The 107,948-nt window shown below is 63.2% G+C and carries 101 protein-coding genes and 3 pseudogenes (1 of these 104 running past the window's edge); 35 read left to right on the forward strand and 69 right to left on the reverse strand.

The features are described 5' to 3' along the window. The 5 genes from POR01S_RS01055 to POR01S_RS23230 all read right to left on the reverse strand — a co-directional run. Positions 1 to 264: the 5' portion of an integrating conjugative element protein gene (locus tag POR01S_RS01055; protein WP_042133095.1), read on the reverse strand. 231 nt of this gene lie to the left of the window's left edge; 264 of the gene's 495 nt are visible here — the first part of the coding sequence; the start codon lies at positions 262 to 264; its stop codon lies off the left edge, out of view. Then, positions 261 to 839, reverse strand: coding sequence for a transglycosylase SLT domain-containing protein (locus POR01S_RS01060; RefSeq protein ID WP_042133098.1), 579 nt, complete (start codon positions 837 to 839; stop codon positions 261 to 263). Before POR01S_RS01060 ends, POR01S_RS01055 begins: the two co-directional genes overlap by 4 nt. Beyond that, complete coding sequence (locus POR01S_RS01065; RefSeq protein WP_042133100.1) at positions 824 to 1,576, reverse strand: TIGR03759 family integrating conjugative element protein; 753 nt, start codon at positions 1,574 to 1,576, stop codon at positions 824 to 826. Before POR01S_RS01065 ends, POR01S_RS01060 begins: the two co-directional genes overlap by 16 nt. Before the next feature lie 12 nt (positions 1,577 to 1,588). After that, on the reverse strand, positions 1,589 to 2,293 hold the full coding sequence (locus POR01S_RS01070; protein WP_042133101.1) for a hypothetical protein: 705 nt from the start codon (positions 2,291 to 2,293) through the stop codon (positions 1,589 to 1,591). A gap of 951 nt (positions 2,294 to 3,244) precedes the next feature. After that, the gene (locus tag POR01S_RS23230; RefSeq protein WP_081875143.1) at positions 3,245 to 3,457 is read right to left on the reverse strand and encodes a DUF7740 domain-containing protein; all 213 of its coding nucleotides are present in this window, start codon (positions 3,455 to 3,457) and stop codon (positions 3,245 to 3,247) included. Between the two features lie 107 nt (positions 3,458 to 3,564). Between POR01S_RS23230 and POR01S_RS01085 the strand changes: the two genes are divergently transcribed. The 3 genes from POR01S_RS01085 to POR01S_RS23235 all read left to right on the forward strand — a co-directional run bounded on the left by POR01S_RS01085 (position 3,565) and on the right by POR01S_RS23235 (position 6,522). After that, positions 3,565 to 3,999, forward strand: coding sequence for a LexA family protein (locus POR01S_RS01085; RefSeq protein WP_042133106.1), 435 nt, complete (start codon positions 3,565 to 3,567; stop codon positions 3,997 to 3,999). Continuing rightward, on the forward strand, positions 3,992 to 5,260 hold the full coding sequence (locus tag POR01S_RS01090; RefSeq protein WP_042133108.1) for a Y-family DNA polymerase: 1,269 nt from the start codon (positions 3,992 to 3,994) through the stop codon (positions 5,258 to 5,260). The genes POR01S_RS01085 and POR01S_RS01090 overlap by 8 nt, the downstream gene beginning before the upstream one ends. Before the next feature lie 320 nt (positions 5,261 to 5,580). Continuing rightward, positions 5,581 to 6,522 (forward strand): 2-hydroxyacid dehydrogenase, encoded by a 942-nt coding sequence (locus POR01S_RS23235; protein ID WP_081875144.1) that lies wholly within the window; start codon positions 5,581 to 5,583, stop codon positions 6,520 to 6,522. 267 nt (positions 6,523 to 6,789) lie between these two features. Here the strand turns inward: POR01S_RS23235 and POR01S_RS01095 are convergent, their stop codons facing one another. Further along, positions 6,790 to 8,196, reverse strand: coding sequence for an ISNCY family transposase (locus tag POR01S_RS01095; protein ID WP_042133110.1), 1,407 nt, complete (start codon positions 8,194 to 8,196; stop codon positions 6,790 to 6,792). Positions 8,197 to 8,358: 162 nt separating this feature from the next. Here POR01S_RS01095 and POR01S_RS23240 point away from each other — a divergent pair, with 162 nt between their 5' ends. After that, a complete protein-coding gene (locus tag POR01S_RS23240) occupies positions 8,359 to 8,721 on the forward strand; it encodes an avidin-fold protein (RefSeq protein WP_081875145.1) in 363 nt (120 codons plus the stop codon). Between the two features lie 28 nt (positions 8,722 to 8,749). Here POR01S_RS23240 and POR01S_RS24165 read toward each other — a convergent pair whose 3' ends face one another. After that, positions 8,750 to 9,121 (reverse strand): GFA family protein, encoded by a 372-nt coding sequence (locus POR01S_RS24165; protein ID WP_081875146.1) that lies wholly within the window; start codon positions 9,119 to 9,121, stop codon positions 8,750 to 8,752. Positions 9,122 to 9,135: 14 nt separating this feature from the next. Beyond that, a complete protein-coding gene (locus POR01S_RS01100; RefSeq protein WP_042133112.1) occupies positions 9,136 to 9,765 on the reverse strand; it encodes a recombinase family protein in 630 nt (209 codons plus the stop codon). A 262-nt stretch (positions 9,766 to 10,027) separates the two neighbouring features. Here POR01S_RS01100 and POR01S_RS23615 point away from each other — a divergent pair, with 262 nt between their 5' ends. Both POR01S_RS23615 and POR01S_RS23620 read left to right on the forward strand, forming a co-directional pair. Further along, entirely contained in the window at positions 10,028 to 10,228 is a 201-nt protein-coding gene (locus tag POR01S_RS23615) for a hypothetical protein (protein ID WP_147302586.1), read from the forward strand. A gap of 8 nt (positions 10,229 to 10,236) precedes the next feature. Next, positions 10,237 to 11,100 (forward strand): hypothetical protein, encoded by an 864-nt coding sequence (locus POR01S_RS23620; RefSeq protein ID WP_147302587.1) that lies wholly within the window; start codon positions 10,237 to 10,239, stop codon positions 11,098 to 11,100. An 11-nt stretch (positions 11,101 to 11,111) separates the two neighbouring features. Here POR01S_RS23620 and POR01S_RS01105 read toward each other — a convergent pair whose 3' ends face one another. The 6 genes from POR01S_RS01105 to csiR all read right to left on the reverse strand — a co-directional run bounded on the left by POR01S_RS01105 (position 11,112) and on the right by csiR (position 17,597). Beyond that, positions 11,112 to 13,355 (reverse strand): SNF2-related protein, encoded by a 2,244-nt coding sequence (locus POR01S_RS01105; RefSeq protein ID WP_042133114.1) that lies wholly within the window; start codon positions 13,353 to 13,355, stop codon positions 11,112 to 11,114. Between the two features lie 104 nt (positions 13,356 to 13,459). Beyond that, a complete protein-coding gene (locus POR01S_RS01110; protein WP_042133115.1) occupies positions 13,460 to 14,908 on the reverse strand; it encodes a DUF6094 domain-containing protein in 1,449 nt (482 codons plus the stop codon). A gap of 54 nt (positions 14,909 to 14,962) precedes the next feature. Further along, complete coding sequence (locus tag POR01S_RS01115) at positions 14,963 to 15,541, reverse strand: hypothetical protein (RefSeq protein WP_042133117.1); 579 nt, start codon at positions 15,539 to 15,541, stop codon at positions 14,963 to 14,965. Positions 15,542 to 15,602: 61 nt separating this feature from the next. Beyond that, positions 15,603 to 15,848 (reverse strand): hypothetical protein, encoded by a 246-nt coding sequence (locus tag POR01S_RS01120; RefSeq protein ID WP_042133119.1) that lies wholly within the window; start codon positions 15,846 to 15,848, stop codon positions 15,603 to 15,605. A gap of 77 nt (positions 15,849 to 15,925) precedes the next feature. Beyond that, on the reverse strand, positions 15,926 to 16,558 hold the full coding sequence (locus POR01S_RS01125) for a DUF3275 family protein (protein ID WP_042133121.1): 633 nt from the start codon (positions 16,556 to 16,558) through the stop codon (positions 15,926 to 15,928). A 343-nt stretch (positions 16,559 to 16,901) separates the two neighbouring features. Continuing rightward, positions 16,902 to 17,597 (reverse strand): DNA-binding transcriptional regulator CsiR, encoded by a 696-nt coding sequence (gene csiR / locus POR01S_RS01130; protein ID WP_042133122.1) that lies wholly within the window; start codon positions 17,595 to 17,597, stop codon positions 16,902 to 16,904. 194 nt (positions 17,598 to 17,791) lie between these two features. Here csiR and glaH point away from each other — a divergent pair, with 194 nt between their 5' ends. The 3 genes from glaH (at position 17,792) to gabD (ending at position 21,576) form a co-directional block, all read left to right on the forward strand. Continuing rightward, complete coding sequence (gene glaH / locus POR01S_RS01135) at positions 17,792 to 18,769, forward strand: glutarate dioxygenase GlaH (RefSeq protein WP_042133125.1); 978 nt, start codon at positions 17,792 to 17,794, stop codon at positions 18,767 to 18,769. A gap of 70 nt (positions 18,770 to 18,839) precedes the next feature. Beyond that, positions 18,840 to 20,090, forward strand: a complete 1,251-nt coding sequence (lhgD, locus tag POR01S_RS01140) for an L-2-hydroxyglutarate dehydrogenase (RefSeq protein ID WP_042133128.1) — start codon at positions 18,840 to 18,842, stop codon at positions 20,088 to 20,090. Between the two features lie 31 nt (positions 20,091 to 20,121). Further along, positions 20,122 to 21,576, forward strand: coding sequence for an NADP-dependent succinate-semialdehyde dehydrogenase (gabD, locus tag POR01S_RS01145; RefSeq protein ID WP_042133130.1), 1,455 nt, complete (start codon positions 20,122 to 20,124; stop codon positions 21,574 to 21,576). Positions 21,577 to 21,680: 104 nt separating this feature from the next. Here gabD and POR01S_RS01150 read toward each other — a convergent pair whose 3' ends face one another. Beyond that, complete coding sequence (locus POR01S_RS01150; protein WP_042133132.1) at positions 21,681 to 22,439, reverse strand: cache domain-containing protein; 759 nt, start codon at positions 22,437 to 22,439, stop codon at positions 21,681 to 21,683. Positions 22,440 to 22,528: 89 nt separating this feature from the next. Further along, the gene (locus POR01S_RS01155; RefSeq protein ID WP_042133134.1) at positions 22,529 to 23,257 is read right to left on the reverse strand and encodes a FadR/GntR family transcriptional regulator; all 729 of its coding nucleotides are present in this window, start codon (positions 23,255 to 23,257) and stop codon (positions 22,529 to 22,531) included. Between the two features lie 231 nt (positions 23,258 to 23,488). Between POR01S_RS01155 and POR01S_RS01160 the strand changes: the two genes are divergently transcribed. The 6 genes and pseudogenes from POR01S_RS01160 to POR01S_RS24175 all read left to right on the forward strand — a co-directional run bounded on the left by POR01S_RS01160 (position 23,489) and on the right by POR01S_RS24175 (position 30,945). Beyond that, complete coding sequence (locus tag POR01S_RS01160) at positions 23,489 to 24,982, forward strand: aldehyde dehydrogenase (RefSeq protein ID WP_042133136.1); 1,494 nt, start codon at positions 23,489 to 23,491, stop codon at positions 24,980 to 24,982. Between the two features lie 55 nt (positions 24,983 to 25,037). Continuing rightward, positions 25,038 to 26,513 (forward strand): APC family permease, encoded by a 1,476-nt coding sequence (locus POR01S_RS01165; protein ID WP_042133138.1) that lies wholly within the window; start codon positions 25,038 to 25,040, stop codon positions 26,511 to 26,513. Between the two features lie 58 nt (positions 26,514 to 26,571). Beyond that, on the forward strand, positions 26,572 to 27,060 hold the full coding sequence (locus POR01S_RS01170) for an ester cyclase (protein WP_237141925.1): 489 nt from the start codon (positions 26,572 to 26,574) through the stop codon (positions 27,058 to 27,060). Between the two features lie 45 nt (positions 27,061 to 27,105). Then, positions 27,106 to 28,482, forward strand: coding sequence for an aspartate aminotransferase family protein (locus POR01S_RS01175; protein WP_042133140.1), 1,377 nt, complete (start codon positions 27,106 to 27,108; stop codon positions 28,480 to 28,482). Positions 28,483 to 29,889: 1,407 nt separating this feature from the next. Beyond that, positions 29,890 to 30,087: pseudogene (locus POR01S_RS24170) on the forward strand (HAMP domain-containing protein); the annotation flags it as partial. A 102-nt stretch (positions 30,088 to 30,189) separates the two neighbouring features. Continuing rightward, positions 30,190 to 30,945 (forward strand): methyl-accepting chemotaxis protein, encoded by a 756-nt coding sequence (locus POR01S_RS24175; RefSeq protein ID WP_420893610.1) that lies wholly within the window; start codon positions 30,190 to 30,192, stop codon positions 30,943 to 30,945. Between the two features lie 325 nt (positions 30,946 to 31,270). On the opposite strand, the gene POR01S_RS01185 is transcribed toward POR01S_RS24175, so the two are convergent. The 44 genes from POR01S_RS01185 to POR01S_RS01385 all read right to left on the reverse strand — a co-directional run bounded on the left by POR01S_RS01185 (position 31,271) and on the right by POR01S_RS01385 (position 73,591). After that, positions 31,271 to 31,702 carry a hypothetical protein gene (locus POR01S_RS01185; protein WP_042133145.1) on the reverse strand — a complete coding sequence of 144 codons (432 nt, stop codon included), beginning with the start codon at positions 31,700 to 31,702 and terminating at the stop codon, positions 31,271 to 31,273. Between the two features lie 113 nt (positions 31,703 to 31,815). Then, a complete protein-coding gene (locus POR01S_RS01190; protein WP_042133147.1) occupies positions 31,816 to 32,373 on the reverse strand; it encodes a hypothetical protein in 558 nt (185 codons plus the stop codon). Positions 32,374 to 32,446: 73 nt separating this feature from the next. Continuing rightward, positions 32,447 to 32,671 carry a hypothetical protein gene (locus POR01S_RS01195; protein ID WP_042133149.1) on the reverse strand — a complete coding sequence of 75 codons (225 nt, stop codon included), beginning with the start codon at positions 32,669 to 32,671 and terminating at the stop codon, positions 32,447 to 32,449. A 51-nt stretch (positions 32,672 to 32,722) separates the two neighbouring features. Continuing rightward, positions 32,723 to 32,890 carry a hypothetical protein gene (locus tag POR01S_RS23775; protein ID WP_165904673.1) on the reverse strand — a complete coding sequence of 56 codons (168 nt, stop codon included), beginning with the start codon at positions 32,888 to 32,890 and terminating at the stop codon, positions 32,723 to 32,725. Between the two features lie 141 nt (positions 32,891 to 33,031). Further along, the gene (locus POR01S_RS01200) at positions 33,032 to 33,502 is read right to left on the reverse strand and encodes an STY4534 family ICE replication protein (RefSeq protein WP_042133151.1); all 471 of its coding nucleotides are present in this window, start codon (positions 33,500 to 33,502) and stop codon (positions 33,032 to 33,034) included. Positions 33,503 to 33,605: 103 nt separating this feature from the next. Then, positions 33,606 to 33,824, reverse strand: a complete 219-nt coding sequence (locus POR01S_RS01205; protein ID WP_042133154.1) for a hypothetical protein — start codon at positions 33,822 to 33,824, stop codon at positions 33,606 to 33,608. A gap of 299 nt (positions 33,825 to 34,123) precedes the next feature. Next, positions 34,124 to 34,249, reverse strand: a complete 126-nt coding sequence (locus tag POR01S_RS23945) for a hypothetical protein (RefSeq protein WP_255211781.1) — start codon at positions 34,247 to 34,249, stop codon at positions 34,124 to 34,126. Between the two features lie 258 nt (positions 34,250 to 34,507). Further along, positions 34,508 to 34,927 (reverse strand): hypothetical protein, encoded by a 420-nt coding sequence (locus POR01S_RS23780; protein WP_042133159.1) that lies wholly within the window; start codon positions 34,925 to 34,927, stop codon positions 34,508 to 34,510. 999 nt (positions 34,928 to 35,926) lie between these two features. Beyond that, on the reverse strand, positions 35,927 to 37,951 hold the full coding sequence (locus POR01S_RS01220) for a DNA topoisomerase III (RefSeq protein WP_042133161.1): 2,025 nt from the start codon (positions 37,949 to 37,951) through the stop codon (positions 35,927 to 35,929). A 108-nt stretch (positions 37,952 to 38,059) separates the two neighbouring features. Beyond that, entirely contained in the window at positions 38,060 to 38,497 is a 438-nt protein-coding gene (gene pilM, locus POR01S_RS01225) for a type IV pilus biogenesis protein PilM (protein ID WP_042133164.1), read from the reverse strand. Positions 38,498 to 38,544: 47 nt separating this feature from the next. After that, positions 38,545 to 39,603, reverse strand: coding sequence for a DUF4214 domain-containing protein (locus POR01S_RS23255; protein WP_081319979.1), 1,059 nt, complete (start codon positions 39,601 to 39,603; stop codon positions 38,545 to 38,547). A 619-nt stretch (positions 39,604 to 40,222) separates the two neighbouring features. Beyond that, on the reverse strand, positions 40,223 to 41,395 hold the full coding sequence (gene pilV, locus POR01S_RS01235; RefSeq protein WP_052382601.1) for a shufflon system plasmid conjugative transfer pilus tip adhesin PilV: 1,173 nt from the start codon (positions 41,393 to 41,395) through the stop codon (positions 40,223 to 40,225). Next, positions 41,392 to 42,324, reverse strand: a complete 933-nt coding sequence (locus POR01S_RS01240) for an ATPase, T2SS/T4P/T4SS family (RefSeq protein WP_042133168.1) — start codon at positions 42,322 to 42,324, stop codon at positions 41,392 to 41,394. Before POR01S_RS01240 ends, pilV begins: the two co-directional genes overlap by 4 nt. A 7-nt stretch (positions 42,325 to 42,331) precedes the next feature. Continuing rightward, positions 42,332 to 42,886 carry a type 4 pilus major pilin gene (locus tag POR01S_RS01245; RefSeq protein WP_052382602.1) on the reverse strand — a complete coding sequence of 185 codons (555 nt, stop codon included), beginning with the start codon at positions 42,884 to 42,886 and terminating at the stop codon, positions 42,332 to 42,334. 29 nt (positions 42,887 to 42,915) lie between these two features. Further along, positions 42,916 to 44,001, reverse strand: coding sequence for a type II secretion system F family protein (locus POR01S_RS01250; protein WP_042133169.1), 1,086 nt, complete (start codon positions 43,999 to 44,001; stop codon positions 42,916 to 42,918). After that, positions 43,991 to 45,613, reverse strand: coding sequence for a GspE/PulE family protein (locus POR01S_RS01255; protein WP_042133172.1), 1,623 nt, complete (start codon positions 45,611 to 45,613; stop codon positions 43,991 to 43,993). Before POR01S_RS01255 ends, POR01S_RS01250 begins: the two co-directional genes overlap by 11 nt. 1 nt (position 45,614) lies before the next feature. Next, positions 45,615 to 46,196 (reverse strand): type IV pilus biogenesis protein PilP, encoded by a 582-nt coding sequence (gene pilP / locus POR01S_RS01260; RefSeq protein ID WP_052382603.1) that lies wholly within the window; start codon positions 46,194 to 46,196, stop codon positions 45,615 to 45,617. Continuing rightward, positions 46,186 to 47,544 carry a type 4b pilus protein PilO2 gene (gene pilO2, locus POR01S_RS01265; RefSeq protein ID WP_042133174.1) on the reverse strand — a complete coding sequence of 453 codons (1,359 nt, stop codon included), beginning with the start codon at positions 47,542 to 47,544 and terminating at the stop codon, positions 46,186 to 46,188. The genes pilP and pilO2 overlap by 11 nt, the downstream gene beginning before the upstream one ends. 3 nt (positions 47,545 to 47,547) lie before the next feature. Continuing rightward, positions 47,548 to 49,275: a PilN family type IVB pilus formation outer membrane protein gene (gene pilN, locus POR01S_RS01270; protein ID WP_042133175.1), complete on the reverse strand. Its 1,728-nt coding sequence runs from the start codon at positions 49,273 to 49,275 to the stop codon at positions 47,548 to 47,550. Next, positions 49,272 to 50,558 (reverse strand): PFGI-1 class ICE element type IV pilus protein PilL2, encoded by a 1,287-nt coding sequence (pilL2, locus tag POR01S_RS01275; RefSeq protein ID WP_042133177.1) that lies wholly within the window; start codon positions 50,556 to 50,558, stop codon positions 49,272 to 49,274. Before pilL2 ends, pilN begins: the two co-directional genes overlap by 4 nt. Positions 50,559 to 50,677: 119 nt before the next feature. Beyond that, on the reverse strand, positions 50,678 to 50,905 hold the full coding sequence (locus POR01S_RS23625) for a hypothetical protein (RefSeq protein WP_156044994.1): 228 nt from the start codon (positions 50,903 to 50,905) through the stop codon (positions 50,678 to 50,680). Between the two features lie 73 nt (positions 50,906 to 50,978). Further along, the gene (locus tag POR01S_RS01280) at positions 50,979 to 52,940 is read right to left on the reverse strand and encodes a DEAD/DEAH box helicase (protein ID WP_042133179.1); all 1,962 of its coding nucleotides are present in this window, start codon (positions 52,938 to 52,940) and stop codon (positions 50,979 to 50,981) included. Then, positions 52,937 to 54,853, reverse strand: coding sequence for a hypothetical protein (locus tag POR01S_RS01285; protein ID WP_156044995.1), 1,917 nt, complete (start codon positions 54,851 to 54,853; stop codon positions 52,937 to 52,939). The genes POR01S_RS01280 and POR01S_RS01285 overlap by 4 nt, the downstream gene beginning before the upstream one ends. Next, complete coding sequence (locus tag POR01S_RS23055) at positions 54,810 to 55,766, reverse strand: hypothetical protein (protein ID WP_156044996.1); 957 nt, start codon at positions 55,764 to 55,766, stop codon at positions 54,810 to 54,812. The genes POR01S_RS01285 and POR01S_RS23055 overlap by 44 nt, the downstream gene beginning before the upstream one ends. A gap of 120 nt (positions 55,767 to 55,886) precedes the next feature. Then, a complete protein-coding gene (locus POR01S_RS23260; RefSeq protein ID WP_081875147.1) occupies positions 55,887 to 56,087 on the reverse strand; it encodes a ribosome modulation factor in 201 nt (66 codons plus the stop codon). Positions 56,088 to 56,392: 305 nt separating this feature from the next. Then, positions 56,393 to 56,653, reverse strand: a complete 261-nt coding sequence (locus tag POR01S_RS01295; protein WP_042133180.1) for a hypothetical protein — start codon at positions 56,651 to 56,653, stop codon at positions 56,393 to 56,395. A gap of 102 nt (positions 56,654 to 56,755) precedes the next feature. Beyond that, entirely contained in the window at positions 56,756 to 57,070 is a 315-nt protein-coding gene (locus POR01S_RS01300; protein WP_042133182.1) for a hypothetical protein, read from the reverse strand. 374 nt (positions 57,071 to 57,444) lie between these two features. After that, positions 57,445 to 57,915 carry a single-stranded DNA-binding protein gene (locus tag POR01S_RS01305; protein WP_042133184.1) on the reverse strand — a complete coding sequence of 157 codons (471 nt, stop codon included), beginning with the start codon at positions 57,913 to 57,915 and terminating at the stop codon, positions 57,445 to 57,447. Position 57,916: 1 nt separating this feature from the next. Beyond that, positions 57,917 to 58,492: a DUF3158 family protein gene (locus POR01S_RS01310; RefSeq protein WP_042133186.1), complete on the reverse strand. Its 576-nt coding sequence runs from the start codon at positions 58,490 to 58,492 to the stop codon at positions 57,917 to 57,919. A gap of 5 nt (positions 58,493 to 58,497) precedes the next feature. Further along, entirely contained in the window at positions 58,498 to 59,295 is a 798-nt protein-coding gene (locus POR01S_RS01315) for a PFL_4669 family integrating conjugative element protein (protein ID WP_042133187.1), read from the reverse strand. Positions 59,296 to 59,855: 560 nt separating this feature from the next. Next, a complete protein-coding gene (locus POR01S_RS01320; protein WP_042133190.1) occupies positions 59,856 to 61,151 on the reverse strand; it encodes an STY4528 family pathogenicity island replication protein in 1,296 nt (431 codons plus the stop codon). After that, positions 61,148 to 61,903: an STY4526/YPO1902 family pathogenicity island replication protein gene (locus POR01S_RS01325; RefSeq protein WP_162180668.1), complete on the reverse strand. Its 756-nt coding sequence runs from the start codon at positions 61,901 to 61,903 to the stop codon at positions 61,148 to 61,150. The genes POR01S_RS01320 and POR01S_RS01325 overlap by 4 nt, the downstream gene beginning before the upstream one ends. Before the next feature lie 58 nt (positions 61,904 to 61,961). Then, on the reverse strand, positions 61,962 to 63,710 hold the full coding sequence (locus tag POR01S_RS01330) for a ParB family protein (RefSeq protein WP_042133192.1): 1,749 nt from the start codon (positions 63,708 to 63,710) through the stop codon (positions 61,962 to 61,964). Next, a complete protein-coding gene (locus tag POR01S_RS01335) occupies positions 63,707 to 63,985 on the reverse strand; it encodes an Arc family DNA-binding protein (protein ID WP_042133194.1) in 279 nt (92 codons plus the stop codon). The genes POR01S_RS01330 and POR01S_RS01335 overlap by 4 nt, the downstream gene beginning before the upstream one ends. Beyond that, positions 63,982 to 64,221 (reverse strand): hypothetical protein, encoded by a 240-nt coding sequence (locus tag POR01S_RS01340; RefSeq protein ID WP_007160909.1) that lies wholly within the window; start codon positions 64,219 to 64,221, stop codon positions 63,982 to 63,984. Before POR01S_RS01340 ends, POR01S_RS01335 begins: the two co-directional genes overlap by 4 nt. After that, positions 64,218 to 64,607 (reverse strand): hypothetical protein, encoded by a 390-nt coding sequence (locus POR01S_RS01345; protein ID WP_042133198.1) that lies wholly within the window; start codon positions 64,605 to 64,607, stop codon positions 64,218 to 64,220. Before POR01S_RS01345 ends, POR01S_RS01340 begins: the two co-directional genes overlap by 4 nt. Before the next feature lies 1 nt (position 64,608). Further along, entirely contained in the window at positions 64,609 to 65,040 is a 432-nt protein-coding gene (locus POR01S_RS01350; protein ID WP_042133199.1) for an FYVE zinc finger domain-containing protein, read from the reverse strand. Then, positions 65,037 to 66,449, reverse strand: coding sequence for a replicative DNA helicase (dnaB, locus tag POR01S_RS01355; protein WP_156044997.1), 1,413 nt, complete (start codon positions 66,447 to 66,449; stop codon positions 65,037 to 65,039). Before dnaB ends, POR01S_RS01350 begins: the two co-directional genes overlap by 4 nt. Continuing rightward, positions 66,446 to 67,147 carry a DUF2786 domain-containing protein gene (locus POR01S_RS01360; protein WP_042133201.1) on the reverse strand — a complete coding sequence of 234 codons (702 nt, stop codon included), beginning with the start codon at positions 67,145 to 67,147 and terminating at the stop codon, positions 66,446 to 66,448. The genes dnaB and POR01S_RS01360 overlap by 4 nt, the downstream gene beginning before the upstream one ends. Continuing rightward, positions 67,147 to 67,911, reverse strand: a complete 765-nt coding sequence (locus POR01S_RS01365; protein ID WP_042133202.1) for a hypothetical protein — start codon at positions 67,909 to 67,911, stop codon at positions 67,147 to 67,149. The genes POR01S_RS01360 and POR01S_RS01365 overlap by 1 nt, the downstream gene beginning before the upstream one ends. A gap of 1 nt (position 67,912) precedes the next feature. Next, positions 67,913 to 68,773, reverse strand: a complete 861-nt coding sequence (locus POR01S_RS01370) for a ParA family protein (RefSeq protein WP_156044998.1) — start codon at positions 68,771 to 68,773, stop codon at positions 67,913 to 67,915. A gap of 701 nt (positions 68,774 to 69,474) precedes the next feature. Next, positions 69,475 to 70,788 carry a methyl-accepting chemotaxis protein gene (locus POR01S_RS24095; protein WP_042133206.1) on the reverse strand — a complete coding sequence of 438 codons (1,314 nt, stop codon included), beginning with the start codon at positions 70,786 to 70,788 and terminating at the stop codon, positions 69,475 to 69,477. A gap of 323 nt (positions 70,789 to 71,111) precedes the next feature. Beyond that, positions 71,112 to 71,345, reverse strand: coding sequence for an AEC family transporter (locus POR01S_RS01380; RefSeq protein ID WP_042133208.1), 234 nt, complete (start codon positions 71,343 to 71,345; stop codon positions 71,112 to 71,114). A 620-nt stretch (positions 71,346 to 71,965) separates the two neighbouring features. After that, positions 71,966 to 73,591: a methyl-accepting chemotaxis protein gene (locus POR01S_RS01385; protein ID WP_042133209.1), complete on the reverse strand. Its 1,626-nt coding sequence runs from the start codon at positions 73,589 to 73,591 to the stop codon at positions 71,966 to 71,968. Between the two features lie 312 nt (positions 73,592 to 73,903). On the opposite strand from POR01S_RS01385, the gene POR01S_RS01390 reads away from it, so the two are divergent. The 3 genes from POR01S_RS01390 (at position 73,904) to POR01S_RS01400 (ending at position 75,658) form a co-directional block, all read left to right on the forward strand. Beyond that, positions 73,904 to 74,296, forward strand: a complete 393-nt coding sequence (locus tag POR01S_RS01390) for a RidA family protein (RefSeq protein ID WP_042133280.1) — start codon at positions 73,904 to 73,906, stop codon at positions 74,294 to 74,296. 409 nt (positions 74,297 to 74,705) lie between these two features. Continuing rightward, on the forward strand, positions 74,706 to 75,035 hold the full coding sequence (locus tag POR01S_RS01395; protein ID WP_156044999.1) for a hypothetical protein: 330 nt from the start codon (positions 74,706 to 74,708) through the stop codon (positions 75,033 to 75,035). 224 nt (positions 75,036 to 75,259) lie between these two features. Beyond that, positions 75,260 to 75,658, forward strand: coding sequence for a hypothetical protein (locus POR01S_RS01400; RefSeq protein WP_042133212.1), 399 nt, complete (start codon positions 75,260 to 75,262; stop codon positions 75,656 to 75,658). A gap of 54 nt (positions 75,659 to 75,712) precedes the next feature. Here the strand turns inward: POR01S_RS01400 and POR01S_RS01405 are convergent, their stop codons facing one another. The 3 genes and pseudogenes from POR01S_RS01405 to POR01S_RS24185 form a co-directional block, all read right to left on the reverse strand. Further along, positions 75,713 to 77,704 carry a putative bifunctional diguanylate cyclase/phosphodiesterase gene (locus POR01S_RS01405; RefSeq protein ID WP_042133214.1) on the reverse strand — a complete coding sequence of 664 codons (1,992 nt, stop codon included), beginning with the start codon at positions 77,702 to 77,704 and terminating at the stop codon, positions 75,713 to 75,715. A gap of 183 nt (positions 77,705 to 77,887) precedes the next feature. Then, positions 77,888 to 78,760, reverse strand: coding sequence for a methyl-accepting chemotaxis protein (locus POR01S_RS24180; RefSeq protein ID WP_376781523.1), 873 nt, complete (start codon positions 78,758 to 78,760; stop codon positions 77,888 to 77,890). Further along, positions 78,746 to 79,852: pseudogene (locus POR01S_RS24185) on the reverse strand (methyl-accepting chemotaxis protein); the annotation flags it as partial. The gene POR01S_RS24180 and the pseudogene POR01S_RS24185, both read right to left, overlap by 15 nt. Positions 79,853 to 80,251: 399 nt before the next feature. Between POR01S_RS24185 and POR01S_RS01415 the strand changes: the two are divergent. The 3 genes from POR01S_RS01415 (at position 80,252) to POR01S_RS01425 (ending at position 84,352) form a co-directional block, all read left to right on the forward strand. Beyond that, positions 80,252 to 80,494 carry a DUF1654 domain-containing protein gene (locus POR01S_RS01415; RefSeq protein WP_100168972.1) on the forward strand — a complete coding sequence of 81 codons (243 nt, stop codon included), beginning with the start codon at positions 80,252 to 80,254 and terminating at the stop codon, positions 80,492 to 80,494. Between the two features lie 76 nt (positions 80,495 to 80,570). Further along, the gene (locus POR01S_RS01420) at positions 80,571 to 81,095 is read left to right on the forward strand and encodes a GNAT family N-acetyltransferase (protein WP_042133219.1); all 525 of its coding nucleotides are present in this window, start codon (positions 80,571 to 80,573) and stop codon (positions 81,093 to 81,095) included. A gap of 212 nt (positions 81,096 to 81,307) precedes the next feature. Further along, positions 81,308 to 84,352, forward strand: coding sequence for an autotransporter domain-containing protein (locus POR01S_RS01425; RefSeq protein WP_222932052.1), 3,045 nt, complete (start codon positions 81,308 to 81,310; stop codon positions 84,350 to 84,352). A gap of 100 nt (positions 84,353 to 84,452) precedes the next feature. On the opposite strand, the gene POR01S_RS01430 is transcribed toward POR01S_RS01425, so the two are convergent. The 3 genes and pseudogenes from POR01S_RS01430 to POR01S_RS24195 form a co-directional block, all read right to left on the reverse strand. Beyond that, positions 84,453 to 85,373: a substrate-binding domain-containing protein gene (locus POR01S_RS01430; RefSeq protein WP_042133222.1), complete on the reverse strand. Its 921-nt coding sequence runs from the start codon at positions 85,371 to 85,373 to the stop codon at positions 84,453 to 84,455. Between the two features lie 14 nt (positions 85,374 to 85,387). Then, positions 85,388 to 86,101, reverse strand: coding sequence for a methyl-accepting chemotaxis protein (locus POR01S_RS24190; RefSeq protein WP_391564030.1), 714 nt, complete (start codon positions 86,099 to 86,101; stop codon positions 85,388 to 85,390). 144 nt (positions 86,102 to 86,245) lie between these two features. Further along, positions 86,246 to 87,373: pseudogene (locus POR01S_RS24195) on the reverse strand (HAMP domain-containing protein); the annotation flags it as partial. Between the two features lie 402 nt (positions 87,374 to 87,775). Here POR01S_RS24195 and POR01S_RS01440 point away from each other — a divergent pair. The 13 genes from POR01S_RS01440 to POR01S_RS01500 all read left to right on the forward strand — a co-directional run bounded on the left by POR01S_RS01440 (position 87,776) and on the right by POR01S_RS01500 (position 103,773). Beyond that, positions 87,776 to 88,057 (forward strand): hypothetical protein, encoded by a 282-nt coding sequence (locus POR01S_RS01440; protein WP_042133224.1) that lies wholly within the window; start codon positions 87,776 to 87,778, stop codon positions 88,055 to 88,057. A 304-nt stretch (positions 88,058 to 88,361) separates the two neighbouring features. Further along, on the forward strand, positions 88,362 to 88,625 hold the full coding sequence (locus POR01S_RS01445; RefSeq protein ID WP_007160310.1) for a hypothetical protein: 264 nt from the start codon (positions 88,362 to 88,364) through the stop codon (positions 88,623 to 88,625). A 288-nt stretch (positions 88,626 to 88,913) separates the two neighbouring features. Next, positions 88,914 to 91,103 carry a TonB-dependent siderophore receptor gene (locus tag POR01S_RS01450; RefSeq protein ID WP_042133226.1) on the forward strand — a complete coding sequence of 730 codons (2,190 nt, stop codon included), beginning with the start codon at positions 88,914 to 88,916 and terminating at the stop codon, positions 91,101 to 91,103. 83 nt (positions 91,104 to 91,186) lie between these two features. After that, positions 91,187 to 92,440: an enterochelin esterase gene (fes, locus tag POR01S_RS01455; RefSeq protein WP_042133227.1), complete on the forward strand. Its 1,254-nt coding sequence runs from the start codon at positions 91,187 to 91,189 to the stop codon at positions 92,438 to 92,440. A 22-nt stretch (positions 92,441 to 92,462) separates the two neighbouring features. Beyond that, complete coding sequence (locus POR01S_RS01460; RefSeq protein WP_007160307.1) at positions 92,463 to 92,669, forward strand: MbtH family protein; 207 nt, start codon at positions 92,463 to 92,465, stop codon at positions 92,667 to 92,669. 11 nt (positions 92,670 to 92,680) lie between these two features. Beyond that, on the forward strand, positions 92,681 to 96,619 hold the full coding sequence (locus POR01S_RS01465) for an enterobactin synthase subunit F (protein ID WP_081875148.1): 3,939 nt from the start codon (positions 92,681 to 92,683) through the stop codon (positions 96,617 to 96,619). Between the two features lie 113 nt (positions 96,620 to 96,732). Next, positions 96,733 to 97,749, forward strand: coding sequence for a LacI family DNA-binding transcriptional regulator (locus POR01S_RS01470; protein ID WP_042133230.1), 1,017 nt, complete (start codon positions 96,733 to 96,735; stop codon positions 97,747 to 97,749). A gap of 243 nt (positions 97,750 to 97,992) precedes the next feature. Continuing rightward, entirely contained in the window at positions 97,993 to 98,934 is a 942-nt protein-coding gene (locus POR01S_RS01475; RefSeq protein ID WP_042133232.1) for a substrate-binding domain-containing protein, read from the forward strand. A 12-nt stretch (positions 98,935 to 98,946) separates the two neighbouring features. Continuing rightward, entirely contained in the window at positions 98,947 to 99,723 is a 777-nt protein-coding gene (locus tag POR01S_RS01480) for an ATP-binding cassette domain-containing protein (protein WP_027599921.1), read from the forward strand. Between the two features lie 13 nt (positions 99,724 to 99,736). Then, the gene (locus POR01S_RS01485) at positions 99,737 to 100,756 is read left to right on the forward strand and encodes an ABC transporter permease (RefSeq protein ID WP_027599920.1); all 1,020 of its coding nucleotides are present in this window, start codon (positions 99,737 to 99,739) and stop codon (positions 100,754 to 100,756) included. Further along, a complete protein-coding gene (locus tag POR01S_RS01490) occupies positions 100,753 to 101,838 on the forward strand; it encodes a phosphotriesterase family protein (RefSeq protein ID WP_027599919.1) in 1,086 nt (361 codons plus the stop codon). Before POR01S_RS01485 ends, POR01S_RS01490 begins: the two co-directional genes overlap by 4 nt. Before the next feature lie 20 nt (positions 101,839 to 101,858). Continuing rightward, on the forward strand, positions 101,859 to 102,614 hold the full coding sequence (locus POR01S_RS01495; protein WP_042133236.1) for a glutamine amidotransferase: 756 nt from the start codon (positions 101,859 to 101,861) through the stop codon (positions 102,612 to 102,614). A 28-nt stretch (positions 102,615 to 102,642) separates the two neighbouring features. Next, positions 102,643 to 103,773: a M20 family metallopeptidase gene (locus tag POR01S_RS01500; protein WP_042133239.1), complete on the forward strand. Its 1,131-nt coding sequence runs from the start codon at positions 102,643 to 102,645 to the stop codon at positions 103,771 to 103,773. Here the strand turns inward: POR01S_RS01500 and POR01S_RS01505 are convergent. From POR01S_RS01505 to fepD, 3 genes are read right to left on the reverse strand one after another with little or no spacing between them, the layout of a single operon-like run. Further along, positions 103,770 to 104,567, reverse strand: coding sequence for an ATP-binding cassette domain-containing protein (locus tag POR01S_RS01505; protein WP_042133240.1), 798 nt, complete (start codon positions 104,565 to 104,567; stop codon positions 103,770 to 103,772). The two genes, POR01S_RS01500 and POR01S_RS01505, sit on opposite strands and share 4 nt — an antisense overlap. Next, positions 104,564 to 105,562 (reverse strand): iron-enterobactin ABC transporter permease, encoded by a 999-nt coding sequence (gene fepG / locus POR01S_RS01510; RefSeq protein ID WP_042133243.1) that lies wholly within the window; start codon positions 105,560 to 105,562, stop codon positions 104,564 to 104,566. The genes POR01S_RS01505 and fepG overlap by 4 nt, the downstream gene beginning before the upstream one ends. Next, complete coding sequence (gene fepD, locus POR01S_RS01515) at positions 105,559 to 106,554, reverse strand: Fe(3+)-siderophore ABC transporter permease (RefSeq protein WP_042133244.1); 996 nt, start codon at positions 106,552 to 106,554, stop codon at positions 105,559 to 105,561. Before fepD ends, fepG begins: the two co-directional genes overlap by 4 nt. Positions 106,555 to 106,680: 126 nt before the next feature. Here fepD and entS point away from each other — a divergent pair, with 126 nt between their 5' ends. Beyond that, complete coding sequence (gene entS, locus POR01S_RS01520; protein WP_042133246.1) at positions 106,681 to 107,910, forward strand: enterobactin transporter EntS; 1,230 nt, start codon at positions 106,681 to 106,683, stop codon at positions 107,908 to 107,910. Positions 107,911 to 107,948 lie beyond the last annotated feature (38 nt).

A 107,948-nucleotide genomic window follows, 5' to 3' on the forward strand; every position in this document is an offset into this window, starting at 1 on the left:
TAGGAAAAAGGGCTGCAGACCCGGTGCGTTCAGTGCGCGCCCCTGGACGGTGCCGGGGGTGAGCTGTTGCGATCGCACGGGGAAGCCCAAGGCCTGGGCAGGCTGTGGCAGCGGCGCTTGGCGCTGTCCCTGCGCAGGCTCCGGGTTCAGGCTCTGGTAGTAGGGCAGGGCGGAGACGCCGCCGAGGTCTTCGACCACGGTGAGGTTGGCTGCCTGGGCGGCCAGTGGCAGGGTCAGGGCGATGAGCGAGAGGATCTGCTTCATGGATTCGAGGCCAGGAGGTTCAGGCCGGTGACCCGGCTCAGGTGTTTGGCGAAGAGCTCGCGGTACTTGGCGGCAGGTGCGCCGCCGGCAGGGCGGTGGTAGCGGCCTGCGACGTTGATCCAGTCGCCGCCCTGTGCACGCAGCTCAGCGAGCATCCGGGCCGCGACTTCCAGGTTTTTGTAGGGGTTGAGCGCCTCGCAGGGCGAGACGCCGCGGCCGAAGCGATGCCCGTTCCAGCCCATGTTGACCTGAGCGATGCCAACGTCGACCCGCTTGGCGCCGGCGGTGTTGAGCGCGACCAGCAGCGCGGTACAGGCATCGGCTCGGGTGGCGAAGCGATAGCCGGCGCCGGCAACGTTTAGCGTCCAGGGCCAGGGCACCAGCTGCGTCCCTTGGCCACGTAGGCGGGTACCACTTTCCTGCAGGGCAACCGAGTACAGGACTTCGGAAGGGATACCGGCTTGGTAGGCAGCCAGCTGATAGGCCGGCGGCGGGGTCTCGGCCGCCATTGCGCCGAGCGCGATCGACTGCAGGAGCACAACGGCGCCCAGCGCCCTGATCATTGCCTGAGCCATTGTCCGTTCACCTCGCGCACGGCCGCGGGCAGCTCTCCGCCCAGGCCGAGCTGAACCCAGCGGCCAGCATCATGGTTCAGGGTGATCTGTCGGGTACGCACCTTGGCCGGATCAATGCCGGCGAGCACCGCCCAGCGGCGGATCTTGGCATCGTCGTTCTGGCTACCGATCAGATAGAGATCGAAGGCCTGGCCAGCGCTCTGCAGGGCCTGGACCCGCTCAGTACAGGCCGCGCAGCTGTCCGTCACGAACACGGCGAGCCGCCCGTTACCGCGTACTGCGGGGCTGGCCTGCGGCGCGGCCTGGCCGCCGGCCTGTACTGGCTGCAGGTTCGGGTAGAGGCGATTCCAGGCGTCGCGGTAGGCCTGGTCGTAGGCTAGCTCCTTCTGTACCCGCTGCGCCTCGGCGCGGACCTGCAGCTCGGCATAGCGACGCCGCTCGGCATCGGACTGAGCTTCGATGCCCAGGGCGGTGAGTGGATCCAGCCCGGGCGAGTAGACGCCGCGACTGCCTTGCATCAGGGTCCGGTAGCGCTGAAATTCCTGGCTACTCAGACCCCATTCCTGGGCGACGGCACTGTCGTTACGCTGGATTGCACTCTGACGCTCAGCGCTATCTGATTCGCCCGAGAGGACGTGGGGGGCGACGAGGTCAGCGGTGAGTGCGGGCGCGGAAGGCGAGAGCAGAACGAGAGCGATCGCAAGGCTCGCCGCAAGGAAAGGGGGCTGTGGACGCATGGGTTGCCTCTACTACTTGACGGAAAGGGTACGGGTCGCGCCGTCGACGCTGAACTGCGCCTGGCGGTCGTCGAGGTTGGCCAGCCGCCAGCGGGTACCGCCGACGTTGTCGCCTGGGCGCACCAGGTAGAGCTCGCTGAGCTGGGTGCTACCGGGAGGGGCGACTGAGAGAAAGCGCTCGCCGCCGCGGTACTCGATGCCCACGACGGTAAAGGGAGGAGGGGTTTCGACCGGCTTGGGCGGCTCGGGCTTGCGCGTGGTTGCCGGAGCGCTGCGCTGCTTGGGAACGATCAGCGGGGGCGGTGCCTTGGCTGGCTCCACTGCTTTTCTGCGCAGGTCGCCAAGGTCGTTCTGTAGGCCTTCGATCTTCGCCTCGAGCACCACCAGATCGCCGGACTGGGCCATGCCCTGCAGCGCGGTCTGATTGGCACGCTGGATCTCCACCAGCATGGCCTGGGCGGTGTCGATTCGCTGGGAAAGCGCTTGCTGACTGGCCCGGAAATCGGCGTCTTGCACAGGCTTGCCGCCGGCGAAGCCATCCATCTGGTCCTGCATCTTGTCCAGACGCTGGGTGATGGCCTGGACCGTGTTCTGGTCAGCTGTCGCGTTCAGGTCACGATTGACGTGAGACAGCTCTACGTAGAGATATAGACACGCACCCGACAAGGCTGCAAAGCCAGTGGCGACGAGCGTTTGTGATAGGGAAGGGCGCTTCATAGGGGACCTCGCACAGGATGCCGTGCAAGGTCGCAGAAGCGCAGAAGGGGGTCAGCAGTAAACCTTATCCAGGTCTCAGGAGGTTAGGTTTCGGGGTTCAAGTGCCCAGAGGTCGGACTTTGGTCGGGTGCTGAGAGCGAGCGGGTTATGATGCGCGCTTAGGCTGAGAGGACTACCAAGGTGCTAGTGATTCGGCTGGAAAAAGGTGGCGTGATCAATCTGGAGCGTCAGGTGAGCACCTCAAATGGGTACGGCATCTGGGAATACCATCGGAGCCAGAGCTCGACGATGTATAGGCCCGACTTTACCGTTTATCGTCACGTTGCGATAAAGCCAGCCGATCCACAGGCTGGGCAGCAGGTGAGCGTGGCGATCTGCCTACCTGGTACGCCTGAGAATGAATGGAAGCCCTTCCGGGTAGGGATCGCTAGCTTCGACGGAATCTGATTCGTCCCCCGTTGCTGTCGAGACGCCTTCACTTCTTTATGCGGGATGTAGAGCAATGCGATTTAAAGACGAGCTTCGTGACATCGAGCCGATCACGGCCACTGAGATGTACCGAATTGAAGGGCCTATCCCGAGCTATATATACGTGGAACGTGCGCTCGCAGAGCTAGCTGAGGCTGAAGCGAAAGCCAATGCCGGCTTCTTAGAAAAGCTTGGACGGGGCGTAGGCGCCATCAGATCACAGCCCAGCTGGGAAGGCTGGAAGGGATGGGGTGCAGCACGCCAGTTGAAGTGCGCAGCTCTGGCAGGAGCGGGCTGGCACTACGACGAGAGTCACCTGCCCTATGAGCAAGCCGCTCGCGCATATGAGAAGGTGCGCCAAGTTCTGCTTTCACCTCAGTGTAACTCTGCGCAAGAGCTGCTGGAGCTGCTTGATAGGACCTAGCTGATCCGGGGTTGTAAGCGATCTGGACAGAAAAATCCTGTGCAGTGGGAACGACCACGTTATTCATCTAGGTTTCGGGCGATATGGCGGACCAGATCCAAGGGATACTGAGCCTGAACGACGTTCAGCATCAGGTCGCGCTGCCGCTTAGGAAGCAGCTTTACACAGCGCCGTGCCGTGTCGCGGACGGCACTTTCAGTCCCGTGAATTCGTACCGTCAGCAGCAGAGCCAGCGTGCAGTAGGTCAGATCACGCTGAGTAGGCTTGGGCATGTATAAATCTCCAGTCGTCGGCGACGAGTGACGTCAGATGGACAGCATAGCGATTCCTTTGCTAACTGTATAAATACACAGTCTGACGAAAGGAGGCTCGCTTTGCCATGTCTATCGAATTTGTTGCCAATCTGGCTCCGTCTGAAACGGCCCTACCAGTCTTCCTCTTCCGTGTCCCCTGCGGGTTCCCATCGCCTGCGCAGGACCACCTCGAGTCGGTCATCTCGCTCGATGACCTACTGAACATCAAGGCTCCACACACCTACATCGTCCGCGCTACCGGGGACAGCATGATGGGCCTCGGCATCTTCCCGAATGACTTGCTGATCATCACGCGGGCACGTGAAGCGGTGCCAGGTGATGTTGTGGTGGCGGCGCTCAACCGCGAGCCGTTGATCAAGACGTTGCAGAGAAATGCCAGCGGCCAGTACGAGCTGCACTCGGCCAATCGCCACTACAAACCGATCCCTGTGCGGGAAGAAGACGAATTCGAGGTCTGGGGCATCGCTACCGATTGCCTGAGGCGCCTCGGTCATGCCTGACCAGGTCTATGCGCTCATTGATTGCAACAGCTTCTACTGCAGCTGTGAGCGAGTGTTCAGGCCGGACCTGAACGGGGTTCCGGTGGTGGTCCTCAGCAACAACGATGGCTGTGTCATCGCGCGCAGCGCCGAGGCCAAGCAGCTCGGGATCAAGATGGGGGCGCCATGGTTCCAGCTCCGGGAGTTTGCGCGTCAGAATGGCGTTCGGGCATTCAGTTCCAACTACGCGCTCTATGGTGACGTCAGTGACCGCGTGATGCGGACTATTGGAAGCATAGTGCCCGCCTACGAGATTTACAGTATTGACGAGTGCTTCGCTGATTTAACTGGCATACCAGAGCCGCTAAAAGACGTAGGCAGGGCGATCAAGGACAAGGTCTTTCAGTGGACACGGATACCTGTTGGCGTTGGTATCGCCAATACCAAGACGCTGGCCAAGCTCGCCAACCATGCTGCCAAGCGTTGGATCGATCGTACGGGTGGGGTGGTCGATCTCCGTGACCCGGAGCTACGAGATAAGGTACTGCGGAAGCTGCCTGTCGACGAGGTCTGGGGGGTCGGCCGCCGGCTGAAGGTCAAGCTCGAAGCGATGGGTATCCAGACGGCTTGGGACCTCGCTCAGTACGATGCATGGTCATTGCGCAAGCAATTCAGCGTGGTCCTGGAGAAGACTGCTCGGGAGCTCAGGGGGGCGCGGTGTCTCGACCTCGAAGAGGTCGAGCCGCCAAAGCAGATGATCTGCAGCAGCCGGATGTTTGGCGCCCGTCAGTATCAGCTTTCTGCTCTGGCTGAGGCGGTGGCCAGCTACACCTCGCGAGCGGCAGAAAAGCTCAGGGCTCAGAACTCCCTGTGTCAGATCCTTCGTGTCGGCATTCAGACCGGCATGTTCAATCCCGAGCAACCCCGCTATGCCAATAGCGTGACCCTACAGCTGCCCTATCCCACTGATGACACCCGAGTGCTGATCCAGTACGCCCAGTTCGGGCTGGCCCGGATCTTCCGGGAAGGGTACGCATACTCCAAGGCCGAGATTCTGTTGGCCGAAATCTGCCAGCGCGGCGAGATCACCGGTGACCTCTTCACGCCTGCGCAGCCTGCTATTGCTGACCAGCTGATGGCCACCCTGGATGCGGTGAACCGAAAGTACGGCCGTGGCACCTTGCGCGCAGCGCGGATCCGCGAAGCACCAGGATGGAGCATGCGACGCGAGTTGCTCAGCCAGGGGTTCACTACCAGGGTCGACCAGGTCTGGACGATCTAAGAACGCGCGATTGCGGTGTGCATTTAGGGTAGACCGCAAGCGGTACGCACTGGGTGTCTCAAATTTCGTACGGATTAGGGTCTGGAACCGTTGCCAAATGGCACACTGCCTTATTAACACATCAAAACCACACGCGCACGTTCCGTTTAGCATCAGGCTTGCTGTCAAGGCTAAGTAGAGATGTCGCTCTGGCGGCTAAGTAGAACTGTCAGTTCTGATACCACTGATGCCAGTCAGCCCGGTCACGTTGCCAACATTAGTGGTTAAAACCCTCCACCTATGCTGAAGTATGGCCAGCTGGAGCCGCTGGAATGTCACGCATGTCGATCCCTCTCCTTATTGTCATAGAACTGACGCATGAAAGCTTGAGTTGTCTCGAAAATGCGGGGTTCGAAATCCATGTCGCACCCAAGGCCTCGGCGCGATCAGCACTCACACAGGCCTTGGGCGATAGCATTCGTGCTGTGCTGACAAATGGCTCGGTAGGCTTGAGTGCCGACGAGATCGCAGCGCTTCCGAAGCTCGAGATTATCTGCGCACTAGGTGCGGGCTACGAAAATATTGATCTGGCAGCCGCAAGAGCCAGAGGAATAGTTGTTACCAATGGTCCGGGCACAAATGACGCCTCCGTCGCAGATCACGCGATGGCACTGCTCATGGCCATTACCCGTGGAATCGTTCAGGCTGACGCAGCCGCACGACGTGGCGATTGGGCGATCTCGCGTCAACCCCGACCCATTATCTCCGGGAAAAGACTTGGCATCCTAGGGCTGGGCAATATTGGTGAACAAATCGCCCAGCGAGGCGCGAAGGGATTCGGGATGTCGGTTGCCTATCACAACCGTAAACCTCGCGATGGATCACCCTGGCGCTACTTCCCTTCAGTGATAGCACTCGCCGAGTGGTCGGATTTCCTGATTGTTGCCACGCCAGGAGGCGTATCGACAACTCACCTCATAGATTCGGCTGTTTTGGATGCGCTTGGTGCCAACGGATTTCTCGTCAACATCGCGAGGGGCAGTGTAGTAGATACAGCAGCGCTGATAGAGGTGCTGACGCAAAGACGTATTAGTGGGGCTGCACTCGACGTGGTCGAGGGAGAGCCAAACGTGCCGAGTGGTCTGGCGGAGCTGCACAATGTCATTCTCACACCTCACATTGCTGGCCGTTCCCCAGAAGCTGTACAGGCGACAGTGCAGCTTGTTCTCGACAACCTGTCCGCGCATTTTGGGGGCCGTTCCGTGCTGTCCTCTGTGTTTTAATTGAATACAGCCTGGATGTTGGCTCTAGCAGGATGCAAATTCCAGTACTAGATCTCGACACTGAACCTGCGAATCCCGAGGTTCTGCGCGTACCGGTTGAGAGCATCCAGTGTCCGAAATACCCTCACCAATTCCCGTCGTGAGCGGAGAGGGAAGTGCCGGCTTTCTTTGCTGTAGCGTACCTGCAGCTGCCATCCATGCCCGTCGGGGCCTGGAACGGCTCGCACATCCCATGCGGCCCCAGCAGCCACCAAAGCACTGAGTCCTTCAGCACTGATCGACTGACGCATAGCGGCTCCGCTTCGGCAGTGAGCTTTGCTGCAGGGCAGCTAGGATGTCCTCCGGCATGAACTCTTTGGCCTTCTTCTTCGGCGGCTCCTGGCGTTGCGCTTTGGTTGGCTTCGGATTGCCCGGTACCGCCTGGGAACGACGGCTATCGCGCTGCTCTTGCATCCGCTGCGCGACCTGTAGGACGTGCCCCAGCCGCTTGTTATCGACGATAGCGCCCTGATTAACCTCGGGCAGCTGATCGAAAACGCCAAAGGGCAGGGGAGCGCCTTCCGATCTGATTTCTATGCGCCCGCATGGATAGTGATAGATGTCCACGTAGTGGCCAGCCAGGCCTCGCGTCTGCGGGGTGTCATCAATCAGGTAGAGGCGTTTGTCGTATTGCAGGGTTAGTCTTTTCGAGACTCGCCGGGGCTCGCGCCAGGTGAGGACCAACGATAGATCTTCATCGTCACGTACCGGGCGATGGGCATCGAAGTCCGAGCGGGCCGGTTTGCCGAAGCGACGATTGTAATCGGCCATGAAGAGCGGCAGATAAGCATTGGCGGCTTCGACGGTGCTGATGTTTCGTAGTCGCAATTCCTTGACCAGGCGATCCTGCAAGGTGAGATGGGCTCGCTCGACGCGGCCCTTAGCCTGGCTGGAGTTGGCGCAGAAGGTATCGATATTCAGCTCGAACATGGCCCTGGCGAACTGCGTGTGGCCAGCGCCGCCCTGGGCGTCCTTGCTGTTGACTCGAAACACACTGGCCTTGTCGCTATAGAGCGCCAAGGGCTTACCGTGGTGCTCCAAGTAGGCCCGGGTAGCCTGGAAGTAGCTGAAGGTCGATTCGCTGCGGGTGAAGGCTAGGTGCATCAGGCGACTGGTGGCGTCGTCGATGTAGACCAGCAGGGTGCATGCCGGTGCCCGGTCCTCGAACCATCGATGGTCGCTGCCATCGATCTGGATCAGCTCGCCCAGGCAGGCTCGGCGATTGCGTGGCTGGTACACCTTAGGCGGTCGCTGCCGACGCGGCGTCCATAAACCGACATCCATCATGATGCGCCGGACCGTTTCCTTGGCCAGGCGTAGGCCGTGACATTCAACGAGTTTTTCGGCCGCAAGCGTGGGACCGAAATCCTGGTAGTGCTGCCGGATCAGAGCGGCGGCGCGCTGTTCGAGGCCAGGCCGCAGCTGATGATTGCTGGGCTGGCCGCGCTTGCGTGAGGTCAGGCCTGAAACGCCGGTATCCCGGTAACGCTGCACCAGGCGGTGAACCTGCCGGGTACTCAGCTGCAGGCGCTGGGCGGCGCGTGTAGGCGTGAGGAAACCCTCGGTCACCGCCTGGATGACCTTGAGGCGATCAACTTCGCGTAGGCTCATCGTGATCCGCTCGTAGGCTGACATCCTGATCGCTCCGCATTGGCTGCAAAGCCGGTAGGCTAGCTGCCATACGTGATCGGGACATTTCTATCTGGCTGGATCGCGACATTACTATTTGGCCGTAACACTTGCTACGCATAAGTAACGGATTATGTTGAATCGAGCTTTATAGGAGCGGACCCCAGAATGGATCAGAAACCATTGGTTGCCCTTCTGCATGGACGGCAGTTCGTGGCAGTTGATAACGCTGGCGGGTTGTCTGGTCCGCAGACGGTATTTACCTATGAGGTGACCGGAGATGTTGTAAGAGGCTCCTATGCAGGAGGAGCCATTGCTGAGGGAACCTTATTGGGTAAGATTGTGGGTCCAGACCGTATTAGCCTTGTGTACCACTGCGTGACGGTAGATGGCCTGCTGAAGGCAGGCTGGTCAGAGGGAGTCGTTGCCGTCGACCATAAGGGTATCGTCTCGCTGACGTTTGAATGGGGCTGGCTGAGCAAAGGCGATGGGTCTTCCGAGACATCTAGCTACGCGGAGTTGAAAAGCTAAGGGCTTGGGCTCTAGTAGCGGATTATGTTTAATCCAGATACTGCCAGGTGTCTGCGCCATCAAACCGCCTTATGAGCACGTCACTCATAGGGCCGGCTTCAAAGTTGTTCAGGTTAACGCCGCATTCGGACCGAGGTTGGTCTGGGGCAGACTCCCAATGGGATACACAGCCGCAAACCCTGCATCTGTAGGTCAGAATTGTCTTCCGTCCCCACTCATAGGCTTGCGTGTGCTCTGGATGGCCTTTGAACGAAACAGCGCTGTGATCACAGATGGCCCAGATTGCTCCCAATCGGCGGCAGATTGAGCAATTGCAGCTGATGGCATGGTTGGGCTTTGAAAGCAGCGTTAACTGTACTAAACCGCAGTGGCAGCTCCCAACGAGGCGTTCTTTACTCATAGTTATGTCGGTCTTCACTGAGCGGCGTAAAGGATGGTCCGGCACCGATTGACGGTACTGGTGGAGCACTGTAGTAGCTTAGCCGTCCCACGCACTGACATCCCTCTGTCCAGGCATTCGCGGATCCGTGAATGCAGCTGCTCATCCCTCGGCCGACCTTTGTAGGCTCCCGCCGCCTTCGCCTTGGCGATGCCCTGCGCCGCCCGAGCGCGTCGCGTTTCGTAGTCCTTACGGGCAAACGCCGCCATGAATTCCAAGAACATCTGAGACATCGCACGCGTCATCCACTCTTGAGCGCTATCGCCGCCCGCGGCCGCCGGGCGGAGCAGCGAATGGGTCAGTGGTAGATCGAGCGAAACCACCTGCAGGCCGGCCCGGGCGATCCGGTCGCGCAGCTGGTCCCAGGTCGCCCGGTCAAGGCGGGACAGCCGGTCGACAGCCTCCACAAGCAGCACGTCCCCAGGCTCGGCATCGGCCAGCAGGCGCAGCAGTTCGCGACGGTCCAGCAGCGTGCCCGAGGCGTTCTCGACGTAGGTCGCCGCGATCCGCGTCCCATACTCGGCTGCAAACGTGCGTAGCGTCTCCCGCGCACGGGTAGCGTCTTGATCATCGGTCGAGGCACGAAGGTAGGCGCGAACGAACATGGCGGGCTCCGGTGTAGTCGTTTGGCGTATCGAAATATACCTGTAGTCGTTTGGGTCTGCCTGACGACTTTTCGCCACGTCATCGAGCGCCCTGATAGGCGTAGCGCTTGAGGTATACCCAAAAGAATGTGACGCCTAGGGGGGGAGCGGCCTCCGTACCAGTACGATGTCCGCTAGTCGCCTACGGCCTACTGGAGGATTGATCAAATCTGAGTCATCGGATAGCTTTGGAATAGTCCATCCCCCCTACGAGTCCTGTGCCATGTCGCATCACATCGCTTTGGTTTCTGACTATGCAGAAATCATGAGTGGTAAAAGCGAGCGCCGAATCAGTCAGGTTATGGCTGTACGCATGGCTCAGCCCGAGGATTTGGAGCGCGCTGCAAGCAACATCAGAAAAGCTATGGGAAAGTCCCATAACGAAAGACGTCAGCGGATTGCTCCTCCTGCTTTCGCGCTCTGAGCCCCTTGGTGGTCAAAGCGCATCCTACGGATTTCGATCCGGCAAGCCTTGATAGAGCTGAGCTCTTTTCGTTTTTCAAAGAAAAACTGAAGGATGTCTATCGCGCTCCTGGTCGCATTGCGATTGATCAGTACGGTCTTATTGTTGTCGGTGGGCAGGCTCTTTCGCTATGGGCTCGCGAGTATCTACTTGACGAAATGACCGGTAAGGAAATTCAGTTCTCTACAAGTGATGATCTTGACTTCATAGGTCGAAATCATACGGCGGCGGACTATTGCGGTGAAGTTCTAGATATCGCGTTTAGAAAGGCTACTGACTATGAAGTCACCCCAAATTTAGCTGTTGCTGAAATAGCATGGGATAATGACACAAAGCTTGTTGTTGATATTCTGGAAAGTATAGCTGGGGTATCAACCGAGGAGATCTACAGTCATCTCGAATCAGTTACAATAGACAATGTAACGATTGCGGTCATAGATCCAATTTCTTGTTTGAAATCAAGGCTTTACAATTTGTATGCGCCTTGGTGTCAGGATCCCGAAAGAGAGCGTATTCGCACGAATTTGGCAATCCGCGCTTCAAGATACTACCTGTTGGATGTATTAGAGCAGGAGGGTTATCCGGGAGTAAGGTCTCAGCTAAAGCGGCTCTATCGACTTGCTGTTTCTAGGCTAGGAAAAAGGGCTTACTGCGAATATGGTGTCGATGTTTTACAGGCTTTTCCAAGGTCTGAAGATGGGGCTTCGGCGCCTGAAGAGTATTTTCGGCTGGAACTTCCTAGGCTCTATCGAGAAGTATCTGAAAGAAGAGCTAGACTAGCTAAACATCATGAGCGATTTGGTATTACTGTAAAGTATCAGCCCCTCAATTGAGGGGCTGAGGTTTAATTGCAGACTAATTGTCTCGCCAGCGCCATCTCGACCGAATCACCATCCTGGTTCAACGCATCGAGCCCTGACTCCGGAACGTCTCCGGACGTGCTCTGAGCCACAGCGATCTTCTTGGCCATCAGCTGCAGGCAGGTGATCTGCGAGCTGCCGGCATAGCCGAAGAACAGCACTCGTACCGCTTGCTTCTGACCGATCCGCCACGACCGGCGCGCTGCCTGCTGCAGGGTGTAGACGTTGTAGCCCGTCTGCAGGAAGACGATGGTCGGGAAGTCCAGGAGGTCCAGACCGGTTTTCACCAGCTCCGGGTTGGTGACCAGCACGTCGACGCCGCGGTCGACCTGGTCGAGGATCCAATCCTCGCGCCGGGCCGTGTCCACCGAAGCACGCAGTACCGCCACCTTCAGACCGGCCTGCTCGAGCAAGCGCTTGAGCCTACTGGTCGTGTCCCGGGTGCCGCTGTAGACGGTGTAGGCCAGCACCTTGCGGCCCAGCGCCTTCTGCTGGCGGCATAGCTCGATCAGCGCCTCCTCCTTGGGGCTGGCCTCGTCTTCGTCGAAGATCGCGTCGACCCTGGCCAAGGTGTCCCGGGTCCGAGGGTGTTTCACCACCTCCGGCCGGAAACAGCAGTCTGGCCAGGCCAGCAGCACGTTGAGCACCACCCCGAGAAGGGTTGTGTCTCGCCGTGCCAAGGCCTGGCGAAGCTCCGCGGTCAGTTTGCCAGCCAGCTGCCGATAGGCCGCGTCCTGGTGCGCCTCCATCGGGATGTCGACGAACTCCTCCTGGTACGCCGGCAGCACATTGCCGCCGATGTCCTTGAGCTTGAGAAACACGGTAAAGGGCAGCACGAAGCGGTGGATGCCTTTGGGGCCGAAGCCTGGGGCCTTCACCGTCCGTACCGAGAGCTTCTTGCCCCGGGCCGTCTTGTGCGACTGGCTGTCGCGCTCGGTGTAGATGTCCTTGAGCACGCCGTGGTCGCGCATGAACGACATGGCCGCAGGGGCCATACTGCCACGCGTGTTCGGTCGGTAGCCGTCCTCGATCATGCGCCGGGAGAGGATACGGAACAGGAGGTAGAATAGGTCATCGGCATAGCCGCCCATGAGCGTGCCCGTCAGCAGCAGCGTCTTGCGCGCTTTCGCTGCCAGCACTCCCATGGCCTGGCCCTGGGCCGAACCGCTGTTCTTGTACTCGTGTCCCTCGTCAACCACCAGCAGATCGAAGTAACCGTCCGGGAGGTAGCGCTTGATGAACTCGGTCGGCTGATAACCGCCTTCGCCGAAGCCGAACTCCAGGTTGGCCATCGCCCGCTCCATGCGCTTTGCCTGGCGGTCACTGAAGACGAAGTTTCCCCGCGCGTCCATCAGATTGATGAACTCGTGGACGTTGTCAGCCAGCATCGTGGCGAGAAACTCTTCGCCGAAGTCCGCGACCAGCTTCTCGGCCCGGATGGGGCCAATGGTCGGTATGCGGCACATCGACTTGAGGATCACGCTGCGCCGATCACCGTTGGCAGCTTTACCTGGCCGCATCAACGTCCAGAGGGGCGCCTTGCACTTCGGGCACTGCCGACGCCGTTCCTCGTGCAGGAAGTCTTCCACAGTCAGGTAGTTGCCTTCCTCGTCCTCGAGCACGCGGCCACAGTCCGTGCAGCATGCCAGTCGCCGTCCCCCGGCGGCGCGACGTACACTGCACGCCAGACGCCAGTGGAAGCCCATCCGCATCCGTACGCGGCCCAGGATGAAGAACTCCTGACGACCATCGTAGGGCTCGCCCAAGGCCTGGCGGAGCTTGAGCAGTTTCACCAGGGTGTCCGGCCCGTTGAGCACCCACACGCGCGCGCCCGGGACGGTTTCGAGGATCTCCCGCCGCCACTTGTAGACCAGGTGGGGCGGCGAGACGACCAGGGTGCGGCGATAGCCCTCGGCGTGAAGTACAGCTGCCACGGCGATGGCCATCATGGTCTTTCCGGTCCCCATCTCGGCGTTGATGATGCCGGCCTGTTCGCCGCGGTCGAGCAGCAGCGCGGCAATCGCCTGGACGACATCGGCTTGCGCCGGGAAGGGTGTGCGTTTGAGACCTGCCATCACGCCCTGGCGTCCGGGGTGAGCGGCGCCGGCATAGACGGGTGGGTTGGAGCGGTTGAGGGAGTCGAGCAGACCCTCGCCGAACTCGGCGATGAAGTCGGTCAGGCTGACGGTGGTGAGCAGGGCCGGTTGGCCAGCGTTGAGGTCGGTCATGTGGATCTCCTGGGATGAGAAACGGGCACGACCGACCCCGGACGGGTATCGGCGTACCCAAGGGGTTGAGGTGATGGAACGGTTCCGCCAGCGGGCGGTGTTGTTTAGTAGTCGGAGGGCAACAGCAGTGTGGTAACGCTGCGGTCAGCTTCGGTGATGATCCAGAGCCGGGGCTCGTCGGACATCGGGGTGTCGTAGCTTGAGAACAGCCGATTGCCCAGGCGCAGGGCCTGGTCGTTACTGTGTTTGTCCTCTTGGTCAAGCTCGCCCCAGTCCGCCTGCAGATGACGCCGCAGGTAGGTGGCGGGGTTGAGCTCACCGCGCTCCACCAGGTCGCTTACCGCTGCCGTCATGACGATCCGACCAGGGTCGAAGCGTCCAGCCGGTAGCCGGAGCGGTTCAGGTGCTGCCGGTGCGGGTGGCTCGGTCGCCGGCGCCGACGTAATGGTCAGAACCTGTCCCAGCGTCTGAGATCCTGGTGTCATGTCCCAGGCCCGGATCACGGGCACGAAACGGTCGGTCAGGATCCGCGACTCCAGGACGTTGCCGTCCTTGTCCTCAGTGAACTCAGTGCGGCTGACCTTTTCCTTGTAGGTGTCGCCCTTGAGTACCAAGACGCGCCCATTGGGAGAGGTGACCACGCCCGAGATCGCTCCGGCCGCGAGGGCCAGGGCCAGGTGCCATTGCGACAGCGCCTTGACCGGTGGTCGTGGTACTTGGCCAGCCTGGCCAAAGTGTAGGGTGAAGTCGCTCCAGAGTCCGCCCAGTCGACCTGTTTCCAGGGCGAGCTGCTCGGGCTCCAGGGTGACGCGGTAGAAGTGCTCCAGTTCCGTGACGGCGGCCGGTACACCATAGGGTTCCCCGAGCCATACCTCCGGCAGCGGTTCGGCCACGGTCTCGCCGCTACCGATCGCACGGAAGCACTCTCGGGTTGCCTTGACGTCAGCGGGTCTCGCCAGGTCCTGCCGGCGAATCCGGATACCGAAGATCACTACCTGCTTGAAGGTTGGATCCGCGGCCGCATGGATCTGCAGGCTGGTGAAGTGGTTGCAGAGCCAGCCACACAGCTCATCGTCCAGAACGTAGTGCGGCACGATCAGCACCAGGGTGCCCCCGTACTGCAGCAGTGGTAGCGAGCGCTGATAGAACAGCTTCTCCAGGCGCCGGCGGCCGCTGCCCTGATACTGGGCGGCACCGCTGTGGTCGGCGACCAGGTCGCCATAGGGTGGGTTGAGCCAGAGCAGCCCGAAGGCTTGCCGCGAGATGATGGTGTCCATCAGGTCGCCCTGCAGGACGCGGTCGAGCAGGCCGCGGGCGTGCTCGGCGCGCTCTCGATCGTACTCCACCGCGCAGGCCTGAACGCGCTCACGCCCGAGGGTATGAGCGGCTTCCGCCAGGGCCACCCCTTCGCCGGCGCACGGATCGAGGATCCGCATGGTGCCATTGGCGGCAGGGCCCAGGGCCTGCAGGGTACGTTCGAGGGTGACCTCATCGGTGGGGTAATAGCCGTTCTTGGCGAAGTTGCGCGCCAGGCGCGGAAACATCAGGGCCATGGTCGGAGCTCCAGTGTTGGGAAAGTGAGGGGGGAGGGGCCGCGAACGGCCGGATCAGGAGGTGGTGAGCTGGCCCACGCGGATGCGCTGGCCAAGGTGGTACTGCAGCTCGTCGAGCTTCAGCCTAAGTCGCCAGCCGGCCAGGTCGCCCAGGGCGCCGGGTAGGCGCTCGAGCATCTGCTCCTGCAGGAGCAGCTCCATGACCGGCTCCTGCCAGTGCGGCAGGAGAGGGAGTGGGCAGGTGTCGACCACCAGCGGCCAGAGGCTGGTCAGGGGGTCCATGTTTTCGCGCTCCAGGGCGTAGGCCAGGTGATTGGCGCGGTCCGGTACCGCGCAGCGCTCGTCGAACAGCCAGACGTGAAGCAGGCTGCCAAACAGGGTGCCGCGCAGCTGGCGAGTCGTGCGTTTCTTCAGCCGCTCAGCGTCCGGAAAAACCGGCAGGCTGCGACCGCTCTGGACCAGGTGGAATTGCTCGAGGCCGCCTTCGCTGCGTCCCAGGGTGAGCCTGGCCAGGAATTCCTGGACGGCGGTGTCACGGCCCCAGGCCGAGAGAAAGATCAGCCGCCGTTCTTCATCGCAGACGCAGGCGTCCACCAGCAGATCGGGGCACTCATCAATAGGGTAGAGGGGCATCGTCAGCTCCTGAGGGAGGCAACGCGCCCTTCGGGGCGGTTGCCCCGAAGTGGGTGATAGATCAGCTGGATGACTGTAGGAAAGCGGCCATCTGCGTGAAGAAGTGATCGACAACGGATTGATCGCCGTCGGCGAAATGAAGCCATACGGCAGTGTCTTTGCCCTCTTCATCAGTGACGACGTGATCGGCGCACTCGATGTCGTCCGAGTCACTGCTGACGAAAATGATCTCTACCGGGAGACCCGCGTAGGTACCTTGTATGGCTCCGCCGCAGATATCCACGACCAGGCGTACAGGTTCATGCATAGGGAAGGTCCTTGTGGTGATGGCCAGGCCTTCCCGCTGGGAGAGGTCCCAGCCGGGTGTGGTTGTGAAGGGTGAGGTCAGGCCGCGCGGTTCCAGGCTTGCGATTTGAAGTCCATGTTGTAGCCCAGCTCGCCCAGCCGGTGGCATTGCTGACGCAGGCGTTGCCGGTCGACCGTGGAGTCCAGCCGCACGGTCTCGCCAAGTGGCCAGACTGTACCGAAGAGCTCCTGGTCAGCTTCATCGACATCCGGCTCAGGTGTCAGCTGAGTAGAGGCTGGTGATGCCGGCATCCCGAAGGGTGCGTTGTCGTCTGCAGGCGCTACCGGAGGGCTGGCAGGCCTGGCAGGACGAGAGGGTTGTGGTCGGGCCTTTGGCGGGGGTGCCGCAACAGGTTGCTCTTCATCGAGCGGATCCGGCGACTGCGCATCGATCTGCGCATTGTCGTAGGCCGTCAGGGCGTCGAGGTCCTTGAGCACCATGCCGTCCAGGCGCGCGCGAATCTCGATGACCAGGCGGCCGCCGGTGCTGTAGGACGAGGCACGGATCTCGGTGATGACGAACTCGCCGCGGTACTTGCCTTCCACGTGTTGATCGAGCACAGCGTCCTTGATGACGAATTCGCCGATAGAGGTAGAGAGGCGGCCGACGTTGAAGGCGCCGTTGCGTCCCTGGATGGTGCGGATGGCCAGGTGGCCGGGGATCTTGATCATGGCGGTCCTCGTGAATAGGGGGCACGCCATGCCCAGCAGGGGATGGGTACCCTGTGGGAGAAAACGGTGAGAGGTGCATCCATCGGCTGAGCCGACCGCTTGCGCTACCGGATGCTCGGCAAGCTTGGGGTTGGATCAGCGCAGGGCGCCGTGGTCTTGAGATCCTGACCACCTGGGCATGGCTAACAAAGTCAGCGCACCTTTAGATGATTCTGAAAGCGACGCCCGGCTTCGTCAATGTCCTGGGGTAAAGAAAGGCACCCCGAAAACGTTTGACGGGCAGTTGGTACTGTAGAGCTTTTAGGATCAGCACAAAGACTAGCGGCCACCTGTCCTTCGAGCCCTAAAGCATACTTGAACCTTGTGCCTTTAATAGCTCACCAATTATGGGTACCGGAGTCATGAGGTGCTGGCGCATCATCTCGCTCGCCCGTATGGCGTCGCGGGCGAGGATAACCTCGACCAGCGCGCTGTGTTCCTGGCGCTTCAAAGCCAATGCCTCATCAGAAAAAACCGTCTGCGTCAGCCAGAGATGGCGATAACGCTCGGCTTGGTCGAACAGATAGCTACGTGCTTGTAGCAACTGTTTGGACCCGCAGCCTGTGGCAATCGCCGTATGGAAAGCCTTGTGCCGCTCGTCCCACAGGTTGAGTCGCTGCTCGGGCGTTTTCACATCGACCACTTTGGCAAGTGTATGGGCACTGGACAGCACGGCCGCTTCCCAGGCGTCGTCACCACGGGCGATAGCCAGGGTAACGATCATCGCCTCCAGGTGAGCTCGGGCGTCGTAGATGTCGTTCAGCTCAGCTACCGACATGGAGGCGACGCGATAGCCCTTCTGGCTAATTGCCACCACCAGGCGCTCGGCAACCAGCTGTGACAAGGCTTCCCGTAACGGTCCGACGCCGAGCTCGTAGCGCTCCTTGAGCGTACTCATCAGCAGCTTTTCACCCGGCTTGAAGAGGCCTCGAATGATGTCTTGCTTCAGCCAAGCGTAGCCATTGAGGGAAGAGTTCTGTCGAGGGTTGAGCGCTTCCAAATGTCTGCTCCTGAGGATCTATCGACGGATGATAGCAAAGCCTCACGCAACCCTTAATGCTCGGCGGAGATACAATTTATACAAAAATAAAAAATGTAGACATTTTTTCATTTTGGCGATAATTTTGATCCTGCTGATGGGAAATGGTCCCTAACCCAACGGCATCCCCCTTCTCTTTGCATAAGGACAAGACCATGAACGCCTTCACTCCGATCGAAGACCTTGTGATGCCGATGCCACTGGAAACCCGCGGCTACACCCTCGCCGCCTCGGCACAGTCGCCCCGGCTGCTGGAGTTGACCTTCGCTAAGGAAACCGTGACTGCCTTCGTAGAGGCTGTCGCGCAGTGGCCGGTACAGGCGCTGGAATACAAGTCCTTACTACGCTTCCGCGTAGGCGAGATCCTGGATGACCTCTGCGCCAGCACCCTGCGTCCAGTGCTACTTAATACGCTGCTCAGTCGGTACAGCGGCGGCATGTTGATCAAGCCACTGGGCCTGGATGACGTCGCCCAAGCAGATGACATGGTCAAGTTCGCGACCGCCTGCGCTCATCTGGTAGGCCGCTCCAACTACGACGCCATGAGCGGCCAGTTCTATGCCCGCTTCGCCGTGGTAAACACGGACAATTCCGACAGCTACCTGCGGCAACCGCACCGGGTGATGGAGCTGCACAACGACGGCACCTTCGTCGATCAGATCACCGACTATGTGCTGATGATGAAAATCGATGAGCGCAACATGGAGGGTGGCAACTCGCTGCTGCTACACCTCGATGATTGGGAGCAGTGCGAGGAATTCTTCCAGCATCCCATGGCGCGTCGCGTCATGCGCTGGACCGCCCCGCCGAGCAAGAAGGTGACCGAAGACGTCTTTCACTCGGTTTTCGACACCGATGCAGAAGGTCGGCCTACCCTGCGCTACATCGATCAGTTCGTCCAACCGGCCAATTTCGAGGAAGGCATCTGGCTGAATGCGCTGTCGGAATCTCTAGAAGGTAGCGAGCGCAAGCTGTCCATACCGGTACCGGTCGGCAGCCTGCTGCTGATCAACAATCTCTTCTGGCTGCACGGTCGGGATCGCTTTACCCCGCACGAGGGCCTCCGCCGTGAGCTGATGCGTCAGCGCGGCTATGTCTCCTATCCGAAAGTCGCCTATCAGCGCGGTCAGTAAGGGACGCTGCGGGAAGCAGCCGTTTCCCGCGGTACTCAATTCAAGGCAATCAGGTGCGCGAGGTGACCCTGTGCACGATTTCGTAATCATCGGCGGTGGCATCGTGGGGATGTCCACGGCCATGCAGCTGATCCAGGTATACCCGGACGCTCGCATACTGCTGCTGGAAAAGGAGTCCGGTCCGGCTCAGCATCAAACCGGTCATAACAGCGGAGTCATCCATGCGGGGGTGTACTACACCCCCGGCAGCCTCAAGGCGCGCTTCTGCTTGGAGGGCAACCGGGCCACAAAGGCGTTTTGCCTGAAACAGGGCATTCGTTTCGATGAATGCGGCAAGCTCCTAGTCGCTACCAACGACCTGGAAATGGCGCGCATGAAGGCGCTATGGGAGCGTACCGCGGCCAATGGCCTGGAGCGTCACTGGGTTTCGGCGGCCGAATTGCGCGAGCGGGAACCCAATATCGTGGGGGAGGGGGGGATCTTCGTCCCCTCCAGTGCTATCGTGAACTACGCCGAAGTGACCGCCGCCATGGGCCGCGCCTTCATCGCAGCCGGTGGCGAAATTCGCTTCAACTCGGAGGTAGTGGGCCTTGAAGAACGTGCAAGCGAGGTCGTGATCCGGACACGTCAGGCTGAAATCCAAAGTCGCTACCTGATCACCTGCTCTGGGTTGATGGCGGATCGCGTGGTGCGGATGCTGGGACTCACGCCTGACTTCGTGATCTGCCCCTTCCGCGGCGAATACTATTTGCTGCCCCAGCAGCATAACCAGATCGTCAATCACTTGATCTATCCCATTCCGGATCCGGCTATGCCTTTCCTTGGGGTTCATTTGACCCGGATGATCGATGGTAGCGTGACGGTAGGTCCCAATGCCGTACTGGCACTCAAGCGGGAAGGCTATCGCAAGCGAGATGTGTCAGGGCGCGACCTCTGGGAAACGCTGACCTGCCCAGGTGTGCTCAAGGTCTTGGCGAAAAATCTGCGCCCTGGCCTGATCGAGATGAAGAATTCGCTGTTCAAGGGCGGCTATCTCAAGCAGGTGCAGAAATATTGCCCAAGCCTGACCACACAGGACCTCAAACCTTATCCAGCCGGGGTGAGAGCTCAAGCCGTCTCTCGTCAAGGCAAGCTCATCGACGACTTTCTGTTCGTCAAAACGCCCCGCAGCATCAACGTGTGCAATGCCCCTTCGCCCGCAGCCACGTCAGCCATTCCCATTGGCGGCCATATCGTCGACCAGGTCCGGACGCTGCTCGGCGACCGGGACGCCGACAGTGGCCGCAGCAAGAGCCCAGTGAATCAACGGGTACACGGCTGAGCCGCCCCGGACAAGTGCAAGGATGAATAGCGTGCAACTAAAAGATCCCCGCCTGCTTCGTCAGCAGGCCTACCTCGATGGCAACTGGGTCGCGGCCGACAGCGGCCAGACCCTCACTGTGACCAACCCGGCAAGCGGTGAAATCATCGGTAGCGTACCGAAACTGGGAGCGGTAGAAACCCGCCGTGCCATCCAGGCCGCCGAACGAGCCCTTCCCGGCTGGCGCGCCCTCACCGCGAAGGAGCGAGCCCAGCGCCTGCGTCGCTGGTTCGAGCTGATGCTGGAGAACCAGGACGACCTCGCGCTCCTGATGACTTGGGAGCAGGGCAAGCCACTGAGTGAGTCACGCGGAGAGATCGCCTATGCGGCGTCCTTCCTGGAATGGTTCGCCGAAGAAGCCAAACGTGTCTATGGCGATGTGATTCCGGGCCACCAACCCGACAAGCGTCTGCTGGTCATCAAGCAGCCTATCGGCGTCACCGCAGCCATCACGCCCTGGAACTTCCCTTCGGCCATGATCACCCGCAAGGCTGGCCCCGCCCTGGCGGCAGGCTGCACCATGGTGCTCAAACCAGCAAGTCAGACGCCCTATTCCGCCCTGGCGTTGGCAGAGCTGGCCGAAAGGGCAGGCATTCCGCCCGGAGTGCTCAGCGTCGTGACCGGTTCTGCGGGCGAAGTCGGCAGCGAACTGACCAGTAATCCGCTGGTGCGCAAACTCAGTTTCACGGGCTCCACTGAAATCGGCCGTCAGTTGATGGCTGAATGCGCGCAGGACATCAAGAAGGTATCCCTGGAGCTAGGTGGCAACGCGCCTTTCATCGTTTTCGACGACGCCGATGTGGAGGCTGCCGTCGAGGGAGCATTGATCTCGAAGTTTCGTAACAACGGTCAGACCTGCGTCTGCGCTAACCGCCTGTACGTACAGGCTGGCGTTTACGACAGCTTTGTGGCTCGACTGGCCCAGGCCGTCGGCTCTCTGGTGCTGGGCGATGGTACCCAGGTAGGCGTCACCACCGGCCCGCTGATCGACAGCAGGGCTGTGGCCAAGGTCAGCGAGCACATTGCCGACGCCTTGAGTAAGGGGGCTCGTCTGGTAAGCGGTGGCAAGCCTCATGCGCTGGGGGGCACCTTTTTCCAGCCCACGGTGCTGGCAGATGTTCCCGCTACAGCTCAGGTCGCCCGCGAAGAGACCTTTGGCCCGCTGGCGCCGGTGTTTCGTTTCACCAGCGAAGATGAAGTGATTGAAAGAGCCAACGATACCGAGTATGGCTTGGCCGCCTACTTTTACGCTCGCGACCTGAGCCGGGTCTTTCGTGTTGCGGAAGCGCTGGAGTATGGCATCGTCGGCATCAACACCGGGATCATCTCCACTGAGGTCGCGCCGTTCGGCGGCATCAAGGCCTCCGGTGTCGGCCGCGAAGGCTCCAAGTACGGTATCGACGACTATCTGGAAATCAAGTATCTCTGCATGGGCCTTGATCGCTAGATCGGAATCGAATCAGAAGAGTGCATCCGCGAACCGCTACGGGGCAGAAATGCTCCCTAGCGGTTCAGTCGGTTAACTCACAGGACGATACAAAGATCGTTGATTTAGAAAGCCAGACTCTCAGAGCGGGGTATCGCACGCTCGACCACGGTCCAGAACGGATTGGCTTCCAGCCCGAGTCGGCAGGAATTCGCTGCCTGACTCTCTTCGTTAAGGGCAACCAGGTCGCCGGCCGACCAGCTCACCGTATTGGCAGCGAGAACCCGGCCCTCGGCATTCAAGACCAGCGCCTCGTTCTTCATCTTCATTAGGCCCTTGATCAACAACGGCTCGAGAGATTCCAGACACACGTCAGCCGCCGCCACTCCGATGAATCTTTCGCGCACGAAGATCGGTACGGAGAAGGCGACAATGTACTCTTCCGTGCCGTAAAGATCGACGAAGGGACCCGCTACGCAGGGCTTGCCGGAATGCCGAGCCTGGACATACCAGGGCATGGACTCGTAATCGTAAAAACGCTCGCTGAGGCGATTGAAGTTCAGGTTGAGCGGGCGAATATCCCCTTCAGCGCCGCGACACCACCACTCCAGATGCATTTCCCGATCGCGTACCTGACCGGGTGCGAAGACGATTCCCGCACCATGCAGCCGGACGTCCTTGACCGCCAGCAGGCGGAGAACGTCCTGTTGCAACACCGCGAGCTCGTTCGAATCGAGCACCTGTACAGCGCCAGGGCGCTCAGGCCAAAGCCCGCCGACAGCGACTTCAAGGTTACGTAACCCGGCGAAAACGTTACTGATCGAAACGTTGATTTGCGCAGCAAATTTCAACAGTTCCGGGGCCTGGGTTGCAGAATCTTTCATATCGAACTCCTCAACTCGTTATCCCCCTCACCTTCAGTGAGTGAGATAGAGGCTATCTCGCTTCTGCGAAGCAAGTTCCGCTCCAACAATCAGTCGGCGGCCATGACCTCAAGCTTCAGAGCGGTCAGCCTGCGCAGTTCTCGACTGACATGTGCCTGAGCGAGGGCTCCGGCAAGGTTGGCGTCGTTGCTGACTATGGCTTCGAGAATCGCCTGATGCTCAACCCGCATCGCTGCGATATCCGGCTGGCCGCGATAGGGCAGCCACAGCAACTCACCCAGCTCGGCCTGTAGCCGTACCTCGTTATGGGTCAGCCGAACCGATTGGGCGGCTACCGCGATCTCGATGTGAAAGCGTGCATCCAGTTGTCGCTGCCGCTTCACGTCCACCTCCACGGCGAACTCCGCCAACAGCCGCGCTAGGCGCCGATGCTGATCGGCTCCTGCGCGTTTGGCTGCCAACTGAGCGGCCGCGCCGGATATCGCCACGTGCTCGTCGGCATGATCGCGCAGCTCCAGCGCCGTCAGCCGCTCCAGACGAGCGAAGAGTTCTGCGTCCGCTATCGCCGGACGCGCACGCACGAAACTCCCGCCGCCGCGTCCGCGGCGAGTTTCGATGATGCCCTGAGAACGTAGGTTGGCTAGCGCATCCCTCAAGGTGACCGGAGCGACGCCCAGTTGTGCGGCCAGGGTTGTCTCGTTTGGCAACTGCTCGCCCTCGGCCAGAAGACCCACCTCCACCATCTCGATCAAATGGCGAGTGACAGCCTCCGTTTTGCCCTCTTGGTTGAGGCGTATCAAGCTCGAAAACTGACTCATGAACCCCTCTGCTTACGATTTTCCAGACATGGCAGTGAGCTGCACCGAAAAGGTTGCCAAACCATATTTTATATTCTGATCACGTCATTTTCGCAGGCTCCGTTAGGCAAAATCGACCTAAAAATCGGCAGTTTTTTCATTTTCAGGACCATGAGTAAGCTTCTCAGGCTCTTAAAGATATGGTTCCATATGTTTAAGCGAGTGCCCACGTTATTCATAGGAGAACCTGTTATGAGCCTGCAGACACGCGCCGATTGGGAAGCAAAAGCCAAGAGCCTGAACATCGAAGGGCGGGCCTTCATCAATGGTCAATACGTGCCCGCCGTAGAGGGCGGCAGCTTCCCCTGCCATAGCCCCATAGACGGCCGTCAGCTGGCCGAGGTCGCCAGCTGTGCCTTGGCCGACGCCAACCTGGCCGTAGCCAATGCTCGTGCCGTTTTCAATGCCGGCACCTGGTCGAAGTGCCCTCCGGCCGAGCGCAAGGCTACTCTGCTGCGTTTCGCCAACCTGCTGGAGGAGCACCAGGAAGAGCTGGCATTGCTGGATACCCTGGACATGGGCAAACCCATCGGTGACAGCCTGGCGGTGGATCTGCCGGGCTCGATCGATGCGATTCGCTGGAGCGCGGAAGCGATCGATAAGGTCTACGATGAAGTCGCCCCCACGGCCCCCGACCAACTTGGACTCGTCACCCGCGAGCCGGTCGGAGTGGTAGCCGCCATCGTGCCCTGGAACTTCCCACTGATGATGGCCGCGTGGAAGCTCGGGCCGGCACTGGCGACGGGGAACTCGGTCATCCTCAAGCCATCGGAGCGCTCGCCGTTGAGCGCTATCAGAATCGCTGACCTGGCGATCCAGGCTGGTCTGCCTGCTGGTGTACTAAACGTATTGCCCGGCTATGGACATACCGTAGGCGAGGCCCTGGCTCTGCACATGGATGTGGACACTGTGGTTTTCACCGGCTCGACCAAGATCGCCAAGCATCTGCTGACCTGCTCGGGTCGGTCGAACATGAAGCGTGTCTGGCTCGAAGCGGGCGGCAAGAGTCCCAACATCGTTTTCGCCGATGCCCCTGATCTGCATGCTGCCGCCGAAGCGGCCGCCGGTGCCATCGCCTTTAACCAGGGTGAAGTCTGCACCGCCGGATCACGCCTGTTGGTGGAGACGAGCATCAAGAGCGAATTTTTGCCCTTGGTTGCAGCGGCGCTGGAAGCCTGGAAACCAGGCAACCCACTCGACCCGGGGACCAATGTCGGAGCGGTGGTGGACTCCCGTCATCTTGAGCAAGTGCTGGGCTACATCGAGTCGGGTAAGGCCGAAGGCGCCCAGGTCCTCACTGGTGGCGTGCGCGTGCTGGAAGAAACCGGCGGCGTCTACGTTGCGCCCACGCTCTTCGCCGGGGTGAACAACGCCATGCGCATTGCCCAGGAAGAAATCTTCGGTCCGGTGCTGTCGGTCATTGAATTCGACACCCCGGCAGAGGCCATCGCAATCGCCAACGACACCCCCTACGGACTGGCGGCCGCACTCTGGACGCGTGATATCAGCAAGGCACACCAAACCGCGAAGGCCTTGAGGGCCGGTAGCGTCTGGGTCAATCAGTACGACGGCGGAGACATGACTGCGCCCTTCGGCGGCTTCAAGCAGTCCGGCAACGGTCGCGACAAATCGCTGCATGCCTTCGACAAATACACGGAAATCAAGGCGACTTGGATCAAGCTCTGATCCCGCTGCACTGCCGCACTGAACAATCAATAAAGTAAAGGATTGAAGGCTCGCAATGAACAGCTCTCTTGATAAGTCTGCAGCATTGGATGCGGATGCTGAGCAACTGAAGGCGCTAGGCTACACGTCCAATTTCGACCGTAGCATGAGTCTCTGGCAGAACTTCGCGCTTGGCTTCACCTACCTTTCGCCCGTGGTTGGGGTGTACACGCTGTTCGGTCTCTGTTTGGCGGCTGGGGGGCCGCCAATGTTCTGGTCTTATTTGCTGGTCGGAATGGGACAGATGCTGGTGTGCCTCGTGTTCTGCGAGGTCGTCTCGCAATATCCGATTTCGGGCGGCGTTTATCCCTGGGCGCGTCGGCTAGTCGGCAAGAAATGGGCTTGGATGGTGGGTTGGATATATGCCATCTCCCTGTGCGTAACGGTAGCCGCCGTCGCCTTGGGAGCGGGACCTTACATCGCCAACCTGTTGGGCTTCGAATCGACACCTATCACCAACACCTTGGTGGCCCTGACGCTGACCGCAATCGCCACGCTGCTGAATCTGAGCGGTACTCAGTTGCTGGCCAGGGTCGCCATGTTCGGCTTCATCTGCGAACTTGTAGGCGCCATCGCCATTGGCGGCTACCTGTTGATATTCGAACGACACCAATCGATCTGGGTGCTTTTCGATACCTTTGACATTTCCATAGATGGCGCCTACTGGCCGGCCTTCCTGACCGCCGCCCTCGCCGGTATGTTCCTGTACTACGGCTTCGAGGCCTGCGGTGACGTCGCCGAGGAAACGCCCAATCCGAGTCGGCAGGTCCCCAAGGCCATGCGCATGACCATCTGGATCGGCGGGGCGGCCTCCATGTTCGCGGCGATAGCCCTGATTCTCGCGGTACCAGACGTTCGCGCGGTCATCACCGGCGCCGACAAGGATCCGATGACGACGATCTTCAGCTCGGCCTTCGGCCCGACCGGCGCTCGTGTCGTAATGGCGATCATTACCGTCTCGTTCGTGTCCTGCGTTTTGAGCCTGCAGGCCTCGGCCAGCCGCCTGCTCTACTCTTACGCCCGCGACGAGATGGTGATGGGCAGCGGACTGCTCAAGAAGCTCTCACCCGCCACCCACGTACCCACTGCTGCCCTGGTGGTCTGTGGTGTGCTTCCCGCGCTAATCGTCTGCGTGGGTTTCTATCTGCAGAACGCGGTCGCCCTAGTAGTGAGCTTCGCTGCCGTGGGTATCTATCTCGCCTTCCAGATGATCGTCTTGGCTGCGCTGTACGCAAGGCTTCGCGGCTGGAAGCCCAAAGGACAATTCACTCTGGGCCGTTGGGGCTGGCTGGTGAACATCGCGGCTCTTTGCTACGGCCTCTTCGCGATCCTGAACATGTCCTGGCCGCGGACCCCTGAAGCGGCCTGGTACGTCAACTACGGCATACCCCTGGTGGGCGGGATCACCCTGGCCATCGGCATGGCCTACATGCTGCTGTTCCGCCCACATGCGCGGAGTTCGGCACCTGCCGGCGATGCCTGGAAGAACTGACTCTACGCGGCCCCCTGATTGATGGGGCCCCATAACCTCTGACCACCGGAGTTACGCCATGCTGAAGCATCACATGCAGCGTCTGATCCTAGGGATGATCCTTGCACTGGCTACGCAGCTCTGCTTTGCCAAACCTGCGCAAGACTCTCTTCCAACCATCCACGCCTACATGGCCGCCTGGAATGACCACGATGCCGAAAAGGCCGCCAGCTTCTTCGCCGAGGATGGTGAATTTCTCGACTCTTCGGTTGGCACGCCGCAAAAGGGAAGGGATGCCGCTCGGGACAACGTGATCAAGGTCTTCATGACCGCAGTGCCTGACCTGCGTTGGCAACTCGTTGGTACCCCAGTCGTACAAGGCGATAGCGTCGCCTTCGAATGGCAATTCGATGGGAAAAATACGGGTCCCTGGAGTACGGAGCTACCGGCGACCAACAAGCCGCTGAAATTCAATGGCGTCAGCCTCATCCGCTTGAAGGACGGCAAGATCGTCAGTCAGCACGACTACTACGATGCCCTCGGCTTCAACCGACAACTCGGCTGGTAGTGGTCCTACCTATCAGTCAGCTCTCTCCTACCAGAGTTTTCCTTCATGAATTCCACGTCGTCAAAACTGCATCAGGCAGATATCCAGCATCACCTGCATCCCTATACCAATGCCCGCCTGCACCAGGACACGGGGCCCATGATTATCGAGCGGGGTGAAGGGGTGCATGTCTATGACACCCAGGGCAAACAATATATCGAAGCCATGTCAGGCCTATGGTCGGTCGCCTTGGGATTCAATAATCAACGTTTGATCGATGCGGCAACCGCTCAGTTGCAGCAGCTACCTTTTTATCACCTGTTCAGCCACAAGGCCCACGCGCCCAGCATCGAATTGGCAGAGAAGCTGATCGAGATCGCGCCGGTGCCCATGAGCAAGGTCTTCTTCACCAATTCAGGTTCCGAAGCTAACGATACCGTCGTCAAAATGCTGTGGTACCGCAATAACGCCCTTGGCAAGTTCGCCAAGAAGAAGATCATCAGCCGTAAGAGCGCCTATCACGGCATCACCACCATCAGCGCGAGCCTTACCGGGTTGCCTGCCAACCAGCGCGGTTTTGATTTGCCTCTCGCGGGTTTTTACCATGTCGGCTGCCCACATCACTATCGCTATGGCCTACCAGGGGAAAGTGAAGAGCAGTTCGCCGACCGTCTCGCCAATGAATTAGAAACCCTGATCCAGCGAGAAGGTGCCGAGACGATCGCCGCCTTCTATGGCGAACCGCTCATGGGCGCCGGTGGCGTCATTGTCCCACCCCGTACTTACTGGCAAAAGATCCAGGCGGTTTGCCGCAGGCATGACATCCTCATCGTGGCGGACGAGGTCATCACTGGTTTCGGGCGTACCGGCAAGCTGTTCGGTTGCGAAACCTTCGACATAAAGCCCGACATTCTGGTACTTTCCAAGCAGCTGTCGTCTTCCTATCAGCCCATCGCCGCCATCCTGCTCAACGAGGACGTGTACCAAGGCATCGCCGATCATAGCGGCGTCCTGGGTACCTTCGGTCATGGCTTCACCGGCGGCGGTCACCCCGTGGCGACTGCGGTAGCTCTGGAAAATGTGAAGATCATCCAAGAAGAGCGTCTAGTAGCTCATGCCGCCGAGATGGGCGAGTTCCTGCTTGGCCAACTCCGGGCGTTTGAAAGCCATCCCCTGGTAGGTGAGGTGCGTGGCGTTGGCCTGATCGCTGCGATGGAGTTAGTAGGGCACAAGGTGCGAAAGACCCCGTTAAACGGTACACCCGGGTTACTGGGTAAATACCTCGTTGATCGTATGCAGGAAAATGGAGTGATCAATAGAGCGATTGGCGACGCTCTAGCGTTTTGCCCGCCCCTGATCTCCACCCAAATTGATCTCGCTCAAATCATATCCAGCTTGGAAAAGTCGTTGGATCAGACTTACGCCTGGAGTATCCAGCAATGAAAGCGTAAACAGCGAACCGCCCGCTAACATCCAAGATCGGCATTCGGCCCGCAATACTCCAGGCTATGCGCTGGTAATACTAGGTGCCAGCGCATATTTTCTCGAGAGTCTGAATATCGACCCGGGTTTTATGAAAGGCATAGCGCTCTTAAAATCTTCATCGACAAGAGCTGCCGCGCGGCCGGGACATATGAAAAATAGATATCTTTAAAGCGCAATATTGGCAGAAGTAAATCTTGTTTGAAGGCGGTCACTAATGCCCCTTCTTTAGAACTCGGCCCCTTTAAAGGGTCGCTCCCCCTAACATTTCATTTGACACGCGCCAGGTAATCCAATATGTCCATACGCTCCGTCAGGACAATTATTAGTCTCTATGCCAGCGGCAGCGTGCTCGCAGTAGTAACGGCCTTGACAAGCTATGTTCTGTATTCGGGTTCGCAGACTCAAATCCTGATTGAGAAGCATGCCTCTCAACTCGCCTACAAAAGTGCCCAAGAACTCATCGGCGCCCAGGCTCAGGCAACAGCGAATTATATTGGTAAGAAGCTTGAAGAGCCATTGCTGACTGTCTCGAATCTTGCACAGTTGAATGCTCAGCTAGGTAGAGCTGACGACTCAAAGCTAAATTTAGATCGAAGCGCCATTTCGCACATACTAAAAGAGACCCTTGCCAACAGTCCCAATCTTCTAGACATCTATGCAGGATGGGAGCGTAATGCTTTCGATGGCGCCGACAGCCAGTATGCCGGGCTAACGGCGCAAGGTTACGATGCGACTGGGCGTTTTATGCCGTGGTGGTATCGCAAACCCGAGAGCGGCTACGAAGTAGTCCCGCTCGGCGAGATCCTCGATAGCAAAACGATCCTCTCTACGGGCGTAGGTGAAAATGTTTTCTACACCTGCCCGCAACAAAGTCTGAAAGCTTGCGTGATCGACCCTGCTCCCTATGAAATCAATGGGCAGCAGATATTGATGTCCTCCTTCAATGCACCCATCCTGGTCGATGGCACCTTCCGCGGGGTGATAGGTGCAGACCTATCCTTGGACTTCATTCAAAAGCTTCTGGAAGCGGCAAACAAACAGCTGTACGACGGCGCCGGCAGCATTGCCTTGATCGCTAGCCAGGGCACGATAGTCGCCAATACCGCCAACGCCGAGAGCCTCGGCAAGCAGGCGAAGGAAGTGCTCGGCGGAGCTGCCAAAGAACTTCGCCAGCTAGAGGACGGCGTCACCAGACGTTTCGACGACAAGCAGGATCTCTACCAGGTATATTTACCGTTGCGCCTTGGTAATAGCTCGACCGTCTGGACACTGCTGGTACAACTTCCCCGCAGCGCAGTCCTGGCCGATCTTCAGCAACTGCTACAGGCTCTTACCCAGCAGCGCTACAGCGATATTGTCGGCATGATGCTGGTGGGTCTAATCGTTGCCGCCCTCGGCTTGCTGCTGCTTTGGGTCATCAGTGGTTATATCGCTCGCCCCTTGCGCAGGATGGTCGCCATGCTGGATGCCGTTGCCAAGGGCGAAGGCAATCTGACACAGCGACTGCAGGTCAATCGTCGCGACGAACTGGGGGCCATCGCTACTGGCTTCAATACCTTCCTGGCCTCCCTGCAGCATCTCATCAAACAGCTGGTACAGTCGGTTGGGGAAGTGAGCGACAGCGCCCAGCACACCTCCGACATCGCACGCCGGGTACGCGATGGCATGCATCAGCAGTTGCTAGAAGTCGATCAAGTAGCGACCGCCATGCACGAGATGACCGCTACGGCTCACGATGTCGCCCGTAATGCCGGAAACGCGGCCAAGGCCACCCAAAAGGCGACTGCTGCGGTCCACGACGGCCAGCAGGTGGTTCAGCAAAGCGTGCAGGAGAGCAGCAGGCTGGCCCAAGAGATCGAACTGGCCGTGGAGCAAGTTCAGCGGGTCGCGCACGACAGCGTTAGCATCGGCTCCATTCTCACCACCATCAATGGCATTGCCGCCCAGACCAGCCTGCTGGCGCTCAACGCCGCCATTGAGGCTGCGCGCGCTGGTGACCAGGGGCGAGGTTTCGCCGTGGTGGCTGACGAAGTGCGGAGCCTGGCACAGAGGACCCAGGTGGCTACGGGTGAGATCCATGACATGATCCAAAAGCTCCAGTCGGGAGCCCGCGAAGCGGTAGAGGTGATGCAAAGCAGTCGGGAGCAGACCATCCAACAGGTAGAGCAAACCGAAATTGCTCGTGTAGCGCTGCAAACAATCCTCGCGGAGGTCAAGGATATCAGCGACATGAATCTCCAAATTGCTAGTGCAGCTGAGGAGCAGAGTGCTGTTGTAGAGGACATCAATCGCAACATGCTCAACATAGGGGAAGTAGCGCATTCAGTTAATAATCATGTCGAAGAGGCCTTAACCGCAGGCGATCAACTTAGCGATCTAGCATTAAAGCAAGCAAAATTATCTGCGCGTTTCAGGGTATAGAGGGCTTGAGCTTGACTTGACGCTAAGCCTGACTATTAATGCCTCAATTGCCTGCCGACAAGGTGAGCGATGTATTTAATTCGGTTTCCGCCGCGTGCTTGGCGATCTCGTCAGCGGACCAAATGGCGTGGATAGGCCCCCAGGCCTCGCCATCCCACAGTTCAGAGGCGCGCCACCCCTGACGCTGCAAGTCGGCCAGAGCGGCAACTAGGCCGGTGTGTTCGGTGACGGGGTGAATGACGGAAGTGGATTCGTTGTTTATATGCAGCTCCTCGGACGAAGAGCTGCCCAGAGGGTCAACCCCTCTGGGTTGTGTTGAGTGTTGCTACAAGTCTTCCAGCGCCATGAGGCCCTGGGTGACACGCAGCAAATGGGTACAGACGCGAATCTCTACGGGCTGTTCAGATCCACCTTGGTAGTGAAGCTCGGCTATCAAGCGTTCCTGGCCTTTGTAAGCCCCGAATACCTTGAAAAGCTGCGCTAACAAAACGGGAGGGTCGAAATCAAGATCGCGGGTATATCGAACTTGGCGGAATCCTTTCAGGTATTCGGCGAAGTCCGCTGCAGTCATAGAGGTGTGCTGGCGTAAAGGATTGCCATCGTCATCGATCTCATCACCGAGGTGATCGAAGGACATCGAGTAGAACAGCCGGGGTTTGTGGCCTAGCGCTCGATAAAAAGTAAGGGCTTGCCCGGCAGCCTGAAGGCTCACGACCGCGTATTCGACGCATCCTGAAATCACAACGTTATATGGCATGGTTCACATCCTGTTGAAGGCGCAGCATAGCAATCGTTAGCTAGCTGGCAAATACCAAGAAGCGTCGGAGCCATACCCCACCGGGGGCAAGCCCCGGGTGGGTGAAGGTTCAATCAGGCGTTCAGCAGCGCAAGCACGTGCGGCCGCCAGGCTTTGTGGACCAGCCGCCCCTTGAGTAGGTCAGCGTCGGTGTCTAGCAGTCGCGAGGTACTGAAGTTGTCCCAGCCGTGTTGGAACGCAGAGCGCGAACGCAACAGCTGGATCTGAGCCAGCACCACCTTCTCTTCCTCGGCCGTGCGGCAGGGGTCAATCCAGTCGATGCGGCGGCTCTCACGATCCACCTTGCCCGCCATGACCAGGTGGCCGTGGCGATCGGAAACGGAGATCCGTTTCGGGTAGAAAGTAAGCGCTGCTGCAGGTATCGGATAGCGGTCTTGTCGGACTGCGTCCAGGGCGATGGGCAGGATGTCATCGAGCAGGCCGCAATGGCCGAGCTGGACGTAGCCATCGATGTGGAAGGTGCCGCGGCCGGAGTCTTCAAACAGCTCCATCGACCCATGTAGGAGGATGGTGAACTGCCGCTCGAAGAGGTCTTGGCGAAGAGAGGTACCAGGTGCGTACGGGTTGCTGACGAATGCCTGGCCTTCGAAGTGTTGAATAATCAAATCCATGATGCCTCCAACGTCCTGGGATCCATCATGCCCTCAAGGGATGATGAATCCCTTAAGGGTAGATTTCAGCTCGTCAGATGCTCAGCGAATGCCGAGTCCACTTCCCTGAGTTAAGTGCATTTTCTGCAGCCTTGTGGCTGCGGAAGTATTCGGTCGACTCGCGACTGAAGGGCATGCCCTCATCGTCCACGGTGCCCAGGTAGAAACCACGCTGTGATTTCAAAACCTGCAACGGGTAGTTGTTGCTGACGTCATCGAGATCGAACTTGCTGTGAGCAGGTGCGGTATTGGTAGCCATGGGGCCTCCAAAAGACAAAGGCGCCCGAGGGCGCCTATAGGGTGTGGTCAGTCAGGCCTGGACGCGGTCAGCGCTGGTGGCGTTCATCTCGAACAGAAACCAGGCGTTGTCGCAGAACAGGTCGCTGCTCAGCAGCTCTTCGGTGACGTCGTCATAGGAGACTTCGGCAACGATGGGCAGGGCGGGCAGCTCGGACTTGATGGTGGCGATGACTTGCATGATGGGCTCCAAAATTCAGCTAATGGAGATCACCATGCCCCGGTCCGGGTATGGTGCCCCCGGATGGGTGTGCGAAGAGAAAGGTGGCAAAGCCGAGGTAGAGCAGGGGCGCCCGGTGGGCGCCTGGAAGAACTGGGTGAATTAAGCGGCCGATTGGTCGCTGTCATCCCCTTGATCCGTACCTTGCTGCTCAGCCGGGGCTGCGTCGCGCGGTTTGGCTTCGTAGACGAACTCACCTTCTACTTTGATCCAGCCGATGTACAGAAGGCGACCTTTCAGGCTTGCGCCGTGTTGTCCCTGCTTCGGTCCGGAAGAGTAGGTGAAGGGATCAGCCCAGCAATCGCCGATGCGGAAGGACACGAGGACCTTCTTCTCAGCGTTGACGGCTTCAATGCAACGACGAACCAGCTTTTCAGCTTCGGCGCCGACGACATTGCAGTCGATGTAGCGGTATTCCACCGCTTCTTTGCTGCCGCACAGGGCTGCTACGGTGACGGCCAAAAACGGCTTGGCGCCTCTGCCTTTGGGTTTCACGTCGCGGATGCGGTTGAGGTAACCGATACCGGTGGTGTGCAGGTCGAAGTATTGGCTTTCGTTGGCTTGGTTGCTCATGGTGTATCTCCAGTTTCAATAGGTGAAAACGGAGAACACCTTGCCCGGGAGGGGAAGAGTATTCCCCGCGTGGGTGGGTGTAGCCAGAAAGGGTGGTGCCAGGTCAGTGCATGAATTTCATCGCGGCCAACAGAACGCCGACAGCAGTAGAAATCATGACGCCCATGCGGATGGTGAGCTTGAGTTCGAGCTGTGCGAGATCAGCCTTGGTAGCAAGGTGAGTTTGCATATCGGACTCCAGAGCATCGACAACAGCAGTTGCTTTGTCATCAGGGACATCGATGGAACGCAATGCCTGGTACAACGCAAGACCGCTTTTCATGGAAGGTCTCCAGGTTGTGACGGAGACCGGCCCTGACGGGTAGTCCCGTCGAGGGTGGGTGGAAGGTGCATTCATCAACCGGGGGTGCCGGTCAATCGTTCGCGCTACCGAATGCTTAGCGAACTTGGGTTTGGATCAATGCGCTTGGAGCGCATCGCAGTCATGAGATCCGAGACTGCCTGGGGCATGTTGCTGACAACGTCAGCGGCATACACCCTCAGAATGTTCAGGGCCGTATCGCTTGTCAATACCCTGGAAATGAAAAAGCCCTCCGAGGAGGGCTTTGGTAGAGCGGTGCATCAATGCGAGCGAATCAGCTTCAACGCCTTGTGTTTGACGTTGGGCCAGTCTAGCCAGACAGGCGTACCAACACAGACAACCAGCAGCACTGACAACATGGTGATCCCAAAGGCGGTCTGACTCATGTCATTCCTCCGAGGTGAAGTAGATGCCTACGAGCCAGATTATAACACCTGCCGCTATGGCGTAAGCCGTTAGCAGCCGATGATCGCTCAGGAAGACACCCACTAGACCAGCGGCTACCGAGGTAGTGCCGATCTTGCGAAGGTCTTCAGCGGCCGCAGCCAGTTTCTTTGAGGTCATGGTTTTCCTTGATCAAGGGGATGAAGTCAGGAAAACCGCCCTGACGGGAGGTTTCCCGACAGGGGTGGGCAAGGTGTGAATCAGCTGGCCAGCGCGACCTCAGGGTCGAACGGGGCGATCAGCTGGTCCAAGGAGCCCGGACGCAGCACACGAGGTGCTGGCGACTGGACAGGTTCAGCGACAGAAGCAGCAGCCTTGGGTTTGCGGGGCTTGCGCTCGCGCTTGGGCTTTTCAGGCTGGGCTTCCTGGGTGTTTTGCTTGAACCAGGTGTTGAGGTCGATCGCGTTGCGGCGAACGAACGCTGGGACGTGATCCATCTCCTCGAGCACAGCAGCCGATACGATCGGTTGCGGGAACTCGACTACACGACGTTCAGCCGGTGCTATGGACGGACGCGCAGCACGTGCCTGGGCTTGGGCATTACGCACGGAGCGAATGATTTCACGCAGGGCAGTACCGACGGATTCGCCAAAGCGATAGCTCAGGGTAGGGGTGGTCATGGTGTTTCTCCTGCAGGTGAGTAATGCGGAGAAACACTGATCCCGGGCGGGGGAGTGTGTCCCCGCTGGGTAGGTAGAGCAGATGTGTAAGGTGCCTCCATCAACCGGTAGAACCGGTCAACCGTTCGCGCCTCCGGAAGCTTGGCGAACTATGGGTGTGGATCGACGTGGGTGGCCACGTTGCAGTCTTGAGATCCAGAACTGCCTGGGCATGTTGCTGACGACGTCAGCGGAACATGGGGCAATCATCAGAGGCGGCAGATAGGGCTGTCAAGCGGAAGGAGGGCAGAGCAAGGGAGGAGCGGAAGCGGCGGTAGAGCGGGGAGGAGATGAAAGCAGGAGAAGCGCGCCAGGCGCAGCGCTGGGTCTAGCAGCAAGGCGCCTCGGCGAGGGTGAGGCTAGTGGAGCTCAAGAGAAAGATGCCACCTGTGAGCGTGAACACCGGCGCTGGTGGTCCCTGGGCATTGACCTACCGTCCTGATGATCGTCGCATTCACCCGACCCGTTATCGTGGCTAGGGCCAGTAATCGCAAGGCACGCATCCGCGCACAAAGGGATCCCATTTTTGCGCCGGCGGGCACCGGCAGAGAGGAGGGCTACCCGAGGGGTAGCCTCGTCCACCAGGCGATGCCGAGAGGACCAGGCTACCCTTCGAATGCAGCTGAAGGGGAGGAACAGTGTGGGCCAACACACCAGGTCGGCCCGAAGTACAGTGTGCACCGAACCTTCTGTGAGCCCTATGTGCCTGTAAACCCGCTTATCACGAAGTTAGACGGCTGCGTGTCAGCTGCGGAGCAGGGAGACACAGGGAGAGCATCACGCAAAGATCTACACGCCCTACCCGATGCTTAGCGTGCTCTTGGGGGTGGAGCTTCAGGACCAGGTCGAGAAACTCCGGGGTTGCCGCTGATGACCGCCAGCGCGCGAGCGGGGTGGAACGCTTGCATTATGGGGCTGTGACCGTGACAAAGGCAAGAAAGCTCCCGCCGGCCCTGGAGCCTACGCCGAAGCGCTGCTGCGCTTGGCTTTTCCTGGGCCGCCCTTGCCTTTCCCTTTTGACGTTTCGATGTTCACAAGGCCCTTGCAGTCGGGGTAGCGCAGGCATGACCAGAAGTCGCCGCTCTTGCCTTTTCGCTGCGCCATTTTGCCCTGGCAGAGCGGGCAGGAAGGACCCTCCGGGACCTTGATGTTGAGCGTGGTCTGGCGGTACTGGGCGACCAGCTTGCCGATCCACGCGCCCTGCTTGGCGATGAAGTCGTCCAGCTGCATGGTGCCGGCCTCGATCATGTCCAGGGCCTGCTCCCAGATAGCGGTAGTGCCCGGGTCGGCCACTGCCGGCGGCACCGCGGCGATCAGCGAGACGCCGGCGTCGGATGCCCGCACTGCCTTGCCCTTCTTAAGCAGGAACTCACGATCGATCAGCCCCTGGATGATGCTCGCCCGAGTGGCCTCGGTGCCGATGCCCGTGGTCTCTTTGAGTTTGGCGGCCAAGCGCGGGTCGGTCACCAGCTTTGCCACGGTCTTCATGGCCTTGATGAGATCGCCTTCGGTGTAGGGCTTGGGTGGTTGCGTCTGCTGCGCCTTGAGCTGGGCCTGCTGCACCTGGGCGCGGGAGGCGTTCTGCAGCGGCGGCAGGATCTGTGAGCGGTCCTTCTCCTTGCTGTCCTCATCATCCTCAGCGGCAGGCCCGGCCTGGAACAGCGTTTTCCAGCCAGGTACAACGATGCGCTTACCCACCGCCCGCAACGCCACCTGGTTGCAGTCGAAATCCGCCACCGTCCGGTCGAACTCGTGGTGGGGCATGAACTGGGCGAGGTAGTGCGTGCGGATCAAGCTGTAGACCGCCCGTTCCTTGTCGCTCATTGCCGCCAGGTTGGCGGGCTCCAGGGTCGGGATGATGCCGTGGTGCGCGGTGATCTTGGCGTCGTTCCAGGCACGCGAGCGCTGCGCCGGATCGATGCTGGCCAGCACCGGGGCAATGGACGGATCCGTGCGCCGGATCGCCTCGAGCACGGCCGGCACCTCCGGCAGCATGCTGGTGGGCAGGTAGCCGCAGTCGGTCCTGGGGTAGGTCGTCGCCTTGTGCGTCTCATACAGCGCCTGGGCGACGTTCAGGGTCTCCTGAGCCCCGAGCCCAAGCTTCTTCGAGCATATCTCCTGCAGCGTGCCCAGATCGAAGGGCAGGGGGGCCACCTCTTTGACACGTTCGGTCTCGACCGAGACGGCGATGGCGGTAGACCCGGCCGTGAGGCGCGCCTGAGCGGCCTGGGCATGGCGCTGGTCCAGGCAGCGCCCCTCGTCATCGGTGATGTCGCGGGCAGGTCGCCACTGGGCGGTGAAGGTCTGGCCGTTGGCGGCCAGCAGCACGTCCAGGCTCCAGAACGGCACGGGGACGAAGTGGGCGATCTCCCGATCGCGGTCGACCACCAGGCGCAGTGTAGGCGTCTGCACCCGTCCTACCGACAGCACCCCGCTGTAGCCGGCCTGGCGGCCGAGAAGGGTGAACAGCCGGGTAAAGTTCATGCCGATCAACCAGTCTGCTCGGGAGCGCGCCAGTGCCGAGTGATACATCGAGAAGGTTTCGGCCCCGGGCTTGAGGCTCGCCAGGGCCTGGCGGATCGAGGCGTCGTTGAGCGCCGAGAGCCACAGTCGCTGGACTGGGCCGCGGTAGCCGCAGTGCTCCAACAGCTCGCGGGCGATCATCTCGCCCTCGCGATCGGCATCGGTGGCGATGACCAGTTCGGTCGCTTCCTTGAGCACTGCCTTGACCGCCTTGAACTGGCTGCTGGTCTTGGGCTTGACCTCGACCTTCCAGTTCACCGGCAGAATCGGCAGAGCTTCCAGGGACCAGGCTTTGAGCTGCGGATCGTAGGCCTCGGGCGGCGCCTGCTCCAGGAGATGGCCGATCCCCCAGGTCACCACCACCCCCTGACCGCGAATGCAGCCCTCACCGCGCCCAGTGGCGCCGAGCACCCGGGCAATGTCCTTGCCCTGGCTGGGCTTCTCGCACAAAAACACACGCATGGGATTCCCCTGTAGATGGCCGAGTGGCTTACAGAGGAACCGTGCCTGGAGCCGCATGAGACGTCAGCGCGGAACCGCATCTGGCTCCGGAACGGTTGGGCGAAGTCGCTACTGATAGGCGAGCGCTGAGCCGTTGGGAATGGTTGGGGGGACAACGACACCCATGTTGCCGCTGATGGGACTCTGCAGCGTGCTGGCTACAACCGTGCCGATCGCTTGAGACTGGGTCAGGTCGACCATCTTGCTGACCAGGCCATTGGGCGGCGTGGGATAGTAGGTGAAGCTCTGGCCGGCGTTCACATAGCCGGAGACGTTCGGCAGCTTGCGATACCAGGTAGGCAGTGCCAGGACAGAATCGGCCGGCGCGCCGGTGACGGTCGGATTGGCGTGCGCGTACTCGGCCAGGGCATTGCGATAGGTGAGGAGGTTGTAGGCGATCGCCGAGACGTCAGCGCGGGCCTGGGTCTGCTCAGCGTTGTCCTGCAGGTAGAAGAGCGAGGCGGAGCCGGTGAGCGCGAGGAAGGCCAGCAGCCAGGTGAAGTTCATGCGAGCTCCAGAAGCGGGCCATGCTGGACATGGCCCGCCGTCGCAGCTTAGGCGTAGGCCACAGCGTGGTCAGCAGTGACACCGGTCAGGGTGATCGTGTCGATCTCGGCCGACTTGGGCATGGAGGCCTGCAGGGCTTCGATCTTGGTCAGCGCGTTGCTGGCATTGGTGACGCCACTCAGGATGCCGGACAGATCGACGCTGCCGCCATCCCGATTGAGCTGGGCGGCGTACTTGGCCACCGAGATCCGGGCCTGGACATAGGTGGCATCGCTCTGATGCTCCAGCGCCGCCTGCAGATAGGTGGCCAGGAAGTTGTCCCGGGGCGAGCCGTTGTTCAGGTCATTGACCCACCAGGACTGCCCAGCAGCGTCAGGCCCACGGCCCAGAACGTTGTTGTAGAGGTAGTCGACGTAGGCGCTGTTGCTCATGCTGCTGCCTTTCTCGCCATTCTGCGAGCCGGCGGTATACATGGTGGCGGTGATCTCTTGGATCGCAGCGGTATTGCTCAGTCCCTTGGAGGACAGCGCCGCCAGGTCATGCGCCCAGTAGTTCAGGCCGGCAAAGTCCGGAGCGCGGCTGAACGATGCAACATAGACGCCCACCAGGAAGTCGGCTTGATCACTGGTAATGCCGGAGAAGCTCAGGCTGGCCGAGGGCAAGCCCGACCCGTCGAAGTGAGGAATATTCTGTTTGATCTGGTCGATGCTGGGAGTTGCGGTCTTTTGCTCTGCCGCGACCAAACCAGTCGTGAAGTCGGTCCGTGACAGGGTGCCCGTATTGATCTGGGTTACCAAGTTAGCCTTGGTAGCAGCGTCCGCGGACGGATAAAGCACATCTACAACCATTGAGGCAGGAATTTTATTTACAAACTGGGAAGGGCTTGCCGCATCTCCTACTGTAGGAACAAATCCCGGAAACTTACTTCCGTATGCGGCTAGTCCATATATGAAATAAGTCATGGATTGGTTGTAGGCGTATTCAAAGCCTTTTACCGGGAGTGTGGCATCAAACGACGACAGGATCTCCCCCTTCAACGATGGTTGACTGCCTAAATAAGTATCGAAAGCGTATGCGATATTAGCTTTTGCTTGCGCGATGTTCATGATACTGCTCCTGACTCATCAATAAATTTCGCAGTACTTACCAGATCCTACGACGTATCTGGCACGTGCTCCCGATCCGTATCCGTAGCGGCCATAAGCTGCATTTTGGCATTCTGTGTTAGCCCGGTCTATACCACCTTGGCCTGCTTCGTCATTTTGTTGGGCTGCTTGATAGATAGTTGGCCTTAAAGCAAACCAAGCTCCGGCGTAGTCATATCCCCCAGAGTTTCTTTGAAGCTCGCCCAGCCAATAATTATAGCCGCCAACGTCAGGACACCGGCGTGCCTGACCGAAACCCGTGTAAGTGCCAATTAATTGGCCTCTATAGGTATCGGGTACTTGTGAGACGTTGTTATAACCAGGATCACCGGCCCCGCAAATCATCGCCGTCAAAGGGAATTGATCGCCAGGCGATGGTCCCGGCGGCGGCGGGGGTGGCGGTGGCGTCGGCGGGATCCTGCAAGGCTGCCAGCCGGTGCCCTCGTCGCAGGTGACCTTCTGCCAGGTCAGGCCACCGCCAGAGCTGGGCGCACTCGGCACTTCTGTCCATACTTCTGCCGTGACTAGGCCAGCCCACAGCAGAAGCGTCAGCCCGGCAGCCCAGGCTTTCGCGATTCGCCTACTTGCAGACATAGAGCACCCGCTGTGCATCGAAGGCGAGTGAGCCGCCCCCTGTGCTCGTGCAGGTTCCGCCGGCGGATACGGCCTGGTTGTACCAGCGCACTGGGCGTACCCACACGCCGTTCTGGCACGCCAGACTGAAGCCGGCCGCGTCGCGGGCGAGCAGGCCCGAGGTTTGGCAGCTCGCGCCTTCCGTTGCCGCCTGTCCCAGCAGCAGGTACTCACCTACCTGGGTCCGCCCGTCAGAGGCTAGGGTGCCACCGCGGATCTGCCCCGCGGTGTAGACGCTCTTGTCGCCATAGGCCCGAACGAAGTTCGAGTCGCTCATGTACCAGCCGCCGCCCCATTTCTCGCTGTACCAGCCACCATTTTCCTTCGTCCTGATCCAGCCTCCGATCCTGGCATCGTTGGTGATCTCGGCGTTGTCCGCCGTGAGCTTGGCCGAGGCCGTGATGTTCTTGCCGTAGATGTCGCCGGTGGTCTTGATGTCCTTGGCCGCCGTGATGGCGCCGGCATTGACGATGTCCTGGGTACCCATGTCCAGGGCGGTATTCATCCGGTTGAGCTCGGGATGGTTGGGCATGGCGTTACGGTATAGGTAGTCGTTGGCCAGAGTGCCGTCCTGCAGGAACAGCGCACTGGCCACGTGCCCGGCCCCGGGGCTGGTGCCGTAGTTGGAGAGGGCTACCTGCCAGCCGCCCCGAATGCCCTGGACCACGCCGGTTGCGTCGTTGGCGATGAAGCCGCCCGGGGCGCCGAGGTTCTCGGCGAGCTCCCGGGCGCCGATCTCGTCCAGGGTCTGGCCGCCCTGGGTCAGCACCAGGGATTCGAGCTGGTTCGCTGCTGGCTTGCGCGCTAGGACGACAAAGGTCTGGCCGAAGACATTGGTGTCGGCGAACCCCGTAGGGAGGTAATTGGTGTTGCGCAGCATGGCCACGGTGATCTGCGCCGGTGTGGTCGCGCCGGCCGAGGCCGACACGGCCGTGAAATTGTCTTTCAGGTACTTCGCCGCGGCGTCAGCCACCTGCTGTTGCTGCTGGGCGGCGATCTGGTAGTTCTGCGAGTCCATCCGCTTGGCCATGAGCTCGATGCCCATGGTGGTCATCAGGGCCAGCGCGACCAGCCCGAACAGCATTTCCACGGCGATGAAGCCACGCGAGCGGATCATCATGTCCAGTAACTCCTCTGAGATTGCTGCTCGGCTTCCTGGTCGAGCTGCTGGATGCGGTTGGTGCGGATCTTTTCGCGAATGGCGGGCCCTTCATCGGCGGTCAGCAGCAGGCTGCGGACCTTAAGCGTCGAGATGCCGCCCTGGGTCCCCAGTGCCTGCACCATGACGGCTACCAGGCCCTGGGCGAGGATCGCGCGGGCATTGGGGATCTCCGGCTCTGCCAGTTCCGCAATGCGCTCCACCGCCTGGGCGATGGAGCCGGCGTGCAGGGTGGCGATGATGAAGTGGCCGTTGATGCTCGCGCGTACCGCCTGGGCCGCCGTGGGGGTATCGCGGATCTCGCCGATCAGCAGGAGGTCGGCGCCGGTACGCAGGGCGCGTATCAGTGCCTCCTCGTAGCCCTGCTGGCGGGTCACTGGGATCTGGATGCAGCGGCCGGCGCCGTGCGTGCCGTGAAGCGCCGTCTCCGGTGGATCCTCGACGGCCAGCGCGAAGCCGCCGTGCCGCGCAAGCCGTGCAGCCAGCAGCGATGCCGCGCTGCTGGTCTTGCCGGTACTCATCTCGCCGCAGAACAGCACCAGGCCCCGGGTGGTGGGGGCCAGGAGCGCCTCGACCACCTCGTTGGCATAGCCGAGCATGGGAAAGGCGCGCAGGCAGGCGTTGGATTTGCGCAGCACGAAGACGCTGTCGCCGTAGGCATCGGGGATCTGCGTCACCCGCAAAACCACGTTGTCCTCGATCACCGAAAATTCCGGCTGGTGGTCCTGGGCGAAGCGCTGCAGGCAGCGCTCGCGCAGCGCCTGCAGCTCCTCGGTCCAGCTGGCGGGCGCCTCGACGCGCAGGGCGGCCGCGCCCGCCAGGCCCTTCACGTCACTGAAGGACTTGCCCAGGTAGAGATCCACGAACTGCGCCTCGCTGATCAGACTCATGGACCACTCAGTACACGGTCCAGGCGAGGGTGTTGCCCGTGTCCTTGCTGCAGCCCGAGGTGGCCGCGGCGGAGTCGACCTCGCCGGTGATGGCGGTGCCGCTGTTGATCGCGGTGGTGGCCTTGGAGCCCCGGCTCATCTTGCTGGCCAGGCTGATGCAGGCGTCCTGCGGCAGACCGTTCTCGGTGACGGTGAAGGTCATGCCGTTGCTGACAACCGTGACCGACCCGCCCCAGGCGTTATACAGCGCGCCACTGGAGATCGACATATTGGGTACGCCTTTGACGGCGATCAGCTGCGGCACCAGGTTGGTACTGGAGGCGCCATAGCCGGACATCCCCTTGAGCTTGCGGGTGTTGGCGATCAGCTGGCCGATGTTGCCCTGTTCGTTGCTCACGTCAGAGGTGCCCATCAGGGCGCTGCCGTTGTAAAGGGCGTAACCCACGCCGATCAGGACGACCAGCAAGACGAACATCATCTCGATGGACATATAGCCGGCCTGCCGGCGGCGAGAGGATGTGGAGCGGGTGGTGCAGACAGCGGAGGGGTCGGGGTACTGCATGGCGATAACCTCGGGGTTGATGAAAGGGTTCAACGTGCGGCTGTGGCGCTACCGGTCAGGCTGTAGGTCCCGATCATCACGAGGATCATCAGGCAGCCAATCAGGATGGTGGAGACGGTGCTGAGGGACTTGGTCATGCCGGCGACCTGCTTGAGCGAGGTCTCCAGCCAGCGCAGGCTGTAGCGATGGATCGCGGTGGCGAAGCTGCCGGTGGTCGAGAGCGCGACCAGGAACTGGATGGCCATCGGGTCAGGAAAACCATGCCCGGCCAGCTGCAGGGCGACGCCGAAGTTCTTGCCCTGACGGACGCCGTAATGCGCCGCCACCAGGCGCTCGCGCAGCCAGGGGTTGGCGCCCTTCATCAGGATCTCCAGCGCCTCGAGCTGGTTGATGTTCGAGCGCAGCATGACGGCCATGTTGAGCAGGAAGGTCGAGCCGTGCAGGGACTTATAGATCGACCAGGGCGGCAGCACCTCCAGCGGCCGGCGCAGCGGGCCGGTCAGGTAGGGCAAGCTCACCAGGCTGAGCACGATGACGATTACCGCGACGATCAGCGTCAGCAGGCCCCAGTCGTTGACGTAGGTGGCCAGGTGATAGAGCAACGCGGAGGCACCGGACCAGCTTTCAGGATCGGATGCCCGCTTCATGGCCGGGATGACGCGCGCGGCAATGACGTGCAGCAGGTAGGCCATCAGCCCCCAGGTGATGACGGGGTAGAAGGCCGCGCCCAGGATCAGCGAGCGCATGCGCTGGCTGGCCTCGATCATTCGCACGGCGTCATGGAATGCCTGGATCAGGTTGCCTGATCGCTCGCCGGTGCCGACCACGGCGCGCTCCTGATAGGGCATCCATCCCTCGCAGGCTTCGGCCAGCGACTGGCCATTGCGCACGCCCTTGCCGATCCCTTGGCAGGCGAGGGCGATCGGATGACGCGCCTTGCGCGACTTCTCCTGATAGATGGCGCCCACGCGCTCCAGCGCCTGGTCCAGATTGATGCCGTTCTCCAGCAGCGCTACCAGGCTTTCGTAGCACTGGATCCGCTCCTTGGCGCCAAATTGCTTGGCGTGCCAGGTATCGCTGAAGGTGCTAAAGGCATCCAGGATCTTAGCCAGCATGATCAGCCTCCTTGCCGGCGGCGTGCTCGAGCACGTAGCGGTCATTGTCCAGGGGGCCCACGACCTTTTCCGCCATGACCGGATCGACCAGGCCCTCGGCGATCTTCATCAGGGTATGGCGCAGCTTAGTGACGCCCCCCAGCTCCTTGACCCAGTAGTTGCGTGCCTCGGAGGCGCCCTCGTCGCGGAAGACCTGCATGAAGCGGTGGGTCGGCAGCAGGATCTCGGCGACCACCGTCCGGGTGACGATGCCCAGTCCGCGGCAGTTGTCGCAGCCATCGCCCAGCAGGTGGACGTTCTTGAGCGGAATCAGGCTGGCCAGACGCTCGAACAAGGCGCTGTCGATCCGGCGGCGCGAAGCCGGCGAGCTCAGGGGGATCCGGCAGTGAGGGCAGAGCACGGGCACCAGGGACTGGTTGATGATGCCGGTGGTCAGCGCGGGGTCGGTCGCCAGGCTCTGATCCACACCAAGGTCGACCAGGCGCTGCAGGCTGGCGATGGCGTTGTTGGTGTGCAGGGTGGACAGCACCAAGTGACCGGTCATGGCGCCGCGATAGGCAGCCTTGGCCGATTCCAGGTCACGCATTTCCCCGTACATGAGGATGTCCGGGTCCAGACGCATGCTGTTGGTGATGGCGTCGGCCCAGGTTTCGTCGGCGCCAAGCGCGGTCTGGTTGGCGTTGATCGGATACTCAGGCGGGTCCTCAACGGTGAGGATGTGCTTGGTCTCCTGGCACTCCTCGGCCATGAGGTTGATCATGACCTGCATTGACTTGGACTTGCCCGATCCGGTCGGGCCGGTGAAGAGGTTGATCCCATAGGGCAGGGTGCGAACACGCTGCAGCAGTTCACAGTGCTCGGGCAGAAAGCCCAGGTCTTCCACGCTGCGTTTGGTCTGGTCGTCGTACAGCAGGCGCAGCACCATCATCGGGCCGTCTGCCTTGGGACGGGTGGCGACGCGGGCCCCGAAGAGGCCCAGCTGATCGACGAAGCGACGGCTGACGCGGGCGTCCTGCTTGGTCTCGGGCTGGTAATGCTCCTCGGAGACGTCGCACATGGAGTTGTACAGCGCCGAACAGAGCTCCAAGCCGATCGAGGTCGGGATCTCGCTGTAGTTGGTCATCCGGCCATGTTCGCGGAAGCGAATCTTGGTGATCTCATGACCCAGCAGGAAGTGGATGTCGGAGGCCCCGCGCTGGTGGGCGATGCCCATGATGCGGATCACCTCCAGCTGACGCTGAGTGCTGTTGGCGCCGGCGGCTGCCAGACCAGTTCCTGCATTCTGCTCGGCGTCATACAGGCCCTTGATCACGCTCATCGTCACCAGCTTCACGGTGAAGTCGACGCCAGCGCGCTCCAGGCGATCCATGAAGGCCAGGACATAGGCGTCGGTCTGGTGAGCCTGAGACAGGTATAGCTCACCTCCTGCAGTCAGTGCGCAGAGCTGCCGTAGCTCAGCCGTAAGCGCCCAGCGGCCCCCGTCGATAGTCAGCAGCTCGCGATCGGCGCCGGTGGCGGCCGCATGCAGCTGCCTGGCGGTTTCTTCTGGCGCAATCAGCGTAGGCCGGGGCTTGGACTCCTGGTCTGCTAGCGAATGGATGGCGCTGCTCATATCAAGGCTCCTGCAGGGCGGTGGGCTCGCCAGCCGGAACCCCCGGCAGGGCAGATTCGGCGCCGGGCAGCGGCTGGCTGGCCACCGGCATCGACCCCGGTGCCTGGTCGGCGAAACCCAGCGGGAAACGGCGACCGCCGCGGCTGAGCTCGACGCCCTGCAGAGAGATCCCGGACAGGCTGTACCCGCCTGGCAGCAGGCCGCCGCCCATGCGGGCCTCAGCGGTCTGGCCGTTCGGGTAGAGCAGGGTGGCGCGCAGATCTCGGGGCGATCCATACAGCGTCTTCACCACCGGCAGGTACTCGGGGGCTGCGTTCCGCGCGCGCTGCGCCTGGTCGCTATGAGTGGACGCAACCGGTGCCACAGCAGGCGGCGGTGCGTAGGCCGGCAGGCTGGCAGTGCTGCCTTGTCCGGCGCTGGCCTTGGCCTGGTTCAGCTCGGCCTGCGCCTTGAAGAACAGCGTCTGGCTCTGCACGGCAGACAGCTCGCCGACGTTGATGCCACCTGTTTCAGCGGCGTGGGCGCCTTGGGCGGCCACAGCGATCGCGGCGATGAGCAGCAGACGAGAGAGGTCATTGGACATAGAGGTCTCCTGTGACCGACCACAGCAGTCGCTCACCTTGCAGTTGGGTCTTGATCTCGCGCAGCCGCAGGCCTGGTTGAACCAGGTCCTGGAGCATCACGGCGGGAGGTAGCAGGCTCTGGTACTGGAATTCGTAGTGCTTCCAATCCGGTGGCGGCGGTGCAGGCGGAACGGGTTGGCCCGGCAGAGCCGGTGGCGCCGGCGGGGTCACCGGCAGCTCGCGCACGGTCAGCTCGGTCTGTTGCCGATTGAAGTGCGACGTCAGGGCGGCCAGCGCGCTGCTGGCGGGTGCCAACGACTCATCGCCGGCCACGGCCAGCTGCAGGTCGCGCTTGAGCGCGGCGCTGTTGCCGGCGTCAAAGAAGCCCGGGTCGTCCGCGAAGTGGCCGGCAGTTACGGCGAGCAGGTCCAGCGCTGAGCTGGTGCCCGTGCGCTTGTACACGCTGGAGACCAGGGCGCCGTCGCACTGCGCCGAGTCGAACCGCCAGCCGGCCATGGCCAGCGGCAGGCTGTCGATCACCCCATTGCAGCCGGCGATGAAGGTGTCTGGAGCGATCTGCTTTGCCCAGGGATGGTCCAGGGCCTGCAGCGGCTGCTCCTTGCCAGTCTCCTTGCTCATGGCGGCCAGCTGGGCTTGCTGTTGGGCCGCTATCAGGGCCTGAGCCTCGCGCGCCTCGCCCTGCTTGTGGGACTGCCAGACCTTCCAGCCCGCAAAGCCACCCACGACCAGGACAGCCATAAGGCCTATCCGGGTGGCCTCGCCGGTCGAAAGACCCAGGGTGAGCTGACGCAGGCGGTAGTCGCGCTTGAGGTTGGCCGGTGCCAGCAGCGCCTCGATGTCCAGGACCTGGCCACCGCGGCCGAACTCCGCCGGCAGATACAGCTCGTCAAAGACCAGGCTACGGGCCAGCAGCTGATTCAGCTTGCGCTCGATCTCATCACGCGAGCCGACCCGATCGCTGCCGGGCACCACGGCGCCGTCGTGGACGGCCACCAGGGCATAGCGCTCGGCTTCCGGATCTACCGCCCAGGCCGCAAGCCACGAATTGCCCAGCTGGCCAGCCAGGGCTGCGGCGAGTGAGTACATGCCCTTCATGGCGCCGGCGCTGCGCGCGACGAAGCCGGCCTGGATCACCGAGCCTGAGTGGCGAATGGCGACGATGTCCATCTGATGCTCGCGACCATAGTCGCGGGCTTCCTTCATGTACTTGGTCAGGCTGCCCAGGGGGTGCCAGATCAGGCCGGTCACGAAGTCGCGGCCGTGGTAGTGCAGCACCTGCACGGTGCCGTCTGCCGCCGGTGCGGCAGCCGCTGCGCGCTTTCGCGAACCAAACAGGGACTTGGCCATGGGTCAGCCCATCAGGATCGGCGTGATCAGCACCACCAGGACGCTGTGCGTCGAGGTGCGGGTGCGACCGCCGCCCAGGCCGAAGAAGCCGGGCTCACCAACGCCAACCTTGTTGGTGTCTTCGCTCAGCTCATCGAAGCCGGACAGGATCAGCGTCTGGCCGCTCTTGAGCTTGACCTTGGGCGAGAGTGACTTGGCGTCGTAGTCCGGGACCTGGATGCTCGAACTGTTCGAGGTGAAGGTCTGGAAGGTGGGCTTGGAGCTCATGTTGATGGAGATCATCAGCATCAGCTCGTCGCGATCCATGACGCGCGGCAGCAGGGTCATGTTGAAGCCGCTGGTGATGGTGCCCGGGGTGAGCGCCGTACTGGAGCCCACCGAGGCGGTGTTGGTCGTGGAGCTTGCGGCCACGTAGCCCTTCACGTTGCCGATCTGCAGCGGCGCCGGTTGCAGGTTCAGGGTGGTGACAGAGGGCGAACGCACGTTGGACACGCGGCCTTGCTCGGCCAGAGCCTGGATGATGACGTTGGACCCGGCCAGGGCCGAGCTCGACGTGTTGACGATGCCTACGGAGCCACTGATGGCACTGGTGCTGATGCCCGGCACCACGTTGGCCAGCGACAGGTTCCACTTGTTGGAGAGCGACTTGTAGACGGCGGCCCAATTGACGCCCAGCTGGTCGGTGTCGTTGAGCGTGACCTCGAAGACTTTGACGTTGAACAGCACCTGCTGACTGATGCTGCGGTTGGTGCTGTCCAGGTAGGCCTGGATCCGGTCCAGGACCTCGGGGCGATCCGTAACGGTCAGGGTGCCGGTCGAGGTGCTCAAGAACGAGCGACCTGCCGGCGCGGTGCTGAGCATCGCCTTCACGTTGTTCTGGATGTCCGCCAGGATCGAAGACTTCAGGCGAACCGTGGTGCTCTGGCTGCTGCCGGATTCACCGGAGACGCCGCTGTTGCTGGAGCCGCTACCACCGCTGGTGCCCGAGCCGACGCCGGCGCTAGTGTTCATGCCCGAGCGCACGGTGCTCTCGATGACCTGGTCGTCGCCGAAGGCATAGACGTCGAATACGCGGGTATCGTAGTAGCTGATCCGCACGGCGCGCTCGGCCGGCGAGTACCGCCAGGCCAGGCCCAGGCGAGCGGTGACTTCATCCAGCAGGCCGGAGAGCCGGCCGCTGTAGGCCAGGCCGCTGACCTTGCCGATGCTGGCGAGGGTCGTCGCGTCCAGCGGGCGAGATGCGGCCGGGGGCGTGGTGGTTGCCCCTGCCGTGGCACCGGCGCCGCTGATGACGCCGACCGGCAGCAGGCCGGCCAAGCTATCAGGGCTACCGCCTGCCATGGCGGCCATGCCCGCGCCGCCGCTGTAGACGCTGGGTGCCAGGGCATCCGGCGAGATGAGCACGGGCACGCCACACTGGCTGGTGATATAGCCGGCGATCTCAGTGAGGCCAACGCTCCCAGAGGGACGGTAGACCAGCTCACAGTCGCTCGCGGTGGGCAAGCCGCGACGGGCGACCAGGGGCTGGGTAGAGACCCACGGCTTGTCGCTGAAGACGACGGTGTCGCGCTTGGGCTCAGCCTGCTGGTTGCGCAGCACTGCGGCGTAACTGGAGGCCTCCTGCCCCTGCAGGGTGGCGCGCCCGGCGGCTTCGTCGACACGCTGCACAGAGCTGCAGCTGGCGAGCAGCACCGCTGTTGCCAGCAGGCTGGGGCGGAAAAGACGACTCATGACTTCTTCCTCTCGGAAACATGGACGATGCGCTGGCTGGAGCGGCCGTCGACGATGAAGGAGCGCGGGGCGCCGTCGTAAAGCGGGAAGACCTGCGCGATGGCCTCGGCGAAGGTGCCCTTGAAGTGCAGGGCGGCCTCGATGGGGTAGTCCAGATCGTCAGCCGTCCACACCACCTGCCAGCCGGCGCGCTTGGCCCAGGCCTCGACGCTGCGGCGCAAGGTGCTGCCGACCGGTGCGTCCCAGGTCTGGGCGATGACGCTGGCCGGCTCGGTCAGACGCACGGAGGGTAGGGAGTAGGCGGACGGAGTGGGCGCGACGGCTTTCGCCGGTGCCGGTGCGGCAACGGAGGTGGTGTGGTCGACTTTTGTGGTCCGGGCCGCGACAACAGCGGCAGGCTTCGGCACCTGGTGACTGGGTGCTACCGTCGGTGCAGGAGAAGGCGTGGCTACAGGCGTTGCAGCCGCCAGAGAGGTGCCCTGCGTCTGGGGGACGGTTGGAGATTGCCGGACAGGCAGTGTCACCCCAGGCGTTTGGACCGGCGCGGATGTCAGCGCCGCGCCGGCGGGCAGAGGTTCGACTGCGGCAGGGGTAGAGGTGTTCGGCACGGAAGCGCCTGGCACCACGACCTTCGCAGGTGTCGGGTGGGTCTCCAGCGGCTTGGCTGCCGGGACGGTGGCCACGGTCACCGCGGCAGTGCTGGCGGGCGCTGTGATCGGTTTGCTGACCGGGGCTGGCGAGAGCGCTGCGTGCGCCGCTGCATAGCGTTGGCCCTCAGGCAGTTGATAGCCCGGACGCAGCACGAAGCACACTGACCGCATGACCTCATCGACCTTCACCTGCCAGGCCGGCCCGGCCAGGACCTGCAGTGTGTTGCGCAAGCTCATGGGGCCGAGCTTGTACTGGGCGGCCGGCAGCGGCCGGGTGAAGAGGATGTTCACGTGACCTTGATCGGGGCCGCACAGGCTGTAGCCGGAACGGTTGACCACATACTGCATGGAGTCGCGAACGGTCGGCTTCATGTTGGCCGGGATGTTCACGTCGATGATCTGGGCCATCAGGTCCCGTTGCTCGGTCTCCGGCGCCGTGTTCACCAGCGTGTAGCGGCCGTAGCGCACCTGGGGCTCTGAGGCAGCGCCTTTCGGATAGAGATCGGGCTGTAGCAGCTCAGGATTTCGCGAGCTGTCCGGGCCGGTAGCCGGTGGTGCGGATTCGTGTGCAACGCAGCCGGCCAGAGCGGCGGCGAGTGCCAGCGGAGAGAGGGTGGAGAGCTTCCAGGTCATGTGCGGCGTGGCCCCAATTCGTGATGGGGCTCACGGTGCCAGCACAGCTAGCTAGAAGCAGGGGATAACCGTATTTGAAGCCAAATAGGTTGAGAGAGAGAGAGCCGCTGAACCTTTATCTAAGGCTTTAGGCGGTTCCTATTTTGACGATTCTCGGCGACTTGTTTGCCTAGGACTTCGTCGGTTACAGATGAACCGGATTGCTCTGCAGCCTCTCGAACCTCCTCAGCGGATGCCCCTATCTTTCTCCCTTTTTCTTCGTAGTTTTCGGGTTTTATAGGTAGCGGCTTATCAACCTCGTCCTTGTCATTGCCTCTCTCATCATCGTTCTGTTTCGAATCTGCCATGACGTTCGTCCATATGTGATTGGGGATAACGGCCTGGGACAGTCTAGCGCTGCTACTGGGTTTCGGATCTGCATCATTGCAAATGTCTGGCAAGATACTTCTCCACCTCGTCTACAAGCTCTGGCTCTATCAAGTCTTGCGCAATCCGCCGCTTGTCTTGAAGCATCTGCCACAGCTGCAGATCAATGCTGTTCTCGACCAGCGGGATCTTCACCACCACCAGGCGCCGCTGTCCATTACGGTAGGCACGGTCCTCGGCCTGGTCCTGCAGCCCCGGCGTCCAGGGCAGGCCCAGGAAAAACACGTAGTTGGCAGCGGTCAGGTTGTTGCCGGTGCCAGCGGCTGACGTCGTGCCAATAAAGACCCGGCAATCGGCGTCCTGCTGGAAGCGATCGATTACCTTCTGCCGCTTCGTGAGGCTGTCAGTGCCAACCAGGGTGACGCATCCCAGGCCTGCCGCCTCGCACAGCTGCTGCAACGTGGCCACCGTCTCCTTGTACTCACAAAAGAGGATCACCTTGTCCTCGGGATCCAGCTCGCCCAGCATTTCCATCACCACCGGCACCTTCACGCGCTCCAGTAGCTGGCGAAGCCGACCCAACCGCGCGAACACGGGCTGATCGGCGTTGCGGATGGCGTTGTACTCGACCTGCTGCGCCTCATCGAGCACGACCGGCACGGTCTGCCGCTGCTTACCCTTGAGATCGGGCAGCACGTCTTTGCGCCGACGCAGCATCCAGTCGCCGATCTCGGCGCGTAGCCCCTGGCGAAATTCAGAGCTGCCGGCGAAGCGCTCGCAGAAGTCCTTGAGTGGCAGCTGCCCGATGGGGTGGCCCGACAGGCGCAGCAGCGTATGGAGCTCCGACTCGCGATTGAGCACCGGTGTCCCGGTCAGCAGGTAGCGATTGGGCACCTTGGCGGCGATGTCGAAGCCGTTGCGCGTCCAGGCGGCCGTGGGCTCCTTCAACCGGTGGGCCTCGTCGATGATCATCACGGCGAACTGATCGGCGATCGCGACGAAGTCGCCCAGGCGCTCGTAATTGACGATCACCCACTGGGCGTCAGCCTGATAACGCTGCCGGGCGATTCGCGCGTCCGGATAGACCGCCTGGATCTCCCGCTCCCAATTGATCACCAGGCTGGCCAGGACCACCACCAGGATCTGGTGGCCAGTGGACTGGATGCCTGCGGCGATCACCGCTTGGCGACTCTTGCCCAGCCCCATGTCATCGGCCAGCAGCGCGCTGGTGCGCTGCAGCAGGTGACGGATTCCGGCAGGCTGGTGGGACATCAGCGAATACGGCTTGAGCTCGGCCTCGATGGCCTGCAGCGTCCAGCTGGTCTTGGCGATGTCAGGCACCGCGGCCAGGTAGACGTCTGCAGCACTGTCCTCTTCTGCAGAGGACGCATTGCGCGCCTGCGGAGGTCCTCCGATCGACATCGCTGTGACGTCACGCGCTGCACTGACCGATCCGTCGGACAGTAGCTCCTGGAGCACGTCGAGCATCTCGAACTGCTCCTCGAGCAGTCCAAGCTCTAGGATCAGGTTGCTGCGTAGGATCTCGGCGGAGGCTGGCACTCGCCAAGCGCGGCTCGTCGAGAGGAAGGCGCCGTGCATACGCTTGGCCACGGCGACGCAGCCCGGATGATAGTCGCCGGAGAGCACCACGCCGCCACTGGACAGCGGCGCGATCCGCAGGCGCATTCCCCAGATGAAGAGGTCTCGTCGGGCATCGGCCTGGGCGTCGGCGATCTTGCGGCTGAAACCCGGCCAGTCCTGGACAAAACGACCGTCGGCCAGCTCACCCAGTTGGTGAAAGAGCACGTCCAGGTCCAGCAGCCGTCGATGTGGCAGCCGCCAGTATCCAGACAACGGATGTTCGCCGCGGCGAATGAAGGTGCCGCCACGGCCCGTCAGCAGGCGGTTGGCCCCTTCCAGATAAGGCATCTTGAGGCCAAAATCATAGCCGTCGAACACGGCGCGCTGCAGGAGCTGGGATGTGCCTGAGGTATTGCGAAGGGAGGGCCGCTTCATGCCGTGTGAGCCAGGCCGGCGACAGCGTCAGCAAGGCCCAAACGGTGCGTCAGCCACTCCCACAGGAATCGATGATAGTGCATACGCCAGGCATCCTTGGCGAATCGACTCATGGTGTGCGAGACATCTGGCCATTCCAGGGTGACCGACAGTCGGCCACGCCGTAGGGCGGTCATGAACCAGTCGAACGCAACCCCTGCAGGCTCGTCACCTGCGATGGCCCGATTGCGGCGTCCGCGCAGCTGTACCACCTGCAGCTCACCAGGTGAGCGTGTCTGCCGCTGCGCCTGGACGCCCTTGCCGGGCCGTTCGAGAGGCAAGACCAGTTCCGCCGAGGCTAGGGCGCGGCCTGACTCCCGCACGGAGAACAGGCGGCACGCCCCGGAGTAGGCCTGATAGTCGTAGTTATCAATGCAGTGACCTAGGGCGAGGTGCTCACTCATCAGGTCAGCAGGACACACCAGCTCCAGGATCTGCAGGCCATTAGGGCAATCGACGGTGCGCAACTTGCTCAGCAGAGGCGGCCAGGAGGTGTGTGCATCCGTTTCCCGTAGCGGACCCTGGCTGTCGGCAAACTCTCGGGCCCTGGTCATGGCCTCGTGGAAGTCATGCACCAGGCGGGCGATCTGGGCGTAGGAGCTACGTCCAAGAAAGTCCTCAAGCCCCCTGGCGGCGCGCTGGGCACTCGGTGACTCATCACACACAGCGCTGAGCAGCTCCCTGACATCCGTCAGCGTCCCGCGGATGCCTGGCCATCGGGGGTCATCCCATGCCGTCGGAGTGCCGGCGAGTAGACGCGACCAGTCGATGACACTAGCTGCGCTGTGGGGCACGCAGCGGTGCAGCTCATGGATGGCCCGCCAGTCACGGCGGTTTTGAGGTCGGCGATTACCTAGTTGGGCACCCACCAGCAGCCCCAGCCATCCCAAGCCACGCCCCTCCCGCTTGATGAGGCTGAGGGCGGTGCCGGCGCAGTTGGGGCGGACGCTTCCCAGAAAACGGATCGAGGCGGCTGGTGCCCCAAACACCCAGGCGAGCAACGGTGCCAGAGGTAGCCCTGCATCCACCGCAGTTCCAAGAAGAGCCTCCGCAAGGGTCGTGTCGCTGGGGTGATAACACCGAAGCGATGCCTGCAGCTGGGCTGGTGCATTAGCGAAGTGGCGGCGTCCCACAGGCCAGTCGTCGTCTTCGCACAGCACCAGTAGCGGCACCAGGATCGGCTGTGACCGCAACGCCTGATGTCGTCGTTCGGGATTACCCCGCGACAGCCAGTTGTAGAGTTCAGCCGAAGGGCAGCTCGCGGAGCGGATCGCGAACAGGCGCGGTTGGTCGAGCGCCGTGAGAAAGGCTTTGAGCGCCGCGCCGATCTGCGTGAGGTAATAGGCCGAACGGGGGCTGAAGTAGCGGTTGTGCCTGTGCCCATCAATGTCCCACGCCTTCCCGAAGGCCCCTAGATCGTCGCAGGCCAACTGCCTGGCAACCGACCGCGCGGCGTCGCAGTACGAAGTCATAAGCGGTTGGAGCGGCCAGGTGATGTGAGGCAGAAGCAGGTATCGAGCCAAGCGCAAAGCCGATTGCTCCGCCGGTTTGCGCTTGGGCATGCGGTCGATTGCCTTGACCTTCTTCGTCCGGATGCACACACCATCGTAAAGCTGCACCAAATCCCCCATGCGAAGGATGGTGACAGGGCTTTCGCGGCCGGGTATCTGAACGCATACACACCAGCAGCGGGAGAACCGCGTAGAGCGAAGGTAATGGTCGATGAACGTGTCGCGCTTAGGGCCGTTGATCTGGAAGTGCGAGGCCCAGGTATGAGCAACGGCAAGCTGCCGCTCGCTGTACCTGGAGGCCTTGCAGGCACTAGAGAGCTCACTCATCAGCAGGCTCGGAATACAGCCGGTGGCAATACTCATCCGCCCGGCGCTCATCGTCATCGCGCTCCCGATTATCGTCCCTGGTCACTTCCCACATCACGCTGTGACAGTGTTGATGCTGCTCGCAGGCCAGTGCCTCGGTGATATGAGCAATATCGTGTCGCACGTACTCAAGGTCGGTGCCTAAGGCCGCTGCTTCAGCCTCGGACGTCTTTCGCCTGATCCAGGCTTGCATGGCCTTGAGCATGGCAGCGCAGTCCTCGCGCGAGATCGGGTCCGTGCGCTGGCCATCGTTACGCGTCCAGTCGAGATCGATGCCACCGTGCCGCTGGAACAGGGTGAAGGTGTTGCGCGCAGCGAAGAACTTCAGCACGTCGGGCGAGTACCAGGGATCGTCCTCACGAAAGGGCTTCAACGGCGAGGGTGAGGGAGGCGAGGCCGGCAAAGGGGCTTTCGAGTGCTGGGGCAGCAGGCGTAGCGGGGTGTAGATCTGATGCCGGCCTGCAAGGCTCAGGCAAAGCGCGTCGACCTGGAGCTTGCCGGTCACTCGCCAGCCGCGATCCGCCAGGTCATCGAGCCGTTGGATGTCGCTGGTTTCAATCCCCGGGCCATAGTAGGCCTTGAGCAATCCTTCCGCCGCTTCCCAGCGATCACCATAGGTCAGCCGCTCGTTGATGAAGTCTGCCTGGGACTGAGTGATCTCCCCACCAAGGGCCTCGACGTACCACTCGACGGCTTCTTTGCGGCGGCAATGATCTCGATATTCCTCCCGAGCACCAACCAGCAATTCCAATGAGAACTTGGTCGCCCAGAAGGTCAGCATCCAGCCCCAGCACAATGCCAGCGCACGAAACCCAAAAGAGAGCAGGGATTGGGCCTCGCGAGGGTCGAAGTATTTGTACAACCCGTACGCGGCTGCACCCGCGACAGCCAGAACAGTGATGACGGACAACCACAGGAGAGTCCGAATAAACATGGTGAAGACCTTCAGAAGTGATCAGGAAGGTCTAGGGTCACGGTAGGCTAGGGCGATACGGAAGGTGAAACCCTATCCAGCCCTGAACAGGTTGGCCTAGAAGTCAAAGCTCTGTTGCTGGGCCTGGGCATAACCCCGAAGCCAAGAGGTTCGGAGGCCAGGATTCCGATAGGGGCAGAGGTGGACAGCAGCGTGTGCACGGGCGGCGTCGGCCCCCTCGCGCATTGCTCGGGCGTGCGGCGCATTGCGCACGCGGTGGTCCGTCGAGTTAGGACTTTCCTGAGGGGCGACCGGCATGGGTGCTCCACGCTGAACGAGTCAAATTGGATCGAGAGTGTCACGCTGAGGCGCGACCTTGGGCTACCAACGCGCTCTGGCCAGTGGTCTCTCACCAGCATCAGTGATGGGGTCGCTACCTACCAGTCGTAGCGAAGAACGCAACCACAGTGATCACCATGTACCCGAGAATGCTCATGCAGCCGCGAAGCCTCGGGAATCTCGTCTTAACCCCGGCCGGGAGTTTTTCCCTAATCGCCAAAATGACCAGGAAGACTAGGCAGCCAATCTTGATTTCGTCACTACTCATACAATCATGACCTGGGCTAGTCCGGTACCCACTCTTTGATCTCGGCCTGTAGTGCGGCGTCTTTCCTACGCTGAGCCATCTCCTTTTGCTCCCAACTCGCCAGTGCCCCCTGTGCCTCCCACCACTTCCATTTGAGGTCGCTCAGCTTGCGCTCTTCGAGATCAATCTCCTGCTTTTTTTGCTCGATCCTCGCCTCGATGGAGAGCATTTCTTCGCGAACGGAACGAACGGCCAAATGGAGGCGATCGAATTCAGAGTGGAGGGATTCGTCGTTCATAACAGTCAGGTGCTGTCGAATTGAGGGTGCGATTATCGTGGTTTTACCACCTGCCGGCGAAGCCACTCACCTGCCAAATCACCCGGCTATCAATCAGTGCCGCTACCGTGTGATGTAGAGGCGCTCGCATTCTTGCTTCAGGTAGACCAGATAGGCCCGACGTGCATCGCAGGGGCATGTCGATTCGGCCTGACTCAGCCAGTGCTCTTGTTCGGCTTGATCCATACCGTTCCACCAGTCGATCGCGACCTCTACCTCATGGGTGACGTCTGGAGCTTCATCACCGAAATAGGCCCCCACCAACTGCTCGCGTCGAGTCATTCGCGACTCGTTCAGGCTCCAGACCAGCTGCCGTACATCGTTTTCGTGCAGACCCAGAAAGTCGTGGCAGGCATCAATGTAGCCCTGGGCGCGCATGGATACATCTCCGATGGCGCGGAGCCTACGAACCTTAGCTACCTCGTTGATTTTTGCCTGACACAGGCCACGGATAGCAACCATATCGCAGCTGGCAATCTGTACGGCGCGTTTGAAACCTAGGAGTTGGCCATGTGCAGTTCCACGCTATTCGAGTGAGTGACACCTGCGGCTTCACGTTGGGCCGCAGCTCCTGACAACCCCGAGGTTGAGCAGGTGGCAGGGGAGACACGAGGTGCGAGGTAGATCTCCCAGCAGCTTCACGCAGTGGCGCGACTTTGCCGCCACTACCCGGCCCGGGGCGACAGGCCCACGCTGAGTGAGTCCTGTCTTTCGGCAGCTTCACGCTGGGGCGGCAAATTTTTCGGGGCCAGCTAGTAGGGGATCTGGTCGTCGAAATCTTCGGACATCGGTGCCGGCGTGGGGGCAGGTGTCCGCGACTGGCCGTTCGCTACCGGCCGCGCCTGCGCCTGACCCGTACCCTGGCCCATGGTGATGGACTCAATGCGTTGTGGCAGGAACCCGACCCGGTTCGCCTGGACCTTCATCGCGGCTTGCTCGATGCCGTTGCCATCCTTCCAGTTGTCGAGGACCGCACGGCCTTCGACCAGCACCCGCATACCTTTCTGGTACAGCCGGCTATAGCTTTCCGCGTCCCGGTGCCAGAGCTCGACGTTGGCCCAGAAACCGCCGCGATCCTCGTAGGAGCCATCCTGCAGGCGAATGCTGTTATCGAAATAGACGTTCAGCCGGAGCAGGTGCCGCGGATCCTGATTGTCCTTCTGGAACCGCTTGTACTCGGGTGCGGAACCGATGTTGCCTTCCCATACTACTGCTGTGCCCATGTCAGGCCTCCTGTTGGGATGCGGCGTCTTCGCCGCGGGATTGGATGATCTGTTGCAGCTGTTCGGTGTAAACGGCATCGGCCTGGGCCATCTTCTCGGCGCACTCGGCGGCCTGCCGGCTGATGGCATGGACCAGGCTGATCTGCATATTCAAAGCAATGCGCTGCAGCTCCATGGCGTGCAGGTCCTGGAGCAGTGTTTCGGTGACCAGGTCGTGGCGGCACAGGTCCGCCCAAAGTCCCACACCCATCTTCCGTGTCCCACTCTGCTGCCAGCGCAGAAAGACTGGACCAGCTGAGGTGTGCTGGTGGGTCATCCGGATCGGCAAAAGCGTGAAGGGGAAGCGCTGGGCCTGGGCGAGAATCCGCTCTTGGGCCAGGGTGTTCAGGTCGGCTTCAAGGGAACGGCACTGCTCGGCTAATTGGTCCAGTGCTCCCTTACCTTTAAAGGGTTTTAAAAGCCCTTTGTAGAAGGGAGCGTGTTGCAGGTTCGCGAAGACATCCTGTTGCAGGGGCTGGAAGGCGGCCTGTTGCAGGTCTGCGGTTTTCGAACCTTGAGTGGACTGTTGCAGTGCCATGGCGATCAGGCCTCACTCATCTCGGTAGCGGCGCGGGAGCTGGTCATAACGCCCAAATGCTCATCCTCGTCGGCGGAGTCGCCATCGAAGTCCTCGTCGCCATTGCTGGAGCTAGCCGGGACATCGCCGGGACGCTGGATCGCCGGTGCGAACTTGCTACGGCGGGTGCCTTCCAGGACGTCCTTGGGCATTTCCAGGAAGCTGTACATCTGCTGGGCGTTGGTAGCGCGGGCATTGTTGGCGGCGATGTCGTCGCGCGACGCCCCGCTGTAGCCCTTGTAGCGCTGGCCGACGCCGTACAGGCGACGAAGCACGGCGGCGCCTTCGTCCAGCCAGGCCTCCTTGGATCCGTTGTCGATCAAGCCGATATGAGCGGCCAGGAGGATCCGGCGCACCAACTCGTCATAGCGGGTGAGCAGGTACACGCCCTTAAAGGCCAGCGGCGAGTTGAGGTAGAGCGGCAGCTTGAGCGGCTGGATCGACAGATTGGTCCCTACATCGAGCTGCTTGGGCAACATGGCCATGACCTGGTCCAGTCGCTCATCTATAGCGGTCAGCTGCTGCTCCGACTCCTCGATCTTGTCCTCGATGATGATGAGGAAGAGATCGGAGTAGGGATCGTCCTTAGCGGCGCCGGCGGAGATGCGGTTGATGATGTTGGAAAAGCCGGACAAGCCGATCATGCCGGGCTTGTTGTCGGAGCGCTGCCGGCCGAACCAGAGGCGGGAAGCGTGATGGGTATGCAGGGTGAGATTAACGCTCGATCTGAGCGAGCCCAGGTTGAGCTGGAAGGTGTCAGCCATGAGAAGGATTCCTTGGGTTGTGAGATGACGCTCGGGCAGGGTGCCGAGACTGGCGCTGGGGGGCAGCGGAAAACCGTATTTGGGTGCGAGGAGGTTGTTTGCCCACGGCAAAGTCGGGGGCATGCCTGGAACATCACGCTGATTTGCTGGCGCTTGATAAGTGATTCCAGTGGAATCACCCTTGGCATTGATCAGAGAAGTGAAGCCCGGGGCATCACCCTGGGTGGCTGTCGCCGAAGTGATGCCCCGGGCATCACCCTGTGTAGATGTCGCCGAAGTGATGCCCGGGGCATCACCCTGGGTGGCTGTCACCGAAGTGATGCCCGGGGCATCACCCTGGTTGGCTGTCGCCGAACTGATGCCCGGGGCATCACCCTGCTTGGCTGTCGCTGAAGTGATGCCCGGGGCATCACCCTGTGTAGATGTCGCCGAAGTGATGCCCAGGGCATCACCCTGTTTGGCTGTCGCTGAAGTGATGCCCGGGGCATCACCCTGCGTAGCCGTCACTGGATTGCGGTATTGGATATGGTTTTCAGCTGCGGCCGCTTGGAGATGACAAATCATTCGCTGCCTCCGCGGCCCATCATCTTCCTAAGGCTCTTGAGTACGTCATTCCCAGTTTGAGCGTCACTGACAGCCTTTGGCTGGACAGTGGCAGGCTCAAATCGCGGAACTGTCAGTACCGAAGGGGCCTGGGTCGGCATGGCTGGAGCGGCGGATCGAACTGCGGCGGGCTGCCAATCGGAGTTGAAGTCACCGGTCTGGGCCTTCTGGATGAGTTTCATCAGGTAGGCCAGAGGCTTCGCTACCCCGCCCGAGGCGCAGCGAACGCCCCATTGCTTGACCAGGGAAGCTCGAATGTCAGCGGGAACGGCCAGGATCGCGAGCTGGGCGCGGTGCTGCTGCTCCGACGTCATCCGTTGATAGGCGCTCGGCCACACAAGGTCCACGTCCGCCTGCTCGCGCAGTACAGAGCTTTTAGATACATCAGTATTTGTATTCGTATACGTACTAGATGAGTTCGGATTCCGAACTAAGTGCAAAACCCCTTGATTTGCACTGAGTTCGGAATCCGAACTGAGGCTCGAAGCCTGATCAACAAGGCTTTTTTGACTGAGTTCGGAATTCGAACTCAGTTGATTCATAGCTGCCAATACCGGAGTTCGGAATCCGAACTCAGCGGGAGGTGTCGCTGCACGTGCCGGATCTTCGAGCCCCTGGGCGCGAAAGCGCTCTCTGAACACTTCCACGCGGGTGGGCAGGTCCTGGGTCTCGCTGACTAGCATCTCGTCAAAAGTCAGGCCGGCGATCTCGCGGACTGAGGTATTGGTGTGCTCAAGGCCATTAGCCACGAGTGGCAGAAAGTCGTGATCGAGTTGGATGGCCTCGGAGTAGGCCACGGGCTCGTCGTGCAGAATGTAGATGTTGCCTTGGACCTGGCCGGTAATCGCGTCGCGAACACGGCGGCCGAGGCTCAGCCAGCGAGTCAGGCGCAGTACGGTCAAGGCCTTGGCCACGGTCTCACGCGAAGCAGGACGGCCTGGGTTGTTGCCTAGGTAGGGGCGCAGCTGATCGTAGGTCGGGAACGCAGTGACCCCGTCACCGTTCATGAGCAGGCGAAACACCTGCCAGGCGTTGCGCTCAAGGGGCGAGAGCCGATCATCGAGCAGCAGTCGGCGAGGAACGGTCTCGTGAGGGTTACCGCTGAAAACGATGCCGGCGAATTCCCTGGGCAGGTCTTCGCCGGTTTTTTGCTTGTAGTCGCGTTGGGCTTGGACATGGACGTTCAGGTGTGACGCTGCAACGTCCAGGGCGCGACCGAGTAGATGGGAGCCGCGTGGAGCAGTGGTTTTCACCTATTATCGCCTTCTGCCGAATCCAGCTCGATCAAGCTCATTTGCCCGAGGGCAGCAGACTGGTCCTGTTCTTGTACCTGGGGCAGGGCATCGCCAGCGGCTTGCTCATCACCGAGCTGCCGATCTCGCCGCTTCCGAGCATCGGAAATCAGCAAGAGCGGTGCCCGGGCGATCTTAGGTGGGTAGAGGCCTTCGTTGAGCCAGGTCTGTACGAGATTCCAGATGAGGCCGAGGGTGATTTGGTCGTGCCTGTCCTTGATGGAGTCGAAGGGACCGTTGAGCTCCTCAGTGATCATCATGCAGATGTCGAGCAGGGCGATGGCGTCCTTGTGGTCCACCTCGTGAGCGTTCATCAGGTCGAGAAAGCGATACCAGACCTGATCGGTATCGTTGAGCCCTGCCACCCGGCCGGAGCGACCGGGGACGTTCAGAAGCTGGCGCACCACGCTGATCTCGCTGGGGGCCATGCCGAAGAACTCGCGGATCATCCCGTTGGTAGCGCCCAACTGGATGGCGCGATGCACGAGGCGGGTCTCGCGCTCATCGCGTTCGCAGTTCTCCAGGAGCTTCTTGACCATGTCGAGATCGATCTGGACCTTGCACCAGCGTGCCGGAGCATTTTTCAGGATGCTGTGAGCCTGGGGCTGGCGCAGCAGGTTCAAGACTTCGACGTCCAGGCCAATGTCCAGGCAGCGCTGGACCTGGCCGTTGCGCAGGTGATGGAGGATCTGATCCATCAGCGCCTGGTTCATGGGGTTGTACTTCGTGGACATATGCGACTTCCTAATGCAGGTCCAGAAGGTGACCGGGCTACTGCCCGGCCTCGAGTTCGATCAGCCGGCGGGCGAGACGGATCACCCGGAACAGCTTCACGACGGCGGCATCGGTCATGCGGCCTTCGGTGCTGGCTGGCTTGCTATCGAAAAGGGGATCGCCAAGAAGCAGCTGGCCCAGGTTCAGGGCGAAGGTCGCGTTCTCTTCCGCGATGCTTGCCTTGAGCGCCTCGGCAGTTTCTGGATCACGCGACACCACGTAGCTGTACATACCCGTCAACGACTGCAGGAATTGCCAAGACGTTGTTCCGCGTGCGGTCAGCTCTGATTGAGGGATAGAAAGCGTGAAGCCGAGTGCGAAATCGGTGGGCTTGAGCAGCTCTCCAGGAACGTCGCACAGCTGGGCTACTTCGAAGACCAGCGTTCGCAGGACCTTACGCAATTCCTCAGGGGTATCAGTGTTGCGCTCGATGTACCAGATATCCGAGATGGCATGCAGGCCGCCGGCCTGGACAGGGATCGCACGTAGGGCATCACTGTTGAAGTCAGGCAGGGTCTCGCCGTGCTCGGCCGCGATGCGGCGCTGAACGTCCCTTACCTTCTGACCGATGCCATCGGGCGTGACGATGTGGCCGTTCAGGCGAGCGGCGCGCTCCTGTTCGGAGAGCTGCTCGGGATCCGGCGGAGTGTGCTGCGGCGCATTGGTGTCGACTGCGCCGGAGCCACCGGTACGCTCAGGGAGTGGCGGTGGTGTGGAAGGGGAGGCAGCCCCCTGCTTCTGCTTGCTGGGCGCTCCTGATGGTTGTTCCTGCCTAGTACTGTTGCCAGGCGCGTGCGCGATAGCACCGGTAGTAGGAACCTGAGGAGCCTGGCCATCGGGCACCTGCACCCCCACAAGTTGCGAGCGTCGGCTACTGTCTTGGTGATCAAGGATCGCCTTGAGTACTTCTTCGTAGCTGACGTTCAGCGCTCTCCGGATCTGGCCAATCAGCTCGTCCTGGATGGACTCGAAGACAAAGTTGTCGGTGTGACCATCAAAGCCGTTGAGCACTTCTTGGTAAAGCAACTCGAAGTCTGCCTCCTCACCGTTGAAGCTCACCCAAGCCTTCAGCGAGGCACTGCGAAGCGTAAGCAGCTTTTCAACTTGGTGCTTGCCAAGGCCTGAATAGAGCAGTCTTGGAATTGCGGGCACTAGTGTCCGCAACGCTTCCTGCATCCTGCTGATATGGGACTGAGATATGCGATATCCATCCTCAGCCAGCTTCCTTACAAGCTCCCTCTGAGATATCTCTCGGCCGGCTTCCTGGGCATAGAGCTCACGGGCAGCATCGATACTGACCGCACGCTCGACGAACATGAGGTTGCCCCGCAGATCATTCTCTGCGAGGTGGCCGGTCAGCGAGACGATCTCGCCGCGGTCAGACCACGGACGGAATAGGCAATTGATCCGAAAGTAGCGCTCGTCCCGCGTTTCCTTCCACAGCTCATTGAGGATGGCCAGGCGGGTGTTGCCGCCGGTACGAATGATGAAGTGCTCTTCACCAGGCCGTCTGGTGACTGGCGGAGGCGTGTCTAACCCCCGGGCCTGGATGGATGCTTTGATCTCATCGTGCAGCGGGTTTCGGGTGGTTCGGGGGTTGCGGTTGTAAGGGGCCAACTCATCCAGCGTGAGGACCATGGGCGTTTCCTTGATGGGATCCGCCAGGCGTGCGACAGGAGCGCTCGATCCGGGAAACCCGCCCGCTAATAGACGCTGAGTGACTGCTTCGTTGCTGGGCTTGCTCATGCATGAATCTCCTGAGCAGCCCGAGCTGCGGGCCGGCTGGGCTCATCATTGGCGGCCAGCAATTGGTCGATTACGCGCTGCAGGCGAAAGACCTCATCCTCGAGCTCGAGCGTGCGGCCCATGCGGTTGATGATCTCGGCGTTCATCGACCGATGGGCCTGCTTGGCCGCTTCGGCGATTTGAGGACGGAGTCCCTTGGGAAAGCGGACGACGAACTTCTCATCCTCTGTTGCAGATTTCCGTACGGATGGCTTGCGCTTGGTTGCGGTAGTCATAGGGTCTGATCCAATTCGTTCATAGGCTGGGCACGGCGCAGTTGGGCGCGGGCATTGAGGCCGGCGCGGCGATCACTGGGCGTGAAAGACGTGAAAATGGGGCAGTAGCCGACTTTCAAGAACTTGACGTGGCCACCCTTGGTACGGGCAACGATCCAGCCCTCATCCAGGGCGAACGCCACCAGGTCCTGCAGGTTCTTGTTGGCACCACGTAGCGCATGGGCGGGCGTCGTCATGTGCGGCTACCTCCTTTCACGTATCCCACCTTGGAAGGCAGTCGATGCGCCCGGGCAAGGCCATGACAGCGATCCAGGGGCTGCTGTAGGCGCCTGGACGCGGTGCGTAGCGTATCTCCGAGCAAGGCGCGGGCTCGAAGGAGCCGCACCAGGTCCTCGTCGGAAACTTCGATTGCCGGCTTGGCCTCGGCCAGCTGGCGCAGCTCCTCGCGCTGCGCGCTGATGACGAAGCTCGGGCCGCCGGCGGCGCGCTCGGTGGGCTTTATTTCGACGACTTGGCCACCTTTGGCCAGGAAATCGTTCAGCGCTGCATCTAGCCTCCGCCGGTCACGTTCGCGATCGGTGTGAGAAGGGAGATCCTGTTCAAGGGTGTGATGGGAGAGCATGTCATTGGCCTCCCGCCCGGTGCTGGAGCTGGTTGCCCGATTCGATGGCGACGATCTCGGCCAAACCATCGTCCTTGAACAGCAGGTCCAGGGTCTTGATCAGCCCTGCCGCGTCATTGCGGGAGCCGGCGACGCGGAAGACGACGGTTGTGTCGTGGAAGGGACCAGGTGCTGGCTGATCGACGACCTGCAGGGGCTCCACGTCGAGCGAATGGCAGACGCTGCAGACCAGAACTTCATCAGCGGTAAGGGGGCGGCGGCAGATGTGATGGCCGCAGTTGCGGCACTGGTGAGTAACCCCAGACAACATAGCTTGCGGGCTCATCGAGCAGCTCCTTGCCGGCTCCCGCCGGCGAACGATCGAGGGGAAGGGCAGGGAAGAGGGTTGCGACTCATCTGTAACGGGCACGAGGGCATCGCTCAGGAGATTCATGCGTTCATCTCCTGCCAGGCCTGCGCGCTCAGGTTCTCGAAGCGCGTCTGATTGGCGATGAAGGCGGCACGGACCGTACCGACTTGGCCGTTGCGGAATTTGCCAACGATCAGCTCAGCGATGCCTTTGAGCTCGGTATCCGGGTGGTAGTACTCGTCGCGGTACAGGAACATGATCACGTCGGCGTCCTGCTCGATCGCACCGGATTCACGCAAATCGGCAAGGCCAGGGCGCTTGTTCGGCCGAGACTCCAGACCTCGGTTGAGTTGGGAGAGCGCGATGACCGGACACTTCATCTCTTTGGCGAGCGCCTTGAGAGAGCGAGAGATCTCGGCGATCTCGTTGGCGCGGTTCTCTTGGCCTTCGCAGCGCATCAACTGCAGGTAGTCGACCAGGATCAGCGCGGGCGGGCCGAAACGACGCGCGGCGCGACGGGCTCTGGCGCGCAGCATCGTAGGGGACAGGCCTGCCTGGTCGTCGATTACCAGGCGATCGCCAAAGCCGTTGATGGTGTTGACGGCCATGGTCAGCTTTGGCCAGTCCTCATCCTCCAGCTGGCCGCTTTTCAGCTTCGCAGCATCGATGCGGCCGATGATCGCCACCAACCTGAGCATCAGTTGCTCAGCCGGCATCTCTAGGCTGTAGACCTGGACTGATTTACTGCACGCATGCTGGAGCGCGCTTTTGATGCAGTTCAGCAAGAATGCTGTCTTCCCCATAGCGGGACGGGCGCCAACGATGATCAGGTCGGTGTCCTGCCACCCCGAGGTGAGGGCATCCAGATCGGCTAGGCCTGAAGGAACGCCCGTCACCGGTATGGGGTTGTTGAAGCGCTCGTCGATGATGTCGATCAGCTTGTGCAAGGTCGCTTTGACATTGCAGAACTCGGCGGCCTTCCTGTCTTGTCCGAGCGCGAACAGCCGCTGCTCAGTCTGCTCCTGCACTTCGGCGGCATTGGCGCCTGGTGTCGAAGCCTCGCGGCTGCTGGCAAAGCCCAGCAGGATCAGGCGGCGCAGGTGCGCTCGCTGGGCGACGATCTCCGCGTACGCGACGATGTTGGCCACTGAGGGAGTGTCCTTGGCCAAGGTCCCCAAATAGGCAAGGCCGCCCACCTCTTCGACGTCAGGCATCACCTCTGCGAGTGTCACGACATCGAAGGGCCGCGACTGGGAGGCGAGCAGGGCGATTCGCCGGAATATGAGCTGGTGGTGCCTGAAGAAGAAGTCTTCCTCCAGCAACACGTCAGCGATCAGGTCCCAGGTGCTGTTGTCGAGCATCAGTCCGCCCAGGACGGACTGCTCGGCTTCTTGGGAGTGAGGCGGGATCAAGCCGGCTGCTACGCGCTCAGCGTCTGAGACATGCACGGTGTGATCGTGGGCGGGGGCTTCCAGGAGCTGAGCGACGCTCATGACCGACCTCCCAGCGCTACCTGGTCGCGGCGCTGGCCAACGCCGCGGTGGAGCTGTGCCTGAGTCCCCAACTCGTAGCCCTGGTAGCGCGCCCGCACGTCGTGGCCTTTTGCCTCAAGGTGCTCGAGCTCCACGGTGGTCAGGTCCGGATGGTGAACGGCCAGGTAGGCGTCGATGACGCGCTGGGTCTCATCAGGTTTGCACTTGGCGAACTGGTGGACCTGGACGCTGACTGCTTCGATCCAGCCTTCGGCGAAGACCTGGCCGCGGCGGCGTTTGGTGGCCAGCTTGCAGCGAGTTTGTCTGCGGACGAACACCTTGCGCGCGGCCAGGAGCTGCTGGTGGAGCGCGGAATAGGCGTAGCTGGCCATTTCAGGCCCGACACCGATACCAACGAACTTGAAAGCCCAGCCCAGGCGCTGATCACGAAAGGCCAAGGGATCGCAATCAAATGCCTGGGCACACACCAGTGCGAGCTGGTGAAGCCAATGGGCGGGTGCTTTGCGTGTGCCGGTGGCAACGACTGCTTCGCTGGCCAGCACCGCCTGGACGTCAACGTCCATGAGGTTGTGCTGCTGCATGAGCTTGCGTGCTTGACGCAGCGCGATCTCAGCTTCGTTCGGGGCGGCGCCGGCGTCCTTGGCCAGGGCGAAGCACTTGGCGACGCGCTCCAGGATCTTCTGCTTGTTGGTGTCCATCAGGCAGCCCCTCCTTGCGAAGGGGCCGCTGCCGGTGCCGGGTTTGACACCAGTACGACTTCCTGAAGCGCCTCTGTCCAGACCTTGAGGGTCTCCTGAGCGCTTGGCTTGAAGAGCTGAGCCTCCCGGACTTCTGCGATACGCTCGTGGAGGGCCTTCAGCCGTTCGGCGGGTGTGTGGCCAGGATGAACCAGGTGGCGTTCGACGGAGTATTTCAGGTCGGCGATGAGACTGGATACTTGGTCCAGACGCCAGCTGCGCTCACTGGACCACTTGGGAGCATGGCTTTGCATCATGTCGCGAAGGTGATGATCCTCCTTCAGCATCCAGCCGTCGGTAACAGGCCTAATGGCGATGTACAGCTTCAGTACGTCGATCTGCTGCTCGACCGTTGCGGTCGGCAGCTGGAAGTGCTGGGCGACCAGCTGCTCGGCTTGTCGCTCTCGTTGCTCACGAATTTTGGCGGCAGCCTTCTCCTCGCGCGCCTTGCGCTCCTTGGCGTGCTCGACGTTGTGCTTCACGGAGTCCAGTAGGGAAGCAGCGTTGCTCAGCAGCTCGCGCTGCTCGTGGGAGAGCTGCGCGCCGAGGCGGCCGAGGAGCGTGTTGTTGTACTGGGTCAGCGCACGCAGCTCGCGGGCAGCGCTGGAGAGCCCAGTCTGCACCTTGCGAAAATCCTTCGCGTCGTAGAACTTTCCCTGTTCCAGCACCACTTCTGCAGTGATAACTGTGGCCTGGGTCAGATCATGCTTTTGGGGCGTGGCCATCTCACTTGCCCTCTCTCACCAGGGCATGCACAACCGACTCATTCATGGCCGTGAAGCGTTCAGTCCACTCGGGGAAGAGTTCGATGGCGAGGTTGCGGATGACCTGCAGGGCAGCGGGTGCCTGACGGTTGCTAGGCTGCCTGTACTCCAGACGATGTGCAGGGACCCCATGAGTGGCCGACTCGCAATAGACAACTGCATCAGGGATGACGGTATCTATGACCTGGATATCGGAATGGCCACGGAAGGTCTCCCGGATGGTCGCATCCAGCTGGCGCGCGTCTGAGGTGAGATCCAGACCGTTCACTACGGCCTTGATGGGCGGTACCGGCAGCCCAAGGCGGGCATAGGGTCGGAGTCCGTCCAGCATCTGCAGAGTGCCGCGGTTGAATTCGCGGGCGGATAGCATTTCAGGGGGGAGGGGGGAGACGGCGAGGTCCGAAGCGAGCATCACCATCTCAAGGAGCACGGTGCGGGCCCCCTGCGTATCAATCAGTACCAGGTCGAAGTCGTCCTGGAAGATGTCCTTGAGATGAGCCAGGCGAAGCCGGCCATCAGGCGCCTGCAAGAGGAGGTTGATCAGGTGGTTGTGCGGATCGTTGGAATAGATCAGCGACAGGTTCTGGATATTTGTCTTAGAAATGATGCGGTCGAGGCGTGTCTCGTTGCTGGCAATCAGCTCGAAGACGCCGCAGGGAGCGGGCTCGACGAGGTCGTAATAGGACGAGAGGGATGGCTGGACAGGATCCAGATCGATCAGAAGGGTGCGGAGCCCCGCATCGGCACAGAACGCGCCTAGGTTGGCGGTCTTGGTGGTTTTTCCTGTACCGCCTTTGGTCGAAATCGCAGATGTAGTTTTCAAGTTTGCAGCCTCTAATGGGTTCATTAGAGGCCGCTTGTTTTCGTTTTAAGGCGCGTCTTGTCTAGGGGCAGTGGCGGATCATAAGCAATTGGCTTTTAACCAATTGGTCGTAGGTTCGAATCCCACACGACCCACCATCTTCACCAGAAACCCTCCGCAAGGAGGGTTTTTGCGTTTCAGGCCTATGGCCAGGAAAACTAAAAGGCTCTCTCAGACTGCGAGTAGTTCTTGCCCTGAGGTGTAATCGCCAAGTCAGGCGTGTGGCCGGCCTGGGTTGTACGCTTGAAGGCTGGGCCTGCTGCCAACGCTAGACGCTCAGACAGTGCCGCTCTCGTCTGGGATGGAACGGCTACCGGCACGGTAGTCGCCGAAAAGGTGCCCGGCGCCTGAGGGACGGTTGGAGATTGCCGGACAGGCAGCGTCACCTCGGGCGTCTGAACCGGCGCGGATGTCAGCGCCACGCCGGTGGGCACGGATTCGACTGCCACAGGGGAGAGGTGTTCGGTAGGGGAGGCGTCATGCGCCCTGGCGTGGCGAACGGTTGGCTTCATATCGGCAAAAAAAGCCCCCGCGCAGGGCGGGGGCAGATTCAGTGTGAAGCCTTCAGATAAGCCAACCTGAAAGATGAGCTGGAGCACTCTCTCTAGCTGACTGCACCGCCAGTTGGCGGTTCAGGCCAGGCAGCCAAGGCGTGCGCACCGTCACTGTTGAATCATGGTGGCCGCCCGCTGCGTCGCTTCGGACGTGCGCGTAGCCAGCTTGCGAACTTCGTCGGCTACCACCGCAAAGCCTCGTCCGGCCTCGCCGGCTCGTGCCGCTTCGATCGCGGCATTGAGCGCCAGCAGGTTGGTCTGGGCGGCGATGCCCTGGATCGAACTGACGATATCGGTGACGTTCTTCAGGTTTTCTTCCATCTCGCGATGCTGGGCCTGCTGAGAGTCGCGAAGGGCATTCTGCTCATGGGTGGCATGGATATCGGTCAGGGCACCCACCACCCGCAGGGGCGTTCCGTCATGGGCGCGTCGGGTCTGACCCCGCGCCCGGAACCAGCGGTAGCTGCCATCCTTCAATTTCAGGCGGTAGGTGATATCGAAGCCCGTCTTGCCACTGCGGTCGTTGAGGTGGGCACCAAAGGCCTCGATGCTGCGTTGCTTGTCCTCTGGATGCAGGCGGGACGCCCAGCTGTCGAGAACATCGGGAAATTCTTCGACCGTCTCGAATCCCAGCAGGCGGCGGAACTGGGGCGACCACCAGAAGGGATTCTGCGGATTGACCGGATCGCCCGCTATCACCTCCATGTCCCAGAGACCATCGTTGAGCATTTCGCGGGCAAGCTCGAAACGCGTCAGGGTCACCTCGAGTTCAGCATCGCGCTGGCGCTGATCATGGATGTCCCTGAGGGAGCCCGCCACACGCAGCGGCGTACCCTTGGCGTCGCGGAGGGTCTCGCCGCTCGCACGAAACCAGCGATATTCGCCGCTCTTGGTCGCTACCCGGTATTCGATGTCATAGGGGGTGTTGCCGCTGCGATCATTCAGGTGCCGGGCGAATGCGTCCAGAGTCGGTTTGCTGTCCTCCGGGTGTAGCCGATTGGCCCAGCTTCCGAGCTCGTTCGGGAAGTCCTGCTCGTTGCGAAAGCCCAGCAGGGCGCGAAACTGATCCGACCACCAGAACGCATTACGCGGGTTGACCGGATCTCCGGCGACCACTTCCATATCCCACAGGCCTTCACTGGTAGCACGATTGACCAGGTCGAAGCGGGTTGCCAAACGGTCAGCCGCGGCTTCGCGCTCGGCGAGGCGAGCGGTCAGCTGTTCGATCTCGCTTTGCATCTCGTGCAACTGGGCGCCGAGTGTCCCCTGGCGAGCCAGCAGTACCTTCAGGCCTTCAGCTACCCTGCGCACCGGGGCTGGCCCGGTGAGCGAATCGAGCCTGGCTGCGGCCTCGGGACGCTCGACAGCGGAAGCGATTACGTCGAGACCACGCATGATGGACAGATGCTGAAGGATGGACATAGGGCGGTTCCAGATAGGTGGTATGGCCGGACATGTGATGTCTGTTTGATATCAGATGTCGGCACGAGCGCAATTATCTTTAACGCGATATTAAAGCTGGGTTGCATATCGAACGTGCGGTCAATGTGCGGCGACGGCGCAGAGACTCGCGGAGGCCCATCGGTAAAACACAGACGATAGGGCGGTTTCAAACGGCCCAGCGAGTCCATTACGGAATGGGCCAGTTGCACCCGGCCCTGAATCATCCGCTGCTTGTCCTACAGCATTCGCCACAGCTGTGGATCGATGCTGAGCTTCATGAGCGGGATCTTGACCGCCGGCGATCAGATCCCGATCAGGCCGGACGCCAGGGTTGCCACATAGGGCAGGTTGAGAATCTGCTCGGGACGGGTTTTGGCGGCGGCGAGCAGCAGCGCAATAGGCAGGGCGAAGGTGACCACGAAGGTGGCGAGAGGCTTGCTCGCCGTCTGTTGCAGGATGCCCCAGCGGCCGGCGCACCAGCCCAGGGCCGTGACGAAGATGATGGGGGCGAGTGCCTGAGAAATGGTTTCGATCATGGCCGCTGCCTCGCCGTCACGGAGACAAAGAGCGCATTGCCAGAGTGCCTTGGATCAGCGAATGAACGGCTTGACATCCGAAACTCCCAATTCCGCGTAAGGCTGTCGGTAGTGGAGGAGGGCAAGGCGGTGTAGGCACGCAGGTAAGCGATACAACGGGCTCCGCTGCGTTTCAAAGGCTCTACAAAGACCCTCTGCCTTTTCTATGATGGCAAAGGGACATGTTCGTTTACATAGCCGATACACCGTTCGTCGGATTAAGACCTTGGTCTAATTTCAATATCAGGCAGATAGATATTTCACCGTGCGACGGCCAGGCCGGGACGACTTAGGGCGTTACGCAGGCCGTCTAGATGGCTCCGAGGTCCTTGACGCTGCGTTCCGCAGAGCTAGAGGTCCAGAAGTCAGGTTGGCGCGCTCTGCCGATCACGGCGACGCCGTCCTCTCACTCGAACGACGTCATCGTTACTCCGTCCTAGCGCTCGCTCGGTACGGCTCGGGGCCCGTCGAGTATCACCCGGATCGGGTCGTACTCGACGGGTCGCAACCCTGCGTCAGCCTGCCGGCCGGTTGCCGACAGGACCCGGGAGGGGAGGTGGTATCTGGAGGGTCGGCGACATCTACACGCGGAATCGCCGAATCTGCCCATTCAGCTCAACCGCCAGTTCAGACAGCTGCTGGCTGGCGGCGCGGGTCTGTTCTGCGCCGGTCGCCGTCTGGACCGACAGATCGCGGATCCGTACCAGATTGCGGTCGACCTCACGGGCCACCTGCGCCTGTTCCTCCGCGGCACTAGCGATCACCAGATTTCGCTCATCGATACCCGACACCGACTGGGCGATGGTCTCCAGGGCGCCACTGGCGGCCTGCGCCTGTTCGCGGGTCTGGCGCGCCTGGTCGGCACTGGTCAGCAAGGCATTCACGGTCTGGCCGGTACCGTGCTGGATGCTGCCGATCATCTTCTCGATTTCGCGCGTGCTGTCCCCAGTACGCTGGGCCAGGCCCCGGACCTCGTCCGCCACCACCGCGAAGCCGCGACCGGCATCGCCTGCCCGCGCGGCTTCGATGGCCGCATTGAGCGCCAGCAGGTTGGTCTGCTCGGCCACCGAGCGGATGACGTCGAGGACCTGGCTGATATTGCGGGTCTGTTCGGCCAGCTCGCGAGCGCGATCGCTGGCGCTCATCACGTTGTCGGTCAGGGTCTCGATCGCAACCAGGGTATTGCCCAGCTGCTGCTGGCCGTCACGCGCGCTGGCCGCGGCCTGGCGCGAATCGGTGGAGGTGGAGGTGGCGTTGCCGGCCACTTCCTCGACCGCCTGGCTCATCTCGGTCACCGCGGTGGCGGCCATCTCGATCTCGCTGTTCTGCTGCTGCAGGCGGTTGGCGCTCTCCTGCATGACGGCGGTCATTTCCTCGGCGGCGGAGGCCAGCTGGGTGGCCGACTGGCCCAGATGGCCCAGGGTGTCGCGTAGATTGGTCTGCATCTGCTGCATGGCCTGCAGCAGTTGGGCAGCCTCATCGTGACCACGGGCGTCCAGGGTCTGGGTCAGGTCGCCGCTGGCAATGACCCTGGCCGCGGCCACCGCGGTGGCTATGGGGTAGGTCAGGCTGACCGTCATGCGCCAGGCCAGCAGGAGGGTCAGGCCCAGCGCGAGGCCGATGGACAGCCAGGTGATCGTCTTGGAGTGGCTATAGGTGATGCCCGCGTCCTCGGTGGCTGCCTTGACGTCCTCCTGGTTCACCTTGCGCAGGGCCTCGGTGCTCTCGTTCATCTTGGTGCCCAGTTGGGCCATGGCCGCCTGCACCAGGGCCCGGCCTTCTTCCACCTTGCCGGCGGCGACCAGATCGGCCAATTTGTTGACATTGTTGAGGTAGTCCCGGTGGACCTGGCGCAGGGTCTCGAAGGCCTGGCGCTCACGGTCGGAGCTGACCATGCCGGCATAGCGGCCGAAGGCGTCGGCGACCTCGCCACTGATGCTCTCGATCTTCTTGCGCGTGTTGGCGACGGTAGCGGCATCAGGTATGGCCAGCAGGCGCAGCACCTCGATGCGGGTCCGGGCCAGTTGCAGGGCCAGGTTATCGGCTTCCACGATCCCCGGGATGCTGCTCGTTTCGATCACCAGACTCTGGTCCCTGATCTGCGACATCTGGGTGATGCCGAAAATACCCAGCCCGGCTACCAGCAAGGCGAGGAGGCCGAAGCACAGCAGGCTGCGGGTGGCGATGTTGAACGCGCGAAGGGTCATATCCATGTACCGGTTGAGGAGTGTGAGAAACGTAACGGCAAGGGTTGCGGAAACTTGGGGAAAAGCTGTCTAGAACGCGTGTTTCAGCCGATTTTCGCTGTGAGGGCTTGAATCCGGGCAGTCGGTACGGGCTTCCGCCGAAAGCGACAGTCGTCTGCGGGATGAGTGACCCTGACCGTCACTCCAGGGGGTTGGGACGGCGCCCGAAAGGACAGACGCTCGAGGCAGCCCAGGAAAGGCCGGGGCTAGGCCGCGGACCGCGGCTGTTGTTAGCCTGTGCTTTCTGTGGCTATGGCCGTGAGCGCGAAGACGATGACAGACCGCCAGTTGATCATCCCTGACAGCATGAGCCTGCTCGTGGAGCGTGCGGGTTATGTCCCCGCCGTGAAGGTCGGCAAGACGCTCTATTGCGCAGGGCAGGTGGGCCGCACGCCGGACCTGGAGGTGATCGAGGACCCCGAGCAGCAATTCCGGGCAGCCTGGGAAAATCTTCGCACTGTCCTGGCCGCGGGTGGCTGCACCTTCCAGGACGTGGTCGAGCTGACGACGTTCCACGTCGACCTGCCCAGGCACATGCCAGTGTTCAGGCGCGTGAAGGATGCGCTTTTTCCCAGGGGGACGTGCGCCTGGACCTGCATCGGCGTCGCCGAACTGGCCCATGCCGGACTCCTCGCGGAGATCAAGTGCATCGCCGTGCAGCGATAGACCTGGCCGGCTGCGGCAGATGGGGCTGGCATTCGGGGTGATCTGTGCCTTACCGCCTCCACTTCACACGTCACGGCAGGTGCGGTTTCCACAAGCGAATTTGCTGCGTTCAACTGCCTCGAGAGCACCGGTCTGCTCGCGCGAGCGATCTTTCCTGCCTAGCGATCGACAGCGCCGGCAGAATGTCGGCCGCAGCATTCACCGCGCGACCCACGAGCGCGATTCTTCAACCGGTTCAGGAAGCACTGAGATGCGGGCAGATGGCAGTGAAACGTCAACGAATTACCTCTTGCTGGGCTATGTCGATGCCGAGCTGTTGGCCCTGTACCAGGCCGGGATAGTGCCCACCCTCGAACTGGCGCGCACCTAGACGGCGTTGACCGCCAAGGGTCAGGGCGAGGGGACAGCGGTGGCGCTGTACCTCCAGCAGGGCGCTGCGCCCGAGCGCATGGGTAGGCCGGACCCGAGCGAGGCCGCCCAGGCGGCTGAAGGGGGTGAGCCGCCGCCCGTTCCCTCGCTGGAAACCCTGGCCCACCATTTCGCTGCAGGCCGCGCTGACGCCTGCGAATGGCCGACCCCTGGCGGCCCCGAGCCACAGCTGGAGCTGCCAGACCACGGGGAAGACTACTCGGCACAGGAGCGACTCGAAGCCATTCACCTGGCGCTGGCCGCGCTGGAGGCCGAAGAAGAAATCAGCGTTCCGCTGCTCAAGCAGGTACCGGCGAAGTCAGCACCCTGAGGTCCTCCTGAGGCGGGTTGTCGGTCTGTCGAAAGGCGCTCAGGCAGATTCCTACCCAGGCCGCCTCTGACTTGCCGGCACCAGGGTCGTTGGGCACTCATGGCGCACCCAGGCCTTGCTGCAGGAAAAGAGGTAGTGGCAATTGGCCATGCATGCGATTAAGGTTAACAACCCTAACCTCAGTCTGTGTCATTCTAAGCGCCTTCTCCGCCGTTTCTTGCACTATGACCGCCTCACGAAGACCTCCTCGCGGTGCAGGCCGCACGGCCAAGCCCGACTCCCTCCGCGCTGCTCATGAGCAGATCACCCGCAACAGCGGCACCCTCGCCGATATCGCCAACCTGATCGAGATGGAAGGCAAGGCCAGGCCCGGGCGTGAGCAGCCTGCGCCCGCCACGCGCTCCCGTTCCGACGCCGGCAACCCGGCAGCGGCGTCCAAGGCCAAGGCGGCCGGGCAGACCGACCCTGGCCACTTTCTGGTGCAGCCCGTGTTCGGGATACCGCTGGTGGCGCTACTGGTCTGCGCCCTGATCCTGGGCGCCGCCGTGGGGGTGCCGCTCGGCGTGGTCACCTACGGGACCGCGCTCTACACGGCGGTCCTGGATAGCCTGGCGATCTTCTAAACGGGCCGGTGGCCGCTCTGCAGGCTGCCGTCATGGGCGGCCAGCGGCCGGGCCTCAGGCTTCCAGGGACGCCATCAGCTGCAATTGCTGACCGCTCGGCGCGGCCGCCGGCCTGCCCAGCAGATAGCCCTGGGCGAGCCGGACCCCCAGCTGCTGCAGCAGCGCCAGTTGTTCCGGGGTTTCCACGCCTTCGCAGAGCACCTCCAGCTTCATGGCCTTGCCCAGCAGCAACAGGGAGCTCAGCACCTCGCCGCGCTGTTCCTCATCCTGGATCGCCAGGATCCGCCGATCGATCTTGATCAACTGGAAGGGCAGTTCGAGGATGGGGCCCAGGCCGGCGAAGCCGCTGCCGAAGTCGTCCAGGGCCATGCGGATGCCCAGCAGCTGGAGGAGGGCGAAGGACTGGCGGGTCCGGGTATCTATGACCAGTTCCACCCCTTCGGTGACTTCCAGCACCAGACGATTCGGCGCCAGGCGCGAGAGTCTGAGGGCCGCGGACACCCGCTCGTGCAGCATGGGATCGGCGAATTGCAGCGGCGAGAGATTGATGGAGACGCTCAGGTGCGGGGGCCACTGACTGGCCGCGAGACAGGCCTCCTTCACCACCCATTCGCCCAGGGCGATGATGAAGTTGCCCTGTTCGGCCAGCGGGATGAACACCTCGGGCGAGACCAGGCCCAGGGTTGGGTGCTGCCAGCGCAGCAGCGCCTCGTAACCCGTCACCTGCCTGGGCTCGACGCGGTAGATGGGCTGGTAGTGCAGCAGGAATTCGTTGCCCACCAGCCCCTTGCGGACATCTTCCGGCGTGAGCAGCTCGGCATGGTCCAGAGGCGCGCCTAGGATGGCATCGATGCCGCCCTCGAAGACCCGGTCCCGGCCATCGCGCTTGGCGCGGTAGAGGGCGCGATCCGCACAGTCGAGCAGGTCCTCCGCGGTGCTCAGGCCGGCAAGACCGCTGCGGGCGATGCCGATGCTGACGGTGACCTGGGTCTTGTCATCCTGGCGGCCCTGGTGCGGGATCCGCAGGTCGCGAACGCGTTGCAGGATGGTCTCGGCCACGTCCAGCGCGGCGGCCGGACCGATCCGCTCCAGCAGCACGACGAACTCCTCGCCGCCATAGCGACCGACCCTGTCACCCGGGCCCAACCCGACCGCCAGGGCCTTGGCCACGGTGCGCAGGCAATCATCCCCGGCAAGGTGGCCGTAGTAGTCGTTGTAGCGCTTGAAGTGATCCACGTCGATCAGCAGTACGGCCCCCTGTTCGCCGGCCAGGCGCCGCTGCCAGAAGGCCTCCAGCAGCAGATGGAGCTGACGCCGATTGGCGAGGCCGGTGAGGGAATCCGTTTCCGAGAGGATCTGCAGATCCTGGTTGGCCGAATTGAGTGACGCCAGGCGGACTTCTTCACGCAGCTTGTAGAGATAGGAGCGGCGCCCTTCGACGTTCAGCCAGTAGCTGGCCAACAGGGAAAAGAAGGCCATGACGATGGCGTTGGTCATCATCAGCCCACCCACGATCGGTGACACCGGCGCTTCATGGACGGCCAGGGCGATCACCGACAGGGCGAAGCCATTGAACAGCAGGGCCGGCAGCAGCGGACTCTTCATGCAGGTGTTGACGAAGGCCAGCATCAGCGGCCAGGTAAAGATGAACAGCGTCTGGTTCATCTCCCTGCCCGACGGGCCATTGATCACCAGGTTGTAGACCACCAGCAGGCCGACATAGAACGGCAGCGAGGCCAGGGTTTCGCGCCAGCGCGTCGGTACCCCGCGCAGCAGCACCACGACCAACAGCGCGAAGGGTGTGGCGATCCCCAGCATCTGGGCGGCCGCCCAGGGCAGGGCGTCTTGCAGCAGCAGCCACCACCAGATCAGAAAGCTGTTGTAGCTCAGGGTGCCGATGAGCAGGCAGCGCGTGAGGTGACGCGTGCGCTGCTTATGGATGTCCAGCTGAAACAGGCGCTCCAGCACCGGGGCGAAGGCAAAGGGCCCGACCGGCTGGGCAAGCGTTTGATCGACGAGCCGACCCAGCTCTGGGGAGGTTTTCATGGCAAGCCCGGGCTGACAGGGTGGATAGCGACGTCCGAAGATAGACGTGTAATGTCAATATGATGGCATTCTGTGACCGCCTTCTCGTTTGGAGATTCGTCCCAGATGACCAGTGGTTGAGTTGGAGAACCTGACGGTCCGAGCCCCCTGTCACAGGTCGCTGTGCAGGGGGCTGGGCGTTTTTCAGACCTTGAAGCGGGTGGTCATCTCCTGCAGGCGTACGCCGATGCGGGCCAACTCCATGCTCGAGGAGGCCGTCTCTTCGCTGGCGGCCGCGGTCTGGTCGGAAATGTCGCGGACATTGGTGACGTTGCGACTGATCTCTTCGCCCGCCGCACCCTGCTGTTCCGCAGCGCAGGCGATCTGATCGTTCATCGATTCGATGTCCTTGACCGAGCGGGTGATGCGCTTGAGCATTTCGCCCGCCTCGCGCGACAGGCCGACGCTGCTGTCGGTCAACTGCACGTTGTGGTCGAGCACGGCCGCCATGCGATCGGTGCTCTGATGCAGGCCGGTGATGAGCTGGGCGATCTCGTCGGTCGAGGAGCGGGTGCGCTGGGCCAGGCCGCGGACTTCGTCGGCGACCACCGCGAAGCCGCGGCCCGCCTCGCCGGCGCGAGCGGCTTCGATGGCGGCATTGAGCGCCAGCAGATTGGTCTGCTCGGAGACGGCCTTGATCACGTCGAGCACGCCGCCGATGCTATCGGCATGGCCGCGCAGGGTGGCCATGGCCGCCTTGGTGGATGCCATTTCCTGCGCCAGCAGTTCGATCTGGGCGACGGCCTTGTCGACCGCCTGGTCGCCCTGCTGGGCCTGCTGACTGGCCTCCTGTGCCGAGCGGGCGGCTGCCCCGGCATTGCGCGCCACCTCGTGGGTGGTCGCCGTCATCTCCTGCATCGCGGTGGCGATCTGGTCGGTCTCGATCTTTTGCGCCTGCACGCCGGCGCTGGTCTGCTCGGTCACCGCCGACAGCTGCTCGGCGGCACTGGCGACCTGGACGACGCCGTCCTTCATCTCGCCAATGAGTCCACGCAGGTTCGTGGTCATCTGCAGCATGCTGAGCTGCAGCGCGCCCAGTTCATCCTTGCGGGTCACCTCCAGCTGATGGGTGAAGTCGCCGTTGGCGACCGTCTGGGCCAGCAGGACGGTGTCCTTCAGGGGGCGGACGATGGAGCGGGTGATCAGCCAGGCGCCCAGCAGGCCCAGGGCGATGGCGATGGCCAGCCATACCAGCAACAGCTGACGTGCACCGCTCACATCCGCCAGCTGGAATTCCTTCTGGATCGCGGTCAGCTTGTCGGCCACCGACAGCAGCGTGGTGATGGTGGTGGTGATACCGGCCTGGCCCTGATCCACCTGGACCTGGGCGGTGATCAGCTGTTGCAGGCGCTGCTGGTAGCCGGCGAGTTCGTTGCCAAGCGTCTGCAGCGTCTCGGTCGGCAAGGCGCTGGTCGTGGCGAGTCGTTTGACCTTTGCCTGGATACCGTCCAGGGCACCCTGGGCCGCGGCCTCGCTTTCCTTGGTAGGCGTGGTGGCATAGCTACGCAGGGCAATGCGCATCTGCTGCAGGTCGATGAAGAGGGCCGCCACCTGCTGGCGGTCTTCGACTCGCCCATCCGGGGCGTTGGCCGCCGTGGCCAAGGCCAGCACATAGGTGTTGGCCGCTTCCGCCGTGGCGGTCGCCGCCTGCTGGATCGCCGCACGCTCCCGTGTGGCGGTCACGACCTGGGTGTAGAAGTCCCGATAGCGCTTGAGTGCGCCCTGGGCTTCGCTCAGCAGGGCTTCGTTGGCCCTCGAGTTGAAGTTGGGGACGATGCTCTGCAATTGAGCTTCGATCTTGTCCAGTGCGGCCAGCCATTTGGCCGCCTGGGCATCGTCGGCCTTGACGATATAGACGAGGCGCTCGATGCGCATGTCGCGCGCCAGGGTGCTGTAGCCGGAGATGTCGCCGATTCGTTCGCTGCGATCGCGCAGGGCGTCCGTGGCTTGCCAGCCGGTGTAGGCCACCAGCAGGATCATGCCGATGAGCAGGGAGAAGCCAAGCGCCAGCTTGGCCCGGACGCTGATGTTGCTGAGGAAATTCCAGCCATTGTGCTGCATGAGGACTACCTGGATAGAGGCCGGCGAGGACGAGTCTTCGGCGGACATGCGTTAATTGTTATCGCGATAGTTTTTCGCCCGCGGACGGACGTTGAATACCTGCCACCCTGGACGTAGCCTCCAGGGCCGTCGGTTAATCGCCGAGGCGAAGGCAGGTGCGAGTGCCCGCCAGGGGCGACCTGGACATAGCGGGTAAGTCTGACCATAACGGCGAAAAAGTGATCCATGTCACATCTTTCCCGGGGATGGTTGGTGCCAATTTATGGATGGACGGCGCCTGGTCTGCCGAGGGGAGCTCGGGTATCCGCCTGGTCAGCCGGATACAAGCCGGGTAGGGTCCGAGACAAGGGCGTGGACTGTTCGCTGGTGGACCGGAGCGGACAGCAACTTGCCAATTACCCGAATCGGGAAATACTGTATAAAAAAACAGGTATGGAGGCTGCGCCCATGGCATACAGCCAGTCGTCTCAGCTGACTTCCTATGACCGTCTGACGATGAGGGTCTCGCGGCTGGTCAACAACGCCCGCGGGGTCCTCGACAGGCACGTCCATGTGGAGCGCCTGGAGGCCAGCAGCGAAGACTGGGCGCTGTTGCTCGAGGCCTTCGAGGAGACCGAGGGGCTGATCGTGGCCCACCGTGATGACGGCAGCATCGACCTGTTCTGGAAGGTCTGCTACGACGATTTCTGAGCGGACGCGACAGGCTCGTCCAACGTATTCGCCTTGGCTTCGGTGGGCGGATTGTCGATTGAAAGGGAGGTTGGCAATGAATTTCCAGCGTCTGGGCCCGACCTGGGCTCCCGCCTATCGCCAGTTGATGCTGGACGCCTATGCCAGGCATCCGGAAGCCTTCACCTCCAGTCCTGCAGAGCGGGCCGGGCTGCCGCTCGAGTGGTGGGAGCGTCGTCTGCAGGAGGGTGACGGAGCAGGGGAGCGGGTCTGGGGCGCGACCCAGGGCGCGGAGCTGCTGGGCGTGGTGGGGCTGAGCCACGAGACGAGGGAAAAGGCTCGGCACAAGGCCACCCTGTTCGGCCTGTACGTGCCCGATCGGCACCGGCGGCTGGGCCTGGCGAAAGGTCTGCTCGGCGAATTGCTGGCCCAGGCAGCGACCTGGCCCGACCTGAGGGTCGTCCAGCTCACGGTCACCGAGGGCAATCAGGCCGCTCTGGCGCTGTACGAGCAGGCAGGCTTCAGCGTCTTCGGCAGAGAGCCGCTGGCGGTCGCCGTGGGAGATACCTGGTTCACCAAGCTGCACCTCTGGTGCGATCTGGACAGGTTGCGCCTCGGTTAGGACCCGCTCACCACATACGAAGCACCGTTGCCGCTGCGGCCTGCGAGTCGTGGTGCTGGGCTTCATAAGATGTCGTAAAACTGCCTTCGAACCGCCGCCACACCGTCACATCACCGCTCTAGGCTCGCCGCCCCAAGACAGCTTGTAACAAGTTGTATCCACAGGCCCAAGGGGAAGCGCTGGTGAAACGTTCAGGTAACAAACCCGCGGTGTTGACGATCGCATTCGCGGCGTCGCTGTTGGCACTTTCGGTGCAGGCAGCCAGCCGTTCGGGCAACAACGCCATCAATGGCGTCGATCTGCTATCCGGCTACAACAAGCTCTGGACGCCCGGCGCCAGCTGGAACACCGGCACGCCCACCGCCTTCGGGGCGCCCATTCTGCAGCGCAATATCCAGTACGTGGTCGACCTCGCGAAGACCCGCACCCAGGCCCAGGAGATAGCGGCCTACTACGATGACCGCCGCGACCAGAGCTACAGCCTGATCAGCGGCCTGGGTTCCCTGGCCAATGGCTACCTGGCCGGCTCCGGCGCCTTCACCACCATCCCGGTGTTCGATGCCTCCACCCAGACCACCAAGTACAGCGACAACGGCAATGGCGCCGGCGACGCCAATTCGCAGCTGGGCAAGGTGGTGCAACTGGTCCAGGCGATCCGCAACGATGCCTCCACCACCCCGGCCAAGAATGCCTACCAGTATCCGCGGCCCTGGCGCCAGGCGGGCGTGGACATCGTGCCGCTGTCGTTGCGCCCGGCCCTCAGCACCACACCGCAGAGCGACGGCGGCTTTCCCAGCGGCCACACCAACGCCGCCTATCTCGCCGGGATCGGCTTCGGCTATGCCGTGCCCCAGCGCCTGGGCGAGGAACTGTTCCGCGCCTCGGAGCTGGGCAACAACCGCATCGTCGCCGGCATGCACTCGCCGCTGGACGTGATTGGCGGGCGCATCACCGCCACCTATTTCGCCATCGACAACCTGGTCAACAACGCCCAGCTGCGCAGCGATGCCTTCGCCCAGGCCCAGGTCTACTTCGCCCAGCAATGTGGCGGCGACATCAACAACTGCGTGGACAGGATCGATCCGGCCACCGATCAGCAATCCCAGCATGCCCAGGACAAGGCGCTGTACACCGCCCGCCTGACCTATGGCTTCGCCCCCGTCGGCCCGACCAACCTGGCGCCGGTGGTGCCGGTCAACGCCGAGGTCTTGCTGGAAACGCGCTTTCCGTATCTCACCGCCAGTCAGCGCCGCGACATCCTGGCCAGCACCGAGCTGTCTTCGGGCTATGCGGTCATCGACGAATCCAACGGCTACGGCCGGCTCAATCTGATGGCCGCGGCCGACGGCTACGGCGCCTTCAATGGCAATGTCAGCGTGAACATGGATGCGAGCCAGGGTGGCTTCAACGCCCGCGACGCCTGGCGCAACGACATCGGCGGCAGCGGCAGCCTGACCAAGAACGGCAGCGGCGAACTCACCCTCAGCGGCTTCAACACCTACAGCGGCGGCACGCTGATCAACGGCGGTACCCTGCGCGGTCATGCCCGGGCCTTCGGCAGCGGCGACATCACCGACAACGCCACCCTGGTGCTGGATCAGTCGGTCAACGACAGCCTGGCCAACAACCTGCACGGCAACGGCAGCCTGGTAAAGACCGGGGTCGGCTCCCTGAGCCTGACCGGCAACAGCGACTTCGCCGGCACCACCCGCGTCGACCAGGGCCGCCTGGCCATCGACGGCAACCTCGGGCATTCGGCGGTCACCGTCAACTCGGGCGCCACCCTCGGTGGCAATGGCAGTCTCGGCAGCCTGCGCGTGGCCCAGGGCGGCATCCTCGCGCCCGGCAACTCGGTGGGCCAGCTCAACGTCAACGGCAACGTCACCCTCGACCAGGGCTCCGTCTACCAGGTCGAGACCGATGCCAGCGGCCGCGCCGATCGCCTGGTGGCCACGGGCGGTATCACCGTCAATGGCGCCACCCTGGCATTGGTTTCCAGTCCCTACTGGCAGCCGCTGGGCAGCTATCAGCTGCTGAGCGCGGGCAACGGGCTGAGCGGGCGCTTCGGCCCGATCCAGTCCGACTTCGCCTTCCTGACCCCGACCCTGAGCTATGGCGCCAACCAGGCGACCCTGAGTCTGGCGCGCAATGGCGTGGCCTTCGCCGACCTGGCCGAGGGCCGTAACGCCCGGGCTGCCGCTGCGGGCCTGGATCGCGCCGGCGCCGGCAATGCACTCTGGAACCAGGTCGCCGCGACCAATGCCGCGGGGGCAGGCTCGACGTTCCAGAGCCTGGGCAACGAACTGCACGCCTCGACCAAGACCGTGCTGGTGGAAAACAGCCGGCTGGTGCGCACTGCCATGAGCGATCGCCTGAGCGATGCGCAGAGCGAGCTCCCGTCCAGCTCCGGCATCCAGGGTCTGGCCGGCAGTCGCGAGCGCGGACTGGTCTGGACCCAGGCCCTCGGCGCCTGGGGCCACAACGACGGCAGTCATGACGCCAGCAGCCTGGACAGCCACAGCCGCGGCCTGCTGATCGGCAGCGACGTACCCCTGGACGGCGGCTGGCGCGTCGGCGGGCTGGTGGGCTTCGGCCACACCGATCTCGACCTGCGTGGCGAATCCGGCTCGGCGGACAGCACCGACTACCACCTGGGCCTCTATGCAGGCCAACAGTGGGATGCCCTCAGCCTCAAGCTGGGCCTGGCCCATAGCTGGCACCAGGTGGAGGCACGGCGCAACCTGGCGATCCTCGGCACCGACCAGCGCCTGGCGCCGGACTACGACGCCGGCACCACCCAGGCCTTCGGCGAGCTGGCCTATCGGATCGAGGCGGGGAGCCTGAATCTTTCGCCCTTCGCCAGTCTGGCCCATGTGCACCTGCAGACCGACGGCTTCCACGAGCGTAGCGGGGCGCTGGACCTGGACAATCCGCGGCAGAATACCGACGTGACCTTCAGCACCCTCGGCCTGCGCCTGGCGAGCAAACCGCTGGGTGACTGGAAGCTGGTGCCGAGTGCCACCCTGGGCTGGCGCCACGCCTTTGGCGACACCACCCCCGAGCATGAGGCGGCCTTCGCTGGCGGCCCGGCGTTCAAGGTGGTGGGGGCGCCCATCGCGCGTGACGCGGCGGTGGTGCGCGGGGCGCTGGACCTGGCGCTGAGCGAGACGGTCTCGCTGGGCCTGGGTTATGACGGACAACTGAGCGGTCGGACCAAGGACCAGGACCTCGACGCGCGACTCAGCTGGCGCTTCTGAGGATAGGCGTCCCGAGCGCGCGAGCAAATCGGGCATCTGGTACTGGGTACTGAAGACGGGCGAGGCCACCGGAGACGGATGGCCTCGCCTGCTTTCCGGGTTAGAAGGACGCCAGGTTGTCCGGCGTGATCAGCTGGAAGGGGACCCGGGTGAGATTGCTGCTGGTGGAGCCATTGGCCAGGCGCAAGGCCATGTCCACCGCGCCCTGACCCTGGCCCTTGGCATCCTGCAGCACGCTGACGGCCAACTTGCCCTCGCGCATTTCCTGCAAGCCATCGGGCGTGCCGTCGATGCCGCCCACCAGATACTTCGCCAGCGGCTTGCCAGCCTTTTCCAGGCCACGGATGGCACCGATGGCCATCTCATCGTTGTTGGCGGCGACGATGTCGAAGGCCACGCCCTTGTCGACCCACTGCAGGACGCGTTCGGTCGCCTCGCTGCGCTGCCAGTTGGCCGAGGCCTTCACCACCACCTGCATGTCGGGATACTTGGCCACTACCTTCTCGACGCTCTCGGTGCGCAGCTTGGTCGCCGGGTGACCCGGTTCGCCCATGAGGATCGCCACCTTGCCCTTGTAACCGGCGCGGCGGGCCAGCTCCTCCATCTGCATCGTCGCGGCTTCCACCTCGTCGGAGCCGACGAAGCCGGCATAGGCGGGCAGGGGAGAGACGCTGGGGCGGTAGTTGATGAACACCAGCGGCACCTTGCTGCTCATCGCCAGGGACAGCATCTCCTGGGTATTGCTGTCGTCGATCAGATTGACGATGACCGCATCGACGTGGGCGGCGATCAGGTTGCGGTACTGGCGCAGCTGCAGGGCGCTGTCACTGTTGGCGTTTTCCAGGAAGAGGTCCGCGTCCAGGGTATGGGCGCGCTCCTCGACGTTGTTGATCAGCAGGGTGCGGAAGTTGTCGCGCTTGGAGGTCAGGACACCGATGAGCGGCGCGTTGGCCTGGGCCAGGTTTACCCAGGTGGCGGCCAGGACGAGACTGGCGAGAAGACGAAGCTTGGGCTTGAACATGAGTCGGTCCCCGATCAGACACTGAAGCGTTGCAGCAGCTCGCGCTGCCGGCTGGCCATGAGCGAAAGGTCCTCGCTGCTGCGGGCGGCGCTGTCGGCGCCTTCCGCGGCGCGGAGCGCGGCGTCGTTGATCTGCACCATCATGCGACTGGTCTCCTGGACGGTGGCGCTCTGTTCTTCGGTGGCGGCGGCGATCTGGGTGTTCATCTCGCGGATGGTGCCGACCGCCTGGCTCATGCTCTGCAGGGCTTCCCGGGCGGAAGAGGCCAGTTGCACGCACTCGCCGGACTGGGCACGACTCACCCCCATGATTTCCACCACCGAATGGATCTTCTGCTGCATCTGTTCGATCTGCTGCTGGATTTCGGTGGTGGAGGCCTGGGTACGACTGGCGAGGGAACGCACCTCGTCGGCGACCACGGCGAAACCGCGCCCCTGTTCACCGGCGCGAGCCGCCTCGATGGCGGCGTTGAGGGCCAGCAGGTTGGTCTGCTCGGCGATGTTGCGGATGGCATCGACGATGCCGTCGATGCTCTGGCCATAGCCCTGCAGCTCATCGGTGGCCTGGGCGGCGACCTGGATCTGCCGCGCCTGGCGCTGGATGCTATCGATGGTCTCGGCGACGGTGGTGCCGGTCGTGGTGCTCAGCTGGAAGGTGTGGTCGACGGCATCCTTGGTGTCGAGGGCGCGCTGGGCCACCTCGGCCACGGTGCTTTCCATCTGCGTCATCGCCGAGGCGGCGGAGCCGAGACGCTCGGTCTGCTCTTCCACGGCGCGGGTGGTGCTGGCACTGATGTCGGCATTGGCCTGGGCGGTACCCCAGAGGTCGTCGGCCGACTGAGTGAGGGTCTGCACCGTGGTCTGCAGCGAGCGGATTAGTTCGTTGAGATAGCTGCCCAGTTCGCTGAATTCGTCCTTGCGGCGCACATCGAAATGGACCCGCAGATCGCCGGCCGTGACCTGGCGCAGCGACTCGCGAAAGGCCAGCAGCGGGCGCCGCAGGCCACGCGCGACCCAGAGGCCGATGATCAGGGCCGCGCCGATCGCCAGCAGGGTGACGATGGCGAGCACCTGGCGGCTGGTGGCCACGGTGGCGTCGGTATCGCTCTTGGCCTGCTGGGCCACGGCCACGGCGCCGGCGCTGAGGGTACGCAGGGCGTCCAGGGTCGCCTGCAGGGCGGTGCCGGTGCGCTGGCGCTGGGCGTCGAACTGGCCTTCGGCCGCGGCCTGCCGCTGATAGGCCTGGCGCAGGCCATCGGGCGCGGTCATCTCGTGCAGGAGGCGGGTGACCATCACCCCCACGATGCGCGCGCTGCGCTCGTCGATGGCGGCCAGGGCGCGCAGGCGATCGGTGATGACATCCTGCTGCTGGTTGAGCACCACATCCAGTCCTGGCAGATCCAGGCGTGCCGCCTGGGCGGCGAAGGCGGCGTAGGTCTTGTCCGTTTCGATCAGCAGCATCTGGGCGGCGCGGACGGCTGCGGTGGCGCCTTCGGCCTTCTGTTGCGCGCTGTAGGCCTGCAGATAGCTGGACAGCCGATTGGCCTCCGGCGTGGCATAGCCCTGCAGGGTGCGGGTTTCGCGGCGGATGGCGACCAGCTGGCGGTAGCCGTCGATGAGGGTCTTCGCCTGGTCGCCATAGGCATTGCCCAGCTTCTGCTCTTGATCGAGCGCCTGGGTCAGCTGGTCATGGGCGCGCAACAGCGCCGGCAGGCGCTGGTGCAGCTGCAGGTAGTCGGCGAACTGCTGCTGGAATTGCTTTTCGCGGGTGGCGATCGCCGCGGCGTCGGTCTCGGCCAGCAGGCCGAGCAGGGTCTGGTTGGCCCCCAGCAACTGCACGTTGATCTCGCCAACGGCCTGGCCGAGCGGCGCGGATTGCTCGGTGATGACCGTCAGCCGCTCATGGATGGACTGGGTACTGTTGAAGCTCACGGCGACGATGCCCAGCAGCAAGAGCACCAGAAGTGCGATGCCGCCGACCACGCGTTGAAGAATCGTCATGCTGGTTCCCTGCTTTTGTTATCGGTGTCGAGGCAGGAGGCCATCAGCGCCGGGACCCGATCGAGCGTCCCGCTACCGTCCATGGCCAACGTGCTGTCAGCCTAGTCGCATCACCGGACCTGGCCGCATCGTCCGCGGACGTGCGGCCTTGGCCAGGCGATCAGCTGTCGTCCGTGGCGTCCGCCACCCGTGCCAGGGGCTGGCGGGCCGGTTCGCTCTTTGGGCAAGGCGCGAGGGACGCTACCTGGCGATCCCAGATCCGCCACCTCCAGGCATGCGGCGCGCGTTCCTCCGTGGTCGCCATGCGACGGACACCTCAGGTCGCAAAGCCGGCGCGGCGGGGCAGAAACCAACCGGTGCTTCTCCAGGTCCCTGAAAGGTCTCTTTTTTCAGGAATACCCGATGTCCAAAGCTCTGCTGTGCTCCCTCGTACTGGCTACCGCCGCAACCCTGACCGCGTGCGACAAGACCTCCGAAGACCATGCCCAGGATGCCCAGGCCCATAGCCAGAAGGCCCAGGAGAAGGCGGCCGAGGGCAAGGTCGAGCGGGCCTCCAAGGAGCAGTCCAAGGCGCAGGAAGACCGGGCCCAGGCCAATGAAGCCGCGGCCACCGAAGGGCGCAATACGCCCCCCGATTCCGCCGTGCCCGGCTATATCAAGACGCCCAGCAAGGAAAATCCCTGACCTAAGCTCCGCCTCCCTTGCCGGCCGGCAGTGGGCGAATCGCCGCGTTGCTCGCAGCCGCTGGGCGCAGGGTAGGGCGGCCACGGTTGCCGGTGGCTCAGGCGGATGACGAAGCCTGCTGGCTACCGCACCCCGGAATTCCGGGGCGGAAGGTCAGGGTGGCGCACTGACGGGCGGCCAACCGGCGGCCGTTGACGAGCCGACGACAGCTGTCGTCCAGGCGAGCAACGGCTGTTTACATCCGGGCCAGGACGATTAGAGTAGGAGCCACTTCGCCACTATTCGTCCATCCTCCGGAGCCGCCATGAGCCCTTCGCGACCGATCCACTGGTATCGTGCCCGCAGCACGTTCGAAATCGTCGCCCTGGGCCTGGGGGTCATCGCCCTTGTGGTGGCGCTCGATCAGGGCCTGCGCAACTCGCCCTCCGAGCACCTCGCCGATTACCACGCCTGCAAGGGTGACGGTGGTCTGGCGCGGATGAACGCCATCGGCGAAATCGTCTGCCGGCTGCCCAGTCCGGTGATTGGCCAGGTAGCGGCCAAGACCCCAGCGGTTTCCGGTCTCTAACGACCGCCGGGCTTCTCCCTCCGGCCTGCTCACACCTGGCCTGCTCCTGTGACTGGACCCTCCCGGTCCGGTCGATCCGTCTTTTTCCGCATCCTTTCCTGATTGCGTCCTGACCCCTGGGCGTGGATCACGGCTGCCTGGCGTTGGCAATGCGAACAGCTATTGCTTAACGTAACATTTGATAATGAGAGTTTTTATCATTTAAAGTGCTGGCCCTCGCGCGACGACGCGAACAGCAGCCTTCCAGTGCACGGCGTCGGCTGCAACGCCACGGTCACAAGGATCACCATGAACACCCAAGGAACCCTCTGCCAGCCCGTCCGCCTTCGCCGCGGGGCTCTCCGTCAGCTGCTTCTGATCGGCGCGCTGATTCCCTTTCCGCTGACGGCCCTGGCCGCCACGGTGGCCGAGCAGAACGCCACGGAACTGGACACCCTGACCATCGAAGGCAATCGCCTCTACGACATGGCGCCCTCGGAACAGACCGGCGGCTATACCGTGGATTCGGCGACCGTGGGCACCAAGACGCCGGCCGCCCTGCGTGACATTCCCCAGTCGATCACCTCCTACACCAGCGACTACATCAAGGATCGCAACTTCAACACCCTGGACGAGCTGGCCAAGTCCACCGCCGGCCTGCGGGTGCTGACCAACGACAGCGGGCGCTCCTCCATCTATTCGCGTGGTTACGAGTACGACGAATACAACATCGACGGCCTGCCGGCGCCCATGACCAGCATCTTCGGCACCGTGCCCATTCTCTCGCCCTTCGACCGGGTCGAGATCATGCGCGGGCCCTCGGGGCTGTTCAACAGCACCAGCGAGCTGGGCGGCATCGTCAACATGGTGCGCAAGCGCGGCACCGAGGACTTCCAGGGGCACATCACCGGGCGCTACGGCTCCTGGGACACCAACTACCAGGAAATCGACCTGGCCGGTCCGCTCACCGAAAGCAAGAATGTCCGGGGTCGCTTCGTCGCCTCCCGCGCCGACACCAATGGCGAGGTGGACTACAACGCCAACACCGACCAGAGCTATTACGGCGACCTGGACATCGACCTGTCCGACGCCACCCAGATCTCCTTTGGCCTGATCCATCAGGTCAAGAACCTCACCCCGCACAATGGCTATCCCACCGATGCCCAGGGCAATCTGCTGGACTTCAGCCAGTCGCGTTTCCTGGGGGCGGACTGGAACTACTTCGACGGCAAGACCACCGACGGCATCTTCGAGCTGACCCACAGATTCGATAACGGTGGCTATGGGCGCCTCGCCGCCCGGGCCTCGCATCGGGAGGCGGACTACCTCTATGCCTTCACCGGCGGGGCGGTGCAGGCCAACGGCAACACCAGCATCCGCGCCAGCACCCGGGACTTCGAGCAGGACGCCTATTCCCTCGACGCCAGCTACAGCCAGCCGTTCGAGACCCTGGGTCAGGTCAGCGAATTCGTCGTGGGGACCGACTACAAGCACTACGACACCGACTACCAGAACGGCAACAGCGTCCTGGGTACGGTCAATGTGAACAGCTATTCGCCGACCCGCTTCGCCAAGCCGGCGCGCGTCTACCAGACCGACTACAGCGGCGAGGATCGCGAATTCGGCCTCTATTCCAAGGTCACCTTCCGCCCCATCGAGCGCCTGGCGCTGATCGGCGGTGCCCGCGTTTCCTGGTACAGGGGCGAGGCCTATACCACCACCCTGGCCAGCGGGGCCGAGGCGGGGGAGAGCCAGAAGCACAGCGGCTTCGTCACCCCCTATCTGGGTACCGTCTATGATCTCGACGACTACCATTCCCTCTATGCGAGCTATTCCAAGGTCTACAAGCCGCAGAGCGAGCTGGATGCCCAGGGCAAGGCCATCGATCCGCGCGAGGGTGACCAGTACGAGGTCGGTATCAAGGGCAGCTATTTCAACGGCGACATGAATGCGCGGCTGTCGATCTTCCAGCTGACGGATGAGAACCGGGCTACCCGACCTTTCGACGCCAACGGTGTGGCCATCACCACCTATTCCGAAGCGTCCGGCAAGACGCGGGTGAAAGGCGCCGAGATCGAGGTCAGCGGCAAGCTCACCGAGCAGTGGGAAATGCTCGCCGGCTACACCTACATGGATACCCAGAACCTCAGTGGCGATGGCAACACCCTGTTCGAGGCCATGCCCAAGCACATGGCCTCGCTGTGGACCAAGTACACCCTGGCGGGCGGTCCGCTGACCGGCCTGAGCATCGGTGGCGGGGTGACCGCCATGAGCGATTTCTCCCAGACCAACCAGACCTCCGGCGTCACCGTCTCCGCCCCGGGCTATGCCACGGTGGATGCCAAGTTCTCCTATCCGGTCACCAAGCAATTGACCGCGACCCTGGACGTAAACAACCTCCTCGACAAGGAATACTGGTCGCGCGTAGGTTCGGTTTCCACCTTCAACTTCCAGGGCCCCTCGCGCAGCGTGATGGTCGGGGCGCGCTACGACTTCTGAGTCCCAGGCCGACCCGGGCAGGGCCCAGGTCGGCCAGCGCGATGCAGGCCATGACGATCCTTGCGACGATGTACCTTGATGCGATGAAAGATTCACTTTTCCAGCGGGACGACGTGGGCAGCGAGCCCTGGTGGCAAGCCGTGGCCTGTCGTGGCACGCCGCTGATCGAGCCCACTGCAGACGGACGCTATCGCCTGACCTTTGTCTGGCGCGATCCCGAAGGGCTGGCCGGGCGCTCCGGCACCCAGCGGGTCTGGCTCAACATCACCGGGGTCACCGACCATCACCAACCGGGCCTGCCGCAGAGTCTGCGGCGCCTGCCAGGCACCGATGTCTGGGCCTGGGAGACCGAACTGGATGGCCGCTGGCGCGGCAGCTACTGCCTGATCCCCAGCGGGGAGCCAGCGCCCTTCGAAGGCGAAGCCCAACCCGATCTCCAGGGCATCCGCCTCTGGTGGCGCAGCGTCTTTCCCCTGGCCCAGGCCGATCGGCTCAATCCGCGACGCGCCTGGCAGGGTGGGCGAGGGCTGGCGGTGTCGGGCGTGCACCTGCCGGAGGCGCCTGCCCAGCCGGCCTGGGCGGCGTTCGATGCCGACCGCAGCCTGGCGCCAACGGCCTGGCCGAGTCTGCAACAGTACGAGTGGCAGAGTGCACGGCTGGGCAACAGCCGTCCGGTGTGGGTCTTCGCCACCGGTAATACCACCCCTATGGAGCGGCCGCTGGCCATCCTGCTGGATGGGCAGTTCTGGGCGCAGACGATGCCCGTGGGCGCGCCACTGCAGCAGCTCACCGCGGCCGGGCAACTGCCGGAGGCGGTCTATCTGCTGATCGACAACAGCGACCGCGCCCTGCGCGGCAGCGAGTTGCCCTGCAATCCGGAATTCTGGTTGGCGTTGCAGGAAGAACTGCTGCCCCAGGTGCGCGACTGGGCGCCCCATGCGCAGTCGTCGTCCACGACCGTGGTCGCCGGGCAGAGCTTTGGCGGGCTGGCGGCGCTCTATGCCGCGCTGCATTGGCCGGAGCGCTTCGGCTGCGCCCTGAGTCAGTCCGGGTCCTTCTGGTGGCCGCAGCGCGGCGCGCCAGGACGGCTGTTCGAGGCACTGGCGAGCGGGCAGGGGAGCACCCACCCCCTGCGGCTGTTCATCGAGGCCGGGCTGCGCGAGCCGGCCATCCTCGAAGCCTCCCGGGCCCTGGTCCCGCGCCTGCGCGAGCAGGGCCACGTGCTCGACTATCGCGAGATCGATGGGGGGCACGACGCCCTCTGGTGGCGCGGCGGGCTGCTCGATGGCCTGGTCCAGCTCTGGCGACCCCGGGTCACCGCCGACGCCCAGCGTTAATCCCTATTTGCCAGGAGGTCCGATGGACGCTCTCAATCCCTTCGACGATCCCGCCCAGGTGCTGCTGATCCTGCGCAATGCCCGGGGTCAGTGCAGCCTCTGGCCCGAGGCCATGACCGTTCCCGCCGGCTGGGAGCCGGTGTTCGGACCGGCGCCGCGCGCGGCCTGCGACGACTGGCTAGCCAGCCACTGGCGCGATATCCGCCCGGTCGCCTCCCTGCTTTCCTGACTGGAGTTCCTGTGTCCTCTACGCCGCTTTCTCTTTCGCGCCCACTGCCTCTGGTCGCCGCCCAGCCCGGTATCTGGATGGCCGATCAGCTGTCGCCCCACGCCAATGCCTTCGCCGTGGCCCATCTGGTCGAGTTGCGCGGGTCGATCGATGCCCAGGCGCTGCAGGCGGCCATCGTCCAGGGCCTGGGCGAGCTGGACAGCCTGCAACTGAAGTTCGCCGAGCGCGAGGGCGAGCTGGTGCAGTGGATCGACGATGAGGCGGCCACGCCTGCCCCCGAGTGGCTGGACCTGCGCGGGGCCGCCGATCCGGAAGGCGCGGCGCGGGCGGCCATCCGCGTCGACCTCGACGGCGACCTGAGAGCCACCAGCGGCGGGCCGCTGTGGCTCAACCGGATCTACCAGCTGGGTGACGATCACCTGTTCTGGTACCAGCGCTATCACCACCTGCTGATCGATGGCTATGGCTTCGCCGCCCTGGCCAAGCGGGTAGCGGCCCTGTACAGCGCCGCGGTGCGCGGCGAGACGCCCGAGGCTTCGCCCTTCGTCTCCTTTGCCGAGGTGGTGCGCGAATACCAGGATTATCGGCAGTCGGCCGTGCGCGAGCGTGACGAAGCCTTCTGGCGTGAGCGCGGCGCGGCCTTGCCGCCGGCCGCCTCCCTGGCACCCGGTGGCCTGGCGGGGCAGGTGCCGACGCCGCGGGTGGTGGAAGCCCGTGCCCGGGTGCCCGCCGCGGTCTTCGCCAGGCTGGCCGAGCAGGGCAAGGCCCAGGGCGTGACGCCGGCTGATCTGGCCGTGGCCCTGGCCGCCACCTGGTTCGCCCGTCTCAGCGGTCAGCCGGCCTTCAGCGCCGGCTTCATCTTCATGAGGCGCATGGGGTCGGTGGCGCTGAAATCCGGGGGCGCGACGCTCAACGTCCTGCCCCTGGGCGTGCGCACCGACTCGACCCAGACGCTGCCGCAACTCGCCGCCGTGCTGGCCGCCGAACTCAAGAAGGTGCGTCGCCACCAGCGCTATGACGCCGAGCAGATCGCTCGCGATCTCGGCCGGCCGGGCGATGCCGAGCCCCTGACCGGACCGGTCATCAACCTCAAGCTGTTCGATTTCGCCCTGGATTTCGCCGGGGTGCCCGGTATCACCCACGAATTGGCCTCGGGGCCGGTGCGCGATCTGGAAATCGCTCTTTATCTAGAAGCGAGCGGCGCCCTGGACATCAAGTTGCTGGGCAACGCCGAGCGCTATACCGCCGATCTGCTACAGGGGCACGCCGAGCGCTTCGGCCTGCTGGCGCAGCAGTTTGCCACTCAACCTGGGCTCATCCTGAGCGAAGCCGATCTGCTGGCGCCCACGGACCAGCACTGGCTGGCCGCCATCAATGCCACCGAGCGCCCGCTGCCCGCCACCACCCTGGCCGCGCTGTTGGCCGAGCAGGCGGCGCGGACGCCCGCGGCACCGGCACTGGCCGATCTGCAGCACGCCTTTACCTATGAGGAGACGCGCAAGCAGGTCCTGGCCCTGGCCCAGCGCCTGAGCCACGCCGGGGTCGGTCGCGGTGACATCGTCGCGGTGGCCCTGCCACGCTCGGTGTTCCTGTCCCTGGCCTTGCTGGCGACGCTCGAGCTGGGCGCGGCCTACCTGCCGCTGGACAGCGGCTATCCCGACGAGCGCCTGCAACTGATGCTCGACGATGCCCGGCCCCGGGTGCTGGTGACCGATGCCAGTCAACGTGGACGTTTCCCGGGGCTGCGCGAGGAGCAGGTGCTGATTCTCGATGCGCCGCTGGAGGGGCTAGACCAGGCTCCCGTGTTCGAAGGACCGCGCCCCGCTGATCCGGCCTATCTGCTCTATACCTCCGGCTCGACCGGCCGGCCCAAGGGCGTGGTGGTCGGGCATGCGGCCATCGTCAATCGCCTGCTGTGGATGCAGGACAGCTACCCCCTCGGCGCCGGTGACACCGTCCTGCAGAAGACGCCGAGCAGCTTCGATGTCTCGGTCTGGGAATTCTTCTGGCCGCTGCTGGTGGGCGCCCGGCTGTACCTGGCGCCACCCGAGGCCCATCGCGATCCCCTGGCGCTGCAGGAGCTGTTCGCCCGCGAGCGGGTGACCACCGTACACTTCGTACCCTCGATGCTGGCGGCCTTCGTCGCCAGTCTGGACGAGCCGGCCGCGGTGGCCCGCTGCGCCAGCCTGCGCCAGGTGTTCTGCAGTGGCGAGGCGCTCCCCACCGAACTGGCTCGCACCTGGGAGCGCCGGGTCGGCGCGCCCCTGCACAATCTCTATGGCCCCACCGAGGCTGCGGTCGACGTCTCCTATCATCCGGCCCATGGCGCCGCCCTGGCGGCTGTCAGCGGCAGCAGCGTGCCCATCGGCAAGCCGGTGTGGAACACCGGGCTGCACATCCTCGACGAGCGTCTGCGCCCGGTACCGCCGGGTGTGGCGGGCGAGCTCTATCTGAGCGGGGTGCAACTCGCCGATGGCTACCTGGGCCGTCCCGAGCTGACCGCCGCACGCTTCATCGCCGCGCCGGACGGGCAGGGCGAGCGCCTCTATCGCACCGGTGACGTGGCGCGCTGGCTGCCCGAGGGCGTCGTCGAATACCTCGGCCGCAGCGACGACCAGGTCAAGTTGCGCGGGCAGCGCATCGAACTGGCGGAAATCGACCACGCCCTGCTGGCGCTGCCTGGCGTGGCCCAGGCGGTCACCCATGCCCGGGTGCTGGGCGAGGCGGCCACCGCCACCGGTGGCGATGCCCGCCAACTGGTGGGCTATCTCGTCGCCCAGCCCGGCGCCGCGCTGGACCTGGAGCGCCTGCGCGCGCGCCTGGGCGAAAGCCTGCCGCCGCACCTGGTGCCGGTGGCCCTGGTGGAGCTGGACGCCTTGCCCCTGGGCGCCACCGGCAAGCTCGATCGCAAGGCCCTGCCGGCGCCCCAGGGCGTGGCCAGGGCTGCCAGCCGCCCCCTGGCGCCGGGGCTGGAAAGCGATCTGGCCGCGGCGTTTTCCGAGGTGCTCGGCTGCGCCATCGTCGGTGCGGACGACGACTTCTTTGCCCTGGGCGGTCATTCGCTGCTGGCCATGACCCTGGCCGCCACGCTGCGTCGGCGCCTGGGGCGGCCGGTGTCCATCGGCCAGATCATGGTGGCCTCCAGTGTCGCCCGCCTGGCCCGGCAGCTGGAGCAGGATGCGGCCAGCGCGACCCGCGCCGGCTTCGAGACCCTGCTGCCGCTACGCCCGGGCGATGGCCCGACGCTGTTCTGCTTCCATCCGGCCTCGGGCTTCGCCTGGCAATTCAGCGTGCTGGCGCGCCACCTGGATCCGCGCTGGTCGCTACTCGGCATCCAGTCGCCGCGTCCGGACGGCCCCCTGGCCCAGGGCGCCGACCTGGAAGCCGTCATCCAGCGCCATCTGCGCACCCTGCGCGAGGTGCAGCCGCAGGGGCCCTATCATCTGCTCGGCTATTCCCTGGGTGGCACCCTGGCCCAGGGTCTGGCGGCGCGGCTGCAGGCGGCAGGAGAGCAGGTCGCCTTCCTCGGCCTGCTCGACACCTATCCGCCGGAAACCCAGAACTGGCAAGAACGCGAAGGCCATCGCGAGCTGGACCCGGAGGTGCTGGCCGAGGTCAATCGCGAGCGCGAGGCCTTCCTGGCGGCCCAGCAGGGCCTCGCCGATCCGGCACTGGGGGAGGGGGCGGAGCTGTTCGCCACCATCGAAGGCAACTACGCCGACTCGGTGCGGCTGCTGGCCACGGCGCGCAGCGCGCGTTTCGACGGCGAGGCGCTGATGTTCGTCGCCCGGCGCACCCTGCCGGCGGGAATGGACGTCAAGGCCACCTGGGCGCCCTGGATCACCCGCCTGCAGGCCCACGAGGTGGATTGCGCCCACGTCGACATCATCGCCCCGGCCCAGCTGACGCAGATCGGCCCGGTGCTGAATCGGGCGTTGAAGGCGCTGTGACGGCTCGCGGGTTCGGCTCGACGGCGACTCCCCGCTCAGGCAAGGTGTGAAGCCTGGGCGGGGCAGGAGAGATGATCGGCCAGGCCGCTCCTTCTCTCGTTGCAGGTGGACCCATGGCGAAAAGCGTGACCATTCAGGATGTCGCCCGGCAGGCAGGCTTGTCCAAGTCTGCCGTTTCGCGCTACCTGAATCACAGTCTGAGCCTGCCACCCGCCACGGCGCAGCGTATCGAAGGGGCCATCGAGGCCCTGGGCTTTCGGCGCAACAGCCTGGCCCAACGCCTGAGCAAGGGCGGCAGCGAGACCATCGGGCTGGTGCTGCCGGACATCGCCAACCCCTTTTTCGCCGAGCTGGCCGACGCCGCCGAGGCCACGGCCTTCGCCCATGGCTACAACCTGGTGCTCTGCCTGACGCGCAACGATCCGGCGCGGGAAATCCAGTACGTCCACTGGAAGGGATCGCGCCGCGTGGATGGTCTGCTGTTCATCACCAACCGCGCGGATGACGGGACGCTGGCGGCGCAACTGGGCGCCTATCGGGAGATCGTGTTGCTGGACGAGGATGTCCCGGGTACCTCGATGCCCAAGGTCTTCGCCGACAATGTCGCCGGCGGCCGACTGGCCACCGAGCATCTGATCCGCCAGGGGCATCGGCGCATCGCCCATGTCTCCGGACCGGCAGCGGTGATGAGCGTGAGGGAGCGGCGCGAGGGCTATGAGCAAGCCCTGGCCGCGGCCGGAATACCCTTGCGTCCCGATTATCTGCTGCTGGGGGAGTACAGCCGCGACTTCGGGCGTCAGGCGGCCGCGACCCTGCTGGATCTGCCGGAGCCGCCTCAGGCGATCTTCGCCGCTAGCGACTTCATCGCGGTAGGGGTGCTCGATACCCTGCGCGAACGCGGCCTGGCGGTTCCCGATGCCCTGTCCCTGGTCGGCTTCGACGACGCGCCCTACGCGGAATTGCTCACGCCGCCGCTCAGTACCGTGCGCCAGTCGGCGCGGGACCTGGGTCGCCAGGGAATCGAAGCCCTGCTGGCGGTGCTTGCCGGGCAGCCGGTAGTCGGGGAGCAGCGGGTCGCTGTAACGCTGGTGGAACGGGGCTCGGTCGCCCCAGTGCCTGCCCCAAGGTAGCACCCGGCGTTTCCATTCTGCCCAGTCGTGGAGCACTCTCTTGGCTGTCCGGCCAGAGGCTCTGCGCAGGGGGTTTGAGTAACCATTTAAATTGGCAGTGGAAGAGGGTCCTCCAGTCGCTGCTGGCACGCCTTGTGCTGTTTCCTTTCCAACAGAACCTTCCCGGTTCTATTTTTTGGCCCACTTAGTAAACCGGTTTACTAACCGCTGCCACATCCGTTGGCAGGGTAGAGGAGGATGGAGATGCTTCGATTCGGCAAGACGTTCGCTTCCATGCTGATGGTGTTCGGATTGGGCCTGGCCGGTAGTGCCCAGGCGGCGCCGGCCAAGCGGCTGGCATTGGTCCAGGTGAATCAGCAGGCGCTCTATTTCACCCAGATCACCCAGGGTGCCCAGGCCGCTGCCAAGGCGGCGGGCGCCGAGTTGGTGGTGTTCAACGCCAACGACAACCCCTCCGCCCAGAACGACGCCATCGAGGCCTACATCCAGGACAGGGTGGACGCCATCCTGGTCTGTGCCATCGACGTCAACGGCATCAAGCCGGCGGTCTCGGCGGCGGTCCAGGCCGGTATCCCGGTGGTGGCCATCGACGCCGTGCTCAATGGCGACAACCAGGTGCAGGTCGGCGTCGACAACCGCGCCGCGGCTCGCCAGCTGGGGGAATACACCGGCAACTACATCACCCGAGAGCTGGGTGGCGAGGCCAAGGTCGGGGTGGTGGGAGCCCTGGGTTCCTACGTGCAGAACCTGCGTCTGGACGGCTTCCGCGAGGGGCTGGCCCAGCGCGCGCCCAAGGCGAAGATCGTCGGTACCGTGGATGGCAACAACGTGCAGGACACCGCGCAGAGCGCCGCGGAAAATCTGCTCACCGCCAATCCGGATCTGCAGATCGTTTATGCCACCGGCGAGCCGGCGTTGATTGGCACCGTGGCGGCCAGCGTCGCCCAGGGCAGCGGCGAGCGCACCCGGATCTTTGGCTGGGACCTGTCGCCCCAGGCCGTCCAGGGCCTGGATGACGGCTCCGTGGCAGTGGTGGTGCAGCAGAACACCCGCGGCATGGGCAAGGCGGCGGTGGAGGCGGCGCTGGCGCTGCTCGCCGGCCAGCAGGTCACTAAGCAGCAGGATATCCCGGTGACCCTGGTCACCCGGGAAAACCTGGATGCCTATCGCGCCGACTTCAAGTAGCGGAGACCGAGCATGGACACTGCGACGACGGTTCCCCGGGTCAGCATGACCGGCATCACCAAGAGCTATGGCTCCATCCAGTCCCTGCGCGGCGTCGACCTCGCCCTGCAGCCCGGCGAGGTCCTGGGGCTGGTCGGCGACAACGGCGCCGGCAAATCGACCCTGACCAAGATTCTTTCCGGCGCGGTGCTGCCCACCAGTGGCTGCATCCGCATCGACGGCCGCGAAGAGGTGTTCCAAGGCCCGGCGGATGCACAGCGCTGTCGGATCCAGATGGTCTATCAGGATCTCTCCCTGTGCGACACCGTGGACGTGGCCGGCAACCTCTTCATGGGGCGGGAGCCCCGCCGCCGGCTGCTCGGGCTGCCGCTGCTGGACGAGCGCAAGATGCACGCCGATGCGCGCCGCATCCTCGAGGGGCTGGGCATCAGCCTGCCCGATACCCGCGCCCAGGTACGCCACCTCTCCGGCGGCCAGCGCCAGGCCGTGGCCATAGCCCGCGCCGCGGCCTTCGAACCCCGGGTACTGATCATGGACGAGCCGACCGCCGCCCTGGCGGTGGCCGAGGTCGAGGCGGTGCTGGAGCTGATCCGCACCATCAGCCGCCAGGGGGTGAGCGTCATCCTCATCACCCACCGGCTGCAGGATCTCTTCCTGGTCTGCGACCGCATCATGGTGATGTACGAGGGCCAGAACCTGGCCGAGCGCCGGGTGGCCGACACCAGTCTGGGCGAGATCGTCGAGCTGATCGTCGGCCACAAGTTCACCGCCCGTTCCGCCTGCGCCTGAATCGGAGGATTTCATGAATACCCTCGACCTGACCCGACAGCGCGTGGTGGTGCAGTCACCGCTGCGCCGCCTGCTGCACGACTATCCCGGCGTCGCCAGCATCGCGCTGTTCTTCGCCCTCTGCTGCCTGCTGTTCGCGCTGGTGACCGACAACTTCCTCAGCAGCGGCAACCTGCTCAACGTCATTCGCCAGAACGCGCCCTTGCTGATCGTGGCCGTGGCCATGACCCTGGTGGTGACCACCGGTGGCATAGACCTGTCGGTCGGTTCCACCCTGGCCCTGGTGGGCGCCCTGGCCGCCCTCGGCCTCAACACCTGGCAGCTGCCCTGGCCGGTGGTGCTGGCCGGCGGCCTGCTGGTGGGGGCGCTGATCGGTGCGCTGAACGGCTACTTCATCGCCTACGCGGGAATCCCGGCGTTCATCGTGACCCTGGCGACCCTGACCATCATTCGCGGCCTGGCGCTGCTCATCACCCAGGGCTATTCCATTCCGGTTCCCCGTGAATTCAGCGCCTTTCTCGCGCTCGGTCGCGGCTGGGTGCTCGGACTGCCGCTGGCGGTATGGCTCGCGCTCTTCGCGGTGCTGGGCGGCATGCTGCTGCTGGGCAGGATGCGCTTCGGGCGCTATCTCACGGGGATTGGCGCCAATGCCGAAAGCGTCCGCCGGGCAGGGGTGAATACCCGCGGCGTGCTGCTGCGCGTCTACGTCCTGAGCGGCATGGCGGCGGCGCTGGCCGGGATGATCGTAACGGCCCGACTGGGCAGTGGTTCCTCCAACCAGGGGGAGGGCTTCGAACTGGAGGTCATCGCGGCGGTGGTGCTGGGCAGCACCAGTCTGTTCGGCGGCTTCGGCACCATCCTTGGCACCCTGCTGGGCGTGCTGACCATGGCGGTGATCAAGAACGGCCTGATCCTCGCCCATGTGTCGCCCTTCTATACCCAGATCGCCACGGGGGCCATCGTGCTGCTGGCCATCTGGCTCAACACCCGCATCCTCAAGACCGGCCGCCCGCTGGGGAGGGTAGGCGGATGAGTCTGTTTCGCCATCCCGAGCCGCTTCCGGTCGGGGTCGACAGCGGCCATGCCATGACGGTGCTTGGCCCGCTGCCGGTGGACCGGTTGGGCGTGACCCTGATGCACGAGCACATTCTGCTCGACGCCTCCGGCAAATGGGTGCCACCCCGTTGCTGCGGCGAGCGACACCTGGCCGAGCAGCCGGTGAGCATCGAACTGCTCGGCGAGCTGCATATGAATCCGCTGGTCAGCCGCGACAACTGCCAGCTGTTCGACGTGGAGCTGGCCTGCGCCGAGTTGCTGAAATATCGCGCCCTGGGCGGGGAGACGGTGGTCGATCCCACCAACCTCGGCATCGGTCGCGATCCCCAGGCGCTGCAGCGCATCGCGCGGCTCACGGGTCTCAACATCATCATGGGCGCCGGTTTCTACCTGGAGCCCTCGCACCCGGCCTATGTCAGGGAGCGCTCGGTGGAGGAACTCACCGCCCAGATCGTCCACGACGTGGGCGGAGCGGCGGAAAAGCCGGAGGTCATCGCCGGCCTGATCGGCGAGATCGGGGTGTCGGCCGCCTTTACCGACAGCGAGGAAAAATCCCTGCGCGCCGCCGCCCGGGCCAGCGGCCTTACCGGGGTGCCCCTGGCGGTCCATCTGCCCGGCTGGGAACGTTTGGGCCACCGAGTGCTGGACATCGCCGCCGCCGAGGGCGCCGACCTGCACCACGTGGTGCTCTGCCACATGAATCCCAGTCATCGCGACCTCGATTACCAGCACGGACTCGCGGAGCGGGGTGCCTTCCTCGAATACGACATGATCGGCATGGGCTACTACTTCGCCGACGAGGCCGCCCAGTCGCCGTCCGACGAAGACAACGCCCGCGCCCTCGTCGGTCTGCTGGAGGCCGGCTACGGCGAGCGCCTGCTGCTGTCCCAGGACGTCTTTCTCAAGACCATGCTCACCCGCTACGGCGGCCACGGCTATGGCTACCTGCTCAAGCACTTCGTCCCGCGTCTGCGCCGCCATGGCGTCACGGGGGCGCAACTGGAAACCCTGCTGATCGACAACCCGCGCCGCGTCTTCCAGCGCGTTCGATCGGCCTAACGTCCGCAACCGGAGAACCTATGAAACAGTCCGTTCTGCTCGCTGGCGAATCCTGGGTCAGCACCGCGACCCATATCAAAGGCTTCGACCAGTTCGCCTCCGTCACCGCCCACAATGGCGCCCAGCGCCTGCTGACCGCACTGGCCGACAGCGACTATGCCGTCACCCAGATGTGCGCCGACCAGGCGCAAACCGATTTTCCGGCGACGCTGGAGGCCCTGCGCGACTACCAGGTGATCATCCTGTCGGATATCGGTGCCAACAGCCTGTTGCTGCATCCGGATACCTGGCTGCGCAGCCGCCGCACACCGAATCGCCTGGCGGCGCTGCGCGAGTACGTGCTGCAGGGTGGCGCGCTCATGATGGTCGGTGGCTACTACAGCTTCCAGGGCATCAACGGGGGGGGCCGTTATCGCGGTACGGCGGTGGAAGAGGTGCTGCCGGTGCGTTGCCTGCCCTATGACGACCGCATCGAGGTGCCCGAGGGCTTCACGCCAGAGGTGCACGGCGAGCATGAGTTGCTGCGTGGCCTGCCCCAGGACTGGTCCTATCTGCTGGGCTACAACGAGGTGGAATTGCATCCGGACGCCCAGCTCGTGGCGAGCGTCGCGGGTAGCGGTCATCCACTGCTGGCGACCCGGGAAGTCGGCCAGGGGCGTACCCTGGTCTGGACCAGCGACATGTCGATGCACTGGATGCCCGACGACTTCCTGGCCGGCGATGCCTATCGGCGCTTCTGGCTCAACTGCCTGGACTGGCTCTCGCGGCGCGCCTGATCACCCGTAGTCCGACTGGAGATCCCCAATGCTCGACGATCCTTTGGCCCTGACCCGAGCGCTGCTGGGGTTTCCCACGCTCAATCCGCCGGGCGATGAAGAAGCCTGTGCGCAGTTCCTGGTCAAGACGCTCCGCGGGGCGGGCTTCCACTGCGAGTTGCAGCATTTCGGCGAACGACGTTGCAACCTGGTGGCCTGGCTACCGGGGCGCGGGGCCGGCAAGCCGCTGGGCTTTACCGGACACCTGGACGTGGTGCCCCTGGGCAATGGCACCTGGCGCCACGGGCCCTTCGCCGGTGAGGTGGCCGAAGGGCGCCTCTATGGCCGCGGCGCCAGCGACATGAAGGCGGGCATCGCCGCCTTCATCGTCGCCTGCCAGCGCAATCGCGAGGTCATCGCCCAGGGGCCTGGCGTCCGGCTGCTGCTCACCGGCGGTGAGGAAACCGGCTGTGACGGCGCCCGGGCGCTGTGCCGGGATGCGCCGCACCTGCTCGGCGAGCTGGGCGCGCTGCTGGTGGGCGAACCCACCGCCAATCGGCCGGTGCTGGGGCACAAGGGCGCCTTCTGGCTCCGCTGCACCGCCCATGGCCGCACGGCCCACGGCGCCATGCCCGAGGAGGGGGAAAACGCCATCTACCGCCTGGCCGAGGCCATTGGCCAGGCGCGCACCTTCGCCGTCGGCCCGCCGCATCCGCTCATGCGCCAACCCACGCTCAACGTGGGGACCGTCACGGGTGGGCTGAACATCAACTCGGTGCCGGATCGTGCAGCCTTCACCCTCGATCTGCGGACCGCACCGAACCTGGAGCATGCCGACATCCAGCGGCGTCTGGCCGAGCACCTGGGCAGCGATCTGGAGCTGGAGGTCCTGGTGGATCTGCCCGGGGTCTGTGCCGACAGGAGCGACGCCTGGGTGCAGCAGGTCTTCGACCGTTGCGCCACCCTGCACGGCGGGGCGCTGCCCGCCAGCGTGGTGCCTTATTTCACCGATGCCGCCGTGCTGCTGCCCGCGCTGAACGATCCGCCCACCCTGATCCTGGGGCCGGGCGAACCGAGCATGGCGCACAAGGTGGACGAATACTGCGAGGTGCAGCGCCTGGAGGAGGGCACCGAGCTCTACGGGCAGTTGCTCCGGGACTGGATGCTCGCCGGACGCTAGCGCCGCGCCAGGGGTACCACCATGGGGGTGCCGGCCACGGGGTCGTCGATGATCAGGCAGTCCAGGTCGTAGACCGCCTTGATCAGCGCGGGGGTGACCACGTCGCGCGGGCGGCCGGTGGCCAGCACCTTGCCGTCGCGCATGGCCACCAGGTGGGTGGCGTAGCGACAGGCGTGGTTGAGGTCGTGCAGCACCATCACCAGGGTGTGGCCCTGCTGGCGATTGAGGTCTTCCAGCAATTCCAGCAGATCGATCTGGTGGGTGATGTCGAGCCAGGTGGTGGGCTCATCGAGCAGCAGCAGCGGGGTTTCCTGGGCGAGAGCCATGGCGATCCATACCCGCTGGCGCTGGCCGCCGGAAAGGGTGTCCACCGCCCGGTCGGCCAGCTCGAAGACGCCGGTGGCCTGCATGGCGTGAGTGACCGCGCGCTCGTCGTCGGCGCGCACGCCGCCGAACAGCGTCTGGTGCGGATAGCGCCCACGGGCCACCAGGTCGCGCACCGAGATGTCGCCCGGGGCCTGGGAGCTCTGTGGCAGCAGACCCAGGCGCCGGGCCACCTCCTTGGTGCGATAGCTCTGGATCGCTTGGCCGTCCAGCCAGACCTGACCCTGGCTGGGCGCCAGCAGCCGGCTGAGGGTGCGCAGCAGGGTCGACTTGCCGCAGCCGTTGGGACCGATGATGACCGTCAGCTCGCCATCGGGGATGGTCAGCGACAGGTCTTCGGCGATCAGCTTGCGGCCGTAGCCCAGGGTCAGGCGCTCGGCGTGCAGGCGCGAAGCGGGGGCGTCGTTCATGAGCGGCGGGACTCCCAGATGAGCAGGCCGATCAGGTAGAGCCCACCCAGGCTCACCGTGACCAGGCCGACCGGCAGGACATAGGGCAGGAACAGGCGCTGGGCGATGAGATCCGCGCCCAGCAGTAGGACCGCGCCGGTGAGGGCGGCGGCGGGCAGCGCCAGGCGCTGGGTGCCGGTCAGGCGGCGGGCGATCTGCGGCGCGGCCAGGGCGATGAAGGAGATCGGTCCGGCCACCGCGGTGCCGGCGGCGGTGAGCACCACGCCCAGGCCCAGCAGCGACAGCCGCGTGCGCTCCACCGGCACGCCGAGGGCGCAGGCGGTGTCGTCGCCCATCTCCAGCAGGAACAGCCGGCGACTCAGCGCCAGGCTGGCTACACCTGCCAGCAGGATGAAGACCACCGCCGGCCAGGCCTTGGCCCAGGTGATACCGTTGAGCGAGCCGGCGCTCCACAGGCCGGCGCTGAAGGCGGCCTCCAGGGAGGCGTGGACGATCAGCCAGGTGTTGAGCGCCATCAACAGGGCGCGTACGCCGATGCCGACGATGATGAGTCTGAGGGTATCCACGCCGCTGCCGCGCCAGGTCAGGGCATAGACTAGGGCCGCGCTGAGCAGGCCGCCGATCAGGGCGGCGGTGGTGCTCCAGAGGATGCTGGCCTGGAACAGCACCAGGGCGACCAGCACGCCGCTGTAGGCGCCGGTGTTGAAACCCATGATGTCCGGGCTGCCGAGGGGATTGCGCAGCAGTGACTGGAACAGCGCCCCGCTCAGGCCCAGGGCGGCGCCGATCAGCAGCGCCAGGGCCACCCGCGGCAGGCGCCATTGGGTGACCACCAGTTCGATGCCGCGCGGCGCCTCGCCGAACAGGGCGCCCAGCACCTGGGCGGGACTCAGGGCCAGGCTGCCGCTGCCCAGGGCGAACAGGGCGAGCAACAGGGCGCCGCCGAGCAGGGCGAGCAGCACGCCGGGCAGGCGCAGGCGACCGGGACGGTTCATGCCCGGCCTCCCTGGCGCTGACGGCGCGCCAGCCAGATCAGCAGCGGCGCGCCGAGGAAGGCGGTCACCACCGAGACGCGCAGCTCGTTGGTCACCAGCAGGCGGCCGACGATGTCGGCGGTCAGCAGCAGGCTGGGGGTGAACAGCAGGACGAAGGGCAGCAGCCAGCGATGGTCTTCGCCGATGGCCCAGCGCCCCAGGTGCGGCACCATCAGGCCGACGAAGGCGATGGGGCCGACCGCCGCGGCAGCGGCCCCGCAGAGCAGGGTGATGGCCAGCAGGCCGAGCAACTGGGTCTGGCGGACCCGGGTGCCGAGGGCCACGGCCAGATCGCTGCCCAGGCTCAGGGCGTTCAAGGCTGGCGCCAGCAGCAGGGCGATGAATACCCCGCCCAGCACCGGCAGGCTGGCGCTGCGCAAGAGATCGAGCTGACGGACGTCCAGGGAGCCGAATTGCCAAAATCTCAGCTGATCGTAGACCTGGGGATCGAGCAGGGCGATGCCCGAGCTGACGCCTTCGAGCATGGCGCCCAGGGCCACCCCGACCAGCACCAGGCGCATCGGGTTGAAGCCGCCGCCACCGGCGATGCCGGCCAGCAGCACCACCAGGCTGGCCAGCAGGGCGCCGCCGAAGGCGAAGCCCAGGTACTGCTCGGGACCGCTGGCGCCGAACAGGGCGATGCCCAGCACCACGGCGAAACTGGCTCCGGCATTGACGCCGAGGATGCCCGGGTCGGCGAGGGGATTGCGCGTCAGCGCCTGCATCAGGGTGCCGGCCACGCCCAGCGCCGCTCCGGCGAGCAGCCCGGCGAGGGTGCGTGGCAGCCGCGCCTCGCGCACGATCAGGCAGGCCGGCTCGCTGCAGCCCTGGCCCAGCGCCTGCCAGACATCGGCCAGCGGGATGGCGGTGGCGCCGAGCGCCAGGCTGGCAGCCATCACCATGAGCAGCAGGACAGCGGCGCAGCCGAGGATGAGGAGGCGGCGCGGGGTCATCCGCGACGACCGACGGGGAGGGGAGTGGATGAGAACAAGGCGTATTAACACATGATAGTCTGTATTACATGCTAACAGCCTTGCCCCGGCGGCTCGATAGCGTCCCCAGTGTTTTTCCGGTGATTCATGTCCAAGACGTCCTTCCTGCTCGACTTCGGCCTGCTCAGGTCCCACGCCGCCTTTCGCACCCTGTTCATCGCCCGCCTGGTCTCCGTTCTGTCCCTCGGCCTCCTGGCCGTGGCCATCCCCATCCAGGTCCAGGCGCTGACCGACTCGCCGCTCAAGGTGGGCCTGGCGCTGAGCATGGCCGGCATCGGCATGTTCGTCGGCCTGCTCACCGGTGGGGTGCTGGCCGACCGCCTGGAGCGGCGCCGGCTGATCCTGGCCGCGCGTTCCATCTGCGGCCTGGGCTTCATCGGCCTGGCGGTCAACGCCAGCCTGCCCGAGCCGTCGCTGACCGCCATCTACCTGCTGGCGCTGTGGGACGGCTTCTTTGGCGCCCTGGGCGTGACCGCGCTGCTGGCGGTCACGCCGATCCTGGTCGGGCGCGAATCCATGGTGCAGGCCGGTGCCCTGAACATGCTCAGCGTGCGGGTGGCGGCCATCGTCGCCCCGCCGCTGGGCACCCTGCTGATCGCCCAGAGTGGCGTGGCCTGGAACTACGGCCTGACCGCCGGCGGTACCCTCATCACCCTGCTGGTGCTCTTGCGCCTGCCGCCGTTGCCCCCGCCGGAACAGCCACGCGAAACGCCCTGGCAGGCCCTGGGCGGCGGCATCGCCTTCCTCTTCGAGAATCGCCTGCTGGGCGCGGTCGCCCTGGTCGGCGCCCTGGTCACCATGGCCAACGCGGTGCGGGTGCTCTATCCGTCGCTGGGGGAGGACTGGGGGCTGGATACCGGACACCTGGGCTGGCTCTATGCCGCCGCGCCCATGGGCGCGGCCATCGGCGCCCTCACCAGTGGCCGACTGAACCAGGCGCCGCGTCCGGGACGTACCCTGCTGATGACCGCGGTGGCGACCTTTCTGGCGGTGGCGGTGTTCGCGCTGCTGCCCGGCTTCTGGCTGTCGGCGCTGTGCCTGGTGCTGTTCGGCTACCTGGGTGCGCTCAATTCCCTGGTGCAGTACGCGCTGATCCAGCGCCTGACCCCGGATCGCCTGCTGGGGCGCATCAATGCGCTGTGGACGGCGCAGAACATCGGCGGCGAAGCCATCGGCGCGGCGCTGTTCGGCGGTCTGGCCAGCCTGATGCTGCCGGCGCAGGCGGCCTGCGTCTTTGGTCTGGTCGCCACCGGGGTGGCTGCCCTCTGCTGGGCGCTGGCCCGTGGTCTGCGCCGGGCGGAAAGCCTGGGCGCCTAGCGTGTAAAACCGCCACGGCGTTTCTAACGGGTGCATAC

It is taken from the genome of Pseudomonas oryzihabitans NBRC 102199, assembly GCF_000730625.1.
GTDB classification, from domain to species: Bacteria; Pseudomonadota; Gammaproteobacteria; order Pseudomonadales; family Pseudomonadaceae; genus Chryseomonas; species Chryseomonas oryzihabitans.

Bases quoted from the DNA above. Each gene is read 5' to 3' on its own strand.
- POR01S_RS01060 (WP_042133098.1), bottom strand. From the start codon at position 839: ATGGCTCAGGCAATGATCAGGGCGCTGGGCGCCGTTGTGCTCCTGCAG.
- POR01S_RS01065 (WP_042133100.1), bottom strand. From the start codon at position 1,576: ATGCGTCCACAGCCCCCTTTCCTTGCGGCGAGCCTTGCGATCGCTCTC.
- POR01S_RS01070 (WP_042133101.1), bottom strand. From the start codon at position 2,293: ATGAAGCGCCCTTCCCTATCACAAACGCTCGTCGCCACTGGCTTTGCA.
- POR01S_RS23230 (WP_081875143.1), bottom strand. From the start codon at position 3,457: ATGCCCAAGCCTACTCAGCGTGATCTGACCTACTGCACGCTGGCTCTG.
- POR01S_RS01085 (WP_042133106.1), top strand. From the start codon at position 3,565: ATGTCTATCGAATTTGTTGCCAATCTGGCTCCGTCTGAAACGGCCCTA.
- POR01S_RS01090 (WP_042133108.1), top strand. From the start codon at position 3,992: ATGCCTGACCAGGTCTATGCGCTCATTGATTGCAACAGCTTCTACTGC.
- POR01S_RS23235 (WP_081875144.1), top strand. From the start codon at position 5,581: ATGTCGATCCCTCTCCTTATTGTCATAGAACTGACGCATGAAAGCTTG.
- POR01S_RS01095 (WP_042133110.1), bottom strand. From the start codon at position 8,196: ATGTCAGCCTACGAGCGGATCACGATGAGCCTACGCGAAGTTGATCGC.
- POR01S_RS23240 (WP_081875145.1), top strand. From the start codon at position 8,359: ATGGATCAGAAACCATTGGTTGCCCTTCTGCATGGACGGCAGTTCGTG.
- POR01S_RS24165 (WP_081875146.1), bottom strand. From the start codon at position 9,121: ATGAGTAAAGAACGCCTCGTTGGGAGCTGCCACTGCGGTTTAGTACAG.
- POR01S_RS01100 (WP_042133112.1), bottom strand. From the start codon at position 9,765: ATGTTCGTTCGCGCCTACCTTCGTGCCTCGACCGATGATCAAGACGCT.
- POR01S_RS23615 (WP_147302586.1), top strand. From the start codon at position 10,028: ATGTCGCATCACATCGCTTTGGTTTCTGACTATGCAGAAATCATGAGT.
- POR01S_RS01105 (WP_042133114.1), bottom strand. From the start codon at position 13,355: ATGACCGACCTCAACGCTGGCCAACCGGCCCTGCTCACCACCGTCAGC.
- POR01S_RS01110 (WP_042133115.1), bottom strand. From the start codon at position 14,908: ATGGCCCTGATGTTTCCGCGCCTGGCGCGCAACTTCGCCAAGAACGGC.
- POR01S_RS01115 (WP_042133117.1), bottom strand. From the start codon at position 15,541: ATGCCCCTCTACCCTATTGATGAGTGCCCCGATCTGCTGGTGGACGCC.
- POR01S_RS01120 (WP_042133119.1), bottom strand. From the start codon at position 15,848: ATGCATGAACCTGTACGCCTGGTCGTGGATATCTGCGGCGGAGCCATA.
- POR01S_RS01125 (WP_042133121.1), bottom strand. From the start codon at position 16,558: ATGATCAAGATCCCCGGCCACCTGGCCATCCGCACCATCCAGGGACGC.
- glaH (WP_042133125.1), top strand. From the start codon at position 17,792: ATGAACGCCTTCACTCCGATCGAAGACCTTGTGATGCCGATGCCACTG.
- POR01S_RS01150 (WP_042133132.1), bottom strand. From the start codon at position 22,439: ATGAAAGATTCTGCAACCCAGGCCCCGGAACTGTTGAAATTTGCTGCG.
- POR01S_RS01155 (WP_042133134.1), bottom strand. From the start codon at position 23,257: ATGAGTCAGTTTTCGAGCTTGATACGCCTCAACCAAGAGGGCAAAACG.
- POR01S_RS01160 (WP_042133136.1), top strand. From the start codon at position 23,489: ATGAGCCTGCAGACACGCGCCGATTGGGAAGCAAAAGCCAAGAGCCTG.
- POR01S_RS01165 (WP_042133138.1), top strand. From the start codon at position 25,038: ATGAACAGCTCTCTTGATAAGTCTGCAGCATTGGATGCGGATGCTGAG.
- POR01S_RS01170 (WP_237141925.1), top strand. From the start codon at position 26,572: ATGCTGAAGCATCACATGCAGCGTCTGATCCTAGGGATGATCCTTGCA.
- POR01S_RS01175 (WP_042133140.1), top strand. From the start codon at position 27,106: ATGAATTCCACGTCGTCAAAACTGCATCAGGCAGATATCCAGCATCAC.
- POR01S_RS24175 (WP_420893610.1), top strand. From the start codon at position 30,190: ATGCATCAGCAGTTGCTAGAAGTCGATCAAGTAGCGACCGCCATGCAC.
- POR01S_RS01185 (WP_042133145.1), bottom strand. From the start codon at position 31,702: ATGCCATATAACGTTGTGATTTCAGGATGCGTCGAATACGCGGTCGTG.
- POR01S_RS01190 (WP_042133147.1), bottom strand. From the start codon at position 32,373: ATGGATTTGATTATTCAACACTTCGAAGGCCAGGCATTCGTCAGCAAC.
- POR01S_RS01195 (WP_042133149.1), bottom strand. From the start codon at position 32,671: ATGGCTACCAATACCGCACCTGCTCACAGCAAGTTCGATCTCGATGAC.
- POR01S_RS23775 (WP_165904673.1), bottom strand. From the start codon at position 32,890: ATGCAAGTCATCGCCACCATCAAGTCCGAGCTGCCCGCCCTGCCCATC.
- POR01S_RS01200 (WP_042133151.1), bottom strand. From the start codon at position 33,502: ATGAGCAACCAAGCCAACGAAAGCCAATACTTCGACCTGCACACCACC.
- POR01S_RS01205 (WP_042133154.1), bottom strand. From the start codon at position 33,824: ATGAAAAGCGGTCTTGCGTTGTACCAGGCATTGCGTTCCATCGATGTC.
- POR01S_RS23945 (WP_255211781.1), bottom strand. From the start codon at position 34,249: ATGAGTCAGACCGCCTTTGGGATCACCATGTTGTCAGTGCTGCTGGTT.
- POR01S_RS23780 (WP_042133159.1), bottom strand. From the start codon at position 34,927: ATGACCACCCCTACCCTGAGCTATCGCTTTGGCGAATCCGTCGGTACT.
- POR01S_RS01220 (WP_042133161.1), bottom strand. From the start codon at position 37,951: ATGCGTGTGTTTTTGTGCGAGAAGCCCAGCCAGGGCAAGGACATTGCC.
- pilM (WP_042133164.1), bottom strand. From the start codon at position 38,497: ATGAACTTCACCTGGCTGCTGGCCTTCCTCGCGCTCACCGGCTCCGCC.
- POR01S_RS23255 (WP_081319979.1), bottom strand. From the start codon at position 39,603: ATGAACATCGCGCAAGCAAAAGCTAATATCGCATACGCTTTCGATACT.
- pilV (WP_052382601.1), bottom strand. From the start codon at position 41,395: ATGATGATCCGCTCGCGTGGCTTCATCGCCGTGGAAATGCTGTTCGGG.
- POR01S_RS01240 (WP_042133168.1), bottom strand. From the start codon at position 42,324: ATGAGTCTGATCAGCGAGGCGCAGTTCGTGGATCTCTACCTGGGCAAG.
- POR01S_RS01245 (WP_052382602.1), bottom strand. From the start codon at position 42,886: ATGCAGTACCCCGACCCCTCCGCTGTCTGCACCACCCGCTCCACATCC.
- POR01S_RS01250 (WP_042133169.1), bottom strand. From the start codon at position 44,001: ATGCTGGCTAAGATCCTGGATGCCTTTAGCACCTTCAGCGATACCTGG.
- POR01S_RS01255 (WP_042133172.1), bottom strand. From the start codon at position 45,613: ATGAGCAGCGCCATCCATTCGCTAGCAGACCAGGAGTCCAAGCCCCGG.
- pilP (WP_052382603.1), bottom strand. From the start codon at position 46,196: ATGTCCAATGACCTCTCTCGTCTGCTGCTCATCGCCGCGATCGCTGTG.
- pilO2 (WP_042133174.1), bottom strand. From the start codon at position 47,544: ATGGCCAAGTCCCTGTTTGGTTCGCGAAAGCGCGCAGCGGCTGCCGCA.
- pilN (WP_042133175.1), bottom strand. From the start codon at position 49,275: ATGAGTCGTCTTTTCCGCCCCAGCCTGCTGGCAACAGCGGTGCTGCTC.
- pilL2 (WP_042133177.1), bottom strand. From the start codon at position 50,558: ATGACCTGGAAGCTCTCCACCCTCTCTCCGCTGGCACTCGCCGCCGCT.
- POR01S_RS23625 (WP_156044994.1), bottom strand. From the start codon at position 50,905: ATGGCAGATTCGAAACAGAACGATGATGAGAGAGGCAATGACAAGGAC.
- POR01S_RS01280 (WP_042133179.1), bottom strand. From the start codon at position 52,940: ATGAAGCGGCCCTCCCTTCGCAATACCTCAGGCACATCCCAGCTCCTG.
- POR01S_RS01285 (WP_156044995.1), bottom strand. From the start codon at position 54,853: ATGAGTATTGCCACCGGCTGTATTCCGAGCCTGCTGATGAGTGAGCTC.
- POR01S_RS23260 (WP_081875147.1), bottom strand. From the start codon at position 56,087: ATGCCGGTCGCCCCTCAGGAAAGTCCTAACTCGACGGACCACCGCGTG.
- POR01S_RS01295 (WP_042133180.1), bottom strand. From the start codon at position 56,653: ATGAACGACGAATCCCTCCACTCTGAATTCGATCGCCTCCATTTGGCC.
- POR01S_RS01300 (WP_042133182.1), bottom strand. From the start codon at position 57,070: ATGCGCGCCCAGGGCTACATTGATGCCTGCCACGACTTTCTGGGTCTG.
- POR01S_RS01305 (WP_042133184.1), bottom strand. From the start codon at position 57,915: ATGGGCACAGCAGTAGTATGGGAAGGCAACATCGGTTCCGCACCCGAG.
- POR01S_RS01310 (WP_042133186.1), bottom strand. From the start codon at position 58,492: ATGGCACTGCAACAGTCCACTCAAGGTTCGAAAACCGCAGACCTGCAA.
- POR01S_RS01315 (WP_042133187.1), bottom strand. From the start codon at position 59,295: ATGGCTGACACCTTCCAGCTCAACCTGGGCTCGCTCAGATCGAGCGTT.
- POR01S_RS01325 (WP_162180668.1), bottom strand. From the start codon at position 61,903: ATGAACCAGGCGCTGATGGATCAGATCCTCCATCACCTGCGCAACGGC.
- POR01S_RS01330 (WP_042133192.1), bottom strand. From the start codon at position 63,710: ATGAGCAAGCCCAGCAACGAAGCAGTCACTCAGCGTCTATTAGCGGGC.
- POR01S_RS01335 (WP_042133194.1), bottom strand. From the start codon at position 63,985: ATGACTACCGCAACCAAGCGCAAGCCATCCGTACGGAAATCTGCAACA.
- POR01S_RS01340 (WP_007160909.1), bottom strand. From the start codon at position 64,221: ATGACGACGCCCGCCCATGCGCTACGTGGTGCCAACAAGAACCTGCAG.
- POR01S_RS01345 (WP_042133198.1), bottom strand. From the start codon at position 64,607: ATGCTCTCCCATCACACCCTTGAACAGGATCTCCCTTCTCACACCGAT.
- POR01S_RS01350 (WP_042133199.1), bottom strand. From the start codon at position 65,040: ATGAATCTCCTGAGCGATGCCCTCGTGCCCGTTACAGATGAGTCGCAA.
- dnaB (WP_156044997.1), bottom strand. From the start codon at position 66,449: ATGAGCGTCGCTCAGCTCCTGGAAGCCCCCGCCCACGATCACACCGTG.
- POR01S_RS01360 (WP_042133201.1), bottom strand. From the start codon at position 67,147: ATGGACACCAACAAGCAGAAGATCCTGGAGCGCGTCGCCAAGTGCTTC.
- POR01S_RS01365 (WP_042133202.1), bottom strand. From the start codon at position 67,911: ATGGCCACGCCCCAAAAGCATGATCTGACCCAGGCCACAGTTATCACT.
- POR01S_RS24095 (WP_042133206.1), bottom strand. From the start codon at position 70,788: ATGTCCATCCTTCAGCATCTGTCCATCATGCGTGGTCTCGACGTAATC.
- POR01S_RS01380 (WP_042133208.1), bottom strand. From the start codon at position 71,345: ATGATCGAAACCATTTCTCAGGCACTCGCCCCCATCATCTTCGTCACG.
- POR01S_RS01385 (WP_042133209.1), bottom strand. From the start codon at position 73,591: ATGACCCTTCGCGCGTTCAACATCGCCACCCGCAGCCTGCTGTGCTTC.
- POR01S_RS01390 (WP_042133280.1), top strand. From the start codon at position 73,904: ATGACAGACCGCCAGTTGATCATCCCTGACAGCATGAGCCTGCTCGTG.
- POR01S_RS01400 (WP_042133212.1), top strand. From the start codon at position 75,260: ATGACCGCCTCACGAAGACCTCCTCGCGGTGCAGGCCGCACGGCCAAG.
- POR01S_RS01405 (WP_042133214.1), bottom strand. From the start codon at position 77,704: ATGAAAACCTCCCCAGAGCTGGGTCGGCTCGTCGATCAAACGCTTGCC.
- POR01S_RS24180 (WP_376781523.1), bottom strand. From the start codon at position 78,760: ATGCTGCAGATGACCACGAACCTGCGTGGACTCATTGGCGAGATGAAG.
- POR01S_RS01415 (WP_100168972.1), top strand. From the start codon at position 80,252: ATGGCATACAGCCAGTCGTCTCAGCTGACTTCCTATGACCGTCTGACG.
- POR01S_RS01420 (WP_042133219.1), top strand. From the start codon at position 80,571: ATGAATTTCCAGCGTCTGGGCCCGACCTGGGCTCCCGCCTATCGCCAG.
- POR01S_RS01430 (WP_042133222.1), bottom strand. From the start codon at position 85,373: ATGTTCAAGCCCAAGCTTCGTCTTCTCGCCAGTCTCGTCCTGGCCGCC.
- POR01S_RS24190 (WP_391564030.1), bottom strand. From the start codon at position 86,101: ATGACGCAGATGGAAAGCACCGTGGCCGAGGTGGCCCAGCGCGCCCTC.
- POR01S_RS01440 (WP_042133224.1), top strand. From the start codon at position 87,776: ATGTCCAAAGCTCTGCTGTGCTCCCTCGTACTGGCTACCGCCGCAACC.
- POR01S_RS01445 (WP_007160310.1), top strand. From the start codon at position 88,362: ATGAGCCCTTCGCGACCGATCCACTGGTATCGTGCCCGCAGCACGTTC.
- POR01S_RS01450 (WP_042133226.1), top strand. From the start codon at position 88,914: ATGAACACCCAAGGAACCCTCTGCCAGCCCGTCCGCCTTCGCCGCGGG.
- fes (WP_042133227.1), top strand. From the start codon at position 91,187: ATGAAAGATTCACTTTTCCAGCGGGACGACGTGGGCAGCGAGCCCTGG.
- POR01S_RS01460 (WP_007160307.1), top strand. From the start codon at position 92,463: ATGGACGCTCTCAATCCCTTCGACGATCCCGCCCAGGTGCTGCTGATC.
- POR01S_RS01470 (WP_042133230.1), top strand. From the start codon at position 96,733: ATGGCGAAAAGCGTGACCATTCAGGATGTCGCCCGGCAGGCAGGCTTG.
- POR01S_RS01475 (WP_042133232.1), top strand. From the start codon at position 97,993: ATGCTTCGATTCGGCAAGACGTTCGCTTCCATGCTGATGGTGTTCGGA.
- POR01S_RS01480 (WP_027599921.1), top strand. From the start codon at position 98,947: ATGGACACTGCGACGACGGTTCCCCGGGTCAGCATGACCGGCATCACC.
- POR01S_RS01485 (WP_027599920.1), top strand. From the start codon at position 99,737: ATGAATACCCTCGACCTGACCCGACAGCGCGTGGTGGTGCAGTCACCG.
- POR01S_RS01490 (WP_027599919.1), top strand. From the start codon at position 100,753: ATGAGTCTGTTTCGCCATCCCGAGCCGCTTCCGGTCGGGGTCGACAGC.
- POR01S_RS01495 (WP_042133236.1), top strand. From the start codon at position 101,859: ATGAAACAGTCCGTTCTGCTCGCTGGCGAATCCTGGGTCAGCACCGCG.
- POR01S_RS01500 (WP_042133239.1), top strand. From the start codon at position 102,643: ATGCTCGACGATCCTTTGGCCCTGACCCGAGCGCTGCTGGGGTTTCCC.
- POR01S_RS01505 (WP_042133240.1), bottom strand. From the start codon at position 104,567: ATGAACGACGCCCCCGCTTCGCGCCTGCACGCCGAGCGCCTGACCCTG.
- fepG (WP_042133243.1), bottom strand. From the start codon at position 105,562: ATGAACCGTCCCGGTCGCCTGCGCCTGCCCGGCGTGCTGCTCGCCCTG.
- fepD (WP_042133244.1), bottom strand. From the start codon at position 106,554: ATGACCCCGCGCCGCCTCCTCATCCTCGGCTGCGCCGCTGTCCTGCTG.
- entS (WP_042133246.1), top strand. From the start codon at position 106,681: ATGTCCAAGACGTCCTTCCTGCTCGACTTCGGCCTGCTCAGGTCCCAC.